Source organism: Rhizobium sp. AN6A (genome assembly GCF_900215635.1).
GTDB classification, from domain to species: Bacteria; Pseudomonadota; Alphaproteobacteria; order Rhizobiales; family Rhizobiaceae; genus Agrobacterium; species Agrobacterium tumefaciens.
Window position 1 is genome coordinate 1 of sequence record NZ_OCNC01000003.1, and the last position, 112,485, is coordinate 112,485.

The 112,485-nt window shown below is 57.7% G+C and carries 114 protein-coding genes and 5 pseudogenes (1 of these 119 only partly in view); 50 read left to right on the forward strand and 69 right to left on the reverse strand.

Annotation, left to right across the window (positions count from 1 at the left end):
* Positions 1–487: 487 nt before the first annotated feature.
* Positions 488–706, forward strand: a complete 219-nt coding sequence (locus tag CRO62_RS03900; RefSeq protein ID WP_038493340.1) for a hypothetical protein — start codon at positions 488–490, stop codon at positions 704–706.
* Between the two features lie 46 nt (positions 707–752).
* Positions 753–1,157: a hypothetical protein gene (locus tag CRO62_RS03905; protein WP_003518904.1), complete on the forward strand. Its 405-nt coding sequence runs from the start codon at positions 753–755 to the stop codon at positions 1,155–1,157.
* A gap of 114 nt (positions 1,158–1,271) precedes the next feature.
* Here CRO62_RS03905 and CRO62_RS03910 read toward each other — a convergent pair whose 3' ends face one another.
* The 4 genes from CRO62_RS03910 to CRO62_RS03930 form a co-directional block, all read right to left on the reverse strand.
* Positions 1,272–1,649, reverse strand: a complete 378-nt coding sequence (locus CRO62_RS03910) for a hypothetical protein (protein ID WP_035253150.1) — start codon at positions 1,647–1,649, stop codon at positions 1,272–1,274.
* A 405-nt stretch (positions 1,650–2,054) separates the two neighbouring features.
* Positions 2,055–2,408 (reverse strand): cupin domain-containing protein, encoded by a 354-nt coding sequence (locus CRO62_RS03920; RefSeq protein WP_179784450.1) that lies wholly within the window; start codon positions 2,406–2,408, stop codon positions 2,055–2,057.
* A 152-nt stretch (positions 2,409–2,560) separates the two neighbouring features.
* On the reverse strand, positions 2,561–3,004 hold the full coding sequence (locus CRO62_RS03925) for a hypothetical protein (protein ID WP_097099292.1): 444 nt from the start codon (positions 3,002–3,004) through the stop codon (positions 2,561–2,563).
* Between the two features lie 123 nt (positions 3,005–3,127).
* Positions 3,128–3,607: a hypothetical protein gene (locus CRO62_RS03930; protein WP_323455466.1), complete on the reverse strand. Its 480-nt coding sequence runs from the start codon at positions 3,605–3,607 to the stop codon at positions 3,128–3,130.
* 462 nt (positions 3,608–4,069) lie between these two features.
* Here CRO62_RS03930 and CRO62_RS27565 point away from each other — a divergent pair, with 462 nt between their 5' ends.
* Together CRO62_RS27565 and CRO62_RS27570 are read left to right on the forward strand one after the other, a co-directional pair.
* Positions 4,070–4,282: a hypothetical protein gene (locus tag CRO62_RS27565; RefSeq protein WP_323455467.1), complete on the forward strand. Its 213-nt coding sequence runs from the start codon at positions 4,070–4,072 to the stop codon at positions 4,280–4,282.
* Between the two features lie 18 nt (positions 4,283–4,300).
* A complete protein-coding gene (locus CRO62_RS27570; protein WP_323455492.1) occupies positions 4,301–4,642 on the forward strand; it encodes an N-acetyltransferase in 342 nt (113 codons plus the stop codon).
* On the opposite strand, the gene CRO62_RS03945 is transcribed toward CRO62_RS27570, so the two are convergent.
* On the reverse strand, positions 4,631–5,164 hold the full coding sequence (locus tag CRO62_RS03945; protein WP_097099295.1) for a hypothetical protein: 534 nt from the start codon (positions 5,162–5,164) through the stop codon (positions 4,631–4,633). The genes CRO62_RS27570 and CRO62_RS03945 overlap by 12 nt on opposite strands.
* A gap of 407 nt (positions 5,165–5,571) precedes the next feature.
* On the opposite strand from CRO62_RS03945, the pseudogene CRO62_RS03950 reads away from it, so the two are divergent.
* Both CRO62_RS03950 and CRO62_RS03955 read left to right on the forward strand, forming a co-directional pair.
* Positions 5,572–5,817 (forward strand): annotated as a pseudogene (locus CRO62_RS03950) (hypothetical protein); the annotation flags it as partial.
* Positions 5,818–6,198: 381 nt separating this feature from the next.
* Positions 6,199–7,272: a GSU2403 family nucleotidyltransferase fold protein gene (locus CRO62_RS03955; protein ID WP_097099296.1), complete on the forward strand. Its 1,074-nt coding sequence runs from the start codon at positions 6,199–6,201 to the stop codon at positions 7,270–7,272.
* 349 nt (positions 7,273–7,621) lie between these two features.
* On the opposite strand, the gene CRO62_RS27785 is transcribed toward CRO62_RS03955, so the two are convergent.
* The gene (locus CRO62_RS27785; RefSeq protein WP_097099297.1) at positions 7,622–8,008 is read right to left on the reverse strand and encodes a GNAT family N-acetyltransferase; all 387 of its coding nucleotides are present in this window, start codon (positions 8,006–8,008) and stop codon (positions 7,622–7,624) included.
* A 234-nt stretch (positions 8,009–8,242) separates the two neighbouring features.
* Here CRO62_RS27785 and CRO62_RS03965 point away from each other — a divergent pair, with 234 nt between their 5' ends.
* Both CRO62_RS03965 and CRO62_RS03970 read left to right on the forward strand, forming a co-directional pair.
* Positions 8,243–8,863, forward strand: coding sequence for a hypothetical protein (locus tag CRO62_RS03965; protein ID WP_097100368.1), 621 nt, complete (start codon positions 8,243–8,245; stop codon positions 8,861–8,863).
* Positions 8,851–9,384 (forward strand): hypothetical protein, encoded by a 534-nt coding sequence (locus tag CRO62_RS03970; protein ID WP_143539380.1) that lies wholly within the window; start codon positions 8,851–8,853, stop codon positions 9,382–9,384. The genes CRO62_RS03965 and CRO62_RS03970 overlap by 13 nt, the downstream gene beginning before the upstream one ends.
* Before the next feature lie 9 nt (positions 9,385–9,393).
* Here the strand turns inward: CRO62_RS03970 and CRO62_RS03975 are convergent, their stop codons facing one another.
* The 4 genes from CRO62_RS03975 to CRO62_RS03990 all read right to left on the reverse strand — a co-directional run bounded on the left by CRO62_RS03975 (position 9,394) and on the right by CRO62_RS03990 (position 13,437).
* Complete coding sequence (locus CRO62_RS03975; protein ID WP_097099299.1) at positions 9,394–10,488, reverse strand: helix-turn-helix transcriptional regulator; 1,095 nt, start codon at positions 10,486–10,488, stop codon at positions 9,394–9,396.
* Between the two features lie 818 nt (positions 10,489–11,306).
* On the reverse strand, positions 11,307–11,714 hold the full coding sequence (locus tag CRO62_RS03980) for a hypothetical protein (protein WP_323455468.1): 408 nt from the start codon (positions 11,712–11,714) through the stop codon (positions 11,307–11,309).
* A gap of 212 nt (positions 11,715–11,926) precedes the next feature.
* Entirely contained in the window at positions 11,927–13,168 is a 1,242-nt protein-coding gene (locus CRO62_RS03985; RefSeq protein WP_097099300.1) for a type II toxin-antitoxin system HipA family toxin, read from the reverse strand.
* On the reverse strand, positions 13,165–13,437 hold the full coding sequence (locus CRO62_RS03990; RefSeq protein ID WP_097099301.1) for a helix-turn-helix domain-containing protein: 273 nt from the start codon (positions 13,435–13,437) through the stop codon (positions 13,165–13,167). The genes CRO62_RS03985 and CRO62_RS03990 overlap by 4 nt, the downstream gene beginning before the upstream one ends.
* A 422-nt stretch (positions 13,438–13,859) precedes the next feature.
* Here CRO62_RS03990 and CRO62_RS03995 point away from each other — a divergent pair, with 422 nt between their 5' ends.
* Together CRO62_RS03995 and CRO62_RS27580 are read left to right on the forward strand one after the other, a co-directional pair.
* Positions 13,860–14,180, forward strand: coding sequence for a hypothetical protein (locus CRO62_RS03995; protein ID WP_097099302.1), 321 nt, complete (start codon positions 13,860–13,862; stop codon positions 14,178–14,180).
* Positions 14,181–14,303: 123 nt separating this feature from the next.
* Positions 14,304–14,432: a hypothetical protein gene (locus CRO62_RS27580; protein ID WP_272448182.1), complete on the forward strand. Its 129-nt coding sequence runs from the start codon at positions 14,304–14,306 to the stop codon at positions 14,430–14,432.
* Here CRO62_RS27580 and CRO62_RS04000 read toward each other — a convergent pair.
* On the reverse strand, positions 14,405–15,307 hold the full coding sequence (locus tag CRO62_RS04000; protein WP_097099303.1) for a hypothetical protein: 903 nt from the start codon (positions 15,305–15,307) through the stop codon (positions 14,405–14,407). The genes CRO62_RS27580 and CRO62_RS04000 overlap by 28 nt on opposite strands.
* Before the next feature lie 145 nt (positions 15,308–15,452).
* Here CRO62_RS04000 and CRO62_RS04005 point away from each other — a divergent pair, with 145 nt between their 5' ends.
* Positions 15,453–15,692 carry a helix-turn-helix domain-containing protein gene (locus tag CRO62_RS04005; RefSeq protein ID WP_210201850.1) on the forward strand — a complete coding sequence of 80 codons (240 nt, stop codon included), beginning with the start codon at positions 15,453–15,455 and terminating at the stop codon, positions 15,690–15,692.
* Positions 15,693–15,739: 47 nt separating this feature from the next.
* Here the strand turns inward: CRO62_RS04005 and CRO62_RS04010 are convergent, their stop codons facing one another.
* From CRO62_RS04010 to CRO62_RS27590, 3 genes are read right to left on the reverse strand one after another with little or no spacing between them, the layout of a single operon-like run.
* Complete coding sequence (locus CRO62_RS04010) at positions 15,740–16,036, reverse strand: hypothetical protein (RefSeq protein WP_323455469.1); 297 nt, start codon at positions 16,034–16,036, stop codon at positions 15,740–15,742.
* A 38-nt stretch (positions 16,037–16,074) separates the two neighbouring features.
* Entirely contained in the window at positions 16,075–16,509 is a 435-nt protein-coding gene (locus tag CRO62_RS27585; RefSeq protein ID WP_323455493.1) for an IS5 family transposase, read from the reverse strand.
* Positions 16,427–16,867 carry an IS5 family transposase gene (locus CRO62_RS27590; protein ID WP_323455470.1) on the reverse strand — a complete coding sequence of 147 codons (441 nt, stop codon included), beginning with the start codon at positions 16,865–16,867 and terminating at the stop codon, positions 16,427–16,429. The genes CRO62_RS27585 and CRO62_RS27590 overlap by 83 nt, the downstream gene beginning before the upstream one ends.
* 250 nt (positions 16,868–17,117) lie before the next feature.
* Here CRO62_RS27590 and CRO62_RS04020 point away from each other — a divergent pair, with 250 nt between their 5' ends.
* The 5 genes from CRO62_RS04020 (at position 17,118) to CRO62_RS04040 (ending at position 23,163) form a co-directional block, all read left to right on the forward strand.
* The gene (locus CRO62_RS04020; RefSeq protein WP_097100373.1) at positions 17,118–17,672 is read left to right on the forward strand and encodes an AAA family ATPase; all 555 of its coding nucleotides are present in this window, start codon (positions 17,118–17,120) and stop codon (positions 17,670–17,672) included.
* 35 nt (positions 17,673–17,707) lie between these two features.
* Entirely contained in the window at positions 17,708–18,292 is a 585-nt protein-coding gene (locus CRO62_RS04025; protein ID WP_179784451.1) for a histidine phosphatase family protein, read from the forward strand.
* Positions 18,293–18,361: 69 nt separating this feature from the next.
* The gene (locus CRO62_RS04030; protein WP_097099304.1) at positions 18,362–18,748 is read left to right on the forward strand and encodes an ester cyclase; all 387 of its coding nucleotides are present in this window, start codon (positions 18,362–18,364) and stop codon (positions 18,746–18,748) included.
* A 595-nt stretch (positions 18,749–19,343) separates the two neighbouring features.
* Entirely contained in the window at positions 19,344–22,544 is a 3,201-nt protein-coding gene (gene traA / locus CRO62_RS04035; protein WP_097099305.1) for a Ti-type conjugative transfer relaxase TraA, read from the forward strand.
* A gap of 388 nt (positions 22,545–22,932) precedes the next feature.
* On the forward strand, positions 22,933–23,163 hold the full coding sequence (locus CRO62_RS04040) for a hypothetical protein (protein ID WP_097099306.1): 231 nt from the start codon (positions 22,933–22,935) through the stop codon (positions 23,161–23,163).
* A gap of 177 nt (positions 23,164–23,340) precedes the next feature.
* Here the strand turns inward: CRO62_RS04040 and CRO62_RS04045 are convergent, their stop codons facing one another.
* A complete protein-coding gene (locus CRO62_RS04045) occupies positions 23,341–24,006 on the reverse strand; it encodes a DJ-1/PfpI family protein (protein WP_097099307.1) in 666 nt (221 codons plus the stop codon).
* 85 nt (positions 24,007–24,091) lie between these two features.
* Here CRO62_RS04045 and CRO62_RS04050 point away from each other — a divergent pair, with 85 nt between their 5' ends.
* On the forward strand, positions 24,092–25,048 hold the full coding sequence (locus CRO62_RS04050) for a GlxA family transcriptional regulator (RefSeq protein ID WP_323455471.1): 957 nt from the start codon (positions 24,092–24,094) through the stop codon (positions 25,046–25,048).
* Between the two features lie 31 nt (positions 25,049–25,079).
* Positions 25,080–25,733: pseudogene (locus CRO62_RS04055) on the forward strand (IS3 family transposase); the annotation flags it as partial.
* Between the two features lie 30 nt (positions 25,734–25,763).
* Here CRO62_RS04055 and CRO62_RS27360 read toward each other — a convergent pair.
* On the reverse strand, positions 25,764–26,120 hold the full coding sequence (locus tag CRO62_RS27360; protein ID WP_210201851.1) for a hypothetical protein: 357 nt from the start codon (positions 26,118–26,120) through the stop codon (positions 25,764–25,766).
* Positions 26,121–26,614: 494 nt separating this feature from the next.
* On the opposite strand from CRO62_RS27360, the gene CRO62_RS27595 reads away from it, so the two are divergent.
* Both CRO62_RS27595 and CRO62_RS04070 read left to right on the forward strand, forming a co-directional pair.
* Positions 26,615–26,866 (forward strand): hypothetical protein, encoded by a 252-nt coding sequence (locus CRO62_RS27595; protein ID WP_323455472.1) that lies wholly within the window; start codon positions 26,615–26,617, stop codon positions 26,864–26,866.
* Positions 26,867–26,891: 25 nt separating this feature from the next.
* Positions 26,892–27,422: a hypothetical protein gene (locus CRO62_RS04070; protein ID WP_097099310.1), complete on the forward strand. Its 531-nt coding sequence runs from the start codon at positions 26,892–26,894 to the stop codon at positions 27,420–27,422.
* Between the two features lie 216 nt (positions 27,423–27,638).
* Here CRO62_RS04070 and CRO62_RS04075 read toward each other — a convergent pair whose 3' ends face one another.
* From CRO62_RS04075 to CRO62_RS27600, 3 genes and pseudogenes are all read right to left on the reverse strand, one after another.
* Positions 27,639–28,124 carry a hypothetical protein gene (locus CRO62_RS04075; protein ID WP_097099311.1) on the reverse strand — a complete coding sequence of 162 codons (486 nt, stop codon included), beginning with the start codon at positions 28,122–28,124 and terminating at the stop codon, positions 27,639–27,641.
* Positions 28,125–28,220: 96 nt separating this feature from the next.
* The gene (locus CRO62_RS04080) at positions 28,221–29,624 is read right to left on the reverse strand and encodes a hypothetical protein (RefSeq protein ID WP_143539381.1); all 1,404 of its coding nucleotides are present in this window, start codon (positions 29,622–29,624) and stop codon (positions 28,221–28,223) included.
* Between the two features lie 228 nt (positions 29,625–29,852).
* Positions 29,853–30,001: pseudogene (locus tag CRO62_RS27600) on the reverse strand (TraM recognition domain-containing protein); the annotation flags it as partial.
* Positions 30,002–30,060: 59 nt separating this feature from the next.
* Between CRO62_RS27600 and CRO62_RS04085 the strand changes: the two are divergent.
* Both CRO62_RS04085 and CRO62_RS04090 read left to right on the forward strand, forming a co-directional pair.
* Positions 30,061–30,297, forward strand: coding sequence for a GNAT family N-acetyltransferase (locus CRO62_RS04085; protein WP_323455473.1), 237 nt, complete (start codon positions 30,061–30,063; stop codon positions 30,295–30,297).
* Positions 30,298–30,765: 468 nt separating this feature from the next.
* Positions 30,766–31,251 (forward strand): cupin, encoded by a 486-nt coding sequence (locus CRO62_RS04090; protein ID WP_097099313.1) that lies wholly within the window; start codon positions 30,766–30,768, stop codon positions 31,249–31,251.
* 69 nt (positions 31,252–31,320) lie between these two features.
* Here the strand turns inward: CRO62_RS04090 and CRO62_RS04095 are convergent, their stop codons facing one another.
* Positions 31,321–31,917: a TetR/AcrR family transcriptional regulator gene (locus CRO62_RS04095; protein ID WP_097099314.1), complete on the reverse strand. Its 597-nt coding sequence runs from the start codon at positions 31,915–31,917 to the stop codon at positions 31,321–31,323.
* A gap of 81 nt (positions 31,918–31,998) precedes the next feature.
* Between CRO62_RS04095 and bdcA the strand changes: the two genes are divergently transcribed.
* Positions 31,999–32,706, forward strand: a complete 708-nt coding sequence (gene bdcA, locus CRO62_RS04100; protein WP_179784453.1) for an SDR family oxidoreductase — start codon at positions 31,999–32,001, stop codon at positions 32,704–32,706.
* A 121-nt stretch (positions 32,707–32,827) separates the two neighbouring features.
* Here bdcA and CRO62_RS04105 read toward each other — a convergent pair whose 3' ends face one another.
* Together CRO62_RS04105 and CRO62_RS04110 are read right to left on the reverse strand one after the other, a co-directional pair.
* Positions 32,828–33,532 (reverse strand): anti-sigma factor domain-containing protein, encoded by a 705-nt coding sequence (locus tag CRO62_RS04105; RefSeq protein ID WP_097099316.1) that lies wholly within the window; start codon positions 33,530–33,532, stop codon positions 32,828–32,830.
* A complete protein-coding gene (locus CRO62_RS04110; protein ID WP_097100375.1) occupies positions 33,529–34,074 on the reverse strand; it encodes a sigma-70 family RNA polymerase sigma factor in 546 nt (181 codons plus the stop codon). Before CRO62_RS04110 ends, CRO62_RS04105 begins: the two co-directional genes overlap by 4 nt.
* Before the next feature lie 204 nt (positions 34,075–34,278).
* Between CRO62_RS04110 and CRO62_RS04115 the strand changes: the two genes are divergently transcribed.
* Together CRO62_RS04115 and CRO62_RS04120 are read left to right on the forward strand one after the other, a co-directional pair.
* Complete coding sequence (locus CRO62_RS04115; protein ID WP_097099317.1) at positions 34,279–35,067, forward strand: DUF4394 domain-containing protein; 789 nt, start codon at positions 34,279–34,281, stop codon at positions 35,065–35,067.
* Positions 35,068–35,545: 478 nt separating this feature from the next.
* Positions 35,546–39,988 carry a putative Ig domain-containing protein gene (locus tag CRO62_RS04120; RefSeq protein ID WP_097099318.1) on the forward strand — a complete coding sequence of 1,481 codons (4,443 nt, stop codon included), beginning with the start codon at positions 35,546–35,548 and terminating at the stop codon, positions 39,986–39,988.
* Positions 39,989–40,044: 56 nt separating this feature from the next.
* On the opposite strand, the gene CRO62_RS04125 is transcribed toward CRO62_RS04120, so the two are convergent.
* The 3 genes from CRO62_RS04125 to CRO62_RS04135 are packed head-to-tail and all read right to left on the reverse strand — an operon-like array spanning position 40,045 to position 41,891.
* Positions 40,045–40,746: an SDR family NAD(P)-dependent oxidoreductase gene (locus CRO62_RS04125; RefSeq protein ID WP_179784454.1), complete on the reverse strand. Its 702-nt coding sequence runs from the start codon at positions 40,744–40,746 to the stop codon at positions 40,045–40,047.
* A 19-nt stretch (positions 40,747–40,765) separates the two neighbouring features.
* Positions 40,766–41,296 (reverse strand): lipocalin family protein, encoded by a 531-nt coding sequence (locus CRO62_RS04130; protein ID WP_097099319.1) that lies wholly within the window; start codon positions 41,294–41,296, stop codon positions 40,766–40,768.
* A gap of 31 nt (positions 41,297–41,327) precedes the next feature.
* Entirely contained in the window at positions 41,328–41,891 is a 564-nt protein-coding gene (locus CRO62_RS04135) for a hypothetical protein (protein ID WP_097100377.1), read from the reverse strand.
* 246 nt (positions 41,892–42,137) lie between these two features.
* On the opposite strand from CRO62_RS04135, the gene CRO62_RS04140 reads away from it, so the two are divergent.
* The 3 genes from CRO62_RS04140 (at position 42,138) to CRO62_RS04150 (ending at position 43,621) form a co-directional block, all read left to right on the forward strand.
* The gene (locus CRO62_RS04140; RefSeq protein ID WP_013761025.1) at positions 42,138–42,575 is read left to right on the forward strand and encodes a curlin; all 438 of its coding nucleotides are present in this window, start codon (positions 42,138–42,140) and stop codon (positions 42,573–42,575) included.
* A 65-nt stretch (positions 42,576–42,640) separates the two neighbouring features.
* Positions 42,641–43,039, forward strand: a complete 399-nt coding sequence (gene csgH, locus CRO62_RS04145; protein ID WP_097099320.1) for a curli-like amyloid fiber formation chaperone CsgH — start codon at positions 42,641–42,643, stop codon at positions 43,037–43,039.
* Positions 43,040–43,207: 168 nt separating this feature from the next.
* Positions 43,208–43,621 carry a curlin gene (locus CRO62_RS04150; RefSeq protein WP_179784455.1) on the forward strand — a complete coding sequence of 138 codons (414 nt, stop codon included), beginning with the start codon at positions 43,208–43,210 and terminating at the stop codon, positions 43,619–43,621.
* 219 nt (positions 43,622–43,840) lie between these two features.
* On the opposite strand, the gene phrB is transcribed toward CRO62_RS04150, so the two are convergent.
* The 6 genes from phrB to CRO62_RS04180 all read right to left on the reverse strand — a co-directional run bounded on the left by phrB (position 43,841) and on the right by CRO62_RS04180 (position 50,641).
* Positions 43,841–45,364, reverse strand: coding sequence for a (6-4)DNA photolyase (phrB, locus tag CRO62_RS04155; RefSeq protein ID WP_097099322.1), 1,524 nt, complete (start codon positions 45,362–45,364; stop codon positions 43,841–43,843).
* 44 nt (positions 45,365–45,408) lie between these two features.
* On the reverse strand, positions 45,409–45,969 hold the full coding sequence (locus CRO62_RS04160) for a GNAT family N-acetyltransferase (protein ID WP_097099323.1): 561 nt from the start codon (positions 45,967–45,969) through the stop codon (positions 45,409–45,411).
* Positions 45,970–46,071: 102 nt separating this feature from the next.
* The gene (locus CRO62_RS04165; RefSeq protein WP_097099324.1) at positions 46,072–47,067 is read right to left on the reverse strand and encodes a hypothetical protein; all 996 of its coding nucleotides are present in this window, start codon (positions 47,065–47,067) and stop codon (positions 46,072–46,074) included.
* 150 nt (positions 47,068–47,217) lie between these two features.
* Complete coding sequence (locus CRO62_RS04170; protein ID WP_097099325.1) at positions 47,218–48,543, reverse strand: putative bifunctional diguanylate cyclase/phosphodiesterase; 1,326 nt, start codon at positions 48,541–48,543, stop codon at positions 47,218–47,220.
* 287 nt (positions 48,544–48,830) lie between these two features.
* Positions 48,831–49,856, reverse strand: coding sequence for an SAM-dependent methyltransferase (locus tag CRO62_RS04175; RefSeq protein ID WP_097099326.1), 1,026 nt, complete (start codon positions 49,854–49,856; stop codon positions 48,831–48,833).
* Positions 49,853–50,641, reverse strand: a complete 789-nt coding sequence (locus CRO62_RS04180; protein WP_097100378.1) for a DUF1295 domain-containing protein — start codon at positions 50,639–50,641, stop codon at positions 49,853–49,855. Before CRO62_RS04180 ends, CRO62_RS04175 begins: the two co-directional genes overlap by 4 nt.
* 193 nt (positions 50,642–50,834) lie before the next feature.
* Between CRO62_RS04180 and CRO62_RS04185 the strand changes: the two genes are divergently transcribed.
* The 7 genes from CRO62_RS04185 (at position 50,835) to CRO62_RS04215 (ending at position 56,485) form a co-directional block, all read left to right on the forward strand.
* Positions 50,835–52,208 carry an NAD(P)/FAD-dependent oxidoreductase gene (locus tag CRO62_RS04185; RefSeq protein WP_097099327.1) on the forward strand — a complete coding sequence of 458 codons (1,374 nt, stop codon included), beginning with the start codon at positions 50,835–50,837 and terminating at the stop codon, positions 52,206–52,208.
* Positions 52,205–53,023, forward strand: coding sequence for a DUF1365 domain-containing protein (locus CRO62_RS04190; RefSeq protein WP_097099328.1), 819 nt, complete (start codon positions 52,205–52,207; stop codon positions 53,021–53,023). The genes CRO62_RS04185 and CRO62_RS04190 overlap by 4 nt, the downstream gene beginning before the upstream one ends.
* Positions 53,010–54,242, forward strand: a complete 1,233-nt coding sequence (locus tag CRO62_RS04195; RefSeq protein WP_097099329.1) for an SAM-dependent methyltransferase — start codon at positions 53,010–53,012, stop codon at positions 54,240–54,242. The genes CRO62_RS04190 and CRO62_RS04195 overlap by 14 nt, the downstream gene beginning before the upstream one ends.
* Positions 54,243–54,271: 29 nt before the next feature.
* Positions 54,272–54,649 carry a DUF2147 domain-containing protein gene (locus CRO62_RS04200; RefSeq protein WP_097099330.1) on the forward strand — a complete coding sequence of 126 codons (378 nt, stop codon included), beginning with the start codon at positions 54,272–54,274 and terminating at the stop codon, positions 54,647–54,649.
* A gap of 20 nt (positions 54,650–54,669) precedes the next feature.
* The gene (locus CRO62_RS04205) at positions 54,670–55,101 is read left to right on the forward strand and encodes a DUF2177 family protein (protein ID WP_004431395.1); all 432 of its coding nucleotides are present in this window, start codon (positions 54,670–54,672) and stop codon (positions 55,099–55,101) included.
* A gap of 131 nt (positions 55,102–55,232) precedes the next feature.
* On the forward strand, positions 55,233–55,775 hold the full coding sequence (locus tag CRO62_RS04210; RefSeq protein WP_004431393.1) for a sigma-70 family RNA polymerase sigma factor: 543 nt from the start codon (positions 55,233–55,235) through the stop codon (positions 55,773–55,775).
* Positions 55,772–56,485: an anti-sigma factor domain-containing protein gene (locus CRO62_RS04215; protein ID WP_097099331.1), complete on the forward strand. Its 714-nt coding sequence runs from the start codon at positions 55,772–55,774 to the stop codon at positions 56,483–56,485. The genes CRO62_RS04210 and CRO62_RS04215 overlap by 4 nt, the downstream gene beginning before the upstream one ends.
* 45 nt (positions 56,486–56,530) lie before the next feature.
* On the opposite strand, the gene CRO62_RS04220 is transcribed toward CRO62_RS04215, so the two are convergent.
* The 3 genes from CRO62_RS04220 to CRO62_RS04230 form a co-directional block, all read right to left on the reverse strand.
* Positions 56,531–57,247, reverse strand: coding sequence for a DUF72 domain-containing protein (locus tag CRO62_RS04220; protein WP_097100379.1), 717 nt, complete (start codon positions 57,245–57,247; stop codon positions 56,531–56,533).
* 66 nt (positions 57,248–57,313) lie between these two features.
* A complete protein-coding gene (locus CRO62_RS04225) occupies positions 57,314–57,907 on the reverse strand; it encodes a general stress protein (RefSeq protein WP_097099332.1) in 594 nt (197 codons plus the stop codon).
* 21 nt (positions 57,908–57,928) lie between these two features.
* On the reverse strand, positions 57,929–58,246 hold the full coding sequence (locus tag CRO62_RS04230) for a PepSY domain-containing protein (RefSeq protein WP_097099333.1): 318 nt from the start codon (positions 58,244–58,246) through the stop codon (positions 57,929–57,931).
* Between the two features lie 289 nt (positions 58,247–58,535).
* Here CRO62_RS04230 and CRO62_RS27005 point away from each other — a divergent pair.
* From CRO62_RS27005 to CRO62_RS04240, 3 genes and pseudogenes are all read left to right on the forward strand, one after another.
* Positions 58,536–58,637 (forward strand): annotated as a pseudogene (locus CRO62_RS27005) (DUF892 family protein); the annotation flags it as partial.
* An 85-nt stretch (positions 58,638–58,722) separates the two neighbouring features.
* Positions 58,723–60,867, forward strand: a complete 2,145-nt coding sequence (catE, locus tag CRO62_RS04235; protein ID WP_097099334.1) for a catalase C — start codon at positions 58,723–58,725, stop codon at positions 60,865–60,867.
* Positions 60,868–60,985: 118 nt separating this feature from the next.
* Entirely contained in the window at positions 60,986–61,795 is an 810-nt protein-coding gene (locus CRO62_RS04240; RefSeq protein ID WP_097099335.1) for a transglutaminase-like domain-containing protein, read from the forward strand.
* A 30-nt stretch (positions 61,796–61,825) separates the two neighbouring features.
* On the opposite strand, the gene CRO62_RS04245 is transcribed toward CRO62_RS04240, so the two are convergent.
* The 5 genes from CRO62_RS04245 to CRO62_RS04265 all read right to left on the reverse strand — a co-directional run bounded on the left by CRO62_RS04245 (position 61,826) and on the right by CRO62_RS04265 (position 68,252).
* On the reverse strand, positions 61,826–63,421 hold the full coding sequence (locus CRO62_RS04245; protein WP_097099336.1) for an EAL domain-containing protein: 1,596 nt from the start codon (positions 63,419–63,421) through the stop codon (positions 61,826–61,828).
* Between the two features lie 209 nt (positions 63,422–63,630).
* Positions 63,631–64,554 carry an SRPBCC family protein gene (locus tag CRO62_RS04250; RefSeq protein ID WP_097099337.1) on the reverse strand — a complete coding sequence of 308 codons (924 nt, stop codon included), beginning with the start codon at positions 64,552–64,554 and terminating at the stop codon, positions 63,631–63,633.
* Positions 64,551–64,892: an ArsR/SmtB family transcription factor gene (locus CRO62_RS04255; RefSeq protein WP_174004485.1), complete on the reverse strand. Its 342-nt coding sequence runs from the start codon at positions 64,890–64,892 to the stop codon at positions 64,551–64,553. The genes CRO62_RS04250 and CRO62_RS04255 overlap by 4 nt, the downstream gene beginning before the upstream one ends.
* Before the next feature lie 132 nt (positions 64,893–65,024).
* Entirely contained in the window at positions 65,025–66,815 is a 1,791-nt protein-coding gene (locus CRO62_RS04260) for an ABC transporter ATP-binding protein (RefSeq protein WP_097099339.1), read from the reverse strand.
* A 447-nt stretch (positions 66,816–67,262) separates the two neighbouring features.
* The gene (locus tag CRO62_RS04265) at positions 67,263–68,252 is read right to left on the reverse strand and encodes a Bug family tripartite tricarboxylate transporter substrate binding protein (RefSeq protein ID WP_097099340.1); all 990 of its coding nucleotides are present in this window, start codon (positions 68,250–68,252) and stop codon (positions 67,263–67,265) included.
* A 176-nt stretch (positions 68,253–68,428) separates the two neighbouring features.
* Between CRO62_RS04265 and CRO62_RS04270 the strand changes: the two genes are divergently transcribed.
* The 4 genes from CRO62_RS04270 (at position 68,429) to CRO62_RS04285 (ending at position 71,084) form a co-directional block, all read left to right on the forward strand.
* Complete coding sequence (locus CRO62_RS04270) at positions 68,429–69,907, forward strand: PAS domain S-box protein (RefSeq protein ID WP_097099341.1); 1,479 nt, start codon at positions 68,429–68,431, stop codon at positions 69,905–69,907.
* A gap of 139 nt (positions 69,908–70,046) precedes the next feature.
* On the forward strand, positions 70,047–70,226 hold the full coding sequence (locus tag CRO62_RS04275) for a CsbD family protein (protein ID WP_097099342.1): 180 nt from the start codon (positions 70,047–70,049) through the stop codon (positions 70,224–70,226).
* 31 nt (positions 70,227–70,257) lie between these two features.
* Positions 70,258–70,581 carry a BON domain-containing protein gene (locus CRO62_RS04280; RefSeq protein ID WP_236765599.1) on the forward strand — a complete coding sequence of 108 codons (324 nt, stop codon included), beginning with the start codon at positions 70,258–70,260 and terminating at the stop codon, positions 70,579–70,581.
* Positions 70,578–71,084: a DUF992 domain-containing protein gene (locus CRO62_RS04285; RefSeq protein ID WP_097099344.1), complete on the forward strand. Its 507-nt coding sequence runs from the start codon at positions 70,578–70,580 to the stop codon at positions 71,082–71,084. Before CRO62_RS04280 ends, CRO62_RS04285 begins: the two co-directional genes overlap by 4 nt.
* Before the next feature lie 82 nt (positions 71,085–71,166).
* On the opposite strand, the gene CRO62_RS04290 is transcribed toward CRO62_RS04285, so the two are convergent.
* Complete coding sequence (locus CRO62_RS04290; protein WP_097099345.1) at positions 71,167–71,715, reverse strand: hypothetical protein; 549 nt, start codon at positions 71,713–71,715, stop codon at positions 71,167–71,169.
* 135 nt (positions 71,716–71,850) lie between these two features.
* On the opposite strand from CRO62_RS04290, the gene CRO62_RS04295 reads away from it, so the two are divergent.
* The 3 genes from CRO62_RS04295 to CRO62_RS04305 all read left to right on the forward strand — a co-directional run bounded on the left by CRO62_RS04295 (position 71,851) and on the right by CRO62_RS04305 (position 74,491).
* A complete protein-coding gene (locus CRO62_RS04295; RefSeq protein WP_097099346.1) occupies positions 71,851–72,513 on the forward strand; it encodes a response regulator transcription factor in 663 nt (220 codons plus the stop codon).
* Positions 72,510–73,868 (forward strand): sensor histidine kinase, encoded by a 1,359-nt coding sequence (locus CRO62_RS04300; RefSeq protein ID WP_097099347.1) that lies wholly within the window; start codon positions 72,510–72,512, stop codon positions 73,866–73,868. The genes CRO62_RS04295 and CRO62_RS04300 overlap by 4 nt, the downstream gene beginning before the upstream one ends.
* 170 nt (positions 73,869–74,038) lie before the next feature.
* Complete coding sequence (locus CRO62_RS04305) at positions 74,039–74,491, forward strand: GNAT family N-acetyltransferase (protein ID WP_097099348.1); 453 nt, start codon at positions 74,039–74,041, stop codon at positions 74,489–74,491.
* 53 nt (positions 74,492–74,544) lie between these two features.
* Here the strand turns inward: CRO62_RS04305 and CRO62_RS04310 are convergent, their stop codons facing one another.
* The 8 genes from CRO62_RS04310 to CRO62_RS04345 all read right to left on the reverse strand — a co-directional run bounded on the left by CRO62_RS04310 (position 74,545) and on the right by CRO62_RS04345 (position 84,201).
* Positions 74,545–76,197, reverse strand: coding sequence for an OFA family MFS transporter (locus CRO62_RS04310; protein ID WP_097099349.1), 1,653 nt, complete (start codon positions 76,195–76,197; stop codon positions 74,545–74,547).
* A gap of 131 nt (positions 76,198–76,328) precedes the next feature.
* Positions 76,329–76,667, reverse strand: a complete 339-nt coding sequence (locus tag CRO62_RS04315) for a formate dehydrogenase subunit delta (protein ID WP_097099350.1) — start codon at positions 76,665–76,667, stop codon at positions 76,329–76,331.
* Between the two features lie 71 nt (positions 76,668–76,738).
* Positions 76,739–79,621 (reverse strand): formate dehydrogenase subunit alpha, encoded by a 2,883-nt coding sequence (gene fdhF / locus CRO62_RS04320; protein WP_097099351.1) that lies wholly within the window; start codon positions 79,619–79,621, stop codon positions 76,739–76,741.
* 4 nt (positions 79,622–79,625) lie between these two features.
* Complete coding sequence (locus CRO62_RS04325) at positions 79,626–81,182, reverse strand: formate dehydrogenase beta subunit (protein ID WP_097099352.1); 1,557 nt, start codon at positions 81,180–81,182, stop codon at positions 79,626–79,628.
* The gene (locus CRO62_RS04330; RefSeq protein WP_097099353.1) at positions 81,179–81,658 is read right to left on the reverse strand and encodes a formate dehydrogenase subunit gamma; all 480 of its coding nucleotides are present in this window, start codon (positions 81,656–81,658) and stop codon (positions 81,179–81,181) included. Before CRO62_RS04330 ends, CRO62_RS04325 begins: the two co-directional genes overlap by 4 nt.
* Positions 81,659–81,770: 112 nt before the next feature.
* Complete coding sequence (locus CRO62_RS04335) at positions 81,771–82,706, reverse strand: LysR family transcriptional regulator (RefSeq protein ID WP_004431358.1); 936 nt, start codon at positions 82,704–82,706, stop codon at positions 81,771–81,773.
* 126 nt (positions 82,707–82,832) lie between these two features.
* Entirely contained in the window at positions 82,833–83,549 is a 717-nt protein-coding gene (locus tag CRO62_RS04340; protein ID WP_013761066.1) for an aspartate/glutamate racemase family protein, read from the reverse strand.
* 22 nt (positions 83,550–83,571) lie between these two features.
* On the reverse strand, positions 83,572–84,201 hold the full coding sequence (locus CRO62_RS04345; protein ID WP_097099354.1) for a flavin reductase family protein: 630 nt from the start codon (positions 84,199–84,201) through the stop codon (positions 83,572–83,574).
* Between the two features lie 129 nt (positions 84,202–84,330).
* Here CRO62_RS04345 and CRO62_RS04350 point away from each other — a divergent pair, with 129 nt between their 5' ends.
* Positions 84,331–85,008 carry a GntR family transcriptional regulator gene (locus CRO62_RS04350; protein ID WP_004431355.1) on the forward strand — a complete coding sequence of 226 codons (678 nt, stop codon included), beginning with the start codon at positions 84,331–84,333 and terminating at the stop codon, positions 85,006–85,008.
* Between the two features lie 8 nt (positions 85,009–85,016).
* Here the strand turns inward: CRO62_RS04350 and CRO62_RS04355 are convergent, their stop codons facing one another.
* From CRO62_RS04355 to CRO62_RS04385, 7 genes and pseudogenes are all read right to left on the reverse strand, one after another.
* Positions 85,017–86,027, reverse strand: coding sequence for an ABC transporter ATP-binding protein (locus tag CRO62_RS04355; protein ID WP_097099355.1), 1,011 nt, complete (start codon positions 86,025–86,027; stop codon positions 85,017–85,019).
* Complete coding sequence (locus CRO62_RS04360; protein WP_097099356.1) at positions 86,024–87,007, reverse strand: ABC transporter ATP-binding protein; 984 nt, start codon at positions 87,005–87,007, stop codon at positions 86,024–86,026. Before CRO62_RS04360 ends, CRO62_RS04355 begins: the two co-directional genes overlap by 4 nt.
* Complete coding sequence (locus CRO62_RS04365; protein WP_097099357.1) at positions 87,000–88,493, reverse strand: amidohydrolase family protein; 1,494 nt, start codon at positions 88,491–88,493, stop codon at positions 87,000–87,002. Before CRO62_RS04365 ends, CRO62_RS04360 begins: the two co-directional genes overlap by 8 nt.
* Positions 88,493–89,686, reverse strand: a complete 1,194-nt coding sequence (locus CRO62_RS04370; protein ID WP_097099358.1) for an amidohydrolase family protein — start codon at positions 89,684–89,686, stop codon at positions 88,493–88,495. The genes CRO62_RS04365 and CRO62_RS04370 overlap by 1 nt, the downstream gene beginning before the upstream one ends.
* A 5-nt stretch (positions 89,687–89,691) precedes the next feature.
* Positions 89,692–90,642, reverse strand: a complete 951-nt coding sequence (locus tag CRO62_RS04375; RefSeq protein WP_097099359.1) for an ABC transporter permease — start codon at positions 90,640–90,642, stop codon at positions 89,692–89,694.
* An 18-nt stretch (positions 90,643–90,660) separates the two neighbouring features.
* Positions 90,661–91,629, reverse strand: coding sequence for an ABC transporter permease (locus CRO62_RS04380; protein ID WP_004431345.1), 969 nt, complete (start codon positions 91,627–91,629; stop codon positions 90,661–90,663).
* Positions 91,630–91,800: 171 nt separating this feature from the next.
* Positions 91,801–93,352, reverse strand: a pseudogene (locus tag CRO62_RS04385) (ABC transporter substrate-binding protein).
* A gap of 168 nt (positions 93,353–93,520) precedes the next feature.
* Here CRO62_RS04385 and CRO62_RS04390 point away from each other — a divergent pair.
* The gene (locus CRO62_RS04390; protein ID WP_097099360.1) at positions 93,521–95,020 is read left to right on the forward strand and encodes an amidohydrolase family protein; all 1,500 of its coding nucleotides are present in this window, start codon (positions 93,521–93,523) and stop codon (positions 95,018–95,020) included.
* 227 nt (positions 95,021–95,247) lie between these two features.
* Here CRO62_RS04390 and CRO62_RS04395 read toward each other — a convergent pair whose 3' ends face one another.
* From CRO62_RS04395 to CRO62_RS04425, 7 genes are all read right to left on the reverse strand, one after another.
* Positions 95,248–96,312 (reverse strand): porin, encoded by a 1,065-nt coding sequence (locus CRO62_RS04395; RefSeq protein ID WP_097099361.1) that lies wholly within the window; start codon positions 96,310–96,312, stop codon positions 95,248–95,250.
* A gap of 507 nt (positions 96,313–96,819) precedes the next feature.
* Positions 96,820–98,970: a GGDEF and EAL domain-containing protein gene (locus CRO62_RS04400; RefSeq protein ID WP_097100380.1), complete on the reverse strand. Its 2,151-nt coding sequence runs from the start codon at positions 98,968–98,970 to the stop codon at positions 96,820–96,822.
* 341 nt (positions 98,971–99,311) lie between these two features.
* Complete coding sequence (locus CRO62_RS04405; RefSeq protein WP_097099362.1) at positions 99,312–100,247, reverse strand: 2-hydroxyacid dehydrogenase; 936 nt, start codon at positions 100,245–100,247, stop codon at positions 99,312–99,314.
* 24 nt (positions 100,248–100,271) lie between these two features.
* Positions 100,272–101,003, reverse strand: coding sequence for an amino acid ABC transporter ATP-binding protein (locus tag CRO62_RS04410; RefSeq protein ID WP_004431334.1), 732 nt, complete (start codon positions 101,001–101,003; stop codon positions 100,272–100,274).
* Positions 100,984–101,643 carry an amino acid ABC transporter permease gene (locus CRO62_RS04415; RefSeq protein ID WP_003505666.1) on the reverse strand — a complete coding sequence of 220 codons (660 nt, stop codon included), beginning with the start codon at positions 101,641–101,643 and terminating at the stop codon, positions 100,984–100,986. The genes CRO62_RS04410 and CRO62_RS04415 overlap by 20 nt, the downstream gene beginning before the upstream one ends.
* Positions 101,640–102,344 carry an amino acid ABC transporter permease gene (locus CRO62_RS04420; protein ID WP_004431329.1) on the reverse strand — a complete coding sequence of 235 codons (705 nt, stop codon included), beginning with the start codon at positions 102,342–102,344 and terminating at the stop codon, positions 101,640–101,642. The genes CRO62_RS04415 and CRO62_RS04420 overlap by 4 nt, the downstream gene beginning before the upstream one ends.
* A gap of 66 nt (positions 102,345–102,410) precedes the next feature.
* The gene (locus CRO62_RS04425; protein ID WP_004431321.1) at positions 102,411–103,214 is read right to left on the reverse strand and encodes a transporter substrate-binding domain-containing protein; all 804 of its coding nucleotides are present in this window, start codon (positions 103,212–103,214) and stop codon (positions 102,411–102,413) included.
* Positions 103,215–103,510: 296 nt separating this feature from the next.
* Here CRO62_RS04425 and CRO62_RS04430 point away from each other — a divergent pair, with 296 nt between their 5' ends.
* Together CRO62_RS04430 and CRO62_RS04435 are read left to right on the forward strand one after the other, a co-directional pair.
* On the forward strand, positions 103,511–103,831 hold the full coding sequence (locus tag CRO62_RS04430) for a hypothetical protein (RefSeq protein WP_004431319.1): 321 nt from the start codon (positions 103,511–103,513) through the stop codon (positions 103,829–103,831).
* A gap of 157 nt (positions 103,832–103,988) precedes the next feature.
* Entirely contained in the window at positions 103,989–105,011 is a 1,023-nt protein-coding gene (locus CRO62_RS04435; protein WP_025594918.1) for a LacI family DNA-binding transcriptional regulator, read from the forward strand.
* A gap of 61 nt (positions 105,012–105,072) precedes the next feature.
* Here the strand turns inward: CRO62_RS04435 and CRO62_RS04440 are convergent, their stop codons facing one another.
* The 7 genes from CRO62_RS04440 to CRO62_RS04470 form a co-directional block, all read right to left on the reverse strand.
* Positions 105,073–106,101: a trans-3-hydroxy-L-proline dehydratase gene (locus CRO62_RS04440; protein ID WP_097099363.1), complete on the reverse strand. Its 1,029-nt coding sequence runs from the start codon at positions 106,099–106,101 to the stop codon at positions 105,073–105,075.
* A 10-nt stretch (positions 106,102–106,111) separates the two neighbouring features.
* Positions 106,112–107,821, reverse strand: a complete 1,710-nt coding sequence (locus CRO62_RS04445) for an aconitase X (RefSeq protein WP_097099364.1) — start codon at positions 107,819–107,821, stop codon at positions 106,112–106,114.
* A 111-nt stretch (positions 107,822–107,932) separates the two neighbouring features.
* The gene (locus tag CRO62_RS04450; protein ID WP_097099365.1) at positions 107,933–109,174 is read right to left on the reverse strand and encodes an NAD(P)/FAD-dependent oxidoreductase; all 1,242 of its coding nucleotides are present in this window, start codon (positions 109,172–109,174) and stop codon (positions 107,933–107,935) included.
* The gene (locus CRO62_RS04455; protein WP_004431309.1) at positions 109,174–109,896 is read right to left on the reverse strand and encodes an amino acid ABC transporter ATP-binding protein; all 723 of its coding nucleotides are present in this window, start codon (positions 109,894–109,896) and stop codon (positions 109,174–109,176) included. Before CRO62_RS04455 ends, CRO62_RS04450 begins: the two co-directional genes overlap by 1 nt.
* Complete coding sequence (locus tag CRO62_RS04460; RefSeq protein ID WP_097099366.1) at positions 109,889–110,542, reverse strand: amino acid ABC transporter permease; 654 nt, start codon at positions 110,540–110,542, stop codon at positions 109,889–109,891. The genes CRO62_RS04455 and CRO62_RS04460 overlap by 8 nt, the downstream gene beginning before the upstream one ends.
* Positions 110,543–110,554: 12 nt before the next feature.
* On the reverse strand, positions 110,555–111,220 hold the full coding sequence (locus CRO62_RS04465; protein ID WP_019566704.1) for an amino acid ABC transporter permease: 666 nt from the start codon (positions 111,218–111,220) through the stop codon (positions 110,555–110,557).
* 71 nt (positions 111,221–111,291) lie between these two features.
* Positions 111,292–112,098 (reverse strand): transporter substrate-binding domain-containing protein, encoded by an 807-nt coding sequence (locus tag CRO62_RS04470; RefSeq protein ID WP_004431301.1) that lies wholly within the window; start codon positions 112,096–112,098, stop codon positions 111,292–111,294.
* 326 nt (positions 112,099–112,424) lie between these two features.
* Here CRO62_RS04470 and CRO62_RS04475 point away from each other — a divergent pair, with 326 nt between their 5' ends.
* Positions 112,425–112,485: the 5' portion of an Ldh family oxidoreductase gene (locus CRO62_RS04475; RefSeq protein WP_097099367.1), read on the forward strand. Its footprint extends 977 nt past the window's final position; the window shows 61 of its 1,038 coding nt (coding positions 1–61); it begins with the start codon at positions 112,425–112,427; its stop codon lies off the right edge, out of view.

A 112,485-nucleotide genomic window follows, 5' to 3' on the forward strand; every position in this document is an offset into this window, starting at 1 on the left:
TCCCATATAAATAAATCCACCTCGCTGTAAAAACCTATATAAAATCACATGGTTTCAGCGGTCCAAAATTATTCGAGTGCAAAACAAGCAAACTTCGCCAATCAAATCCTCGTCCTCTCCTTAATGCGGTTGGTTTATGCTTATTTATATGTTTTGTGCACTCATCTGAACAAATTATATGTTTTACGGATACCCTCCCGCCGCTGATTCAATCTTCACCCAACCAACCATTCTCCTCACCTCACTCTACCTGAGGGGAAATTCATTCCTCTTTGAAAGTATAAATATACATATATATGTATTAATGGCTATACCGAAGGTATAATATTCCGACTGCGCATCCTGCAGCGCGTACTGTCCTCATCGCGATCGAATGACAGGCTAAATACGGATCATTTGGCCTATCAAAAGTTGCACAAAATGATTGACTATCGCGGCTGCGTGAGGGAGCCTCTGCGCGAAAATACGGGGAACATAACAAATCATCATGTCGCCAGAACGCTTTAATGAATGCCTGCGGGTGATCCGCTGGACGCCAATCAATATTGCCTCTGCCTTGCAATGTGAACTCTCATGGATCGAGGCGCTGGAAGCCGGCAACGATACAGTTCCAGATGGCCTCGCAACATGGCTGGAAACGCTTGCGCAAGCCCATGAAGCATTACCACCGCCATCAACCTACAGAGGAAAACGGTCGACATTCTGATGCGGCCAACAGCTGAAAACCTTCACCAACAACCGGATTACGCAATATGAAACATGCCATCGCAATTCTCGGTCTAATCACCGTCTCAAGCCCGGCCTTCGCAGCATCGTGCGAGAAAAACTTCACAGTCTCAGGTGTGCCGATGGTCACGGCTGTCTCTTACAAATCCTTTCAGGAACTGCCGAAAGCCAAAGCACCCGCTGTCCTTCAAAAGCTCGCCCAAGCCGTCGCAGCAGAAGGTTTTTCAGGTATCCAGATCAACAAGGCACTGTCGTCAATCGATGCCCATCAGGAAACCAGCGGAAGCGGCAGAATTCAGACGCTGCGCGTTGTCGCCCGCCAGAAAGGCGCCGCTGTCCGGATCGATGCTGTTTTCAACATTCAGGCAGGACAGATCGCCGACAAGGACGTCATCCGCAAGGGCATCTGCGACATCATAAAAGGCGTGTAAGCCATGGCTTGAAGACACCCGCTACAACAGCACGAGCCTCGAAGCTGGCCTTGCAATCTCCGCAGCCGGCAACAGGCGGCGCGAAAGGAGCTAAGCGCCGCCTGCCGGGCTCTATCAGGACTTCATGTTCAGCAACTCAGGAAAATCGTAGTACCGCAGCCGCTTGTCACGGCAGCGGTAGTCATTCTTTGAGGCGTCCACGCTCACGTTGTGTTTTAAGGCTACGCCGATATACGACCAATTCGGATCGGCACGTTCCGCCGTCCGCGTGCAAAAAGCATAAATCCGCCTTTCAGGATCGAGCAGCACTACGCTCGAAATCTCGGCTTTCGTGAAATCTCCGGGTTTGATGGTTCCGCGCAATGCGTCCACGTAGTCACGTTTAATCGATTTGGACGGAGGGCGCTGCGAATCCAAAACCGATTGTGGTGCCGGAGTTTGGCAGCCAGTCAATGACATCGCGGCGGCACAGAGAAGTAAAGCTGTCCTCATTCAATTCAATCCCCAAAAGTCAAAGCACAACACGCACAGTGCACCCTGCAGCTATTGAGTTAAAATTGCGCAACACACACGTATCCACAGCCGAAAATAGAAAGGTCACGCTTCGATAGACCGGGCAATAACCATCAAACAGGTTGCGGCACGCTTTCGGCAGACGCCGGATCAGGCCTATTTCAACGCGCTGGCATCAATGATGGTGGCTGCATAATCGAGGCGGAAATCCACTTAGTGAAACGCCCGAAACTGTTCAAACAAACCGAGCCACCTCTAAACCGCCCGAATAAATCAACAGTATCGTCGCAAAGCAGCCGATCAACATAAAGGACTCTCGGCCCGAAGCTGCCGTACGTTGCGTCCTAGTCAAAAACTGCATGGATGTTGAAAAGCAGCCGATGGCTACTCCAAGTCTTCTTGAGCAAATTCATCGGTAACATGAATATCGATCATCTCAAGACGGCCCGGACCCATGTTTACATATTTGTGCGGTAAGTTGGCCGGTCCGAACACGATCTGACCCTCCCTAACGTCCAACTGCTGCTCCCCGACGGTAAAGAGCGCTCGTCCTTGCCGCACTATAAATACTTCATCATAAGGATGTTTGTGTAGCTTGGGGCCTCGGCCGATTTCGTCAGTGGTGTAAAACATGACCGAGACGTTTGCGCCAAATACGCTCCCTTCGAATTCGCCTTGCCATACGCTCTCTTTCTCGGCCCATTGAGCCCGCTCGAGGAGCACTGCTTTCTTTTGCATTGAAATTCCTCTGTTGGTCAGGCCGGCCGTTCAAGCCCAGACTAAACACCAAACATGCAGCAGCGCAAATGTCGTTAATTGATCGACCGTGACGCTGAGCGATCTGGGCGTATGACTACCGTTAGCGCGAAGCGGAAGACGCCTCTCAGCCATTAGCGGACAGTCGGAAGCGTGATTTCGTTTAGTTTGGAAAGCCCCGGATTAATGGCCAAATATTCGTCAAGTTGAGGATCTTCTTCGTAGCGAATTTGTTCATCCAAGATGTCAAAGTCCTTACCCAATTCGTGGCGTAAAAGCGCTAGTAACCTGTCTACATTTGCGTTGAAATGATCGCACAGCGACTGAGCCCAAAGGCTTGGATCGGGCGGATACAAAGGATTAAGATAGCCTGAGTGCTCGAAGTCCAGTCGATCTCTCAAATTTTGAGCTAAATGAGATAGCTCCACGCGCGCAGGTTGGCAATGTCGCCCTTCGAGATCAAAGAGCGACGCATCGACAGGCCCTAAACCGAGCCTGTCGCGTGTTGCAGTATCACCAGCCCACAGGCAGCCACCAGCACCATAATCGAAGAAGAATCTGAGAACACCGTTCGCCATGCCCAAGTCATAGCAGCCTCTCGAACAGCAACAAATCGCAATTAGCACAAATTTTGCTCGCGGCGACTGAATGACCGCTCTTGGCGGATACCGTTGGAAAACTCGCGCCAGTGGCTGCCGTGGTCAGATTGCTATTCGTCGATCCGTACGCGGGCCGCCTTCGATCACGATATGACGACCCTGCAACTCGACAAAGCGCCAATCCTCTTCAAGCGAGCCGTCTGGGAAAATTTGGAGGCGGTAATCGCCGGAGAGCAGCAAGTCAGCCCCACCAAGGTTGTCTGCATAGGCCGCTATAACGACGAGTTGCTCTGCGGTATTCACGAAGGACTTGGTTGTCTCGTCGTATCCTTTCAGAAGCGATGCAATCCTGATAAGTTGCAGGTTTCCCGATCTAGGATCGTGATCATCTACCTCTGTTCCTTCAACAGGACCGACAAAGCGATCCGATGTCCCCGTAAATACTGTATCCTTAGAAACCAGACGCCACGGGCATTGAATATGTAGTACGTAAGGACCGACAGTTCCTCGGCCTGAAGGATGCGGCTGAATCTCCCCAAAATGGAAAATCTTCATGTCCGCAGCGTTGCGGGCAATACTCAATGGCAACCCCACCAGTACCTGAAGGCAACTTTCTAAACGGATTTGACTATGGTTATGGGGCATCAAAATGAACTCGGCTAAATCAGAATTTTGTAGGACTTGGGCAGACCATTACACAGGATAAAGTTGAAATCCATCGACCTCACAATGCGGGTCTGCGTTCGGTCGCGATTTGGAAGATCGGCATTGCTGGCCCACCGATGTCGTGATTCAATCGTCGCATTGATTTGCGGAGGATTGAGCGATGATGGGATGCCGGACAGCTCCGGCGCAGCTCTTCTACGACTTCTACCTTGATGACCACGTCCCCCTCGACCACCTGTTGCGTGGGATCGACCGCCGTCTAGAGACGGCGCATCTGCCAGTATACGGAGGCAACCCGGCAGCTTGGGCTTGGGCGTTCCACCGTCTGCAGAGAGATGTGTCGTCTGGGCGTAAGCCAGACCAGTTGAGGAGTCGGAAATGATACAAGTGCGACCCGCCCGCGCCGGTGAAGAGGCAGAACTTGCTGAAGTCGGCCTAGCATCTTGGCGTAAAGGCATAAAGCCTCATGTGAATGATGCAGTTGCAGCACGGATCGAGGGCCAAAATCCATTTATTCCTTTTATTCGGCAACTCGGCCCGCAAATTCTTGTAGCAGAGTATCAGGGCAAGGCCGCAGGCATCGGTGCTTAGGAACACGGAGACAATCAGATCAGTGACATCTGGGTCGCGCCGGAATTTGAAGGACGAGGTGCAGGATCGCTCCTGATAAGGGCACTTGAACGACAAATTGCTGACCGAGGGTTTGCAGAAGCGTTCATTGATGTGACGGCAGCGAACGGGCGGGCCTTGGGACTTTATCGGCACCTGGGATACAGGGATGTGTGGCAGCGATCCGAGTTCGATCCGATACTGGAAGCAACTCTCGAAAAAATAAGATTGAAGAAGATATTTTTAGCGCTACTGAGAGGCGGGTTTTCTCCGCGTAGTCAGCTAGCGTTGTTCACCGGGAACGGTATGACTCCAGGCATCATTATTATCTCATCGACTTGAGCTGATATTGATGACGGCAGACGCCCCGACCTGAACAAAGGAATAATCGATTGCGCCCCGCTTCCACAGTGCGGTTACGCTATTTATCGCATCATTCTTGTCGAGATTGTCTGGTGCTCCAAGCCGCTCCGATAATGCATCCATGAAACCGGCAGGCCTTGGCGTGGTAAACGCGCATGCCTTACGTCCATCAGGACCAGCGGCAATCCAGAACGACAATAACTCCACTCCGCCTTCCCTCTCATGTCGCCAACCCACGAGATCAACAGAACCGCCATTATAACCGACGAAGTTGCGACGCCACTCCTCAATGTCGGCATTGGACAGACGCTGCCAGTCGAGTTTGTCGCCGTTCACCATCGCTTCTTGCACAGTGGACGCTTCACAGACGTCGAGAAGGCGGTCAAGCGTCGTATCCGCCGGCGTGGCCGCGGCTTCCCCGAAGCTCAAAAGTGCGGCAAAGTAGCTGATTGTCGATACCTTGAGGTACCGACGTCGGAACGTGCACGCTCCGTTTTTCATATCGTCACTCCGTTTTGGTCTCACCGCCATTTTGTTACGGTAGACAACCCCACGCCAATCGATCCCCCGAGAGTAGCAGACTGATCAACTTTTGCTTTCCGGCAATCTTCGCGCCGATAATCTTATTGTGCACAAACGGAACGCGACCACCAGATTTCTGCACCCGGTCACCAACCGTCCAAAAAAACAAGCCAACACGATGCAGGCCTCATGCTTTACTTCCGGAGAATACATCAACACCATGATAAAAATAGGAATAACTCAGATACTGTTCTGTACAACAGCACGCCTCTGTGTCCACGCGCCGTGATGCATCGGCGTCACAGCCTGGCGTCAACTTCGGGGCTTGAACCCCACCTTGAAGGTCTTCCATTGACGCCCTTCAGCCGTCCCGGCAACCTCATACCATGGCCCTGACCAACAGTTTCATTGCCGAACTCGTCCGTGACGCCAACCGGCTCGAGAACCTCGACGACTATTAGAAGCGCCGTATGCTCGAACGGGCCATCACAACAATTCGCGACATGCGCGAAACGATCGGAATTCCCTCCGGTCCCGGTCGCGACAGTGTCGTCGACATCCACACCGTGGCACTGTCGATCGAACACGGATGGCGCAGCGATGACAACGTGCGAAACGCCCAGCTGCACGCCACGATACCGAATAGGCGCTTTGACCTGAGTGAAAACGCAAGTCGTGCGGTAGATGTCTTTCAACTGACATGGGGGAGGATTTCCAAGTTCGGTACTCGCCAACTACGATCTCAACGCGGTCGTCTGGAACATCGATCCCATCCGCCAGAGCGTGTATCCCTCTCTACTATTTCGTTTGTGGTCGAAGGAGCGGACGACGGCGTTTCAGTCTGGCAGTTGCGGCCGTCTACAGTCTCCGCCTCGACGGCCTGAATGCAATGGTGTCGAAGCGAACCAGTGTCCACCCTCTCAATTGAAAACGAACCGGTCTGGCCTCGCTCCATTGACATCTGACAGCATAGTTATAATGTTTTTGAAAATTCATTATAACGGGATCGGGCGATGAAACAGATTGACCTCGTTTACAGAACGGCGTTCGCTGAACTGGCACAGCGGACATTCGATGCTCAGTTTCAGGCAGACTTTCCCCTCGAAGGCCGGTTTGTTGCCGTTCCGGTCAAGGGCCGCAATTACTGGTATTTTGATCTCCCTACTCCCGAGGGTAAGGACAAGAGACGCTATGTTGGCCCGCAGGATGACGTCGACATCACGGCTCGGGTGAAAGCCCACAGGCAAGTCAAAGACGACATCCGTGAACGGCGCAAGCTCGTCGGCATGCTGCTGCGAAGCGGTGGCATGTCCGCGCCGGATCGCTTCGCGGGTGAAGTGACCAAAGCACTCGCTGACGCCGGCCTATTCCGTCTGAGGGCACTCCTCGTCGGTTCTGTGGCTTTCAGCTGTTACTCAGGCCTCCTTGGCGTTCGTCTCCCTGGTACCTCTATGCAAACAGGCGATGCGGACTTCGCGCAGGACTTTGCGATCTCGGCGGAAGTCGAGGACAGCCTGCCTCCAATCCTAGATCTCCTGAGATCGATAGACAGCACGTTCAGGGCGGTCCCGCACCAGGCCGATAACGCGAAGGTGGTGGCCTTTTCGAATTCGGTAAACTACCGCGTCGAATTCCTGACGACCAACCGTGGATCGGATGACTACACGGGCAAGCCGTCCCCAATGCCTGCCCTTGGAGGCGCGTCTGCTGAAAACTTGCGGTTCCTGGACTTTCTGATCTACGAACCCGTAAGAACGGTACTGCTGCACCGGGAAGGCGTTAGCGTGAATATCCCCGCTCCCGAGCGGTATGCCATCCACAAGCTGATCGTTGCATCCAGGAGGCGCACGGATGCCCTCGGGCGAGCCAAGAGGGATAAGGACCTCGTACAGGTCTCGCTGCTGTCCGAGGCGCTTGTGGAGACGCGACAGAGCTATTTGCTTGCCGATGCCTACCGCGAAGCTTGGGCGCGCGGAGAGGCGTGGCAGGAAGCGATCCTGTCGGGCCTCGTATTAATGCCAGACAACGGCAAGCTCGCGTTGGCAAATGCCCTTGGTGTCACGGTAGACCGACTGGGTAAGGCGTAGGGACATGGAAGCAGAAAAGACAGCACATGCGACCCGGACCTCGCCAAAGATGCGGCGGGCGCTTTCATGGTCGTTGACGTCGCAGACCTGCAGCACGCCTCCGTTTTATGACTTCCCAGCAAAACGCACGCCTGTCCTGTTGCTCACTTCGGCGCTATGGGGGAGCGCGTTCCCGTTAGAACAGGCTGTGACCATCGCGTCCCATATACCGTTGCAGCGGTTGCCTGTTCCTGAGGCTTGCTGACCCATAAGCTACTCCATGACAGCGGGGGAAATCGTCGCTGACAATGTCGCTATAACCGGTTGTGGCGCATCGCTCACAACCCGACATCCAGAGTGACCGATTTAATCAGTTCAGCTTCATGAGCCCTGCCTGTGTCACCCGAAATCCGCAACTCTGATAGAATGAACACAGATGCGGTTCGAAGTCGACATGCAACCACTTCGCTCCGCGCTCTCGGGCCACATTTATGGATTCTACTACCATGCGAGTAGCGATACCTTTTCTTCGCATCTGGGGAATAACACAGGTGTCCAGGATAAAGGCGTGGACACCTCCATCCCATGCCACATTCCCCAAGCCGACCAGCCGATCTGAACCGCACCGGATTTGCCGGAGGCTCCGCCTTCTGAGAAAGTGGAGCCGATATGAGCAAGACAACGACAAGTTTTCACCTGAAGTCCTGGTGCTGGACCACGAGGCAGAGTATCCGTCGCGGGTGCTCGGTAGGATCACGCCTCCTCTTCACGAAGTGCAAAATGCCGGACGTTCTACGAGATGAACATTGCGACATCGCCCCAAGTCAGCATGAGCCGCCAGAGATAGATCTCGGCATTGATTGTCAGCACACATCGCTTGATGTGCAATGGTGTCGAAAGTTGCAGCAACGGAGCCTTATTCGGGCGGCTCCAAATGAGGGGATCACAAAAATTCGCTAGAATGACTATTCTTACGCGTTATGGTAGCAGTATGCGATGCAGGTTAGGGAGGTCGGCTGTGCTGAGAAGTTTATTTCTGTTGGCTGGTATAGTTTCAGCTGTTCCAGCGTTTGGACATTGCTTGACCCCAAAGGAAACCAAACAGGGCGTGCTCCTAACCAGAGAGCAACCATTCTTCTCCGTCTTCTACAAACCGACGCAATCAGGGTTAACCGAGCAGCGCCTGATGGCACGGCACGCTTCACTGGAGCCAATATCGGCGGAATATCTGCACCCCTTGCTCGTCACCAAACGGATCAGCGCGAAGGGCGTACAAGAGCTGACCTACTCGGATGCGACGACGCTCGACGATTTGCCACTAAAGGGAAATTGGCGCTCCGGTACAACGCTGTTCCTGAATGGTCAGAAAACGGTTGCGGGCACAATCACCATCACCTTCGAAAAATGGGCCGAGGAAACAATCGGATCATGCTCGTATCCGGTTTGGGTGGTGAAAGACCGCATGGAGCTGCAAGGACTGTCTCCGATAATCTTTGAACAATATTACTCTCCCAGCCTGAACCTCGTGCTTCGCTCGATTAGACTCGACCCGTCGGGACATCCTATTAGTGAAGTCCGATTTGACCGGTTTCAGATTGGTTGGAGCAACTGACACCTGGTTTCGAGCAGGCCTGTCAGCGTATCGATTGGAAGAGAATAGAATTCGAGAAAATCTCTATTGGCTTGAAAAGTCATATGACACCGATTTCGAGCTTGGTAAGATTGCTGGCAAGATCGCCGACGAAGGCAACGGTCAAACAATATGCCTCGGGCCTTCCCATCAAAAGAAGTTCGCAAAAAGCGAAGAAATTCAAGGTTGAGGGAATTGGCGAGTTCGACATTCGAAACTTCGCTGAGTTGTATAAAGTCGGTGCTTTTCGGTTGGGGGATCAACAAAGAATGAAAACGATCATTATCGCTGTAGGAACAGCCCTTTCTTTATCAAACACTGCTTTTGCGTTTGAACCGCGTATAGAAAGACTGATCGGTCAGTACGATGCCTATAACGATATTTGCCGTGGCTCATCTGGCGATGAAAAAGCCACGCGGTCTGCCTGCGATTCTCGCGGTGAGGTCTCGATGCTGCTGGGTCCTGAAGGCTTGTGCTACGGTAAGGACGGACAAGCCGGATAGCCTTGCGTGTTAGCCTAGCCGAATGCCAGCAAGAAGGACACATAGCTCCGCCTGTCGTTCGGTCCCGGTTTTACGCAGGATTGACCGAATGTGGGTACGAACCGTTTCATACTGAATTCCACAATGACCGGCGACGGTTCTAAGATCGGCACCGTCGGCAAGAAGCGCCGTAATTTTACATTCGGACGGCGTCAGCCCAAACAAATGATGAAGCACGTCATATGAAATGAGACGTTTATCACTCACATCCTCGAACAGCACCATTGCGTACGACCTGGCGAAAACGTCGCGCACATTTGCCCCAGCCCTTTCGATCCGCGCAAGCAACGGCCTCTTCTCACCACGGGTCAACGTCACGACTTCGCCGTGTGCCAGATCATTTGATCGAATGACCTTGTTCAGCGTCGTCTCAAAGACCACTGTCTCCCGTGACGACGCTGCCCTGATTTTTCCATGCGCTATTCTGACATCCCCGGTGAGAAGCGAATCCGCCTTCTGGTTAGCCGCTACCACATAACCACGATGGTCAAAGAAAACGCACGCAACATCTGCACGCTCAAACGCGGCCAGACGTCCTCTCATATCGCCAGCCGAAAACAGTGCCATGATCCGCGCAGACATCTGAAGGTGGGTTCTGAGATTAGCGAGGTGAACCCGGTCATCGTTCCCGAACCCGCCATCGCCGAGCCTGCGTTGCAGGACGAAAAACAAATCGTCCTCACCTGAGGAGAAATTGACGACTGCTGTATGCTGGAATCCATACTTCGCCATGAATTTATAGTATTCGAGATTATCCAGATCATCTTTACGAACGAAATCCTCCTCGAGGACAACTCCGTTACGCTTCATCAACGGTATGAATTTCGCCCGGTGGTCTCGCGTGTTCCAGCCGTCGTTTATATAGGCTTCCATGATCGAGGATAAACTCTCGGTGAAAAGAACACCTCCGACCGACCCGGAGCTTGCCGGTGCCATGACATTGATGCCGCCGGCGCCAGTTGCCTCCGCAATCTGCTCCAGAAGCGAGGGCCAACGCGAGGGCTCCAGCGCTGCATCCTGGAAACGATTCAGCAGATTATGAAAAACCGCGATATCAACCGGCATTTTCCCCCTCACCCACGAAAGTATATTAGTATAGCCAGAATACAACACCAGATCCAGAAGTTGTTTTCATGCATACTTGAACAAACACACTTGTCGAGCTGGAAGCCGCCCGTTTCTCATCCACCTCCCGAAGCCATCAACTGGAGCAGGTAGGTACGCCTTCCAGGCGCAACGGGCTTCTACGACGGTCCGGACCGATGTGCGCTCAATCGCCGGCAAGACACTCGTTGCTTTTCTCAGCCGTCTTATCGTCACCTAACGACATCAGTCAGCGTCTTGGAGCAAACCCGAACCCGATCAGCCAGACATACCCCAATTGGGGTACGCAAACCTTCGGCAAGCTCGATATTAAATTTGCCCTGTAATCAAACTGGAGCATTATCATTGCGTTACGTGTTGATGTGGGTCGGGCCTGACAGGCAAGAGCCCGTTTTCGAAACCGACGATATTTCACAGTGCATACTGTGGATCAGCAGGCAAACAGAAAATAACGCCGAATTTTCAGAGAACGATTATAACGTCATTGATCGGGATCTCGACGCGGACATTCCGCGCGCGACAAGTTTCCTGTAGCAAGAGGACGCTCCTTTAGCAGCAGCGAAAACACCATAACCCTCACAAAATACTTTTATAACAATCTCAATAGTCTGTATTTTAATAATAAAATACGTACTTAAACAAACTGCGAGTTCACCCCCCGCACATGGCTAGGACGAAGACTGCTCCTCTCCATGGTCCCGATGTGTTCGCAATATTGCGTCCGAGCATGATGATCCGCCTTCCGAGCCATCAGTCTTCTCTGTCGGTTGACACACCGGCTACCGCTCCCGAAGCCGGCCGATCACATCCACGCGGTCGCACGTCCCGGTGGCGGGTACGACATCCAATTTTTCACCAGCCATATATTTATCCTTAGGTCTTCCAAGCCTCACCGTCTGCATGCAGGAATGCGTAATGCCCTTTTGCTGGCGCTCGAAAACAATCGTGCCAAAACTGAAGGTCTCGTAGTGCGGCTCAAATAACGGTTCACCTCCGCGGCCCGAAACCTTGACTTGTTGATCCCATACTTCCTGAATTGTTGCGATGGAGTGAGGGAAATTACTGAAGCGCCACGCTCGTAGGCCCAGCACTAGAGCGCCGACGATAGCAAAGCAGCACACCATCAATACAGGCCACACAAACCTGAATGCGTCCAGCTTCGGATCGTTGTGCTGCCGATGTAGCATTGTGGTGAAAACTCGCGTCTCGTCAGCGGTTCGAACTTTGAAACAACAGGCGTCATGTCACGAAAGTTCGCCCGCTTACTGGCTATCGCTTTGGCACACCTGCATAGCGAAACAGGATGTCATCGTAGAACTGCTTCCTAAGCAGCACTTCGCGGTCAAAACATTTCGCACAGGGTTCCAAATCAGTGGTCGGATTATAGTCAGGTTGCATTTCATCGATCACGCATCGTCTCCTGAATTCGCCGGCACCGCTTTTGAACGCTGTGAGTAATTCGCTCAAGAATCCTCGTCGGATCGCTGGAGAGGGCGACGATATATCGTGCCACCTCATCGCATGCGACGCTGACCAGTTTTGCAAGCTCCTCAACCCGTTTCAGTGTCGATGCGCCGCTCAGTCCAATGTCATCAGCCAGCGCCTGCCAGTCGGCACGCCGCAGGTCAGGCACATGGAACCGACCGGAAATCCCCTGCGGCAGGCTCTGGTCGACCTGGTGATAAACGGCAGCGCACATCAGATCATAGAGTGGAGCCATCTTCGCGGACCCACCGGCACCAATCAGGATAGAGTAATTTTTGGCATGCGAATCCGAATTGCAGATCAGGACATTGAAGATCACCGCATCGAGAAGTTTCAACCGCTCGCCAGGCGAAACAAGATCGCTGACGGCATCAAACATCATCTTCATGGTCACGCCGCCGCCGGTCGAGGACCGCTCGTATTTCTGCGAGGGGAAGTAACCCGTTAACTGGCAAAGATCCTCCTGATGCAGCCTGCGGATCTCGCCTTGAGCGTCGGTAAAGCGATCATAGCGTTTCACGAGAAGATAACGTCGCTTGCCAGCTACTCCGATCGTCGCCTCGGCGGCATCCAGCCCGCAGGCACGCGCAAGCGACAGGCAAAAGGCTTCGTTCTCCACGCTCCCCGCAAGGCGTTTCGTATCCGGCTTGAGAATATGCGTCGATGGCGTCCCGTCGACCGGAACTGAAATACGGCCACTCCCCTCAACAAACACCGGCAGCTTCTCCTGAACGCCCGCCAGGGACATAGAAACACCGCGCTCTCCGACCAGAAAGGGTTTGGCAGGAAGTTCATTGAGAATACGCTCCAGCGCCTGCTCGTCCGGCACGGGCTGGAGGTTGACGCCAGCTTTCCGCGGCTCCCCGATCGACAGTGCCCCCGCCGTGTCACGTCCGATATGAGCAAGTAGACCGACAATATCTTGCGGGGAAACCTTGAGGCGCTGACCGATCTCGGCAAGATGGGTTTCCGGAAGCAGATTGGCAAGCCAGGGAAGCAGCTTTGCTGCACCGACGGATCCGGAACGCAGCGGCATGGTAAGCGACACCGGAAAGGCCGGGCGGCGTGCTTCCCAGCCCGGATCATAGTCCAACCTCCATTCGCCTTCAAAACTCAGATGGGCGACAGGTAAGGTCTCGTAGTAGATGGTTGTCATTGATCAGCACCAAACATCGGCAGAAAGCCGAGGTCATCGTCCGGCGCGGCTTGCACAGTCTGAACCGTCTTGAGATCGCCAAGATCGATTCCAACTGCGCGCGCGACGATCAGGGCTTTTTCGAGCTGGCAACTCGGCTTGCCCGATTCAAGCTCGACGATGAAGCGTTCCCCCGTTCCGGAACGGGCAGCAAGACCGGTTTGCGTCCAGCCAAGTGCTTTGCGTCTCTCCTTGATAGCAGCGCCGAAATCACGCGCGGACCTGAACATCGTCAACCTCCATCGTTTGACTTACCGTACAGGAAGTTTTCCAAAGAATCAAGGAATCACTTCCCGATCGGTAAGTCTTACACTTGATCGCGCCAGATCATCCTGATCGGGAACCTCTTTCGGATTGAGCCCGACAGGAGCAAGGTCTTTTCCTCGTCTCACGGCCCTATCGTTTCATCATCATTGTCCGATAAATTGCGACACCGGCAATTGCGATAATCTTCATATTTTACATCCGAACAATTACATAACTCTATGAGATTTGATTATAATATATCAAAACAATAGACGGCATAATCCATTTCGCCGCGCGTTCAGCCCTGATGCACTGTTATCACAGCAACACCGTAAAACCGCAGCCTGAAGCCCACGCTGCCAGGCCCTCTGTTGACGCCGCCTGGTCGACCCGGCAACCTCATACCATGACCCTGACCAACAGTTTCATTGCCGAACTCGTCCGTGACGCCAACAGGCTCGATTACCTGGACGATTACCAGAAACGACGTATGCTTGAACGGGCCGTCACAACCATCCGCGACATGCGCGAAACAATCGGTATTCCCTCCGGTCCCGGTCGCGACAGTGTCGTCGACATCCACACCGTCGCCCTGTCGATCGAACACGGATGGCGCAGCGATGACGACGTGCGAAACGCGCTGCTGCAGGCAGCCGGCATGATCCGCGACCTGCATATCGTGCTTGATAGCAAAACCGACATCAGCTTCGCCGAACCTGCCGGTTGACGCTCGGTGCCATCCTCCCATCGTCAATGGCACTTCGTACAGACGACAATCAGGTCACCAGCTCTAAGCTTTCATTAACCATACCTGACCACCCTCCTCCCACAGCAACGATGGAGGTTGGCTTTGGCTTACGACTGGAATCGCAATGAACGCGAAGGCATGTTTGATGAACTGGCGGCAGCCCTGATATTCTTCACAATCGTCAGCCTGCTTCTGGCGTCCGCTTATCTGGTAACAGGCCTTGCCGCATAGGCAGAATGCGTTTCGTGGTCTAGCCATCGCAGGGCGCTGAAGGCCAGGCGTCGATACAGTTTACCACAGACAGCTGCCGCGCCTCCAAAGCCCGCTCCAGCATCGTTCAAACAGCAATCCTGTCCCTCTCCTCCTGAAACCGCCGCGCCCGCGCCTTCGGGCCGCAGCAGGCGGATACGCGACTGCGGTTCAATCACAGACCAGTGCGGCTGGATCAGCTCGCGCAGCATGCGGCGCAGTTCCGGCCACGGGGTCTCTTCCTTGCAAAGCTCCGGATCATACATCACCAGCATGCAGTGAAGCTTGGCGGCAATGTCGTGGATATAATAGGGCTGAAGCGAAATCAGGACACGCCCGGCAATGCCCTCGAACCGGGCAAGATCCTGTGCCTTTGCCAGGCTCGCACTATAGCCGATACGACGGTCGGCGGCATTCCATGCCCGCCTCAGTCTCAGCAACTCCAGGCGCGCGCTCTCCGCAGCTTCAGAGCCGATCCGCGGCGCCAGTTCCCTGATCTCCTCGAAAGAAGACACCCTTCCGGGTGACGGACCACCATCATCGACGGCAACCACGACAGAAGGCCGACCGCCCGTCTCTTCGAGCAGTCGCGCCTCAAGCTCCCGGCATTCACGCTCGGCAGCAAGGCGCTGCTGATACATGTCGTACCAGTCAGGCCACAGCTCCCTGGCATGCACCGGTCCGGCAATCGTGCGCGGTGGAAGATCGTTGAGCAGCATTGGCAGAATTCGCGCAGCCAGCGGCAGAAGATTGCGCCGGTTGATCACGCTTGGCAGGTTGTCGACAAACGTCTCGTTCGGAAATGCATTTGCGCACGAAATTTTAGGTAAAGTTCTGCTATTCTCAGAATCAGCCATGATCCAAGCTCCAGATAGCTAGATTGTGGTCAGGTCGAGTCCGGCGGTAGGACGCCTGACTCGGCCGCCTGCGTGACGCAGGCACCCGAATAGTAACCGGAATTGATAGCGAAGCAATATTTTTCGCTAAATTATGGCGATTTTCATGTTTTCTGTTCAAGTCAGGATGGCGCGTGCCGCTTTAGGATGGGGAGTTGTCGAACTTGCGGAACATGCTGGAATATCGACAAACACCTTGGTCCGCCTTGAAAAAGGCGAGGATCTCAAGCAATCAACAATAGACAACATACGCTTTGTTTTAGAAAAAGCCGGCGTGAAGTTCGTAGACAACGAGGTCACGTTTGGTGTTCTCGTTAACAAAGACGATTACATTCCGTTGTCGTAGATTGCCTAGGTTCTGTTGACAAAGTAGCTTGAGTTGCTCGTTAAGAACTACTTTTCTGCGTCGGCCAAAAAGGCTTCGATGCTGACTTCGTGGAGCCTTTTACGCGCTTCTACAGAAGTCAGCCTGACGTCGGGATTTTCCTCTACCGCTCTTCCATACCAATATTTTGCGGCATGCAGGTCACCAATCTTCTCATAACACTCTCCCAACCGCTCCCCGAGATATCCGGCATCCAACGACTGGTCGCCATCTGCCATGAAAAGATAAATCTTGATCGCGTCCGCTGCCTTCCCAGTCGCAATCAGGTCTTTCGCTTTGTGCTCTAGATGATTGAAGTCATACAAGATTTCTCTCCTCTTTTTGCAGCGTGTTGCCGTTTTAATTAAGGTGCACAACTCATGAACCGGAGCAAGTATGGCAACCATATTTTTGCGGCGGCCAACACGAGAAAGGCGGCAAAGGATTTTCGGGTTTTATCGTATCGGGTGGCGACACGACGAAATTGCTTCAGCCGGTTGAACAGCTGCTCGATACGATTTCGGTCCCTGTAGGCTTTGAAGTCACAGGCGGGCGGGTCTTTTCGGTTGGCCCTCGGAGGGATAACGGGCTTGATCCCGTGGATCAGCAACTCTTTGCGCAGAGCGTCGCTGTCATAGCCCTTATCTGCGAGAACCAGCCTCGGCTTGGCAACCGGCATGGCTAGCAGATCGGGAACGGCATTGTAATCTGAAGCTTCACCACCTGTCAGGATGAAGCCAAGAGGCGGCCCTGACCGTCTGCACGGGCGTGGATTTTCGTCGAAAAGCCGCCGCGTGATTGACCAAAAGCCTCCTTATAAGTCCCCCTTTTGCGCCCACAGCCTGAGAGTGGCCGCGAACCGTGGTGCTGTCGATCATATGCTGCCAGTCATCGGTCAGGCCCAATTCGACAAGCGTCTCCAGCAGTGCATCCCATACGCCTTGTTCTACCCAACGGCGGAAGCGCACGTAGACGGAATTCCACTTGCCATACCGCTCATGCATGTCGCGCCAAGGGCACCCGACCCGCAGAACATGCAACATTCCGTTGAGATACTGCCGATTATCGTGAGAAGGGCGAGACTTCCTCCCGCGCTCGGTGGGCAGCAGTCCTTCAACAATCCGCCATTCCAAATCCGTCAGGTCGCCGCGAGCCAAAATCGCCTCCTAAAAGGCAGTCTTGAATCATGCTTTAGCTGATTTGAGAATCCACTTTGTCAACACGACCTAGACATCTAACGACGAGTGGCGGTACCTGGCGAGCATCGTCCCTAAAGATCGAAATAGCGCCAGAACCTTTCCCAAAATTGGGCCATATCAAACTTTCGAGCGCGACTCGTTATCACGCGAACAACGATATCGGAAGCAAGCGGTTGACGATCGATCCGGCACCATGAAGGATGGCGCCATGACCATTCCCGATGATTTTTCCGGCCACATTCTGCTTCTCTCCGGACATCCCGGTTCCGGCAAGTCCACCATAGCCGAAGCGCTGGCCCACTTGCCCGGCGTGCCAAAAGTTCATTTCCATAGCGATGATCTGTGGGGATACATCAAGCATGGCCGCATCGATCCATGGCTACCCCGATCCCATCAGCAGAACCGCATGATCATGCAGATTGCCGCCGATGTTGCCGGTCGCTACGCAAGCCATGGATATTTCGTCATTCTCGATGGCGTCGTACGACCAGACTGGATACCGACCTTCATGGCGCTCAAATGCCCGCTACACTACATCGTGCTGCGCACGACAGTGAAAGAGGCGATCGAACGCTGTCAGGCACGCGGTGGCGACAGCCTCGGCGATCCGCTTGTCGTCGCCGATCTTCATGCCCGGTTTGCCGATCTCGGCACCTTCGAGCACCACGTCCTGTCAGTGTCAGGCATGGACAATGATGAGGCTTTGCAGTCGGTCATCAATGCGCTGCAATCGGCCCGTCTTCGTATGGATACGTCCGGATGAACGCAATCGATAACGACCATTGAGGTGAAGCACGCGTGGCCACACCGACCATTTATCTCCTTCGTCACGGCGAAACAGTCTGGAACTCTCTTGGCCGGTTTCAGGGGCAACAGGATTCACTGCTGACGCGACGTGGCATTGAACAGGCGGATCATGTCGCTCGCCTGCTCCGCGACACGCTATGCAACGATGACCAGCTCTTCCGGATGCAGATCAGTCCGCTCGGGCGCGTGCGGCAGACCGCAGAGCGGATCCAGGAAAAGGTGCCGTTGCCATCTGTCGACGACGAACGGCTCGTGGAGGTCACGACCGGCTCATGGGACGGAATGACGCGATTTGAGATCGACAACGAGTTTCCCGGTCACCTTGACGGGTCCGACGCGTTCGACTGGTATTTCAGGGCGCCCGATGGCGAACGTTTCGATAACGCCTGCAAGCGAGCGATGTCATGGATTGCCGATGTCCAGCACCCGACCATCGCCATTTCCCATGGCCTGTTCGGGCGGATCCTTCGGGGTGTGTTTCTCGGACTTTCAAAACAGGAGATGCTCGCACTTCCCGTCCCCCAGGACGGATTCTATCGACTGCATGACCACAGCTGCGATCTCATTACAGCTTGACCCGCACAATCATGATCCGGCTAGTCGGGGAGGATCCAGGCATCACATGCACCGTTGCAGGAGGACGCCATGAAAACACTCAACGACATCTATCTTTCCTATCTCGACTGCCTCAACCGTCAGGCCTTTAATGAACTCGGTACCTTCGTCGGTGACCATGTCGAACACAATGGCCGACCGTTCGGCCTGTCAGCCTATCGCGACATGCTGGTGCACGACTTTGCCGATATTCCAGATCTTCGGTTTGAGGCAGAGATCCTCGTCAGCGACGCGAACCGGATTGCGGCCCGGCTTTCGTTCGACCGTACGCCCAAAGCCACCTTTACGGACCTCCCGGTCAATGGCCGGCGCGTACAGTTCAGCGAACATGTTTTCTACGAATTCGAGCACACAAAAATCCGCAAGGTCCGGTCGATCATAGACAAGGCCGCAATTGAGCGCCAGCTTGGCCGATAGCCAGCAAAGGCTAAACCGTTCTAACCCGCGTTGAGCCGTTTCTTGAGCAGTGGACGATCGGTCTTGCGCAGCATTATTTGCGGCAGCTGACGCCGCAGCAAGCAAGATCTTCCAGCCCCTCATGTTTGCCTGTGTCCAGTCGTGATGGATGTGCCGCCTGGACGCATCACCAAGCGTCGCGGTCACGCCGAACAGCCCCTCCATGATTTTTGACGACAGATTTTCACCGTCGGTCAGCACCGACAGCCTTGGCCCGTACCGGCCCCTCATGCTGACCGAATTTGTGCGCCCCGGCCTGGCTCCCGCTCTTGCCTTCACCCTTTCAAATCCGCCCGCATGCATCACGATTTCCAACGTTCTCTTGCCTTTGAGGCAGGGTAGCGAGGATCAGTTCGCAGCACATGCTGGTGCAGTTCTGCAGATAGCCATCCGTCCCCGTCCCGCTAGACTGAATTCACCAAGGGCGCACTTACGAGTTGCACCCTTGTGACAGGCAAAACCGCCGCCCTGCGGGAGGGGTCCGCGCCGAAACCGGCGACCGAGCCTCGGCTCCAGCCCCCGATCCTTCTGCCGGCGCGTTTTATCGGGAGACGGCATGGCGATCTATCATTTCAGTGTAAAACCGATTGGCCGCAATGCCGGCAAAAGTGCGGTCGCCGCCATCGCCTATCGCACAGCCAGCAGGATCCTCAATGAACGTGAATGCATTACGCACGACTTCACCGCAAAGAAGGGCGTCGTTCATGCGGAAATCATCCTGCCCGATGGTGTCGATGCCCCCTGGGCACGCGATCGTGCCTCGCTCTGGAATACCGCAGAATTTGCTGAGCGCCGCTGCGATGCCCGTGTCGCCCGCGAGTTCGAGATCGCCCTTCCGCATGAACTGTCTGACGCCGGAAGGCTGGCGCTGACACAGGCCTTTGCGACCGATCTGGCCAATCGTTTCGACGCTGCCGTCGACTTCGCCATTCACGTGCCGCAGGGCAAGAGCGACGACCGCAACATCCACGCCCATGTCGTCATGACCACCCGGGTGATCACGCCCACCGGTCTTGGAGAAAAGACCCTGATCGAGCGCGATAACGGATGGCTGATCGACCGGGGCCTGCCGACCACGCAAATGCAGGTCAGACAGATCCGCGAGGCCTTTGCCGGTCTGGTCAACCGTCATCTCCTGCGTGCCGGTCTCGACCGCCGTGTCGATCACCGTTCGCATATGTCCCGCGGTCTTGCCATCGAGCCGACAGGCCACATGGGCGTGCACGCCTCGCAGATGAAGGAGCGTGGTGTCGATGTCTCCCGCAGCCGCATCGATGACGACGCGGCACACCGGAACGCGGAACTCATCCGCCGTCGCCCCGAACAGGTGCTTGCCCTCATCACGTCAGGTCAGAGCGTCTTTACCCGTCACGATATCGCCAGAACCTTGAGCCGCTACATCACCGATAGGACTGCCTTCCACAATGCCCTTGCCGCCGTCATGGCATCACCGCAGCTCGTTCTTCTGCAGCAGGAGCAGCAACGCGAACCGGCCCGCTATTCCACCCGGGAGATGATCGAACTCGAACAGCTGATGGCGACGAGTGCGATCAGGATGGCGGAGCGATCGGCCCATGCCGTGAGAACGGCGACGGTCACAAACGCTATGGCGGGGCAGGACAGGGAATTGTCAGGACAAGGCCTCAGTGACGAGCAAAAGAGCGCCGTGTTGCATGTCACCGGACCGGAACAGATATCAGCCGTCATTGGCTTTGCCGGTGCGGGCAAGTCGACCATGCTGGCGGCAGCACGGCGGGCATGGGAGGCGGACGGTTATCGTGTCCATGGTGCTGCCCTTGCCGGCAAGGCGGCAGAGGGATTGTCCGCATCGTCAGGCATTGCCGCGCGCACGCTGGCATCGTGGGAGCTTGGCTGGCACAACGGCAGATCTCTCCTCGGACACAGGGACATTTTTGTCATCGACGAGGCCGGCATGATCGGCAGCCGGCAACTTTCCCGTTTCGTCAGGCAAGTCGAGGCGCGTGGTGCCAAGCTGGTGCTGGTCGGTGATCACGAGCAGTTGCAGGCGATCGGTGCGGGATCTCCCTTCAGGGCCATTGCCGAGCGAACGGGAGCCATCGAACTCACAGAAATCCGTCGCCAGAAACACCACTGGCAACGACAGGCCTCGATCGCCCTTGCTACCCGCCGCACCTCTGAAGCACTGGCACAGTATGATCAGCAGAATGCCATCCGTTTTGCCGATGATCGACAACAGGCATGTGCAGATCTCGCGCGTGATTATCTCGCTGACCGGCGCGACAATCCACACCACTCCCGCATCGCCCTTGCCCATCGCCGTGCCGATGTCCGCGCCATCAATGACGCCATTCGGGAAGGTCTTCAGGCCGAAGGTGTTCTGGCAAAACCAGCCGGTGAGGAAGATCGAGAGATCGTCTACCAGACTGTCAACGGCAAGCGTGCCTTTGCCGCCGGCGACCGCATCGTGCTGCTGCAGAACGATCGCGATCTCGGGGTCAGGAACGGCATGTTGGGAACGGTGGAAGCCGTCGAACCGGACGCACTACAGATCCGGCTCGACGGATTATCGAGCGGACAGGAAACCGGCCGCAGGCTGACTATCCGGCCAAAAGATTACAATTCCCTTGATCATGGCTACGCTACCACCATTCACAAGGCGCAAGGGGCAACCGTCGACCGGACGTTCGTCATGGCCTCTGCCACCATGGACCGGCATCTGACCTACGTTGCCATGACCCGTCATCGTCTTCATGCAATGCTTTATGCCGGGCGTGACGAGTTCAGGGACATGAAAGCGCTCACCGCCACCCTTGGCCGTTCGGGGCTCAAGGAAACCACACTCGATTACACGGATGCCTTTTCCGAGCGCCGCGGGCTGAAGGAGCCATGGGGCGAAAATATCCCGCAGCAGCGTGCGATAAGGCAATCGCCCTTGCAGCAGACGGTCGAAGGGCAGCGACAGGGAATGGACACTGACGGGACGGTGCAGAACGAGTTGCGCCATCACCATCATCCAATCGAAAGTCCCCCACCTCTCATTCCCGCCATCATCCGCTATGACAAGACCGTCAACGAGATCGCCCGCGAGCAAGCGCAACCGGAACTGGAGCGCAGCATGGAAGAGGTGCACAGGGTCGCTACACGGGTCTATCACGATGCACTCGCTGCCTGTAATGCCATAAGGTACCATGTTCTCGATCCCGACACCGATCCTGCCATTCTGGCAAGAGCCATTAGGGAGTGCCCCGACCAGTTCGGCACCCTCCGCGGCAAGGCGGGCATCCTCGGTGACAACAGGGAAAGAAAAGAAGCACTGCATTACGCCCGATCGGTCGCATCGCTTGTCGAGACCGCCGCCGGAACATGGGTACGGCAGCTCGAGGGCGCACGCCGGTCCGAGACATGGCAGCGGGAGAAATGCGATACCGTTGAGGTTCCCGCTCTCACGAAGGCAAGTGAGGAGATCCTCACACGCCTCGATGCGCTGGCCCATGAGCAAAGGCCCGCGTTCATCCGCCAGATGTCAAACACAACAGAAGGCCGGCAGGCATTGCAGGAAATCAATGCAATAACGGAAGCCCTGACCAAGCGGTTCGGGACGGCAAACCTGCGCAATGAGGATCTGGAAAAGCTTCGGGTCAGGGCAGACGCCCATATCTCCGCTGAACGCATCAGGCAGGTGGCCGGACTGGTCGAGCGAGCGCACCGGGCGGAGCTCGTCGAAAAGCAGAAGCTGACCCTCGGATTGACCAGGCGGCCGGGGATGCGAATGTGAGAACCATCCTTCCGGAGCGCTTAAAGAAATAGAGGCCCTGAAGATGGGCCCTTTTCTCTCCTCGCCGCGGACAACAGGGGATCACAAACAGCAGGAAAACGCAGGCCCATGCGAATATTCCGCGGGGCGGGGAACCGTTCGTCCTTCCGCGCATTCAATGACCGGACGGACCTTTCCCCTCCGCCCCTCTTCCTTGCAACCCTGTAAGGTCGGCACCACTCGAATCCTCCCTGCCGGAGGGTTTCTTTTTTCCTGGAGCGGCCTGACTCAGGCAACCCGAAAGCCGTAAAGCGCCAGCCGGTCATTGCCTCACGGTTTGTTTCATGGCATCATAATCCGGCAGTACCCGCTGCATTGTTTTTCATTTGCCAAACCCAAGGAGGACCAAATGGAAGGTGCACCCGTACGTTTCAGAGCTATCGAGGACTGTGAGGCCTCAGGCATTCCCATCCCCGTCGGAGCATATTTCGGCAAGGAAAAAATCCACACAGCAGACGACCATCCCGCCGGACGGGCATTTCTTTACAGCCTCGAAATGACAGAAAAAGGCAAGAGCCTCGACGTCACACCGCTGGTCGAACTCGGAAAAATTACCGTCGTCCGGCAAAGCGCGCTCTAGCAACACGACTTGGACGTTGAGTTGGATTAGAAACCCTCCGGTCCGGAGGGTTTCTTTTTTGCGGTGACGAGGGGTAATACAGCAAATATCCCGACAAGGAAAAAATCTGCAACGGTAATAGCCGCGAAAGGCAGCAAAAGTATTTTCCTTTTCGTCCGCGCGTTCTCCAAAAGACAGCTATTCCCCCGCCAGCAAAACCTCCCTTTCCTCTCGCGACAGAGCCATACGCTGACGGGCCGCCTCGACAATTTCCTCACGGGCCCGGCCAGGCACACCGGCATCGAAGGGCGGTGCCGGTGCGTATTCGAGTGACAGCTGAATTATTTCTGCCTCGTCCCGTCCCATCAGCTCAGCAATGACGGCAAGCCCGAAATCGATCCCCGACGTAACACCGCCTGCCGTAATCAGCGTGCCATCGCGAACAACGCGCTCATCCACCGCGATCGCCCCGAACCGCTGCAGAAAATCCATTGCGTTCCAGTGGGTGGCTGCCCGTTTCCCGGCGAGCAGTCCCGCCTGACCTAGCACAAGTGAACCGGTGCAGACGGAGGTGACAAAGCGCGCCGTTGTCGCCTGGGACCGTACGAAATCCAGCGTCTCCGTGTCGGTCAACAAGGGATTTACGCCACCGCCGCCAGGCACACAGATCACATCGTAGGCTGGCGCTTCCTCAAAGGTCCTGTCGGGTGTCAACCACAGTCCGGTCGACGCACGTACTCGCTCGGTCGTCTTCCAGACGAGATCGACCTGCGTCTCGCGTGCAGAGGCGAATACTTCATAAGGACCTGTAAGATCGAGTTGCTGAACACCTGGGAAGCAAAGGATACCAAAGTGAAGGGTCATTGATTTCTCCTCTCTTGACGCAGCCAGCATCGCAGTAAATGTTGTGGCACGAATGCCAATATTCCCTCGTTTCAGGCCAATCGTGATGTTACGACAGATTGAAATCCTGGTTTTTCCTGATGCCCAAGTTCTCGATGCAACCGGTCCCGCCCAGGTGTTCGCATCCGCCAACAAATTCTCCCGGGCAACGGCCGCTGGAGCGCACTACGAAGTCACCCTGGTCGGCGAAGAGGCGCAAGTGAGGTGCAACTCCGGAATAACGTTACTCTGCCAGACCTTTCCAACGAGCAAATCTGCGCTTGACACCGCCATCGTCTCTGGCGGCAGCGGTGTAAACGCTGCCTGCAGCCGCCCGGCACTGATCGAATGGGTTCGCGATCGTGCAAGCCGTGTCCGGCGCATGGCCTCGGTTTGCAGCGGCGCATTCCTGCTGGCAGAGGCTGGCTTGCTGGATGGTCGCCGTGCCGTTACCCATTGGCGCCGGTGCGACGAGTTCACAAAACGATTTCCAAAGGTACGTCTTGAACGCGACCCGATCTTTCTGCGCGACGGTTCAGTGTGGACGTCGGCGGGCGTGACGGCAGGGATCGACCTCGCTCTGGCAATGGTGGAGGAAGATCACGGTCGAGCAGTCGCTCTCGCCGTCGCACGCGAGCTGGTGGTTTTCCTCAAGCGACCGGGAGGCCAGTCCCAATTCAGTGTGCCGCTCGGACTTCAGACGGTCGACGACAGGTTTATGGAACTGCACGCATGGATCGCCGCAAATCTTGCACGCCCTGTCACCCTCGAAATCCTTGCGGAACAGGTCGGCATGAGCCGCCGCTCCTTTGTCCGCCATTATCGGCAACGGACAGGTCGCACACCGGCTGAGGCAGTCGAGATGATACGCCTGGAGAGAGCACAGGGATTGCTGGAGACCGGCACCCCTGTCGAAACAACTGCCCGCAAGTGCGGCTTCGGATCACCGGAAACGATGCGGCGGCTGTTCCTGCGCAGGTTGGGAGTCGGGCCAAAAGAATGGCAGGAAAGGTTCCGCGGCTGATGCGGGTGTTCCCTGGGTTGCATTGGATCGGTACCGTCGCGTGCATGTACTGTTGGAGCGCGAGGGTTGGGGGACCAACATCAAGCGAACCTATCGCATTTACAGAGACTTGGGCCTGCAACTGCGTAACAAGACGCCGAAGCGACGGGTCAAAGCGAAGCTGCGGGAAGATCGGCAATGGCCGTTGGACCGAACGATGTCTGGGCCATGGACTTCGTTCACGACCAACTCGCGACCGCCAAGAAACTGCGGGTGCTAACGGTGGTCGACACCTTCTCGCGCTATGTGCCGGTGCTTGATCCACGTCACAGCTATCGAGGTGAAGATGTCGTGCAAACCTTGGAACGGGTATGCCGGAAAGTTGGCTATCCGAAGACGATCCGTGTCGATCAGGGAACTGAGTTCGTGTCTCGCAATCTTGACCTTTGGGCCCTACGCCAGAGGCGTCACCTTGGACTTCTCACGCCCGGGCAAGCCGACCGACAATGCGTTCATTGAAGCGTTCAATGGCCGCTTCCGCGCCGAATGTCTGAATCAGCACTGGTTCCTCACCCTTGCGGATGCCCGCGAAAAGATGGAGGATTGGCGTATAGACTATAATGAGTTTCGGCCGCATGGTGCGATCGGCAATAAGTTGCCGATCTCGCTGATGAAATCAGGAGGCTCAACCAGCCCGCCTCCCTGAATGAAGCCGGAAAACTCTAGCCTCCGCTGGTCAAGAAACTTGGGGCGGTTCGGAGACTTCTTCCGGCGCGCGCCCTGTGGTAAGAAAAGGCAACAGTTCGAGAGGGTGAAGCCTTACAGATGGAGCCTGCGGCACGGCAGTTGAACCGCCCTGATGGACTGAGGCAGGAACGCAAAGCGAAGCGCGATCGAGACGACCAGGAACGGTAAGATGAACGGAAAATGCCTGCTTCAAATGGTCCACGAGCAAAAAGCGGCGGACGAATTCGCGCATGATAGCGATACTATAATCCCAGCGATTTTTGTGGCTGCCCTTCTTTTCATCGTGGTATTCTTGGTGTGCGCAGCGCTCGATATCGCTTGGGTCCATCCACAGCAATGGTATCAAGTCATCGCCAGCTACTGGCCGTTCTAATGAGTGATGAAAGCCGGGTTAGCCCGACTTCTTCATTTGGAACGCACGAGGGCTCTCAATTGCAGACGAACGCCCCTCCTTCCTACAGCTTTAGCACGCAAGTCCCGAGGCCCTATCAAAGCCCGGGATTCACGATGGTCACGACGGCCTACGTCATCGACGCCAAAGGCCTTTCGGTGCGGCGAGGACACTCCATTAGCCTCATCCCGTGGACTTCCTTTCGGTTCCTGCACCTTCACGTGACGAGTGGGGTCGGCTCAACTGGTTTTCCGGTCTACAGCGCGCGTTTGCGGACACTCTTTACATCAATACAGCTATCCTCGCTGGATTGGCAGGGAGAGACACGCGTCGATCGATCCGCCGACTACGTTAGGTTCATGGAGGAACTGATACCCTTTGCAGTCACTCATAACGCACGTCTTCGCCTCAGATGCGGCGGTGACCCAATGCTGGAGGAGGCGATACCGATGGCGCTTGCCCTCGTCTCTTTACCGTTCTTGTTGATCGCGTTTTTGATCATCAAACCGCTCGGAGCTCTTCTTTCTGGCTTGAAACTTGCTGGCTTGAAAAAATTGGGTACTAGACCCTTAGTTGCGGCAATTATCGCGGGGATTGGTGTGGCACTTAACATGCTTCCATGGTCCACCGGTAAGCAGTTCAAGGCCGACGATCTGCCGACCGCCGAACTTCCACCGAAATATCGGCTAGGTGGCGTCTGAAGCCAGGTCTTGTAGAGAGAGACGCGTGCGCTTTTTAATCACTTTATCAATTGCCTTTGCATCGACCGACGGGTCCGCCGTTGCTTGCCCTCTCGATGACGTCGTGAAACTTTGCGTGGCGAGTGGCGCAAGCGCAAGTGAGCTAGAGAACGGCGTTAAGAAGGGTGATTGGACTGTCGAAGTTCTTTCTCCTCCGTCGGAATCTCTCCCGACAACCGGTAGTGCCGTCTACACCATGCCGAACGGGCGAGAGTTCTTCATAGGGTATCGAGATTTCAAAGATTTTTCCTATTCGCACTGCGAACTCAACTTCGTTATGGCCCTCGCAAAGCTTGGTGAAGAAGCAATGATTTGTACCACGGACGAGTTTAGCGCCTTCGAGACAGCTCTATCTCAAGGCTCCGAGAATACAGTTACAAAAGAAATCAGGACCAGCGGAACTGCCTTCCTAGTAGAACGGCCGAATAATACTTGGATGGCGGTGATACTCGCTACAACCATGGGGCCGCAGAAGCCATTCAACGTGTGGGTCGAAACTTCCTCGGTCAAAAGGTGACGCGTTGATGTCTGGAGGCCACGAAAGAGTGCCCGATGGCTCGATGCGGTTGGACATTGCTCCTGACTAACTTGGGTATCAAACCGACGACAGCTAACTTAGGTGATCCCAAAGATGTAGTTATTCAAAGCACTGAAGTTAACGTCGGCCAAGGGGTAACTTGTCAGCAACCACTTCCCGATCCCCAATTGTGGTCTCAATCACGGATTCCACTGATCACGGCCTTCCAGGCAGTTCTGTTCTTGCTGCCATGTAGTTGTGAATCGAGAACAGGAAATGCAGGGCAATTGCGAAGCGTATGCCGCTGATTGCGTTCTCAGCGGCGTCCCTCCACCCGAGGATCGTCTTCAGCCCATTTCGCACCAATTCTCCTTGCGACCCTCCAACAGAAACGGTGCTTGAGTTTTCAGTCAGAAACAGCAGAGAGGAACCCTCTAGCATTGCGTACAAAAACAGTATGTCAGCCAGCAATACGGTCTGGAAACTCAACGAAAATCTGTTCTTGCCTGTAAAAAAGCTGACGGCGGACGACGCCAGAAACAGAAGAATGCAGTAAATCAAAAGTGCCGCAACGCTGTAGTAGGCGACGTTGAAAACCTTCCCCCCGACATTTCCGCGGATGCTCTCTGGACTGGAGTTGATAAACGCTACCAAGGAAATCAACAGAACTAAAATCACGTACCTGGTCGCAAAAAACATCATAAGAACCCCGTATTTTCGAACCGGTTTGTCTGGCCACAGGACGAGAATGGCTTTCGGTCACGCCACAGCGATCCGGGTAAAACCGGGTTAATGCCCTCAGACTTGGCAATCACGATCACTCGACAGGCTGCGCTCTAAATATCTCACAAATTGGCTTCGCTCTTTGCCGCCATCCGTAACAGAAGAGGCCTCCCGGAGTTCCCTCGGTTGCGCTCCCATCTTTGCCATTGCAATCGCAAGAATTTCGCCGGTTCTGCCAGACAGAGAAAGGCGATGGCTTGAGAGCCACTTGCGCAGTTGCGGGAGCGCGGATGATGCGGAGCCACCCGCTAGGCAGAGCCCTTGTAGACCAGCAAGGTAGGCCTGAAAATTGTCGCTCTGAGAAATAGCATCTCCTTCTGTTAAGCCGGCTTCAATCAGGTTCAACATTGCGGGAACGGTTGCCTCCCCGTAGACGTGAAGTCTCGTCAACGCTCCCCTCATCCAGCGCCGTGCTTCCGGTTGCTCGGAAAGCCGCACCATCTCGACAATATACGGCTCGCGGTATTTATCAGGCAAAGCCGCAATGCCACTGCTCAGGTTCTCTAGTGACTGCTCTAAAGTGACCCCAATCGAGTCCGGCCAGGTTTTACCGGCAAGAGCACGTTTGATCATCTCGCTTGCAAGCACCGGCAACGCCGCCCGTTCGTTCTCACGCGCGTCGTACACCAGTGGACCGAGACGCGGAGCTGGTGGCAATATCGGATCTGCCAGAATTTTAAGCTGGAGATCAAATGCCGGCTTGGAGAGTTCGTCGACCAGCGGCAGACTGTTGTGATAATCCGTGTAAGCTCGCCACTCCCCAGCCGATGGTGCGCGCCGGGCCGCTATCGCAGCTTCGATATTGGCAGCAATCTCTTCTTCGATACCGCTGGCGTCGACTGTCAAATCGAGCCCAAGCGTACCAGTCAGAAATCTACTCCAGGCTTCTTCGCGGTTCACAGGCCGTTCACCCCCGCTCAACTGCCGATCGATTTGCCACCAACCAATTTCCTTATCCCAGCCGCCCCCTTGTAGGACAGGCAGCAACAAATATCCGAGCGTACGGTATTGTACCTCAGTTTGCCGATAGATTTCACGAAACGATGCCGACATCGCGTCTCTGGCATGGGCACTTAACCTGTATACCGAAAGCGCATCGTCGTAGCCGAGCTGTTCACCTTCGAATGAGTAACCGCGGCTCTTGACCTGTTGTCGTGTGACCACGAGGTCCGCTTCGGAAAGCGTGGCGTGTTCGCTGATGAGACATAGCCCCTGGCTTGCTTTCAGACTAACGACATCGTTGACTCGGATCGGCGGTGTATGTGGCGCCGGGCGAGGCTGGACTAGCGCGTTTGGACTAAATTTTTCCTGGGCAACCGGGCAGACTGGCCTTCTCTCAAACCGAAACGCATTTGCGCTCTGCTGTGGTTCTAGCTCCATTTGCCCGGGGATCGTCCGTGCTACAATCACCTTTTCCACTGAGCCAGCCAGCAATGCACGAATGCAGAACTCATCGCATCTGTCGCTCTCTGCCCTGGCGAAGTGCGATTGTCCTTGAATTGAGAGGAAGGCTGACGCGGTTGAGATCGTCCGAAATCCACTCTCGTGCTTCCACGTAAAGCGGTAGTGTCAGGATACCTCATTCGCTATTGCCGGCAGTTGATGTTGTAAAGCAAAGTCGGCTGGCATGATTAACGCGAGAGGATGGTGACCGTATGTAGGCACGCAACTGATGGATGTCCTGGAGGATGGGCCAAAGCTGGACACCATAGCCCGCCATCAGACCCATCGCGCGTTCGACTGGTGCCAAATGCGAACTGATCAAGCAGATAGAGAACCGGTGTCGCCGGCTTTGTCGGAGAACTCACCACCACTATGGCGATCCTTAAAGAACGCGGTGAACTTGAAAAACTGGATGAAATCCGGTTTTTGGCGCGAATTCTGGGGACAGGGTTTTGCAGCCGAGGCGGCGATCGCCTGCCGCGACTATGCTTTTCAAAATCTTGGTCTGCGCAGAGTGGTCAGTATCACCAGCTCGGACAACATACCCTCGCAAAAGGTTGCGCAACGCGTGCACGACAGGAAAGAAATCTATCAGAAACGGCTCCGCGGTACGCTCGTGGATCGCTATCTCTATATCAGCGAAAAATGATATCCCTAACAACCGGCGTTATCCATCGCGGACGTCACTCAGGCTCTATGATCTGCCCGCGCGCTTAATCAGCTCCCTCAGCATGGCGCAGGAATAGGGCCAGCGGTCATCCTCGCGCTTGAATTCCGGGTCGGACATCGCCGCGATCTCATGGAGGTAATTAGGTTGCAGCCACGGAAGGAAACATCCTGCGACGCCCTACCGACGCGCAAAGTCCTCCTCGGCAATCACAGTGGTGCCGTAGACCTAGCCGGCCTTCTTGGCGTCTGAAGACGTTCCGATGGAATTCGATTTAAATTTTGAATAAAGGAATGCTGAGAGCGCTATCATAGTCACTGATGGAACTGCTGCGCCGGCGCGTTTATCCAATCGTAGCGCGAATGGCTGGCCAACCTCGCTCTGGCGGCGGAATAAGTGGTAGCTAGCTTAAAGGGTCTTAAGCCGACCAAATACGCAAGGAACATTCATATGAAAGTTGAAAAAATCACTTTCGATCCAAGCTGTCGGATCCCCAACAACCAGACCTTCCCTGTCATCATCTATCGACAAGTCGGCTCGCCATTCGATTCCGCTGCTTTCGAGGCACTGTTCGCACGAAACGGATGGCGCGGCATCTGGCGCAATGGTGTGTTTGCCTATCACCATTACCACAGCGGCGCGCATGAAGTTCTGGGCGTGGGGGGCGGTGAAGCGACGTTGCAGATTGGCGGACCGGATGGGCAAACCTTGCACGTTACGCAAGGTGACTGTCTGGTGTTGCCAGCCGGTACGGGCCACATGAAGCTGAAATCCTCTGCGCATTTTCAGGTTGTCGGCGCTTATCCACCCGGCCAGGAGGCCGATATTCAGACGTCTGCACCAACCAGTGCGATGCTTGCACAGATAAAGTCTTTACCAAAGCCGACAACCGATCCAGTGCACGGAGCATCAGGTGGCCTGATCGATCTCTGGTGAGAATGAGCCGGGTTTACGAAACCTGCCAGCTTCCTTCACTAATAAGAAGTATTGAGACTGCTCCGAGATTCAAGCCTTGGAAAGCTCCTGCTTCACCGCTCCCCCCGCAACGCGCGCAATACTCAGGAGTCGCTCCACGTCGCGGCCAATCCGCGCCATGGCGGAGAGACCGACCATGCTCGAACTCACGAAATCCGCCAGACGCTCAGCCTCTTCCGGATGGCGCGCGGCAATATAGGAGCGGATCACGCCCTCCGCCGCCGCGTGAAAAACGCTGGCTGCGGCACGCGCCTCTTCATCATCGCAGCGCGTGCCTTCCAGAACGAGGCAACCAGGGGCTGCGGAATGAGCTGCATAGCGTCTTGCCGCATCTTCGAGCAACGATGCAAGGCACTCGCCAACCGGACGATCCGGCCGCAGAATATCGGCAAGAGGAATTGCTTCCGTTCCGGCATAGAGATCCAGAACCTTCTTGTAGAGGCCCATCTTGCTGCCGAAAGCGGCATAAAAGCTTGGCGGGTTGATGCCTAACACCGAGGTAATCTCCGCGACGCCCACAGCATCAAAGCCACGCGCGTGGAAAAGCTGCTTGGCTGTGGCCACAGCCTGATCAGGATCAAAACGGCGCGGACGGCCGCGGGAGCGAATGTATTTTGTATCAGTCATTACATAATATCTTGACGAGTGCGCTGTTCCCTATTTATGTATCGATCATTAAATTAATTTTCAAGGTCATGGAGAGTGCTAATGTTTGAAGGAAAATCCGTTCTGGTTCTTGGCGGCAGCCGAGGCATAGGCGCAGCCATCGTGCGGCGGTTTGCGAACGAAGGAGCAAAGGTAACGTTCACCTATGGTGCATCTCAAGGTGCGGCGGAAGAGCTGGCGAAGGCGACGGGCAGCACTGCCATACGGGCGGATAGCGCTGACCGCGACGAAGTCATCCGCGTCGTGCGTGACAGTGGTCCTCTGGACATATTGATCGTGAATTCGGGGATTGCTATTTTTGGCGATGCTCTCGATCAGGACCCTGATGCCATCGACCGCCTGTTTCAGATCAACATCCAGACGCCCTATCACGCCTCTGTGGAGGCGGCGCGGCGAATGCCTGACGGTGGCAGGATCATCGTTATCGGCTCGGTCAATGGAGACCGGATGCCGGTGCCGGGCATGGCCTCTTACGCCGTTTCCAAATCGGCCTTGCAGGGGCTGGCGCGCGGTTTGGCACGCGACTTCGGGCCACGCGGCATAACCATCAACGTTGTTCAGCCCGGCCCTATCGATACCGACGCGAACCCGCAAAACGGGCCGATGAAAGACCTGATGCACAGCTTCATGGCACTCAAGCGCCATGGACGGCCGGAGGAAGTGGCCGGCATGGTGGCCTGGCTTTCCGGGCCTGAAGCCGGTTTTGTGACGGGCGCGATGCACACGATCGATGGCGCATTTGGCGCCTGATAGATTGCCTGATTGTTTGCGGCTGGTTTCGGGACATCACGATGCTATTGCCCGAAACCGGCGAATAGAATGCGGCGAAGGAAATTTCGCCGCGATCTTATCGGTTTTGCCTTTGGGCGATCTATCGCGGCATTCGGGCGAAGCCCTTTGCCAGGATCGGGCCGGTTGGCCTTCCTGTTGGTGATCCGCCTTCCTGTTCAAGCGTGATCTCGTAGAGCTGGTCGCTTCTGGGGGTCGGCAAGGCCGGTCCATCGAGACGCGCTGAACGGACGCCATCGATCAAGCCGAGCGAAACCGGGCCAACCTCCCTGGAGGGCAATGTCCATACCTGGATCGTCTTGTCTCCAGGCACTGCAAAATCGGCTAGCATCCGTACGATTGCTCTTTCGTTGCCAAAATCCTCAACAACGGCCTGAACCTCACCTGTCTCGTTGACTAGGACTGCGATCACCAGTGGCTCCGTTGGCCGTGTCAGGCTAAGCGTAAGGCCGGCGGCGAGCACGACGGTTGCGGCAATGGCGGACACGGCAATGGCGCGCCAGCGGTTTGTGCTGTTGTCGTTTGCCGTGTGGGTGGGCTTGAGGGATGCGGATGTCGACTGGAGCGGCAGGCGGGATTCGATGTTGTTCCACAATTCTCCCTTGATGGCTGCCGGCTCGACGGTGGTATCGAGCGGCAGAAAACGCTCACGGCTGGCCGCGATTGCCGCCCGCAGTTCGCCATCCGATTCCATTGCTGCTTCAACAGCCGTGGCTTCGGAGGTCTCCAGCAAGCCCAATACATAGTCATCGGCGATGGCGGGAATATCTTTGCGCTCCATCATCATGCCATGCACTCCCGAAGCGCCGAAAGGCCGCGCCTGATCCAGGATTTCGTCGTTCCGAGCGGAATGCGCAACCGGCCAGCGATTTCGCCGTGGGAATATCCGGCCACGTAGGCCATCAGGATGCCCTGTCTCTTTGTCTCCTCAAGACCGCCGAGACATTCATAAAGGCGTGAATTCCGATCGAGCTTCTGCCATGCGGCCAACACTTCATCTGCCTGCGCGCCATCGCGCAGCGTTTCAACATCCTCCACGGGGAGTTCACGCCTGCTGTCGCGCAGAAGATTAAGCGCGCGGTTTCTGACGATCGCGTAAATCCAACCGCGCGCCGACCCCTGGTCTGCCCGGTATTGGTGCGCATGGGTCCAGATGCGCGCGAAGCTCTCCTGCACCACCTCTTCCGCCAGTTCCCTGCGCTTGACGATGCGCTCTGCCACTGCAATCAGCCGGCCTGCCTCGCGATCGAAAATCGCACGCAATGCGTTTTTGTCCCCTTTTGCGCAGGCAGTGAGCGCCCTGTCTAGATCGTCCGGCACGGAGCCCATCTGCATTTGAAACCTTTCAACGTCTGATCGCCAGCACGGCCGGCTTGGGCATAATACCCATCGTGGCGGCATATGGATGCATCTTGCAAATATTTTTTCGCTGCCTGCATCCAAATGTACCCTGCCCGGTGTCTTGAATTGTGGAAGCGTCGAAAACCAAACGCTGGACGCCTTCCGAACGGTTCAACGCACGGGAGAAACACCATGAATATCATCCGCTCCACTCTGATCGCCTCCGCCGCTTTCGCAGCATCGGCAAGCATCTCGGTTTCAGCACCGGTCCTCGGGCTGACCGGCGACAAGACGCTCGTCATGTTCGACACTGACAAGCCAGCCGTCACAAAGACAATGGATGTCACCGGCGTCGACAAGCTCGTTGGTATCGATTTTCGCCCCGGGAACAAGACTGTCATCGGTGTGACGCCGGACCACCGCATCGTCTCCATCAACCTTGAGACAGGTGCTGCAACCGATGTGGCCAAGATGGACAAGATGCTGACCATGACCGAAGCGCCTGTTGTGGTCGATTTCAACCCGGCAGCGGATCGTCTGCGTTTCATGACCGGCACGACCAATCACCGCGTGCATCCAGATACCGGCGCTGTGACGGTTGATGGAACATTGGCTTTTGAAGATGGCGACATGCACAAGGGAGAAACGCCAAACATCGTTGCCGCCGCCTATACCAACTCGATCGGCAAGCCGGAAAAGACGGCGATGTACAATATCGACGCGACGATCGGCGCCCTGGTTCAGCAGACGAAGCCGAATGACGGCACACTGAAGGCAATCGGCAAGCTCGGCCTCAAGGACATGCCAGCAACCTACGCATTCGATATCCACGGCGAGGAAGGCGGCAAGAACACCGCATACCTGGCCGCCGGCAACACGCTCTACACCGTCAACCTCGAAACCGGCGCAGCAAGCGAAATCGGCGGGATCACAGGCGCAGACAACGACTTGCGCGATATGACTATTCTTCCCGCGATGTGATTGGGGGTCGTAGGCTCGCGTTTGCGCTATCCGAGAAAGGCTGGTCCGGTTATGCGGGCCGGCCTCTTTTATTTAATCGGTAATGTTGACGATCAGATATTCGGAAACAGATCTTATCGTTGGGGGTGTATGACAGTCGTCCGTTAACGATCGAGCGTAAGCCAACGAAAATATTGATAACACTGACACATACACCCACCGCCGTCAAAGAACCGATAAGTCCCCGCGGCACCTTACCAGTTCCCTCAGTCTTGCCGTATCGCGTACCATAGCGTCTTCGCTTTCTTTCCATAGGCAGACACAAATACGGCACACCCGGTTCGAAATGCGTGTCTAACTCGAGATATTTTTCACCCAGTGGTTGACTCCATGTGATCTATTTAAATACCTGCTACTAAAAGTTTATGCGCATATTCTAATGCTGGGGGGCATGATGGGTGGCAGGTTGAGCTCGTGTAAAGACGCTGCAGGTCGTGCGGTGTCGTGTCTTCATACGATATCCAGAACGGGCGCCATCGCTCTTTCGCTTCTCCTTGTCATAGTGACACAGGCGCTTGCCCAGTCCGTCACGGTTTCGGCCGTCCCTGCGACGTTCAATGGCCTTGGCGATAACATCCGTTTCGACTACGTCATTGATCCCGGCTCCTACACCATCACCAGCATCAATCCCACAACCACGTCCATCAAGGGTGCAGTCGTGTCCTGTCCCAGCGTGGGCAGCGGTCTTGAATGGCCCAACAAGCTGACATGTACTGCGGCTTACCGCGTCGACGAACTGGATGTCATGGCCGGGCAGTTTTCGGATTTCGCCAGTTTCTCCGGCACCCGGGTGGGCGGACATTCTTTCAGCTTTACCAGCAATACGCTCGTCGTACGCGCCGTAGCAGGCGGGCCTGTCGTCCTGTCGGTAACGTCTTCGCCCAACCCATCCTTGCCCGGCCAAGAGGTGGAAGTCACGGCAACCGTCTCCTCCATGGGCTGTAATGCCGGCCAATCGCCTCCGGGGAGCGTCAGCATTTCCATCGGCTCCCAATCGGCCAATCTCGGTCTGGCGCCGACCGGGCCGGTGAGCCCGGCATCTTCCGCTACCTTCCGGACGACGAGCCTGTCATCCGGAACATATCCGGTAAGCGCTTCCTACACAGGTGGCAGTGGCTGCAGCACATCTTCCGCAAGCGGCTCCAATCACACGGTCGAAACCAAACCGACTGTGACGATCAATCAGGCAACAGCGCAAGCGGACCCGACGTCCCGGTCGCCGATCCTGTTCGACGTCGCTTTCGACAAACCCATTGTTGGTTTTTCCGGTGCCGATGTGCAGCTGTCCGGCACGGCCGGCGCCACCACGGCCACGATTTCTGGTTCCGGTGCAACCTATCAGGTGGCGGTGTCGGGCATGAATCGGGCCGGAACCGTTGTTGCAACGATCCCAGCCGGAAGTGTCACGACACCGGCCGGCCTCGCAAACGAGGCGTCGACGAGTTCGGACAATTCGGTCTCATACGACCCAGTCAAAATCACCCCGGTCGCGATTGCCGATCCAGCCTATCAACAGGTCTATGGTCCGGTGGGCCTGGCCGCGAGCGGCGGTAGTGCGCCCTACAGCTTTGCGGTCTCAGCAGGCACGCTGCCGGGCGGGCTTTCTCTTTCCAGCAACGGTGAGCTGACCGGCACTCCAACTCAGACCGGCAATTTCAGTTTTACCGTGACGGCAACGGACTCTGGTGGGGCGACCGGAGAACAATCCTATTCCGTATCCATCGCGGCACCCGTGATAGATATAAGTCCCACTTCCATCCCCAATGCGACGTATGACATAGCCTACAACCAGACCCTAACAGCCTCGGGCGGTGCATCACCACACAGCTTCTCAGTGAGCACGGGCTCGCTGCCGCCGGGCCTTTCATTGGCTGCCTCAGGCGAGCTTTCCGGCACGCCGGTCTTGTCGGGCACCTATAACTTCACAGTCACCGCATCCGATGTAAATGGCCAGACTGGCAGCCGCGCTTATTCCATCAGTGTCGCATTCACTCTGCCTGATGCGCCGGTGGGCCTGATGGCAACCGCCGGTGACACCCAGGCGGCCGTATCCTTCCAGCCGCCGCCACGCAACGGTGGCGTGGCGATCACGGGTTACATCGTGACAGCGACCCCCGCAGATGTCGCGCCGGTAGCAGGGGGGAGCAGCCCCATCGTTGTCACAGGCCTAACCAACGGCCAAAGCTACACGTTCACGGTTACCGCCGAAAATGCTGCCGGTCAGAGTGTCGCCTCCGTTCAATCAAACAGCGTCACTCCGAAAGCGTCACAGACGCTCACGTTCAACAATCCGGGGCCGCAGACGTTTGGAACGACGCCCACGCTGACGGCTAGCAGCGATTCCGGATTGACTCCGATTTTTACTTCCGTCACGACCGGCACCTGCACAATTACAAGCAGTGGCCTCCTGACCTTTGTTTCTACAGGCACATGTACGATCAATGCGGATCAGCCCGGCGACAGCGATTATCTTCCTGCGGGCCAGATCACGCGCTCGTTCACCGTCAATCCACAGGCACCTGTCGCCAATGCGGTCTCGGTCAGTGTCGCACCTGATTCGTCCAACAACGTCATCGCTCTCAATGTGACGGGTGGAGACCCGGCCAGCGTCGCCATCGCCACGGCTCCGTCCAATGGCAACGCGACAGCAACCGGAACCATGATCACCTATACGCCAAGATCGGCATATACGGGTCAGGACAGTTTCACCTATACGGCAACGAATGTGAGCGGTGTGTCTGCGCCTGCAACCGTCACGGTTCTGGTCACGGCGACGACACTCGTCTTCTCTCCCTCCGCAGGACGGCTGACGGATGCATTCGTCGATATGCCCTATAGCCAGACCGTCACAGTATCAGGCGGCAATGCACCCTATCAATATACGAGCAGCGGCGCGCTGCCCGATGGCCTCAACCTGAATTCCGCCACCGGAGAGATCACGGGCAATCCGACGACGGAAGGAAATGCGAGCTTTAATATCACCGCACGCGACACCAACGGCGTTACCGCTTCTGCTGCCTACACCATAGCTGTCCTGGTTGCCGCGCCTGTCGCAAGCGACAGCACAGTCACCGTCGTCGGAGATAGTACCGGCAATCCCGTACCTCTCGGCATATCGGGAGGCAGGCTGGACACAATCGCTGTTATCACCGGCCCATCACACGGAACTGTGAGCGTAATCGGCACCAGTGTTACCTACACGCCGAGCAGCGGCTATTCCGGCACCGACAGCTTTACCTATTCGGCGAGCAACTCTTCGGGCAATTCGTCCGCCACGGTCACGATCACAGTTACACCGCCAGCGGGCGCCCTCGCCCTTTCACCCGCAGGCGGAGCTTTGACGGAAGCGATGGCAGGAGAAGCTTACAGCCAGTCCATCACGGCTTCCGGCGGCACCAACCCTCTGCTCTACAGCCTTGCCGGCGGTACATTGCCAAAAGGTATGATCCTCAATCTTTCAACCGGCGAACTCACAGGTCCGCTGGAGACCGAAACCGAGGGTGACTATAGCTTTACCGTTCAGGTGCGGGACGCTCGAGGGGCAACCGCTGCAGCAGCCTATACGCTGAAAGTTAAGACCCGCGAAATCAACGTCGCCAACCGGGAGATCAGCGTAGCGCCGGGCGCAACACCGCCGAATATCAATCTCGCCACAGGCGCCACGGGCGGTCCCTTCGCCGGCGCCGATCTCACCTTTGTCAGTCCTGCCAACGCCGGTCGGGCAAGCATCGTGAACGGCGAATTCGCTCAGGCCGGCGGTACGCAGGCGACGGGATTGTACCTCAAATTCATCCCCAATCCCGCATTCTCGGGTCAAGCCCGGGTGGGTTTTCGTCTCGTCAGTGCACTGGGTGCCTCCAACCAGGCGACCGTCACCTATAATCTCGGTTACGATGCTGCACAGGTGGCAGACGAGATAAATGATCTCGTGCATGGATTTGTCCGTGCCAGACAGAACATCATCGCGTCAACGATCAAGGTGCCGGGCCTTCTTGAACGGCGACAGATGGTCAACGCCACCAGTGCCGTCACTTCACGTGCAATGCCTTCCGGAGAGGGCATGGTTCTGAGTTTTGCCACCAGCCTTGCGCAGATCGAAGCTGCCCGAAACAACGCCGATGGCGTGACGAGAGCGGAAATGCCGCTTTTCAACATCTGGCTTGACGGCTCGTTCCTCGTTCACAACCGGGATGAATCGGGAAGCAAATGGGGCAGCTTCGCCATGGTTTCAGCAGGTGTGGACTATTTGCTTTCCGACAAGGCACTGCTTGGTTTTTCCTTCCATTTCGACCGGATGACGGATCCGACGAACGGTGACAACGAGTTGACCGGTAACGGCTGGCTCCTTGGCCCCTATGCCTCGTTTGAAATCGCCAGAGGCGTTTTCTGGGACACCAGCCTGCTGTATGGCGGCTCTGCGAACGACATCGATACACCCTTCTGGGACGGATCCTTCGATACCAGCCGTTGGCTTTTCGACACGTCGATCTCGGGACGCTGGGACATCAATGACGTCACGACCTTCACGCCCAAATTTCGAGGTGTTTATCTATCCGAGACTATCGAAAACTATACAGTCGGCAATGACGTTGGTGACCTGATCGAGCTTCGCGGTTTTAAGGAAGAGCAACTGCGTGTCAGCCTCGGCGCCGAGATTGCGCGCCAGATTTCCCTTGAAAATGGTTCCATCATGACACCGAAATTCGGCGGAACAGTTGGTGTTTCGAGGCTGGATGGAGAAGGCGCATTTGGCTCCCTCAGCACGGGAGTAACAGTTGAGACTGCGGAAAACTGGTCCATTGACGCCGGCCTCCTTTTTAACATTGAAGGCGATGGGGAAACCTCGGCTGGTGCAAGAGTGGGTGTCAGCAAAAAGTTTTAGACCAGAGGCTTCGTCACCATCACAATCGTCTGATAATCCCTTGCAGACGATGGCACTCACCATTCGATCCTTGATCCGTCATAGGCAAAAAACTGCCCTGTTTGTGACGGCGTGAGACCATCGATTGTTTCCATCAGGCGCGCGGCCGACTGCTGCGGGGTAAACCGGTCTTTGCCTTTCGAAAATGGCTGGGACAGGCCTGTTTCGACTGTTCCGGGATGAAGCGCCACGATGATGGCCTGTGGGTTTGTGCGGGCGATTTCGATCGCTGCGGTTCGGATGATCTGATTTTGAGCGGCCTTGGATGCTCTGTAGGAGATCCATCCGCCCAATCTGTTGTCGCCAATCGAGCCAACGCGCGCGGACAGGGAGGCAAAAATGCTTCGCCTGTCTCTGCGCAGAAGCGGGGTGAAATACTTGAGCAGCAAAGCAGGGCCTATGGCATTGACCGCAAACTGCCTCGCCATGTGAACTTCGTCGATCGCCCTTATCGACTTTTCGGGACCGGCACCATCAACAGTCAAGGCACCGGTTGCATTGAATATCAGGTCGAAGGAGCCGCGCTGAGCCTCCAGACGGGCGGCAACTTCGCGCACTCTGGTTTCATTCGTTATGTCGAGACCATCGACACTTCGCGAGAGCGGCAAGGCTAGCGCGCAGTGAGGGTCGGCCTCGAAGTACGACAACAGGGCTCCACCAATGCCGCCGGAGGCGCCCAAGACGATCGTCTTGTAGCCATTTTCAAACGACTGCATCATCCATGCGCTCCATCAGCTGTTATTTCTGGACCGGAAACTCGAGCTTGCTGACGTCGTAGCCAAGCTCACGTGCTTTCGTGATCATTCTATTGAGCTTCGTTTTGGACGGGATGTTGCGGGCGTAGATCCACACATCGTCGGTCGACGGGTTGGCGCTGATGAACCAGGACTTATCCGGCGATTTGTAGAAAACCCAATAATTGAACGTGATGAAAAGAGGGTAGCGAACGCGCATCTTCGCATTGGTTGATCCGAAATCCTTGATCTTGCCGACGCCGTTCACCGTCTTGAGGCGACCATTCGGATTTCCTGCTCGACAGCCATCTTCTATCAGCACTTCATCTGCCGATGCTCCCGGCCGATAGGTGGAATATCCTGCGACACATCCGTCTGTCAGCAACATGGGTGTGCGGCCGATTTCAAGCCAGGTACCGCGGTAATGATCGAGCCCCACGGCAACTGGTTTGGGTGCTGCCGAAACCGCAGAACCAGCGAACAGAAACAGCGAAAATGTCAGGGCACCAATCATGCGGTTACGATCTCTAAGCATAAACTCCTCCTGTCGATGGTACGGCTCTTGTTCAGATTTCGGTTCGCCGTGAAATTCCGGCATATCTAAGGGCGATAAAGACCATAAGGCTGGCGGCAGAGAACGCATTCAGATTGAGGAGCGTTGCAAGATCATCTGCCGACCAGGATTGCAGCGGCGCGCCCAGAAACGTCCGCGAGAAAAAGAAAGCGATGAAGACGAGGATTGCCATCGCATACTGCCAGAGCTTCTCGTCTGCGCGGAACGACATGGCTGCAAGCATGATGCAGGCTGCGAAGAAAAATTCGGTGCCAGAAGCATGGCCAAATATTTTGGTTTCAAACAGCGTGTCGATTGTTCCCACCAAGGGGAGAGCGAGGCGCGCGGCCAAAGGGAATTTTTTCGCCAGGAATGGTATCGCGAGAAAGAATGGTACCGACAATAGGGTTACAAGCGATGCCGCAGCTCCGTCATCGACCAGATACCACACGTAAAGCGGATAAAATGGCTTGTTGAGGATGATGACCCAGGCAACGGTTATGGTTGCTCGTGTCAGATCATCTTTTGCAGCAGACCCTGCATTTGCGGGCTGGCTATCGCGGCTTTGAAGCTCCATCGGACCCAGATATGTCTCCCTTTTCGCCTGAACATTGAAGGCGCAAGCCATGTACGAAAGGCGAGCCAATTTGGTTTCATCCTGCCAAGAAAACTTTAGGCATCCTGTTCGTCACCATTGTCGCGATGCTGGTGACCATCCCTCGCCAATGAACCACGACTGAATAATCTCTTCAGCTTCCGTTCCAACGGGACCGTCTACAACAAAGACGTTCAACCGCGGTCTTATCCGCCTGAGGAGACAGTCATGATCCGTACGTCTTTCGTTGCAATTGCACTCTCCGCTCTCGTTGGCTTCACCGCCACGGCCCCCGCCATGGCCAACGATGTGCGCATCGAACAATATGGCTGGTCGAACTCTGCCGGTGGTGCACAGGAAGGTTATGGCAACCGGATCCGCACCTACCAGAACGGCGGCTATAACCGGATCGTCGGCCATCAATATGGTCGTCACAACCTTTCGGCTGTGGGTCAGGAGGGGCATGACAATTACGGCTCCACCTATCAGAACGGCAGTCGCAACGTGGCGGGCATCGGCCAGTTCGGCTCAAACCACACCACCATCCTGACCCAGGACGGCAACGGCAACATCGCGGCTGGCGTTCAGGTTGGCCGTGGATGCAGCGCGAATGTCAACCAGGGCGGTAATGACAATGTCGCGGCCTTCGTGCAGGCCTGCCCGTAAGCCGCCGCAGGCCTTGACGTGCAACTGGTCGAGATCAAGTCAACAGATCATCAAGGAGACTAGCCATGCCCCATAGCGTCACACATCCACGCCGCCTGGCGGCTATCCTTGCCGTTGCACTGCTTCCCTTCGGCGCCATTGCAGCCATGTCGACCGCAAATGACCTGAGCGAAGGCAAGCTTTGCGAGATCAAGGCAACACCGCAGGCGGGCATGGTCAGGCTGGAGGCCTTCGCAAAGGGCAACACCGGTGCTGGAGGTACCTATGCCTTTCACGTCGAAAATTCAGGAGGCAGCGGGAGTTCCGTCATCAACCAGGGCGGCGGCTTTGATGCCGCGGCCGGGCGTTCGCAACTTCTGAGTTCGGTTACGCTTGGCGCGAAGGGAGCGCATTACAAGGCGGTGCTGGATCTCGAAATCGATGGCAAGCGCTTCAGCTGCACGAAGCAGGTTGGCGGCGACTAGGCTGACTTCAACTATACATTTCCACCAGAGAGGGCGCCGGTTAAGCGCCCTTTTCTTTGATCCTCGTGCAGCGACTGAACGACATGTGAATGAGCAATTCCACTCGGGTTCAGTTGCGGGATGCGAGAGTGGATTATCGGCAAGGGCACTGACAGAATGGAGATCATAATGACCCGCAACGTGTTGAAAATTCTCACCGTCACTCTGCTTGTTGGAGGCCTTGCGCCGCTCGGATTTACGGCTCCCGCCCATGCCGGTGGCCGCATTTCCTTTGACCTCGCGCCCGGCAATTCCGGGGATGGGGATCTGTTCTCAACCGGTCTGCGCGCCTACTCGCTTTATCGCGATCTGAAAGACGCAGACATCCGGCAACTGGGCCGGGGAAATGCGGCAGGCATCGCCCAGAACGGTCGCGGCAATCTCGGCTTTATCCGGCAGCGGGGCAACGGCCATTCCGCAACGCTGCAGCAAAACGGCAATAACAATGCCTATGGCATTTTCCAGTATGGGCGGAACACCGAAACGAACGTGGAGCAGAACGGAGACAACGGCAGCGGCCTGACGTTCAGCTACGGCTGGTAAGTGATAGTTTAAAGTAAGCAGAGAAACGCGGCAGGCTTCACTTCGTTTCCGATAGTTCGCCTTCGTCGCTCGCATCATCGGCGCTATTGCCGCATGGATCGGCGGCGCTGTCGGTACCAAGCGGAGTTGGTTTTACGAACCGAGCCATGACGGAGACATGCGCAGGGACAGCTCTGATCTGGTGTCCCGCCGTTCGGTAAAAACAGAGAAAGGGCCGCGTCAGCTCAGGCGGTTCAAAAACAGAGCCGCCTTTGCCCTGATGTCATGGCGGACGTCTTCGCTCATCCGGGACCATGTGGCATAGGGCTGCGCCAGACGATGGTTGGATTTCAGCCTTTCACGGTTGCGGGCCAGAAAATCCCAGTATAGCGCGTTGAATGGACAGGCCTTGTCACCCAAGCGCTCCTTCGGGTCATAGCGGCATCGGCTGCAATAATCCGACATGCGATTGATGTAGTTGCCACTAGCGGCATAGGGCTTTGTTCCGAGAAAGCCGCCATCGGCGAACTGGCTCATGCCGATCACATTCGGTAGCTCAACCCATTCATAGGCATCCGCATAGACCTCGAGATACCATTGATGAACGGCCTTCGGATCAATGCCGGCGAGAAGGGCAAAATTTCCCGTGATCATCAGGCGCTGGATATGGTGAGCATAGGCATTTTCGATGGTTTCGGTAATTACGGTCGCCATGCAGTTCAAGTGGGTTTTGCCCGTCCAGTAAAAGCCCGGCAGCGGCCTGTCGTTTTGGAAGAAATTGCTGTCGACATAGTCGGGCCCGGCAAACCAGTAGATGCCACGCATATATTCCCGCCAGCCGATGATCTGGCGAATGAAACCCTCGACGGCATTGAGCGGTGCCGTACCCTCGTGGTAGGCGCGCTCCGCCGCCTTGCATACCTCCAGCGCATCCAGCAGCCCGCAATTGATGTAAAAAGACAGAAGCGAGTGGTTGAGATACGGGTCATCCTGCAGCATGGCGTCCTGCGTGGCGCCGAAATTCATCAGGAAATCGTCTATGAAGGCACTGAGGGCCCGCTCGGCATCGGCGCGGGTGACGGCGAAACTGAAGTTCTCAAGCTTGCCGAAATTGTTGGGAAACAGCCGCTCGACAGTGTCGATGACATCCCTTGTTATCCGGTCCGGTGTGAAGACGGGATGTCTCGGCCTCAGCAAATCCGGCTTGGCGGGGCTGCGGTTTTCCGAGTCAAAATTCCAGCGTCCGCCGACCGGCTCTTCGCCATGCATCAACAGCCCAGTCTTGCGACGCATTTCCCGGTAAAAATATTCCATCGTCAGGCTTTTGCGCCCGGCCGCCCAGCGCTCGAACTCCTCATGGCTGGCAAGAAAGCGCCGATCAGGGCGGATATCGACCTCGATATTGAAGGCGCTGGCGAAGCGCTCTATCTCTGACTTGACGCGCCATTCTCCAGCCTCGGTGACGCAAATCCTGGAAGGGGTCAGGTCGTTTAACGCCCGCTGCACCTCACCGGAGAAGGAGCCCGCATTGTCGCGATCATCAATCCGCGTGTAGCGAACCTGGTATCCTTTGCCACGCAGTTCCTCGGCGAAGTGGCGCATGGCGGAAAAGATGAACGCGATCTTCTTTTTGTGATGGCCGACATAGGTGGCCTCCGCCATAACCTCGCAAAGCAGGATCGTATCGCGCGTCTTGTCGACCCCATCCAGCGACGATAGGGAGGGAGATAATTGATCGCCGAGGATCAAGACCAGTTGAGACACCGACAATTTCCTTCAAACCCGACATAATCATCACCTGCGCAAGATCACGGGCCAGACGCCCACTGCCTCTTCAGGGTGGCATAGATGAATTCGTCCCCCCAGGTGCCGCCAAACCGGTCATTCTCGATCAAATGCGCTTCTTTGCGCAGGCCAAGGCGTTCAACAACGCCGACCGATCCGTGGTTCAGGGCATCCAGCCGCGCGAAAATCCTGTGATATCCGAGCGTCTCGAAGCCAAGGCTGATCATGGCCCGGACAGCTTCCGTCGCATATCCCTTGCCTGAAAAATCAGGATTGAAGACATAACCGACTTCCGCCTGCAAAGCTGCCTTGCTCGCAATTTTAAGCAGGACTTCGCCGATCAACGTGTCATCGTCGCTGCGCGTAACGGCAAGTCGCAGCGTATCGCCGTCCTCTTCGAACGGAGCCTCGAGCAGCGCTGCGAATTGGGTTTTCACCGCATCATCCGAAGGCGGTGCGGCATAGAGGAAACGGTAGACGTCATCGCGCGTGTGGTAATCGGCGTATGATGCGAGATCAGCGGCCTGGAATTTACGAAGGATCAGCCGGTCGGTCTTTATCGGTAGGTAGGTCTCAGGGTTCATTTATGCGCACTTTCAATAATGCGCGATATCTGGGGTCGCGTGCACCTGATCGCAAGAGAGCCCTCCATCGAGATCGTTCAGAGTATCTGGTCCACCAATGCGCTAGTCGGAAAAGGTGGCCAGAAGCTTTCCGCCTCTGTTCAGCACGCTTGACCGAGGCGACACCGGTTCAGAACCGGTGGACGCAGAAGATGGTGTTATCAACCATGCACCGGGATAATCAGTCCGGATGTGCCGGGGATTGAGGCGAATTCCACTACCGGCTGCGAAGTGGAGCGCGCCCGCCGTTGCTTCCTGCGAAAAAACCGCGCTTCGGATTTCATAGAGTTTTCTTTCGCCATCAAGGGCGAGCGTGACATCCTCAAGAGCGAAATCATCAATGCGGATAGTCTGGCCCGTGGGCGTGTCGAGAACCCACCTGTCGGAATCGATGAAACCGTCGGTATAGACATTGCCGGAGGAGGCACGCAGAAACGTGCCCTTCGGCAAGACAATGCCGTCGACGATATTCCCGTCGGCAAGGACACATCGGCTGAAAGCGGATACATCCCCGTCAGCCTTCAGGTCGAACTCCACCGGTTGTGCCGCATCGCAGCGCCAGCCGCTCTGCAGGGTCACGCCGTTGCCCGTCACCCGCATCGTCTCCGGAACATAGCCGACGGTCTCATAATTCCCGTTGGTTTTTATCGCGATATAGCGGGCGATCTCGACGGCATCGACATTTGCGACCCGCACGGGATGGGGGAAGACCGCACGGTTGAAGGATTCCCTGGTGTCGGCCACGGCCAGTTCAAGTTTCGTGCCTTTGGGCATGTCGATCTGGCCAAGGCGCACCGGCTCCCCAAGCTCCGGGCGATAGCTAGACGCCATTTCCCTGTCATAGGCACCCATCTGGAGATAAAAATTACCGAACTGCCAAAGTGTAAAAATCGCAGCGGCGGTGGCCAGACCATAGGGCAGCATCATCGGGCGCGCCCAGCGGCCTCCTGCGTACCGTGCAATCAAAACCATTGTCCAGATACCCCAGACCAGTGTCGTGGCAAGAAGGAAGGCAAGCAAAAGCAGCGTTTCGACAGAGGGCAGTGCTACTGGGATCATGCGAACCAACGAAATGATGCGGATCGATTGCGATCCTGACAGGCAAGGTAGCTCTACCCGACGAATGGTGCATTGTTCAACGCCCGCATCTACCGGCCAGACCGCTACTGCATGCGATCCGTATGCCTCAGCCTATCGCAAAACGTCTGGTCAGGACGATGGACGGGCGGCATATTGCTCGAATTCGACAAGGCTCGTCGGCCTCGCAAAAAGATAGCCCTGAAACAATCGGCAGCCGTATGACAGCATCATTCGCAGCTCCGCCTCGGTCTCCACGCCTTCGGCCAGAACTTCCAGCGAAAGGTCGTGCCCCATCTGGACGATGTTTCGCGTGATTGTCGCCATACGCCCGCTTTCGGTCACCCCCGTCACAAAGCTACGATCAATCTTGATCTGTTTGAGCGGCAATTGTCTCAGGTAGCTTAGTGAGGAGTAGCCAGTGCCGAAATCGTCGAGCGAAATCGTGAAGCCGGAACGATCCAGAAGCTTCATTTTCGCGATCGCTGCCTCTATGTCGAATAGGAAAACGCTCTCGGTCAGCTCCAGCTTGAGAAGCTGTGGCTTGATGCCCTGAGACGAGGCGGCATCAAGAAGCTGCCCGGAAAATCCCGCGTCGACGAAATGATCGGCAGTGATGTTGATCGACAAGGTGAGATTTTGGGTTGCCGGGTTCTCCTGCCATCTCGCAAGTGTCTTGCAGGCTTCGGCAATGACCCAAGCGCCGATTGTCGGCATGAAACCGGTTTGCTGCGCAAGCGCGATGAAATCGGCTGGAGGGATGTATCCCCGTTTCGGGTGGTTCCACCGCAACAGCGCCTCTGCGCCAAGCAGCGTGCCATCTGCGCGGACCTGCGCCTGATAGAAAAGTTCAAACTGGCCGTTCGAAAGCGCGGAACGCAGTTCCAATGCTTTTTTCGTATGATTGCGAAACTGCGCCTGCATGGCGGCGACGCCTCCACACAGCATCACCGCGGAGAAAACGCTGTTGAACCAGGCGCTGATGCTGCGCACATCCTGCGGCATCGGAGTACTGAACGAAAACCGCGCGGCGGACGCGCAGAAATAAACAAAGGCCGCGAGACTTGCAGCAATGACCAGAAACTGGGCGGCGGACCGCTGGCGTTGAAAATTCATGTAGCCGACGAAGATGATGACGAGCAGGTAGAGATGCGTCGTCCTCGGTATGGTATCGTCGGAGACATCGATAGCGACGGAAAACCAGCAGACGAACAGGATGCAGGCGCTCTGAGCCAGGATGAGTCCGAGGGGAAAGTGGCCCATCAGACAAGTGAGCCAGCACGGCACGATCGCAACCCCCAGAATGAGGAGGCTGAGCGCAATGCCCCATCTTTCCGTGAGGATGAAAAACACGAACCAGCCAGTCGCCAGCGCCACGCCCATCCAGGCTGCAACTCGACACAGGAGAAGAAGATGCTGCGAATATTCCTCTCGGTCTTTTGTTTTCTGAAAAGGCATGCTGACCCTTGGCTTGGACTACGGGGCGAGCCCGCTCCTTGATGCAAAAGCCGAATGGAAGCTAGACGAGGTCGCCGAACTTCGCAGATTTCAAAAAACGCGGTTAAGCAAACAGGAATGAAATCAACAAATTTTGCACGATCAAATCATGCACAATCAATCGCATGTCCCTTTTTCCCGCTTCGCCGGCCTCAGCGGACTGCACCAATCAAAGGGACACCTTCGCCTCATCGCACCGAAGGGCGAAGCGGCGCCGGATTGGTTCGCATGCGCGTGTTTGCAGCGATCTAGACACGCGCCATGAGGTAGTGTCCAACGCCCCAGACCTTACCGTCTTCGTGCCCGAAAAGACCTGCCGTCGCGAGGAAGAACAGTCTCCAACGCCGTTCCCACAAGCGCGCATCGTTGCCATAGACCCGCTGCAGGATCGGTCGGATACGGTCGATCTCCCGGTCGAAATTTCCAAGCCAGTCGAGGGCCGTCCGGCGATAATGTGATCCCGACCAGCGCCAGTCCTGTTCCACGGTGAAAAGCGCCGGGAAACGGTGAGGAAGATCGAAGGCAGGCATAATGCCGCCGGTGAAGAAATGCTGCGCGATCCAGTCTGCCCGGTTGCCATGGTCGAAACGATAGGATCGATCCCGGTGATTGAAGACGTGAAGGAAGAACTTGCCTTCCGGCGTCAGCCACGAGCGGACGCGCTCGAACAATGCCTGCCAGTTCGACATGTGCTCGAACATCTCCACCGATACGACACGGTCGAAACGGTCGTCAGTTGTGAAATCATTCATATCGGCTGTCACCACCGAGAGGTTCGATAGCCCACGCTCGTTTGCGCGTTCGATTATATATTCGCGCTGCGAAGCCGAGTTCGAAACGGACGTAATCCGCGCATTGGGAAACCGGCCGGCCATATAAAGGGAGAGCGAACCCCAACCACAGCCGAGTTCGAGAATATTCATCCCGTCCTGCAATCGGGCATGGGAAACAGTCTCTTCCAGCGCCAATGTTTCAGCCTCATCCAGCGTTGTCTGAGCATTGGGATAAAAACAGCAGGAATATTTTCTTTGCGCGCCAAGGACGATTGCAAAGAATTCAGCCGGTACCTCGTAGTGCTGCCTGTTCGCCTCGTCGGTATGGGTGGCGACGGGAAATTTCGCCATATCAGTCACAAAAGCGTTTTCTTCCGCCGCCGGAACGCCGGCAAGTCGCCGTTTGGTACGGGCGCAGAGCATGTCGATGCCGGCAAGCGTCATAGTGTCACTCAGCGGTGCGCGTTCGGCAGCGTTGATGGCGAATGCGAGCATGTTCATGGCGTGTCCTCATTCTTGCGCGGCCCCGGAAAGAAGGCGTTAACGCGGTTTTGCAGGGCGCGGAATTTCTCTCCGCGTGATTTCAGCATGTGTTCTTCGAGCGGGGGAATGCCGGAGACGTGGACGAGCAGCCAGTACATCATGGCTGGCGCAGCAAGCGACAGCCATGACCACGGCTGCGCATGGATGGCCAACAACGGAAAGCCGCACCAGAAAAGCCACTCGAAAAAGTAGTTGGGATGACGCGAGTAACGCCACAGACCAGTCTCGCAGACGCCGGTTTTGGCCTCCGGGGTTTTTCTGAACTGTGAAAGCTGTGCGTCGGAGGTCGCTTCTCCGACAAGCGCGCCAGCCGCGATGATCAACGCCATCACATCGACAATGCTTGGAAATGGCGGAGGATTGCTGGCGGCAAGATAGACGGCGAGAACCAGCACAAAGGCGGCAACGGCCTGGATCTGGAGAAAAGCGAAAAGCCGCAACGAGGCATTGCTGCCCCATTCTTCTATAAGCTTCGCGTAACGTGGATCTTCGCCACCTCCCCTCGTCCGCATGCCGATGTGTCCCGCGAGCCGCAGCGACCACACCAATACAAGAAAGAGAACCGCTCCCCGGCGCCAGCTATCTCCATCGGAAAACAAGACAGCAACCACGCCGCCGAGCCCGACACTCGCAGACCAGACGGTGTCGATCCAGCCACTCGATCCTGTGTAACGCTGCAACGCCCAGGCTGCCGCCATCAGAAGCGACATCAGCACGGCAAGGGCCACCACAACAGACATCATCACCATTCCGCTCACTGTATTCGAAGGACTTCAGACCAAGTTTTCCAGTTTCAACTACGGGCGAGACGGCAAAAGAGTTTCAGGCGCCGGACAAAATTCTGAAAAATTTGCGCGCCGCTGAAACTTATCGATCCGCTCCTTCGTATCTGTCGCAGGCCGTAAAACTGAATTGTGAATGCAATAGCGAGGAAACATGTTCGATACCGAAGCCAAAAGAAAAGACAGCCGGCGAAACATCGCCGTGATCGGAACAGGCATTTCCGGTCTGTCTGCAGCCTGGCTTTTGTCGAAACGGCATGATGTCACGGTTTTCGAGGCTGCGGACCGCGTCGGCGGCCACAGCAACACCGTGACGTTCAAAACTGAACAGGGGGCGGTGTCTGTCGATACGGGTTTCATCGTCTATAATGAGGTGACGTACCCCAATCTGACGGCACTGTTCAAAACGCTGGGAGTGCCGACCGCGGCCTCCGACATGTCCTTTGCCGTTTCGCTGGATGATGGCGGTTTCGAATATTCCGGCGGCTCGGGCTTCGGCCTTTTAGCGCAGAAGAGAAATGCCGTCAGACCGCGCTTCTGGGCAATGCTTGCCGACCTCTTGCGCTTTTATCGCAATGCCCCGCGCGATCTGCCGATGATGGGCGATATGTCGCTCGATGAGTATCTTTCTCAAAACAACTATGGCGACGCTTTTCGCAACGATCATCTTTACCCGATGGCAGCAGCCATATGGTCTACCCCGGCCATGGAAGTAGGCCGTTACCCGGCAGCACATTTCGTGAAGTTCTGCAGCAATCACGGCCTGCTGTTGCTGCGCAACCGACCCGTCTGGCGCACCGTTGTCGGCGGCAGCCGGGAATATGTGAAACGCCTCTCTGCGCCATTCACAGATCGCATTCGGCTCTCGACACCCGTGACACGCATCCACCGGCTAGCGGACGGGGTCGAGATCGCCAACAGTAACGGCGAATTCGAACGTTTCGACGATGTGGTGATTGCCACACACGCAGATCAGGCGCTGGAGATGCTGACGGACGCGACCCAGGCCGAACGGCGCATTCTCGGAGCGTTTGGCTATACGAAAAACAGGGCGGTACTGCACACGGACAGCAGTTTCATGCCCCGCAGGCGCGCCGCCTGGTCGAGCTGGAACTATGTGGCCGATACACGCATCGAAACGGGGCAGCCGAGCATCACCTACTGGATGAACAAGCTTCAGCCTCTGGGCGAAATCCCTGACACCTTCGTAACGCTGAACCCGACGCGCGAACCGGAAAAGGGAAAAATCATCACCGAGGAAACCTACCACCATCCTGTTTTCGATGCCGGCACCGAGCAGATGAGGCAGGAACTGTGGGCCTTGCAGGGATTGAGAAACACCTGGTTCTGCGGGGCCTACTTCGGCTCGGGTTTTCATGAAGACGGCATTCAGGCAGGACTTGCCGTCGCCGAGGATCTGGGCGGCCTGTCGAGGCCCTGGAAGGTTACCGATGATAGCGGCCGGATCGTCCGTCTGAATTTGGCTTCGCGGAAAAGAACGATCAAACTGGTTGAGGCGATCCCATGACGTCTCATTTCTCCTCCGCCCTTTTTCCCGGACATGTCATGCATGCGCGCTTCAAGCCGAAAGCGCACCGGCTGGCCTATCGCATTTACTCGCTGCTTCTCGACCTTGATGAACTCGATGCTCTTGACCGTAAGCTGCGGCTGTTCTCCGTCGATCGTTTCAACCTGTTTTCCTTTCACCGCCGGGACCGCGGCGACGGGAGCAAGGTAGAATTGCGCAACCAGATCGAGAACGCCATGACGGCCGCAGGCATGACCGTGGATGGTGGTCCGATACGTCTGCTCACCATGCCACGCATCCTCGGCTGGGCCTTCAATCCACTCAGCGTGTTTTTCTGCCACGGCCGGAACGGGTCTCTCAAAGCCATTCTCTGGGAGGTCGACAACACGTTCGGCGAGCGGCATTCCTACCTTATCCCGGTGGAGACCGAAGGTGCGGCCGAGATCGTCCAGCGCTGCGACAAGGCCTTCTATGTCTCGCCCTTCATGGACATGGATCTCCGTTATGTCTTTCGGGTCATTCCACCCGGCGACAAGCTGAAGATCGTTATCGATACATTTGACGACGACGGGCCAGTCCTGACTGCAAGGCATCTGGCGCGGCGTGTCGAGCTGACAGACGGCGCGCTCCTGAAGGCTTTTGTCACCATTCCCTTTCTTACCCTCAAGGTTGTTGCCGGCATCCATTGGGAAGCACTTAAAATATGGCTCAAGGGTGTGCGGCTGAGAAAACGACCGCGTCCACCGTCTGCCCCTGTCTCCTTCATTCACCCATCACCATCGCAAATCGAGGCCAAACTTCATGACCCCGTTTGATAATCTCAACGAACTATCGCTGGAAAACACGCAGATGCGGCAACGCACCGGTCCCGAAGGCTGGCTCATGGCCAAGCTCTTGAACAACGTCTCCAAGGGCAGACTGCGCGTCATGCTGCCCGGTGGCGGCATGATTGAGAAATCCGGGGAACATGAGGGCACCGAGGCGACGCTTGTTCTCCATCGCTCGCGCGCGCTACGGCGGCTCATCCTCAATGGCGACATCGGTTTTGCCGAGGGTTACATCGAAGACGACTGGTCTACACCGGATCTGACGGCCCTGATCCGTTTTGCGGCGCAGAACAACGACGCTTTCGGGGGATCGACGCGCGGCAGCCTGCCCATGCGCCTCATCAATCGCCTTGGCCACCGGCTGAACGCCAATACAAAGCGCGGAAGCCGCCGCAACATCGAGGCCCATTACGATCTCGGCAACGAGTTCTACCGGCAATGGCTCGATTCCTCGATGCTCTATTCGTCGGCGATTTTCGACGATACGACGCCAACGCTTGAGGCGGCCCAACTCAAAAAACTCAACCGCATCGTCGACAAACTGCAATTGAGCGGCGGTGATAGCGTATTGGAGATAGGTTGCGGCTGGGGCGCGCTTGCAATCCACCTCGCGACCCAGGCGGATGCCAACGTTACCGGCCTCACCCTTTCGCCCTCCCAGTTGAATTGGGCAAAGGCGGCAGCGGAAAAAACCGACAAGGCGGAGCATATCGATCTCAGGCTCGAGGACTATCGCGATGTCGAAGGCAAGTTCGACCGCGTCGTTTCCGTCGAGATGTTCGAAGCGGTCGGCGAGGCCTATTGGCCGAGCTATTTCGAAACTCTGAAACGCTGCCTGAAACCCGGCGGGCGCGCGGTGCTGCAAATCATCTCCATTGAACCTGCCCGGTTCGATAATTACCGGCGAAACGCGGACTTCATCCAGAAATACATCTTTCCGGGCGGCTTTCTGCCATCTGACGAAGCCCTTGAAAGAGCAATCGGCAGAGCGGGCCTCAGCCTCACCGATACCGAGCTTTTCGGCCAGTCCTATGCCCGCACGCTGGCGGAATGGCGGCAGCGTTTCCATGCGCGCTGGCAGACAATCTCGCTGCTGGGTTTCGATGACCGCTTCAGGCGGCTCTGGGATTATTACCTCTGCTACTGCGAAGCCGGCTTTACCGAGGGAACCATCAATGTCGGCTTCTACACGATCGAGCACAAATAAGAGCGGGGCAACAACAGCGGAGAAAGACGATGAAAATCAATCCCTTGATAATCGCATCCGTTCTGGGTCCGATGTTTGCGGCCTCTGGTGCCGGAGCAGCCGACATCGACGGAAATTGGGCACGCGGCGACGGCAACGCGAAAGTGCTGATCGCGCCCTGCGGCGACAATATCTGCGCCACCAATACCTGGATCAAACCGGGCACGCCCAAGGAAAAGACCGGTGACCGGCTGATCATGACCATAAAGCCCGATGAAACAGGCGTCTATTCGGGCACAGCCTTCGATCCGCAACGCGACAAATCCTACAAGATAACCGTGACGGTTGATGGCAACAGCATGACCACCAAGGGCTGCATCGTCGCTGGTCTCCTGTGCAAGGGCATTACCTGGGCCCGCATCAACTAGACTCTGGAAAGGACAAACCGATGAAAACCTATATCTCAGCCTACTTCTTCACCCTCATCGCCTTTCTGGTGATCGACTTCATCTGGCTGAGCACCATGGCGTCACGCCTTTATCGCCCGGCGATCGGCGATCTTCTGGCTGAGAACTTCCGGCTGGCCCCGGCTATCATCTTTTATCTCATCTACGCGGCCGGACTGACCTTTCTTGCGGTTCGTCCGGCCCTCATATCAGGCCAGTGGACGACCGCGTTGCTTTATGGTGCCGCCGTCGGCTTCATGGCCTATGCCACATATGATCTCACCAATCAGGCAACTTTGAAGAGCTGGTCCACGACATTGACCATCGCAGATCTTCTGTGGGGCACCTTCGTCTCCGCAGCCGCTGCCATCATCGGTTACCTCGTCACCGTACGGCTGGTCGGTCCACTGCAAAATCCAGCAGGTGTGTTATGACAGCGACCATCCCTGCCGGCTGCTTTCCCCCGGCCAATTTATGGCCGGGACGACGTGAACTTCATTTCGCGCATGCCTTGCCTTCCCACAAAGGACAACCCTATATAGGAGGCGCAAGAAGGGATGTTCGAATGCAGGGTACAGAGATAGCAACGCTCATAAACCGCGTCGGCATGGGCGATCGCTCGGCATTCGTTTCCCTCTATCAAGCCACCAGCCCGAAGCTTTATGCCATCTGCCTGAAAATCCTGCGTGACAGGACCGAAGCAGAAGAAGCGCTTCAGGAAGTCTATATCAAGATCTGGCAACGAGCCCTCACATTTGCCGCAAGCGCCGGCACACCGTCGACGTGGCTTGCCGCAATCGCCCGCAACCATGCGATCGATACGATCAGGGCCCGCAAACCCGTGGGCGACGACATTGACGAAGCCTATGACCTTGCCGATGACAGCATCCGTAATCCGGAGCAGCAGGTCGTTCTGGCCGATGAGGGTCGCAGGATCGACAATTGCATGCAGGAACTTGAAACCGTTCATGCGCAGGCGGTGCGTCGGGCCTATATCGAAGGGCTGAGCTATATCGAACTCGCCAAAGAATTGCGGGTGCCACTCAATACCGTCAGAACCTGGCTGCGGCGAAGCCTTCTCAAACTCAGAGAGTGCATGCAGCGATGACCACGAGCGAAAACAGCGAGGGCATGCATTCGCGCGACGAAATCCTCGCTGGCGAATATGTGCTCGGCGTGCTGCCGTTCGAAAAGCGTCGTGAGGTCGAGCGGCGCATGCAGGACGACAGGGTCTTCGCGCAACTGGTCCACCGTTGGGAAAGCGAATTTTCAGACTTCAACGTGGATTACGAAGAACAGGCGCCGAGTGCGGCCATTCTCGCCCGCATCGAAGAACGCCTGTTCGGCAGCAAGACCAGCAACGCCAATGGCAGCTTGTGGAGTTCCGCATCCTTCTGGCGATGGATATCGGTCGCCACGAGCGCGACTGCCGTTGCCGCAATCGTTTACGCCGCATTTCCCGAAAAATGGCAGGGCACAGCTCCGCTGGTAGCCGAACTTTCGACAACGGACAGTCAGGTCAACCTCCTTGCATCCTATGATGCAGAGACCGGCAGGATGCACATTGTACCGGTTGCGACCGGCAAGGCCGATGAGAAATCACTGGAACTGTGGCTCGTGATGGATGGCGGCAAGACCCGTTCGCTCGGCGTCTTCCAGCCCGGAACGAATGGCGATCTCATTATCCCGACGGATATGCGTAACAACATTTCGGAAGGCACGACCTTCGCGATCAGCGTGGAACCCTTCGGTGGCTCACCAACTGGTCAGGCAACCGGCCCTGTTATCGCGATCGGCACCGCACGAAGGCAGCTTTAAGGCGTCACGTCTTGCTGCGCTTTTGCCAACTGCTGAAACATGATTTCAGTCCGCGCACTCTTGCGTGGTTGCGCAATCGTCGAGCATTGCCAGCGCGTTCTTTATTGCGGCACCGGAGGCCGTATTGTCGAAAACGCACCAGGATTCGGCGGAAAGGCGTTTTCTAAACGAGAGGATTTCGGCGGCGCTGTAGTCGGAATAATAAATCCGGGGAGCGCCGTGCAGCCGGACATATCTGGGCGGCTCGGAAAAATCACTCGCTGGCCATACCGGTGCAGGATCGGCCAGCACACGATCAACGGCATAGCGTTTCAGAACCTCTTGCGCTGACTGCGTGGCCCAACTTGTGTGACGCGGTTCGAGCACGAGCATGCCGGGAAAGGTCTCACGCATAGTATCTAACGCGGCCTCTGCGTCGGAGGCATCAAATGTGAGATTGGGTGGCAACTGGCACAATAGGGGTCCAAGCTTGCCATCCAGCGGCGCAAGTTCCCCAACAAATGCCTTGAAGACTTGTCCGATTTCCCGCAACCGGCGCTCATGCGTAATCTCGCGCGGCAGCTTCACGGCGAAGCGGAAGTCATCGGGCACCGAATTTGCCCAACGCTCGAACGTCGTCGGCCGGTGGTGGCGATAAAAGGTGGAGTTGATCTCAACGCCGTTGAATACGGCAGCATATCGGCTAAGCCCACTTCCCATTTCAGGAAAACGGTGCGCCACAGTCTTGGGGATCGACCATCCAGCTGTTGCAATGACCGGCACTTTCACCTGCCCCCGAGGCTTTCAAAGAGAAGGCCGGCACAAGCCGACCTTCCCTGATTCTAACGCTTAGCGTCTGTAACGCAGACGTTCCTGTTCGATTTCAGTGGGCTCATAAGGATCGAGCGTGTCGTCAAACCGTGACCAACCGTCTTCGGCATAAGCCGCGCGCCGCTTGTCCGGATCGACCCAGTTCGACTGGCGCAGGACTTCCTCGGCGTCCGTGTAAAGGCTGTCCTCGACCTTCGCGGTCACCAGCGTGCCACCCCGGCGAACGCCTTCTGCATAGACATGGGCATGGTCTTCGGAAACGCCGGCGTCCGTCAGCGCGCCGATAAGGCCGCCGGCGGCACCGCCTGCAACGGCACCGGCCACAGCGCCTGCAGCCGTCGCGGCAAGCCAGCCTGCCGCAACCACCGGTCCGACGCCGGGAATTGCCATGATGCCAAGGCCTGTCAACAGGCCGCCGACACCACCGACGGCAGCGCCGATGCCGGCACCCGTGCCTGCGCCTTCAGCAGCTTTTGTATCATTGCCATGGCGTTCGTCTGCATTGTTGGAAACAATGCTGATATCTTTAGACGGCACGCCGCGTTGTTCCAGTGCATTAACGGCTGCGCTGGCATCGGAGTAGTCGTCGAAAAGTCCGGTAACGGTCTTCATAGGATTCTCCCAAAGATTGAATTAGTTAGCGACAATATTGCCCTGATAGTCGAGCGCCACGTTTACGGACTTGCCGTCTTTCGAGGCCTTGGCCTGCCACACGCCCTTGTCGTCGAGCGTAAGACCGGTCACATCGGCATATCCGGCGTCCATAAGGCGTTTATTCGCCTGTTCCTCGGTAAAGCTGTTTGCGCCTTCCACAGGCGCAGTCGCATTCTTGGTGTCTGGCGTAGCGACGGCCGGCTTGCTGCCATCGGTGGCTGGAGCGGTGGACGTCTGAGCGAAGGCGCCAAGGGTCGACGCGCCGAGAAGCGCGGCGGCTAAAAGAAGCTTTTTCATGATTTTTCCTCGTTGTAGCCTTCAGTGCAGGCTCGACAAGGAAACAACATGCCGGGCCTCATGGTTCCGCCGATCTGAAAATAGAATTTGCAGGCCTTGCCGTTCCATCATCGTCGAAACGCCATAGAACTATCTCTGCCGGATACGGAACGTCCGCCTATTCAACCGGTTACTGGCTTCACCGCGATGCCACCGCAGACCGGAATGTGAATTCTTTTCCCGCAGCAGGAACATCGTCTCCACTCAGGGGTTGTCCAAGTACATCATTCAAAGTTGATCGGATTCCCACATGCCTGCGGAAACTACATTGCATGACCTGTTCCTCGATACGCTCAAGGACATCCGTCTCGCCGAACAGCAAGTGCTGAAGGCTCTGCCGAAGACCGTGCGGGGACCCTTCCAAGCTCAGGCCGCCTTTTAGGGCGGCTTTTTCATTTCCGGGTCGGATAGGCCCCTTCCAATTCAGGAGCCACACCATGGCCAAGACCACCTCCACATCACCAAGCGACAAGACCGAAACAGTGACGATTCACGACCAGAAGCTGGAGCGTGGTGCCGGCGGCGAGCTGCACCAGACAGCCGAAAACGACGGGCCGGTGCTGACGACGGCTCAAGGGGGTCCGGTCGCAGACGACCAGAATTCTCTAAGGGTCGGGCCGCGTGGGCCGCTCGTCGTGGATGATTTCCATTTCCGCGAAAAGATCTTCCATTTCGACCACGAGCGCATTCCCGAGCGCGTCGTGCATGCGCGCGGTTACGGCGCGCATGGCTTCTTCGAGACCTACGAGTCCTTCTCAGCATACACGAAGGCGGATTTCCTACAGCGCGCCGGCGAAAAAACACCAGCCTTCGTCCGCTTCTCGACGGTTGCGGGCAACAAGGGCTCAGCTGACCTTGCGCGCGATGTGCGCGGTTTCGCAGTGAAGCTCTATACACAGGAAGGCAACTGGGATCTCGTCGGCAATAATATTCCTGTCTTCTTCATTCAGGACGCCATCAAGTTTCCCGACCTGATCCACGCCGCCAAGCAGGAACCTGACCGGGCCTTTCCGCAGGCGCAGACGGCCCATGACAATTTCTGGGACTTCATCAGCCTCACGCCGGAAAGCATGCATATGGTCATGTGGGCGATGTCGGATCGTACGATACCGCGGTCTTTCCGCTTCATGGAGGGTTTCGGCGTTCATACCTTCCGCCTGGTCAATGCCAAGGATGAATCGACCTTCGTCAAGTTCCACTGGAAGCCGAAGCTCGGGCTTCAATCGGTCGCCTGGAACGAGGCGGTCAAGATCAATGGCGCCGATCCCGATTTCCATCGCCGCGATCTCTGGCAGGCGATCCAGTCCGGCAACTTCCCGGAATGGGAATTGCAGGTGCAGCTCTTCGATCAGGAGTTTGCCGACAGCTTCGATTTCGACGTGCTCGATCCGACAAAGATCATCCCCGAGGAAATCCTGAAGCCACAGCCGGTCGGACGACTGGTGCTCGACCGCATGCCCGACAACTTCTTTGCCGAAACCGAGCAGGTTGCGTTCATGACGCAGAACGTGCCGCCGGGTATCGACTTCAGCAATGATCCGCTATTGCAGGGCCGCAACTTTTCCTATCTCGACACCCAGCTGAAACGCCTTGGCGGGCCAAACTTCACCCATCTACCGATCAATGCACCGAAGTGTCCCTTCGCGCATTTCCAGCAGGATGGCCACATGGCCATGCGCAATCCTGTTGGCAGGGTGAATTACCAGCCGAACTCGTTCGGTGAAGGCCCGAGGGAATCGCCGAGCCGTGGTTATCGCCATTTTCCGGCAGAAGAACAGGGGATCAAGGCGCGACTGCGCCCCGAGAGCTTTGCCGACCACTACAGCCAGGCACGGCAGTTCTATATCAGCCAGACCCCGCCAGAACAGCGTCATATCGCGGCAGCCCTCACATTCGAACTGAGCAAGGTGGAAACAGCCGTGATCCGCGAACGCATAGTGTCGCATCTCATGAACATCGACGAGACGCTGGCAAACACCGTTGCGCAGAAGCTAGGTTTCAAGTCCATGCCGAAGCCGGCGGATGCGGCCATGCCGACACGTCAGGATCTGGAACCCTCGCCGGCGCTCAGCATCGTCGAGCGTGGCCCGAAACGCTTCGAAGGCCGCAAGCTTGGTGTACTCGTCACCGATGGTGTCGACGCCAAATTGCTGAACGGCCTGATGTCGGCGATTACCAAGGAAAAAGCCGTCTGCGAATTGATAGCCCCGAAAGTCGGTGGCGTCACCGCCTCGGACGGGAGCTGGTTTGCGGCCCATCACATGATCGACGGCGGGCCATCGGTTCTCTTCGATGCGGTTGCACTGCTGACCTCTGCCGAGGGGATAGACGATCTGGTCAACGAGGCGACGGCGCGTGACTTCGTGGCCGATGCTTTCCAGCACTGCAAGTTCATCGGTTACGACCAGTCGGCGCTGCCATTGCTGGAAAAGGCCGGTATCGCAGGCGACCTTGACGAGGGTACGATTATCCTCCCAGGTGAGGAAGGCCTCGCTGGCTTCGTATCGAACCTCGGCAAGCTGCGTGTCTGGGGCCGGGAACCTTCCGTAAAACTCGGCAAGGCTTCACCGCCAGTAAAGTAAAATCACCGGCGGGCGCGGCAACAATGCCGCGCCTTGATGATGCATGATCGCCCGCCCGAGGGCGTGAAAGCGTTTCAGCCTGAACAACATCAAGATGGCTCACACAGGATGGTATTGAATGAAGATACGCGCCGGGTTCGATATTGCTTATGAATGCGAGAATGAGACGGCAATGCTGCTTGTTCTCAACGTCCACCCCAGCCGGCGCGCTGATCTGCTCACCGAACAGGTGCTGACCTTCGACAGGCCGATCGAGGCCTGGGGTTATATGGATATCTTCGGAAACGCCTGCAGCCGCATAACCGCACCGCCTGGCGTGACGACGATCTCGACGCGGTTCGACATATATGACGGCGGCCTGCCCGATCCCGTTCCTGAAAACGCTTTCCAGCACGATATCAAGGATTTACCAGACGATGTTCTAGTATTCCTGCTGGGCAGCCGTTACTGCGATACCGACCGCCTGGCAGACTTCGCCTGGAAAAACTTCTCGGCAACGCCGCTCGGCTGGCCCCGCGTGCAGGCGATCCTCGATTTTGTGCATTCCCATATTGTCTTCAACTACGAGAAAGCCGATCCGCTCAGGACGGCATATGGCGGCTTCACCGACCGGACCGGGGTTTGCCGCGATTTCGCACATCTTGCGATCACACTCTGCCGTTGCATGAATATACCCGCTCGCTATTGCACCGGCTATCTCGGTGATATCGGCGTGCCGAAAGACCCCAATCCGATGGATTTCAGCGCCTGGTTCGAGGTCTATCTCAGCGGCCGCTGGTATACGGTCGATGCCCGTCACAACAGGCCCCGCATCGGACGCATCTTGATGGCGACAGGTCGAGATGCGACGGACGTCGCCCTGTCCACCGCCTTCGGACCGGCTATCCTGAAGCGGTTCGAAGTCATTACGGAAGAACTGGCCGGATAACGACGGGTAGCGGCACCGGTCTCGCTCGACCTAGACGGAGGCGACCTGAATGACCTCGGGAGCGGAGCCGTATGTCGACTTGTTCTGACGATGAAAGGCGATGAATTCCTCGGCCGGAAGCGGCTTGGAAAACAGCCAGCCCTGACCAAAATCCACACCATGTTCCCGCAGATAGGCCGCCTGCTCCGGCCTCTCGATACCTTCCGCAACGGAAAACAGTCCAAGCTCACGCGCCATCTCGATAATATGGAGCGTCACGGTGCTGGTTGCCGTGTTTCTGCCGATCGTATCAACGAAGGACTTATCGATTTTCAGGGCGTCCAACGGCAGTCCCTGCAAATACTGAAGGCTGGAATAGCCAGTTCCGAAATCGTCAATTGCCACGGAATGCCCGGCCTTGCGTGCTCTATCCAACGTCACGCGCGCCGCGTCGATGTCGATGAAACCGCGCTCGGTCGCTTCAAGCCATATCTGCTCCTTGCGTATATCCGCGCGGGCAAGGCGTTGATCGATGAAGTCCAGTATCCGGCCTGATTTTACATCTTCGGCGCAGAGATTGATGGCGATATGTGCGCTGCGATCCCCAACGAGCATGGTACCAAGATCTGCAATAATGGCTTCGACGACCTGATCGGTGATGGGCTCTATCAGCCCTGTTTCTTCCGCCAGCGGAATGAAGAGGTCTGGCCTCACCAGCGTGCCATCAGGCCGCCGCCAGCGGACGAGCGCTTCGGCGCCAACGCATATATTGGTCTTGAGTTCGATGATCGGTTGATAGTGGACGATGAATTCACGGTTCTGGACTGCGATTCCCAGTTCCGTTTCCGGCGACAACCGCTTGCGCGACATCCAGATGACGATGCCGACGATAAAGAGCGCAATGAATGCGCCGATGGGCAAAAGGATAGTCAACTCCCGCACCAGCCTCGTTCGCAAGGCCGCCCTTGGCTCGAGAACCACCGCCGTCAGCGCGTTCTCCTTTACCACCGAATAAAGCCATGCGTCCGTCGTGCCCTGCCCCTCTTTTGTCGGCAACGTGGCGAGAACCCCTGTGTCGGGAAGGTTCTGCGTGCTGATGACCGCAGCTTTATCGTTGAGGATCGCGAGAGACATCCCGTCCCGAAGCACAATATCAGCAAACCTGGAAGGTGCGACGAGCGCGTTGTGGTGGCCGAGATGCAGGCTCGTCATCTGGTCGCCGTGGCTGATGCCGGGCTGGATACGCAACGTCACTTCAAGGCCCTCCGGTGTGACGTAGTCGACATGAGATTTGGCTACGTCGCCAGCCGCGCGGCCCCAGGAGGTGCATTTGATGAAGCCGTTTTCGAAATAGCCAATCTCCTCGATTGAGGGGACGTTGATCGTCACCATCCGCATTTGTGCAATATGCTGATCCGAACATGCGGGAAGGTGCGCGGTTTCAATTGCTTCCAATGCCCCTTGCGCTTGCCTGAATGTATTTCCGGCACGCACAAGCGATCTTTCGGCGACGAGGTCGAGAATGAAGAGTTCTTTTTGAATGGCGACACGCCAGGACGTCCAGGCCATGGCGGCGATGGGCAACGCTGCGCCGACTATGGCCAGAAATATCCCCACGGCTATCACACGCCAACGTCGTGACTGCATCATCACTCTCCAAAAGGTAGTCGGGACATCAGTGTCGCAATCTCCTTAATTTTTGCTGTGTGCGGAACGGTGAAAACCGGGTGATGCAAATTATGATTTCTGCCGTCGGCGCAATCTGAAAATCACCGTGACGGCAGGAACGCGGGGCCGATGATCCAGTTACCCCCAAGAAGACATCACGTCCCTGTCGAAGTTCAGTCCCGGTGCGATTACGATGCGAAAACAAAGCGTTCCAGTTTGCCGAGCGTCTGCTGACCCAGTTCGATAGCCCCAAAACCCTTCGCGTCCTGGAACTCGGCTTCCGTGCTGAACACCATGCCGAGCACGACCTTCGTCGCGCCGTCCTGATCCTCGAACGAAGCCCAGGCGTCGGCATCTTTCGGCCCGTTTTCGCCCCAGAGCAGCGTGTAGCCGATCCTCTCCTCAGGCCTGACCTCGATATATCGATGATGGTTCGGGAAGACCGTGCCGTCGGGTCCGATCATGTCGAACACCCATTCGCCGCCGGTTCGCAGATCGATCCTCTTCGTGCGACACGAAAACCCTTCCGGTCCCCACCATTGCGGCAGCGTCTCGGAATTCATCCAGGCGTTCCAGACGATGTTGCGCGGCGCCCTTATCGTTCGCTCCAGCACCATTGTCCGTTTGGCCACCTCGGCCAGATTGTTAAGACCGGCACCGAAGCCCTGCCGGTAACCCGCCTGCATATCCGCAGCCAATGAGGAAAGCTGCACGGTTACGACAACGCGACTGCCCTGCTCCGTCGCCGAAAAATCAGCGGTCACCAGCGCCGCAGACTGCGTCATGTCACCGGACGACACCACCTCGTAATTGACGCTGCGCAAGGCTGGCTGCAATTCCAGCCACCCGCATTCGCAGCGAATATCCGGCTGCCCATCGACCTTGCAGAGCGAAACTTCGCGCCCGCCCACGCTGGTATCGGCTTCCAGAAACTGCACTGTCACGGCGGGCGTGGGCGCTGCCCAGACAGCCCGCGCGGCAGGCGACGTCCACACTTGCCAGAGGACCGGTAATGGAACAGCGACCACCCTTTCGAAGCTCAGTGTCGCAAAGCGGCCATCGCCAAGATGGGGTTCGGCACGGGTGCCGTCCTGATTGAGTGTCGACATCATTCCGGGCGCTCCTTCGCAGCCTGCATTGCAAATGCTTCCAACCGGTCGAGCCGGCTCTCCCAAATGGCCCGCTGTTCATCGAGCCATGTCCGCACCGGCTCCAGAGCCTCGGGCACGATGGCGCAGGTGCGCACCCGCCCATCCTTGGAGGTGCGGATAAGCCCCGCCTCCTCCAGTACTGACAGATGCCGCATCACGGTCGGCAGACGCAGCCCCGTGGGAGCGGACAATTCCATGACGCGGGCAGGCCCTTCCGCAAGCTTTGTCAGAATAGACCGGCGCGTCGGATCGGCCAGAGCCTGAAAGATCAGCGATAGTTCGGGCGAATGCTTAGTCATAATGCTAACTATCATGCAGTACGGCTCTAACGCAAGGAAAACTTCGTCGATTAGCTAAGTGTTTGACCGTGAGCATTTGTTGGCCGGCCGCGCAAAGGAAAACGCCGGAGCGTTGCCCCGGCGTTTCATTTTTTAAGCCACCAGACCCTTGGTCAGTTCCAGCGCCTGCCGCTCGAACAGCCGGCGATAGATGCCGTCGTTCAGACGGATCAGCGCCCGGTGGTCGCCCTCTTCGACAATCTTGCCCTTGTCGAACACCAGCAGACGGTCAAGCGCCCGCACGGTGGAAAGCCGGTGCGCAATGACCAGCGTGGTGCGGCCATCCATCAGGCGTTCCATGGCCTCCTGGATCTGCACTTCGCTTTCGCTGTCGAGGCTCGATGTCGCCTCGTCCAGAATCAGCACCGGTGCATCCGCGAGGAAGGCACGTGCAATGGCGACACGCTGGCGCTCCCCGCCAGACAATTTCACGCCGCGCTCACCCACCATCGTCTCATAACCCTTGGGAAGGGACATGATGAAGTCATGGGCGCTCGCCTGCCTCGCCGCCTGCTCGATCTCACGCCGCGAGGCGCTCGGCCGGCCATAGGCGATGTTTTCCGCCAGCGTGCGGTGGAACAGGATGGGTTCCTGCTGCACGATGGCGATCTGGCTGCGCAGGTTTGCCTGCCTGGCCTTGGCGATGTCCTGCCCGTCAATGCGGATCGAGCCGGAATTCACATCGTAAAGCCGCTGGATAAGCTTGACGAAGGTCGTCTTTCCCGAACCCGAATGCCCGACCAGCCCCACACGCTCACCCGACCTGATGGTGACCGAAAAGTCCTCATAGAGCGGGCTGGGATGCGCGCCATATTGAAAAGTGACGTTGTCAAAAACGATTTCGCCCTTCTCTATCCTGATCGGCCTGGCATCCGGCCTGTCTTCGACACCCAAAGGCATCTTGTCGAGCAACACCAACTCTTCCATGTCGTTGACGGCACGTTGCAGGTTACGGATGTGTTGACCGACATCGCGCAAATAGCCCTGCAGGACGAAGAACATCGCCAGCACGAAGGTGATGTCGCCCGGCGTCGCCAGTCCCTGCTGCCACATGACAAGGCCTGTTCCCAGAATACCGGCCTGCATGGACACCATCATGAAGCCCTGGACCGTGCCGTTCAGCGTGCCGCGTTTCCACGTCCTTCGCGTACGGTTGTCCCATTTGGCCAGCACATGGCGCAACCGCGCCTCTTCGCGGGTCTCGGCGCCAAAAGCCTTGACCACCGAATTACAGCTGACGGCATCCGCCAGCGCGCCACCGAGCTTGGTATCCCAGGCGTTTGCAAGTCTTGCCGCCGGCGATACGAAGCCCATGGAGAGCACCACGGTGACGCCGACATAGATCAGCGACCCCGTGCCCACGATTAAGCCCATGATCGGCCAGTAACTACCCAGCACGACGGTTGCGCCCACCAGCATGACGATGGAGGGCAACAGGGCGATAAGTAGCACGTCATTGAGTGAATCAAGTGCCCACATGCCACGCGTGATCTTGCGAACCGTGGAACCGGCAAAGCTGTTGGCGTGCCAGTCGGTCGAGAACCGCTGCACCCGGTAGAAACCGTTATTCGCCACATCCGCCATGGTTTTCAGCGTCAGCCTGATGATGCCGTTAAACACGAACCAGCGCAGGACTACGCTGGTCAAGCCCAGCGCCACGACGACGACAAAGGCGCGCAGCGCCCGGTCAGCCCCGTTGCCGCCGGCAATGGCATCGACGATCTGGCCGGAGAAAACCGGCACCATGACTTCGGCCAGCGTGCTGGCAATCACCAGCACAACAATAAAGCCCACCAATGCCCGCCGGTGGGTCCAATGGTGGAAAACAAAGCCGAGCACATGGCGATAGGCATCGGCGCGGAAATCGAGCTTCTTGCGAGACATTTAACCAGCACGGCGCCATGCGTTCGGCAACCGGTCCTCAAAAACGGAAGTTGGATGGCACAGCCCGGGCGGGAAACAAAATGATCCCGTAAGATCAATCGGGCTATGAAGGAAAACAAAACCGCATGTGGGGCGCGCTCGGGGCGGGCCACGAATGGAAATGACCTAGTGTCGGTTCATTCCACGCGGGAGGAACTTGATGAATGATGATGTCATGCAACGCCTCCCTATGTTCGATCTGACGCGGTGAGAAATTTTTACCTGAGCTGTTCGCCGTTGCCAACCGGGTAATTGCAACCTTATGGCAAGTGATGCGAAAACGACACATCAGCTGGTGTGACGGTAAAGAACGTGGCCGATGCCAATGAAAGCTTCGGCCACGGTTTTTGCGTGGTGGCGCTTCCCGCCGCACCCAGGCTCCTCCCGTGCGCGACGGGACATCTCTGGTCAATCCATCTGGACGTTTGCGTTCTTGACGACCGGTTCCCATTTGGCGATTTCCGCCGCAACGTGGCTTTTCAGCTCATCGGGCGAAGAACCGACGATCTTGGCGCTGAATTCGGCCATGCGGGCCGCCACACCCGGATCGGCAAGCGCTTTCTTGGCCGCCGCATTCAGTGTGCCCACCACATCGGCCGGCGTTCCGGCAGGCGCAAACAGCGCGTTCCACGTGTAGGTTTCATAACCGGGTACGGTTTCGGCAATGGTCGGCATATCCGGGAATGATGATGCCCGCTCGGCAGTCGTTACGCCAAGCGCCCGCAATGTGCCGGATTTGATGTGGCCGGACGACGACGGCAGATTGTCGAACATGATCGAAATCTGGTTGCCGAGAAGATCGTTGAGCGCGGGGCCGGCACCTTTATAGGGAACGTGCTGCATGCTCACACCGGTCATGCTCTTGAACAATTCCCCTGAAAGATGCAGCGGCGTGCCATTGCCGGAAGAGGCATAGGCATATTTGTCCGGCTCGGCTTTCAGAAGCGCGATCAATTCCGCGACGCTGTTGACGTTCAGCTTCGGATTGACAACAAGCACATTGGGAACCACGACCAGAAGCGAGACCGGGGCGAAATCCTTTTGCGGATCGTAAGGTTTTGTCTTGAGAATGAGCGGGTTCAAGGCATGGGTTGCAACCGTGCCCATCAGGATCGTGTAACCGTCAGGCTCTGCACGTGCGACACGGTCGGCACCGAGATTGCCGCCTGCACCGGCAACATTTTCAACGACGATCTGGTGACCAAGCTCATCACCCATTTTCTGTGCGATGACACGCGCAACCACGTCGGTTGAGCCACCTGCCGCGAAGGGAACGACCAGCGTGATCGTTCGATCAGGAAAACCCTGCGCGCTCGCCGTCAGTCCCATCATGCAAAAAGAAGCAGCCGTAGCCGCAAGTTTCAACACCATACGCCGTTTCAAAGACCGGTAATTCATGAACCCTCCTGTAGAATGGCCTCCCCGCCATCAGCGCATAGTAGCTCAAATGGACCTGAGAGCAAGCAACCGGCATCGCAAACCATGCGGGAAGGCCACGCGACACGCCGGCCCTGCAACGCTTGGCGGAACCGCGCGTTATAGCGGGCACAAAGCATTGAAATACCGGGGGCGACATGGACGACAGCGTAAACATTCCCAAGATCAACCGGCTCGTGTTGCAAAACCTCATAGCGGGTCTCAGCGACGGGTTGATCCTGCTCGAAAACGACGGAACGATAGCCTGGGCTAACAAGGCCGCCCTTCAGATGCACCGTATAGAGGCGATGCCGGAGCTTGGGGAGGATGCCGCTGCCTATCGGCGAAATTTCACGCTTCGATACCGCAACAACCATCTGCTTGATGAAGGGCAATATCCGCTTGAACGGCTTCTGGCGGGCGAGACCTTCGAAGATGTGACGGTAGAGATATCGCCAAGCGGCGATGAAGCGGAATGCTGGGTCCACACGGTGCGCGGCCTCGTTCTTGAAGATGCTGGCGCAAAACCGGATGTTCTGGTCTTGATCATCAGGGACGAAACGCCGCGTTTCGAGGCAGAGGCGCGCTTCGAAAGCGCCTTCAATGCCAATCCGGCGCCGGGGCTGATATGCCGGCTGGAGGACAAGCGTTTCATCCGCGTCAATCAAGGTTTCCTTGAGATGACCGGGTTCAGCCGTGAAGAGATCATCGGCATCAGCGTCGAGGAACTCGGCCTGTTTTCCGAGTGCGACACAGGCGAGGACGCCCTGAAAAAGCTGGAGGATGGCCGGCTCATCCGCCAGCGCGAGGCGCTCATTCCCATCCCCGGCGGCGACAGGCTGGTTATCGTGGCCGGCGAAACGATCGCCGTTGCCGAAGAACCCTGCATGCTGTTCACCTTCGCCGATCTGGACGGCCGCCGCAAAGCCCAGAACGCTCTGCGACAGAGCGAGGAGCGCTTCTTCAAGTCCTTTCGCCTGTCGCCTGTCCCGGCAGCGATTTCGAGGCTGGACGACTTCGTGCTGATGGAAGTCAATGACGCGTTTCTGGTCCTGTGCGGGCGCAACGAGGCCGAAGTCGTGGGCAAGACCGCCAGCGAATTGCGCCTATGGGAGGACGCGGGCGCGCGCCGCGATCTCGAAAAGCGGCTGAAGGACAACATCCCCATCCGCGATGAGAACATGCGCATGAATCTTTCCGGTGGCGGTTTGGCCGAATGTATCGTTTCCGCCGAACGCGCCGAGATCAACGATCAGATCTGTGTCATCTGGGCGATACAGGATGTGACTGAGCGGCGCAGAACCGAAAACGAACTGATTGAAGCGATCGAAAGCGTCATGACCGATACATCATGGTTCAGCCGGACGGTTGTCGAGCGGCTGGCGGGGCTGCGGCAGAACTCCCGCGGCACAACGCCTTCCGCCTCCCTCAAGGATCTGACCGAGCGCGAGGAGCAAATCCTGTCACTGATCTGCGATGGATGCAGCGACAAGGAAATGAGCGACAGGCTGAACCTCTCCAAGCATACGATCCGCAACCACATCGCCTCACTCTACGGCAAGATCGGCGTCAACCGCCGCACTGCCGCCGTGATCTGGGCACGCGAGCGCGGTTTTACCGGCCATAAGGAAAAATAACCGCAGCCAATGCGAAAATAGGTCAGTTTGTACCAGTTCAACTAGTAGCTAATGCTCTGCAAACCGTGATTTTCCCGAACTACCTTACCATCATGCCGTTACCAACAGCGGCACCCGCTAACGATGGAAGGAGTTCGTCATGGACAATAACCGTATCGAAGGTATCGCCCGTCAAGCCAAGGGCACCATCAAGGAAGCAGCCGGCAAGATCACCGGCAACGACAAGCTTCAGGCAGAAGGCAAGGCCGAGAAACTGGCTGGCCAGGCGCAGGAGAAGCTCGGACAGGCAAAGGACGCCGTCAACAAAGTTCTCAGGTGAACCATCTATGTTCAAGGCAGGAGGTTTCACGATGATGCTCTCGTGCGATGCAAACCCAGTGTCAAGCTGCGATCCCCAGGAGGTCAGCCTGTGCGCCGCGTTGCAAGCCGTGATCGCTTATGCGGACGGGCAGGAAAAAAGCTCGATCTCCGTCACCTCCGTGGAGGGCCGTATCGTGCTCTCCGGCGAGGTGGAAACACTCTCTGCCTTCGAACATGCGGTCATCATCGCAGAATGTTTCGCGTCGCGGCCCATCATCGCCGATCTGGCTATACGGCAGCGGCCCTGCATCTATCTGGAAACGCCGTCCCGGCGCATCCATCTAGCGAATAACAACAGGAGTGAAAAACAATGAAGACATTCGTTCTCGCAACCGCGATTGCAACCCTGGCCCTTGCCCCGATTGCTTCAGCCGAAACGAAGCACAATGCAAAGCGCCCCATGGAAACCGCGCAGAAAGAACGCGTCGGCACCCTGTCGTGCGAAATTGCCGGCGGCATCGGCCTTGTGGTCGGCTCCAGCAAGAGCGTGGCCTGCGAGTTTCGCCAGCGCTCCGGCAAGACCGAGCGTTATACCGGCACGATCGGCAAGCTCGGTCTCGACATCGGCGTAACCGGCAAGACCTATATGAGCTGGATCGTGCTGAACACCGCAGCCAGCCGCGTGGGTGACGGTGCGTTGAGCGGCAACTATGTTGGTGCCTCCGCTGCCGCATCGGTCGGCGTGGGCTTGGGCGCCAATGCACTGATCGGCGGCAATTCCAAGAACTTCGCGCTTCAGCCGATCAGCGCCGAAGTCGGCACCGGCGTTAACATCGCCGCGGGCGTCTCGCGTCTGCAGTTGAAGCGTGCAGGCTAAACCTTAAAAAAACCGGCGGCGCGGGCTCGGGACGGTTATCGTCTTTTAGCCCGCGCCGTCTGGCGCAGATCAGGCCCTGATATCAGGGTTTGGGGTGAGGCATCATCTCACCCATCGGGCCGTCGCCTTTTGGCCCGCGCATCATATCCTCTTTAGGACCATGATGCGGCGGACGGCCTGCCGGTCCAAGTGCCTCGATACTGCCATCCTGACGGACGACATAGCTTGCCCGCAGGACACCCCTGTCGAAACGGCCCTGAACGCTGACCGCTTCATCAACAGTCACGACCTTGCCATTATCGCCCTCGGGGCCGGTATCGATGAGTGCGCGGCCGCTATCATCCTGAACGATGAACTTGTTGCCGAAAATCTCGGCGACCTTGCCCTTCAGGGTCACGAGATTTCCTTCCTTGACGGTGGAAATGGCAACGGGTGTCATCGGCGCCATCTCAGGTGTCGGCCGTGTCAGCTTCACCGCACCGGCTCCGGCAGCGGCTCCAACGGCCAGCATGGCAACGGCTGCAAAGGCGAACGCGGCGGTTTTACGGCGATGTTTCCGGTGCGGCGGCACGGGAGTGTCAGAAGCGGCCTTCGGTGCTGCGATTTCGTTATTCTCTTCAGAGTGGGACATGGTGGTCTCCTGTTTGATTGACAGGGCCTTTTTACCTGCCAGGCACCACCAGCAGCCTGAACCTTGTGGTTCAGGTTGAGTTAAGCCTTCCGGGCCTAGTTAAAACACCGCCAAGGAAACCGAAACGGCAGAACCATGCGCATACTTCTCGTCGAAGACGATACCGATCTTTCCCGGCGCATCGCAGCCAGCCTGCGGGCGGAAAATTTTGTCGTCGACATCGCGCAGAATGGCGAGGATGCCGAACATGCCGGTCTTACCGAACTTTACGACGTGGCCGTTCTCGATCTGGGACTGCCGAAAATCGATGGCGTATCGGTTCTGAAATCATGGCGGGCGGCGCAAAGGAACCTGCCCGTGCTCGTTTTGACCGCGCGTGACGGATGGCCGGACAAGGTGGCGAGTTTCAAAGCGGGAGCAGACGATTTTCTCACCAAGCCGTTCAAGGTGGAAGAACTGGTGCTGCGGCTGCGCGCACTCGTTCGCCGCGCCACCGGCCACGCCGCCTCCGCCGTCACCTGCGGTTCGCTCATCTTCGATGCGCAGCTCGGGACCTTCGAACAGGACGGCTTGCCGCTGAAGCTGACCGCGCTGGAGTGGCGGGTCCTCTCCTGCCTCATCCTGCGCAAGGAAGTGGTGGTCGACCGCCGTGAACTCATCGAACGGGTCTATGAGGGCGATGCGGAAGTGGATTCCAATTCCATCGAAGTGATCATTGCCCGCCTGCGACGCAAGATCGGTGCCGGGCATATAGAGACCGTTCGCGGGCGCGGTTACATGCTGAAGGCAGAGCCATGAGGGAGTTTTTGGCCATTCCTGGTTCGTCGATATCGCGCCGCCTCACGGTTTTTTCCGTGGTTTTCGTCACCGCGACCGTGATCGTCGCCTCGATCATACTCTATCTCATCGTTGCCGGCGTGGTGCGTGAACAGATCGACCAACGGCTCGACACGCAGATAGAGGGACTGCGGAGCGCGCTCTCCGGCAGCGCAAGCGGCGTCGTGACACTCAACGCCGCGCTGGACGGCCCGCCATTCGACAGGCGCGGCTCCGGCTGGTACTGGCAGATCACCGGCGAGGGTGTGACAATCGCCTCTCGGTCGCTCGCGGGGCAAACCATAACCAACCCGCCCTCCCCGTTTGAATGGCGCAAAATGATGGGCCACGGCCCTCGCCCCGGCGCCAGTGCCGATTTTCACGGCGAGGAGCTCTATCTCAGATCCATTCAAACCATGGTGGGACAGCGCCTCGTCGAAATCACTGCCACTGCGCCGCAATTCGCGCTGGTTGCACCCGCCCGCAGTGCGCTTCTGTGGTTGATACCCGCCATGACCCTCTTGGGCGCGAGCCTCGTCGGCGGTATTTTCCTGCAGGTCAGATATGGTCTGCGACCACTGCGGCAACTCACCGCCGATATTTCCTCGATTTCGGCAGGCACACTCGACAGGTTGCCGGAGGCGGATGTCGAGGAACTGCGTCCCGCCTCGGGCGAAATCAACCGTCTCGTGGAGCAGAATATCGAGAGGCTTGCGGAAACACGTCTGCACTTTGCAAATCTCGCCCACGGTCTGAAAACCCCCGTGACAAGCCTCTACCTTGCGCTCAACGAAACCAACGACCCGGATCGCGAAATGCGTGCGTTGGTGGACAGGATCGACCAACGTATCCGCCACCATCTTGCAAGAGCCCGCAAGACCGCAGCAGGCGGCACCGCCACGGTGACCGCAGTCAAACCGAGGATCGACGATATCGTTGATATCATGTCACGTATTCATGCCGACCGGGGGATTGTCGCAACAGTCGATGTGGACCCCGAGTTGCTATTGCAGGTCACGCCTGAGGATCTGGACGAGATCGTTGGCAATATCATCGACAATGCATTCAAATGGGCCAAAAGCGCGGTTCGTATTTCCGCGAAAAAGACCGGACGCGACGTCTGGATCGTGATCTCGGACGATGGACAGGGCATCGAGGACGACCGTATTTCGGAGGCTTTCCAGCCGGGCAGACGCATGGACGAGACCGTTCCGGGTGACGGCTTCGGTCTTACCATCGCCAAGGAACTTGTCGAGCTTCATGGCGGCAGCATCAGGCTGGAGCGGGGCGAAAATGGCGGGCTTACCTGTTCGCTGACCCTTCCGGCAGGAGCTTGAGGAAAGCCCGCCTTTCCCTTTGTTGACGCTGTTGCGCAGCAGCGGTAAATACAGGTTTCGAAGCAGGGAGATTTATGCGCAGAGGTTGAAAATCTGACCGCCCATCGCGGTTTCAGCCGGCTCTGAAAACGGAGCTGACCTTTTGGCATGTCTAATTCTGCGGAATTTCCATGAATATCAAATCTATCGACATCCGGCCGTTTGACGCGGCAGCGGATACGCAAATCCTGTCACGCATCTGGCTCGATGCCTCGCTGCTGGCGCATCCCTTTATCGGCACGCAGCGTTTGCGCGAGCAGCAAAGACTGATCGAAGATACCTATCTGCCGCTATCGGAGACTTTCATCGCGACGCAGGCCGGTGACCCCGTCGGCTTCATCAGCCTGCTCAACAGTTTCATCGGAGGTCTGTTCGTCGCACCAGCACAACAGGGCAAGGGTATCGGGCGCAGGCTCATCGCCCACGCGCTCGGTCTCAAGGGTGATTTGTCGCTTGAGGTCTATACCGCCAATGAGCAGGCGATGCGGTTTTACCGTTCGCTCGGCTTCCTCGAAGTCTCGCGCAGGTCGACTGACGATGACGGCCTGCCCTTCGAGAATGCCCGCCTGTCACTCAAGGCCTGAAAACAAATCCGGGCAGCCACAGGGCTGCCCGGACCATCTGATGTTTGTTGCAATCAGCCAAACAGCACAAGGCTGCTTTTGACCGTGACCCACACGCCCCAGAGAAGCGGTATGCCGACGGCTGCCCAGGCCAGTGCGGCCTTGGCGTCCAAGCCACCCCTGCCGATGCCGAAGGAACCGGTGGGCCCTGCATTGGCGGCGGCGGTCTTGGCTTGAAGTGCTGCAACCTCCGCATCCGACATGAACCATTTCTCCGGCAACGGCCGGACAAACGCGTTGGCGATGAGGCCGATCGCGAGCATCCCCGCCAGGATGTACATGGTGCTGGTATAGAGTGCGGGACCCGGCGCGACACCGGCCGCAATCTGTGCTTCGCGGATGTAGTTGACGACAACAGGTCCGGCAATGCCCGCCGTTGCCCATGCCGTCAGCAGACGGCCATGGATCGCGCCGACGAACTGCGTGCCGAAGATGTCGGCAAGATAGGCGGGAATGGTTGCAAAGCCGCCGCCATACATCGACAGGATGATGCCGAGGGCAAGAACGAAGAACGCCTTGGAACCCATCGTCGCCAGCGTCGGGGCCAGCGCATAAAGAATGATGCCAAGCACGAAGAAGCAGAAGTAAGTGTTCTTGCGGCCGATCTTGTCGGACATGGAAGCCCAGAAGAAGCGGCCACCGATGTTAAACAGCGACAGCAGGCCCGTGAACCCGGCCGCGATGGCGGCGATCGATGCTTTCTGCTCGATATTGAGGTCCGCAAAACCAACGCCGGGCAGACCGATCAACGAACCGGCGAAAATCTCCTGCAACATTGGCGATGCCATGCCGATCACGCCGATACCCGCTGACACGTTGAGGCACAGAACCGCCCAGATGAGCCAGAACTGCTTCGTCTTGTGCGCATCACGCAGATGAACGTGACGATTGGTGATCATGGCGCTTTTGGCCGCCGGGGCCGTCCAGCCTTCCGGACGCCAGCCCGCCGGTGGAATACGGTAGCCGAAGGCACCCGCCATCATGAAGACGAAATAGATCAATGCCATGACGACGAAAGTTTGCCAGACGCCGACTGATGTATCCGTCTTGAAGGTACTCATGAGCAGATTGGCAAGCGGTGCGCCGATCATCGCGCCGCCGCCGAAACCCATGATGGCCATGCCGGTTGCCATGCCGCGCCGGTCCGGAAACCATTTGATCAATGTCGAGACCGGCGAGATGTAACCGAGACCAAGACCAACGCCGCCGATGACACCTGCCCCGACCCACATCAGCCAGAGCTGGTGCGTCATCACGCCAAGCGCTGCAACCAGAATGCCGCCGCACCAGCAGCAGGCAGAAACGAAGCCGGCCTTGCGCGGCCCGACCCTTTCCAGCCAACCGCCCCAGATCGCCGCCGAGCATCCGAGCAGGACGAAGAAGAGCGTATAGATCCAGCCAAGATCGGCCACACGCCAGTTGCATTCGGTGGTGAACAGCGCCCCGGCAAGGGTGAGGCTGGAGCAACTGGGGTCCGTTGCCGGCAATGCCTTCGACAGCGGCAGCCAGAAGACGCTGAAGCCGTAGGCCATGCCGATACACAAGTGAATGGCCAAAGCCGCCGGCGGCACCAGCCAGCGGTTGAAGCCAGGTTTCGCTATAATCCGTTCGCGGTCCAGAAGCCCGGCTTGCACCGGCCCTCCCGCAGATACGCCTGCTACTGCCATCGACACTACCTCCCTCGTGAATGTCTGGACAACCATGATACGCCCCAATTGGCCGCATCGACCGGGCGTTACCGAGATCGCCGGACGTCCCCATCCGGCGATACCTGTTTGCGGCGTGTTACCGCCTGACTTTACGTAGTTTCGGGAATGCTCGGTTCGGACAAGGACTCGCCGGCAGCAACGCCCTTGCCCTCCGGCGTTCCCGTGGCATCCTCGCCAAGCCCGACCGCATCGGCAGCGCGCACCCCGGGCCTCTTGATCTTGAGCGCGGCTGCAAGCACCAGCGGCAAAAACTCCCCGGCACCGGCGTCAACCATCTCGAAAAACCGTTTGCGCATACGGGGTTCCCAGAATTTGTTAATGTGGGTGGCGACACCCTCAACGCGGATATCCTCCGGCTGGGAAAGGAAAAAAGTCGCGATCTGGTTCGCCATTCTCACCAGTTTTTCGTCGGTGTGATTAAGCAACATGGCTGTTTTCCCCGCGCCGCCTGACGGACGACGTTCACGTTTTCAAAAGGCCGGGATTGCCCCGGCCCCGATTATTCGGCCGCCTCGAGCTTGCCTGCAATCCGCCGCGAACGGCGGCTGAGCGCGTCATATCCTTCCTGCCATTCGGTCGGCCCGTTCGAGGGCGAGACCTGAACCGCAGTTACCTTGTATTCCGGACAGTTCGTCGCCCAGTCGGAGTAGTCGGTGGTGATGACGTTTGCCTGCGTGCCCGGGTGGTGGAAGGTGGTATAGACCACCCCCGGCGCAACGCGATCGGTGATAAGCGCCCTAAGCGTCGTATCGCCGGAACGGCTGGCGAGCTTGATCCAGTCACCATCCTTGACGCCACGCTGTTCGGCATCATGCGGATGGATTTCGAGACGATCCTCCTCGTGCCAGACGACGTTTTCGGTGCGCCGTGTCTGCGCTCCGACATTGTACTGCGACAGAATGCGGCCGGTGGTGAGCAGCAGCGGAAAGCGCGGGCCGGTACGCTCATCAGTCGCCACATATTCGGTGCGGATGAACTTGCCCTTGCCGCGCACGAACCCGTCCACATGCATGATCGGCGAGCCTTCCGGGAATTTTTCGTTACACGGCCACTGCACCGAGCCTCTGCTCTCCAGATAGTCGTAGGAAACGCCGGCAAAGCTCGGCGTCGTCGCCGCGATTTCATCCATGATCTGCGACGGGTGCGTATAGTTCCAGTTCAGCCCCATGGCCTGAGCCAGCTTCTGGGTGACCTCCCAATCCGAATAGCCGTTTTTCGGCGACATGACCTTGCGCACACGATTGATGCGGCGTTCGGCATTGGTGAACGTGCCGTCCTTTTCGAGGAAGGTGGAACCCGGCAGGAAGACATGCGCGTAATTCGCCGTCTCGTTCAGGAACAGGTCGTGCACGACAACACATTCCATCGCGGCAAGACCGGCTGAAACATGCTTGGTGTCCGGGTCCGACTGGAGGATGTCTTCGCCCTGAATGTAGATGCCCTTGAAACTGCCATCAACGGCTGCATCCAGCATGTTGGGGATGCGCAACCCCGGCTCGTTGTTGAGGGTAACGCCCCAGAGCTTTTCGAATATTTCCCGGGTGGCATCGTCGGATATATGACGATAACCGGGAAGCTCATGCGGGAAGGAACCCATGTCGCAGGAACCCTGCACATTGTTCTGGCCACGCAGCGGATTGACGCCGACACCGGGGCGACCAATGTTACCGGTCGCCATGGCCAGATTGGCAATCGCCATGACGGTCGTGGAACCCTGGCTGTGTTCGGTAACGCCAAGCCCGTAATAGATTGCGCCATTGCCGCCCTTGGCAAAGAGCCTGGCGGCACCGCGCAGCTCCTCGGCGGGAACGCCGGTAAAGACTTGGGTTTCCTCCGGGCCATGCTGCGGTTCGGCCACGAAGGCGGCCCAGTCCTCGAATTCCGACCAGTCGCAACGCTCGCGGATGAAGGCCTCGTCGAACAATCCTTCGGTGACGATGACATGGGCAAGGGCTGTCAGCACCGCAACATTCGTCCCGGGCTTCAGCGGCAAATGGAACGACGCCTCCACATGCGGCGTGCGAACGAGATCGATGCGGCGCGGATCGACGACGATCAGCTTGGCGCCCTGGCGCAGGCGCTTCTTCAGGCGTGAGCCGAACACCGGGTGTCCGTCCGTCGGGTTGGCGCCGATGACGAGGACAACATCCGAATGTTCGACGGAATCGAAATTCTGCGTTCCGGCTGAGGTGCCGAACGCCTGGCCCAACCCGTAACCTGTCGGCGAATGACAAACGCGGGCGCAGGTATCGACATTGTTGTTGCCGAAACCGGCACGGATGAGCTTCTGGACCAGAAAGGTCTCTTCATTGGTGCAGCGAGACGAGGTGATGCCGCCGATGGATTCGCGGCCATAGGTTCCCTGAATGCGCTGGAATTCGGAGGCGACATGGGCGAATGCCTCGTCCCAGGTCACTTCACGCCAGGGATCACTGATCTTTTCACGAACCATCGGGTTGAGAATACGGTCGCGGTGGCTGGCATACCCATAAGCGAAGCGACCCTTGACGCAGGAATGGCCACGGTTTGCCTGACCGTCCTTCCACGGCACCATGCGAACCAGTTCCTCGCCGCGCATCTCCGCCTTGAACGAACAGCCGACGCCGCAATAAGCGCAGGTGGTGACCAGCGAATGTTCCGGCTGGCCGATGTCGATCACCGATTTTTCAGTCAGCGTCGCCGTCGGACAGGCCTGCACGCAGGCGCCGCAGGAAACGCATTCGGAATCAAGAAATGCCTCGTGGGCGCCGGGCGAAACACGGCTTTCGAAGCCGCGCCCTTCGATCGTCAATGCGAACGTTCCCTGCACTTCCTCACAGGCGCGCACGCAGCGGGAACAGACGATGCACTTCGACGGATCGTAGGTGAAATACGGGTTGCTCTCGTCCTTGGGCATCCAGTTGGCGTTCAGGTCGCCATCGCCGGCACGGGCCTTCACATGGTTGTCGCCATCATAGCCGTAACGCACGTCACGCAGGCCGACGGCGCCGGCCATATCCTGCAATTCGCAATCGCCATTTGCGGCGCAGGTGAGACAGTCGAGCGGGTGGTCGGAGATATAAAGCTCCATCACACCCTTGCGGATCTGCTTCAGGCGTTCCGTCTGGGTGTGGACGACAAGACCGGCCGCCACCGGCGTGGTGCAGGAGGCGGGGGTGCCGTTGCGGCCCTCCACCTCGATGAGACAGAGGCGACAGGAACCGAAGGCATCGACCATATCGGTGGCGCAGAGTTTGGGAACATCGATGCCCGCTTCTCTCGAAGCACGCATGATGGACGTTCCCGCCGGCACGGTGATCTGGCGGCCGTCGATCGTTAGCGTGACCATCTCTGTCGAGGTGGATTTCGGTGTTCCGTAGTCGATTTCAGATATAAGGGCCATGGTCTTACTCCGCCGCTTCGACACGTGGGATGGGTGCAAAATCCTGCGGGAAGTGCCTGAGCGCGCTCATCACGGGATACGGCGTGAAACCGCCTAGCGCGCAGAGCGAACCGAACTTCATCGTTTCGCAGAGATCCTCCAGCAGCGCCGTATTTCGCTCTGCTTCTATTCCAAGGGAAATCTTGTCGACCGTCTCGACACCGCGTGTCGAACCGATCCGGCATGGCGTACACTTTCCGCAACTTTCGACGGCACAGAATTCCAGGGCAAAACGCGCCTGGCGCAGCATATCGGCAGTGTCGTCAAAGACGACGACGCCCGCGTGACCGATCAGGCCGCCTGCGGCGGTAAATGCCTCATAGTCGAACAACGTATCGAACAGCGACACCGGAAAATAAGCGCCCAATGGCCCGCCGACCTGAACCGCCTTGACCGGCCGGCCAGTAATGGTACCGCCGCCGATCTCGTTGACCAGTTGCCCGAGCGGCAGGCCGAAAGCGGTCTCGTAAAGCCCGCCATGTCTGATGTTTCCGGCAAGCTGGATCGGGATCGTGCCGTGCGAACGACCAATGCCGAAATCCCGGTAGAACGCCGCGCCGCGATCCATGATCACAGGGATCGAAGCGAGCGAAATGACATTGTTGACTACCGTCGGCTTTCCGAAAAGCCCCTGCAGGGCGGGAAGCGGCGGCTTGGCGCGCACCGTGCCGCGTTTACCTTCGAGACTGTTGAGCAGCGAGGTTTCCTCGCCGCACACATAGGCTCCGGCCCCTATGCGCACCTCGAGATCGAACGCGCGACCCGAACCGAGCACAGACGCGCCGATCACCCCTTCTCGCCGGGCGATGTCGATGGCTTTTTCCATCGTCCTAACGGCATGGGGATATTCGGAGCGGGTGTAGATGTAACCCTTCGTTGCACCAACCGCGAGGCCGGCAATGGCCATGCCCTCGATAAGGACAAAGGGATCGCCTTCCATGATCATGCGGTCGGCAAAGGTGCCGCTGTCGCCCTCATCCGCATTGCAGACGATGTATTTCTGATCAGCGGTGGCATCCGCCACCGTTTTCCACTTGATACCGGTCGGAAAACCGGCGCCACCCCGTCCGCGAAGGCCGCTATCGGTGACCTGTTTGACGATCTCCGCAGGGTTCAGTGAAACGGCTCTCTCCAGCCCCTTCATGCCCTTGTTGGCACGGTAGTCTTCCAGCGAAAGCGGATCGGTCACGCCGCAGCGCGCGAAAGTCAGGCGCGTCTGGTTCTTCAGGAACGGGATTTCTTCGGTCAGCCCAAGACAGAGCGCATGATCGCCGCCATCAAGAAAATCCGCATCGAACAGCCCGGAAACATCAGAAGCTTTGACCGGTCCATAAGCAACGCGGCCATGATGGGTGTCGACCTCTACCAGCACTTCAAGCCAGAGCAGGCCGCGCGAACCGTTGCGGACAAGGCGAATATCAAGATTGCGGGCCGCGGCCTCACCTTGGATTGCATCGGCAACGCGGTCGGCACCAACGGCGAGTGCTGCGGAATCGCAAGGCACGAAAACGGTCACGCTCATCGGCGCACCTCCGCCAGAATGTCGCCAAGACAGTGCTCATCCACTCTGGCATGAACCTCGCCATCCAGCATCAGCGCGGGTGCCTGGGCGCAGAGCCCGAGACAGAAGACCGGCTCGAGTGTGACCGAGCCATCCTTTGCCGTCTGGTGCCAGTCAAGACCAAGTTTCCCTTTGATGGTGTCGGCAAGAGACTCGCAGCCCATCGACTGGCAAGCCTCGGCCCGACAGAGCTTCAGCACATGGCGCCCGCCGGGATGGTCGCGGAAATCGGGATAGAAACTTACGACACCATGCACTTCGGCACGGGATACGTTGAGGGCCAGGGCGATCACCTGTTTGACGCTATCAGGCACATAGCCGAATTCTTCCTGCACCCTGTGCAGGATAGGCAGCATTGGCCCTTCCAGATGCAGACAGTCGTCAATGATAGCCTGCACACGCGTCGCCTCATCTGCGGCGACAGCACGAATATTCATGAGCCAGTCCTCCCAAACCGACAGGTGGCGGGCGTTTGAACCGGAGGACCTCCACATCCTTGTCCGGCGCGCCGCGCTGCCTGATGGCGAAAGAATGGCGAGCGGAGCAAGATCAGGTCAATATCGTCTTTCCGTCAGTCGATAGGAAATTTCTATCAAAAGCAGAGGCCGCGACGCGCAATCGCGCCTCGTGCAATAGCGCAGATACCAGCGGCGTATGAGGTTCGCGATAGGTGGCAATCAGGCCGACAAGATGCTCCGCATCCGGCTCGACAATGGGTATCATTCGGATCTGCTTTGGAAAACCAAACGATTCTGCGATGTTACGCGGCATAATTGAAGCCCATTGTCCGGTTCGGATATGGGAAAACAGTACGATCATCGAATTGGATTCGAGCGTGGGTTTCGCTTCAACACCCGCTTCGGCCATGTGCTTGTTGATAATGCGGCGGTTTTGCATGTCGGAAGTCAATAGGCAAAGCCGAAGACCCGAAACCTGCTTCCAGGTCACGCTCTCTTGATCGGCAAGGGGCGTGCCGGCGGCCGCAATCAGGTGATATCGCTCCGAATAAAGCGGAACCGTCGTCACCCGGCCCAGAGGTTCGTTGTCGAGATAGGTGATTCCCGCGTCGATTTCGAGATTTTCGATCTGGCTGAGAACCTGCAACGACGTGCGGGAGGTGACGGAAAACGTGACTGCCGGGTGACGCGCCTGAAAGGGTTCGGTGAGCCTGGGCACCATGGCAAGAGCGGTGGGGATGACGGCCAGCCGGATGTGGCCGGCGAGACCTTTACGCGCAGCCCGCATTTCCTCCCGCATGGTACGTGTATCGGCAACGATGCGCCTTGCCCATTCGAGCACCCGCTGCCCCTCGGGCGTCAGGCCCTGATATCGCGCCGCACGCACGACGAGCACGACACCCAGCTGATCTTCCAGTTGCCGGATGGCCGCAGACAGCGTCGGCTGCGAGATGCCGCACTCCTCCGCGGCCCGCCCGAAATGCTCCGCGCGCGCAAGCGCTATGAAAAACTCCAGCTTGTCGATCATCCTGCCTCCCATCCCGCGCGGCCATTCTGCGGACCGGCGCGAAAGCAGACACTAGAGCGAGGCGGGCTTTGTCGCAAACTCTAGGAAATGAACACGGGGGAAGCCGGCCGCACTGGCCTCTGCCGGTCAGGCGACGAGCTTGGTTTCCTTCACACGCGGATAATCATAGGCATTGACCTTGGATGTCACGTAACCCGCACCCACCAGGGCTTCGGCCAGCTTGACGGCGGCCGTGACACCATCGATGACAGGGACGCCCGTTGCCTCGCGCAGCCTGTCGCACAGTGCGGACATGCCGGCGCAACCGAGGATGATGGCTTCTGCCGCATCCTCTTTCTTGGCCGCTTCGATTTCGCGGATCAACATCGCCTCGGCTGCAAGCGGATCCTCTTCAAGACCCAGCACCGGCAGATTGATGGCACGAACCCTGCGGCAATGCCGCTGTGCGCCGTAGCTATCGACGAGGTCTTCGATAATGGGGATGGAGCGCGGCAGCGTCGTGATGATGGAAAAGCGGCGGCTGATCGTCATGGCTACCTGAATGCCGGCCTGGCAGATGCCGATGACGGGGCCACGCGCGACTTCACGCGCCGCATGCAGGCCCGGATCATCAAAGCAGGCAATAACATAGGCATCGACGCCCAGCCGCTCGCCCTTGCGGATTTCCTCCAGCATGCCGGGAACAGCCAGTGCCTCATCGGCCCCGCCTTCGATACTGACCGGCGTATCGACAGGATTTGCAGCGGAAATCTTCGTATCCGCCTGCCTGACGCGCAAGGCACTCTCGAGCGCCTGCGCCGTCATCGAGGCGGTTGAGTTCGGGTTGATCAGACGAATATGCATTCAGGTCAGCCTTTCGGGACTGTCACTTGCCATCTGGCTTGATGAAGTCGGTAATGGGTGGCGCCTTCAAGACGAACTGGCGATCCGAGGTAATGTAGTTGTCGGCATGGAGGCGTGCGATCGGCTGGTATCGGTCCGGATCGACATAATGCCCCTCCTTGTCGAGGCAGTCCCTGTGGACATGCATGTGCACGACCTCCCCCAGCACCAGCGTCCGGCGCGGATAATCGATCAGACGCTCCACCCGGCACTCGAAGGCGCAGGGCGATTCCGCTGCAAAGCTCGCATCGATCTTGTTGCAGGGCGTCGGCGTCAGCTGCGCCATCGAAAGTTCGTCGACCTCGCTGTCGAAACCGAGGCCGCAGACAAGCATATGTTCGGAAATAGTCATATCGACCATGTTGACGACAAACTCGCCGGTGCGGCGAATATTGGCCATCGTGTCCTTATCCTCGCCATTCAGACGCGGCTGGATTCCGAGAACAACGATGGGCGGATCATGGGAGAAGACGTTGAAAAAGCTCATCGGCGCTGCATTGTTGTGGCCCGCCTCCGAGCGGGTCGTAACAAGCGCTATCGGCCGTGGACCAATAAAATTCGTCAGCAACCGATAGCGGCTCTGCGGCTCAAGCGTGGTGAAGTCGAATTCCATGACGTTGCCCTGTTTATAGTATACAATATTGTTTCATATTGTTGACAATTATGCAACCAAAACCCTGTTGAAACAGTTGACTTTTTCGGCGGCATCACGCTTTTCTAACCCTAATGGAGAGCGAACAAAATGACCGAGCAGAACGGCCAGTCCACACAGCAAATTGTCGAGAAAGTCTGGCTGTCCATCGCTGAGCGGCGGCTGCGTCCCGGCGTGCAGTTGAAGGAAGAACAACTGGCGACAATTTTCAGCGTCAGCCGTGCACGTATCCGTCAGGCCCTGTCCGTTCTGGAGCGCGACGGTCTCGTCACCATCGTTCCCAATCGGGGCGCGTTCGTTTCGAAACCATCGGTCGAAGAAGCCAGAGACGTGTTCTTCGTGCGTCGCACCGTGGAGCAATGTGTCGTTGAACGTCTGTGCAAATCGGCCACCAAGGCCGATCTGAAACGGCTTCGCGACCATGTCGCCAAGGAGCGTGTGGCCAATGCTCACAACATCACCACCGATATCATCAAGCTCTCCGGCGGGTTCCATCTGCTGCTGGCGGAAACGGCCGGTTCCGATTTCCTGTTCACCACCATGCGCGACCTCATTTCGCGTTCCTCCCTCATCACCGCCGTTTACCGCAACACCGACCGCTTCAATTGCGGACCGGACGAGCATGCGGAAATCGTCGATGCGATTGCCAATAACGACCCGGCGAAAGCCACGCATCTGATGACCCACCATCTGGAACATGTGGAAGCGGAACTCGATCTCAGCGAAATCCGCGACCTTTCCCACGATCTGCGCGCCGCACTCGCCTGACCCGACGGTCAGACGAGTTCTCTTTCCTTCACAACCAGCTCTTCTTCGTCCGCCACCAGATGGCAGGCGACACGTGTGCCGCCGGCAAGCGTGCGCACCTTTGGCACCTCCGCCGAACAGCGCGCCGTCGCAAGCGGGCAACGCGGATGAAACGTGCATCCCGATGGCGGTTTGAGCGGGCTTGGAACTTCACCGGCAACCAGTTCCCGGTCACGGCGCGGCGCGTCGATATTGGGAATCGTCTGCAGCAGAAGCTGGGTATAGGGGTGACGCGGGCGGGCAAACAGCTCCTCCGTGTTGCCCTCCTCCACGATGCGGCCAAGATACATGACCGCAATGCGATCCGACATGTGGCGAACCACGCTCATGTCGTGGCTGATGAACAGATAGGTCAGCCCCAACTCGTCCTGGAGGCGTCGCATCAGGTTCAGCACCTGCGCCTGCACCGATACATCGAGTGCGGATGTCGGCTCGTCACAGACCAGAAACTCGGGCTCGCTCGCCAAAGCGCGGGCAATCGAGATGCGCTGACGCTGGCCGCCTGAAAATTCATGCGGAAACTTTTCGCCGTCCGAAGCAGACAGGCCAACCGTCAGCAACAGTTCCTCCACCCGTTCCATGGTCTCGGCCCGGGTCGCACGAAGTTTCAGTTCGCGGATGGGTTCGGCAATGATGTTCTTCACCCGCCAGCGCGGATTGAGCGAGGCATAGGGATCCTGAAAGATCATCTGCGCCGAAAGTGGCGTATCCTTTCGACCCTTGGCGAAGTGGAAATCACCCGCACTTGGCCGGAACAGCCCGGTCACCAGACGGGCAACCGTGGACTTGCCGCAGCCGCTTTCCCCCACGATGCTGAGACAGCCGCCCGCCGGAACCGTAAAATCGATGTCGTTCACGGCCTGGACGAATTGCCGGGGCTTCCGCTCGATAACCCGATTGAGCCATGGGGCAGAGACATCGAAGGTCTTGGTGAGGCCCTTGACCGTCAATGCGGGTGTTTTTTGCGCGGGCGTGTTCATGCTGTACCTCCTGCATTCATCCAGCAAGCGCTGGCGCCATCACCCACCGCTTCCAGTTCCGGCCGCTCGCGAAGACAGCGCGCTCCTGAGAACCCGCAGCGCGGATTGAAGGCGCATCCGGGCGGGATGGCGTCGAGACGCGGCATGGCCCCGTCGATCTGGTTGAGCCGTTCCACTCGCGCGCCGAGCGAAGGAATGGAGGCCATCAGGCCCTGCGTATAGGGGTGCCTAGGCGCATGGAGAACCTGTTCGACCGGCCCCACCTCTATCAACCTGCCGGCATAAAGCACGGCAACGCGGTCGGCTGCCTCGGCAATGACGCCCATATCATGCGTAACCAGCATGACAGCCGTCTGCTTTTCCTTGCAGAGCTTGCGCAGCAGCGAGATGATCTGCGCCTGGATCGACACGTCAAGCGCCGTCGTCGGTTCGTCGGCGATGATCAGTTTCGGCGACGCCGCAAGTGCGAGCGCTATGACGACGCGCTGACGCATGCCGCCGGAGAATTGATGCGGATGGTGATCGACGCGCTCTTCCGGAGATGGAATACCGACATCACGCAGAAGCTGGACTGCGCGTGCCTTTGCATCCCTTTTCGAAAGCGGCAGATGCTGGCGGATCGTCTCCACAAGCTGCGCGCCAACCGTGAACAGCGGATTGAGTGAGGTGAGCGGATCCTGAAAGATCGCCCCGATTTCCCGGCCACGGATGCTTTCCATCGCCCTGTCATCGAGTTGATCGATACGACGCGACCCAAGCCATATTTCGCCATCCGCGATGCGGCCCGGTTTTTCGAGCAGGCCCTGTATCGCAAGGCCGGTCATGGATTTTCCGGCACCGGACTCCCCGACCACACCGAGGATTTCGCCGGGGCGGATGGAAAGGCTGATATCCGAAAGTGCCGTCACCGTTCCCCGGCGGCCGGGGAACTCGACTTTCAAATTGCGGACATCGATAACCGACTGGTTCATGTCATCCATTGGTATTCACCTCCACCGGGTAGCTCGGGGGGAAGATTTCCGAAACGGGCGGATTGGCCCAGCTTCGCTCGGGATATTTCGCGATCAGCCCATCGAACTGTGCCTGCGCCTGAATGCGGGCACGCGCCATATCGATGTTCGCGACCTGTCTTTCCCGCATGGAGAGACGGCCATCGACAAACACGGCGCGCGTGATTTTGCCCGAACCGCCGGTGACAACAGTCGTGATCGGATCGAGGCTCGGCGCCATCACCGTGTCATCGAGATCGAAGACCGCGATATCCGCGCGCGCACCCTTGGAAAGATGCCCGAGATCGGACCGGCCCAGCGCCCGAGCGCCGCCGAGTGTGGCGGCGTCGAACAGATCGGCCGAGCGGACCTTATCTGGAGCACCGTCATTGATGCGGCAGGTTATGAGACCGACAAGCAGGTTCATCAGCATGTCGGCGGGCGCCGTATCGGTGCCCATCGCAATGTTTATTCCAAGCTGCCGGCACGCGGAGAAGGACGATAGCGTACTGCCGCTTCTGGCAGAAACCAGCGGACAGTGGACGATCGACACGCCATTTTCCGCATAGAGCGCCAGATCTTCGTCCGTCGCATTGGTGGCATGCGGCGCGATAAGGCGGTCGCTCAGCAGGCCTGCTTTTGCGAGCCATACCGGCGCAGTCGAGCCATGCAGCTTGCGAACCGTATCGACCTCCATGGTGCCCTGCGCCATGTGCAGCCGGAATTTGCAGCCGAGATCACGGGCGGCCGCATCGGTTCTTTCGAGCAGGGTGAGTGTCGATGTTTCAACCCTATCAGGTGCAAGCAGGCCGCGGACGAGATCACCGTGCCTTCCGGTCTGTCGTTCGATGAACGACACCGCTTCCTTCAGCCCCTGAAGACCGCGTTCCTCATCGAACACGGGCACCATGCGCCCCGGCTCTTCCAGCACCATACCGCCGGAGCGGAAGGCGGGGCTGAGATAGACCCGCAGGCCAAGTTCGCCGGCAGCATCGGCCGCAGCCTCGAATTCAGCGACCGTTTCTCCCCATTCACGGTAAAACAGCGAGGCAATGGGTGCCGCCGTGGTGATGCCGTTGAGGAGAAGCTGACCGAAGGCGAAACGTTTCTGGAAGGCAAGCTCCTCCTCGGAATACATCTCGTAAGGACCGGCCTCGACATAAGAGCGTGGCCAAACACGGCCCTTCGCCCAGCCGGGGTGATTGTCGACCCCCAAAATAGTCGTATCGAAATCGGAAAGCGCATCGAGGTCGATCAGGCCGGGGCTGATCAGGGCATTGCCGAAATCGACGCGCCGCGCGACTTCGCCCGGAAAGCCATGGCCGACAAAAAGGATTTCGCCGTTCTCGAAAACCACTTCGCCGTTTTTCAACAGCCGGTGAGACCCGTCCTTATGACCGACCACCCAGCTAGCGGTGAGCAGCGTGCGACCGGAGGGGCGTTCACCGAGAGCGATAGACTGTAGCGGATTGTTCATCATGGTGCCTCCACCACGGCCTTGCCGCCTCTGGCGGTCACGCGTCCGCCCTTTACGACCAGCGGCCGTGGCGCGACATCGACAACGGCATGCGCCAATGTTTCGCCGGTCAGAAGCGTGAAGTCTGCGGCACAGCCAACCTCAAGACCGTAATCCTTGAGGCCCATGACATCGGCACCGCCCTGCGAGACGACATGCAGGACATGCGCAAGCTCGATATCCGAGCGCAAGCCGTTCTTCATGCCGATGATCTTGGCCCGGTCGAGCATATCCGGCTGGCCCCACGGTCCCCAGGTATCGCGAATGCCGTCACAACCGCCGCCAACGCGAACGCCGGCTTCCTTCAGCCGCATGATCGACGGCACGGTTGCGGAGGGCGCGCCCGTCGTCAGGATCGCCACATCGAGCCGGGCGATTTCATCGATCAGCTTGCCGACCCAGATGTAATCATTCATGCCCAGCGCAAAGGCGTGGCTGATTGCGACCTTGCCTTCCATGCCATTGGCACGAATACGCTCGAAGATCAGTTCCATCGTAAAGGCGCCGAGATCGGCAGCCTCATGCAGATGAATGTCGATAGGCACGCCGTGCCTGACCGCGAGTTGAAAGAGGATATCGAGCTGGCCTTTGGGATCGCGATCGATGCCGCAGGGATCGATGCCGCCAAGGACTTCGCAACCCTGTTTCAAGGCCTCGTCCAGCAGCTCCACCGTGCCGGGCATGACTATGACGCCGGACTGCGGGAAGGCAACGACCTCGATGTCGATGATTCCTTTCAGCTTCTCACGTGTTTCCCATATGCCTTCGACAAGCTTCAGGCCGTGGGTCGGGTCGATATCCACATGGCTGCGGATATGCGTGCCGCCGTTTGCAGCAAGGCCGATGGCGTGGCGCATGGACTGGCGGTGCGGATCGATACCGATCTGGGTGCGGTTCTCGCGCTCGAAATCGATCCGCCCGCGCAGGATGGCGGCGCGGTTGTTCTCATGCCAGGGCATGCCCCATGTCGTCTTGTCGAGATGGGTGTGAGCATCGATGAGGCCGGGCGCGACGATTGCGCCGTTGCCATCCTCGACCGGCATGCCGGGTTCGGCCTCGAACTTTCCAAAACCGGCAATCTTTCCCTGTCTTACCAGAATATCGCAGGTGTCGCCCGCCATGGGCCTGACGTTGCGGAGCAGAAGATCGTACATGGAACTCACCTCAGTTTCGGATTGAGCGCATCGCGCAGCCAGTCACCCAGAAGGTTGACGGTGACGACGAGCAGGCAGAGCTGGAAAACGGGAAACAACACGATCCACCAGGAACCGGAAAACAGGAACTGGTTGCCGATGCGGATCAGCGTTCCGAGCGACGGCTGGCTGGGTGGCATGCCGATGCCGAGGAACGACAACGTCGCTTCAGTCAGGATCGCCATGCCGAAGTTGAGCGTAGCGGCAACCATGATCGGCGTCAGCGTATTGGGCAGAATATGGTTTGCCATGATGCGGCGCGCGGGAACGCCGATCAGCTTCGCTGCCTGCACATAGTCCTTGCCGGTTTCGACAATCGCCTGGGCACGCACGGTGCGCGCATATTGCACCCAGGCGGAAAGCGCGATGGCGAGAATGAGCACGGCAGATGCGCCGACCTCGCGAAGATTGTCCGGCAGCATCTGCCTGACGACCGTGGAGACGAGAATTGCCACCAGAATTGTCGGAATGGAAAGCGTGATATCGCCGATGCGCATCAGGAGATTATCGGCAAAACCGCCAAAATAACCGGCGACAAGCCCGGCAGTCATGCCGATGACCAGAGAAAGCGCGACCGAGGCGACACCGATGACGATCGATATGCGCGTGCCGTAGAGGATAGCGGAGAGCATGTCGCGCCCTTGTGTATCCGTGCCGAGCAGAAAGGGCCATTCGCCACCCTCCTGCCACACTGGCGGCAGTTCGGCCTTCCACATGTCGAGCGAAGCGCCGTCATAGGGGTTCTGCGGTGCGATCAGGGGCGCGAAAATGGCGGCGAGGATGAGGACTGCAAGGATCAGCGCGCTGATCTTCGCCGATCTGCTGTGGCTGAACGACCAGTAGAGATCGCTGTTGCGTATGCGCTTGATGAGCGACGGGCGGGCAGGTTTTGCCGTTTGCGGAAGGTCTGTGGCCATGAAACCGGCTCCCTTCGGTTAGCGCGCAGTGCGCAGACGCGGATCGATCACCGCATAGGCAATGTCGACGAACGTGTTGAGGACAACGAAGATGAAGGAAATGATGCAGAGATAGGCCGCCATGACGGGAATATCGAGAAACGTCACCGCCTGTATGAACAGCATGCCCATGCCCGGCCACTGAAACACCGTCTCGGTGATGAGCGCAAAAGCGATGAGCGAACCGACATTCATCGTCGTCAGCGTCACAACAGGCATAAGACAGTTGCGCAGCGCATGGCGGAAATAGATGCGCCAGCGGGGAATGCCGCGGGCGCGGGCGAATTTCACGAAATCGGACCGCAGCACCTCCAGCATCTCGGCGCGGACCAGACGCATGACGAGCGTGATCTGGTAAAGCGAGAGCGCGATGGCAGGCAGAATGAGTGCGGCACGCCCCGATGAGGTGAGCAGGCCGGTGGACCACCAGCCGAGCTGCACGACATCACCGCGACCAAAGGCCGGCGCCCAGCCGAGGCTGACCGAAAAGACGAGAATAAGCAGAATGCCGACAACGAAGCTTGGCAGCGAGACGCCGACAATCGACAGGAATTGCAGGCCCTCCGTATACCACTTTCCGCGCCTGATCGCCGTCAGCACCCCGAGCGGCAGGCCGACGACCAGCGATATGATCGTGGCCACCAGAACCAGTTCCAGCGTGGCTGGAAACCGCTCCGCGATCAGCGGCAGCACCTGCTGGCCGTTGCGATAGGAAACGCCGAAATTGCCCTGGGCGGCATCTTTGACAAATCGCAGATATTGCGTTGGCAGACTGTCGTTAAGACCGAGACGCTCACGCAACGCGGCGCGATCTTCCTGCGATGTCTGCTCCCCCACCATCAGCTCGACGGGGTCTCCCGCAAGCCTGAAAATGAGAAATGCAATAAGCGCGACGGAAAGCATGACCAGAATGGCATTTCCCATACGCTTGATGATGAAAACCAGCATTGTAACCTCTCGGATGCAAACCCGTGGCCAAAAGGCAGGCAGGTTCGCCCATTTTTGCAAGAGACGGGGTACGGGCCTCATTCGCCCGTAACATTGTCAACAATTGCACCGGCAGCGGAGCATTCAGGGAGGCGTTAAGCGAAATGCCCAACGCCTCCCTGATATTCCGGATTACTTGCCGACCTGCGTCAGCCAGTGGCGCGGCTTGTTGTCGGCGCGGAAATCAACGCTCTTGACCTTTCCGAGCATGGCCCAGGCGATGGGCTGCTGGTGCAGCGGAACAAGCATCGTCTCGTCCTTGGCGATTTTCAATGCAGCTTCTTCAAGCGCGAGACGCTTGGTATTGTCCTGCTCGTGTGCTGCCTGATCCACCAGCTTGTCGATCTCGGGGTTAGACCAGCCGCCATAGTTGGAAACGCCCATCGCGCCCTTGCGGGTCGACAGGATCTGCGACAGGAACGAGAAGGCATCGAGCGTCGGCTCGTTCGCCCAGCTGAGGTTGAAGACATCGGCCTTGCCACCATTGCGCTTGGGAGACTGTACCGAACGCGGGGCGATGTCGATTGTCGGCTGGAAACCGCCGCGCTTGAGCATGTTGGCAACGCCGGAGCAGATGTCTTCCTCGTTGATGCTCTCGTCATTCATGCAGGTATAGGTGAATGCAAGGTTCTTCATCCCCGCATCGGCAAGCAGCTTCTGCGCCTTTGCCGGATCGGCGGGCTGGTAGGTATCAAGCGACTTGGCGTAACCCGCAATCTCAGGCGCAATAAGCGAGCCGGACGGTCTTGCAAGATCGCGCATGACCTTCTTGTTGATGAGATCACGATCGATCGACGCCTCGAATGCCTGGCGAACGCGAAGATCGTTGAAGGGGTTAGGCTTGCCGTCTTCCAGCTTTTCGCGGCGATTGAAGCCGATGAACAGCGTGCGCAGCTCGGTGCGCTTCTTCACCGTGATGTTGGGCGAGGATTCCAGACGCGGCAGATCCTGGATCGGCGCGGAATCGATCAGGTCGATTTCGCCGGAGAGCAAAGCTGCAACGCGGGTTGCGGCCGAGGCAATCGGCACGAATTCGATACGATCGAGATTGTGTTTTTTCTGATCCCACCAGGCATCGTTGGCGACAAGAACCGTCTTGCTATCGGGAACGCGGCTCTCAAGCTTGAACGGGCCCGGTGCCGTTGGTGTGCATCGTCGTGTAGCCATCGACCTTGGACGCGAAGTCGGTCGGCTTTTCACTGTTGTTATCTTTCAACCACTTGGCGTTGAAGATGAAGATATTGGTGATGTCGTTGAGGAAAAGCGAGGTGGGCGCGGTGACGTTCAGATCGACGGTGTAGTCATCGACCTTCTTCACGCCCGCAAAAACCGGAATATTTCCGCGCAGTGGCGAGGTGGCATCCGAAGCGCGCGTGAAGGATGCAACGACATCGTCAGCATTAAAATCAGCACCATCATGGAACTTCACACCTTTGCGCAGGGTGAAACGCCATGTTTTTTCATCAACAAGTTTCCACTCCGTCGCAAGCGCCGGCTCGATCTTGAAGTCCGGCCCGTAACGCACCAGCCCTTCGTAGATATGATTGAGAAAGGCGAGGTTGGAGGTGGAAGGCACCGAATACGGATCAAGCGAGTAGAGATCCGCGCGGCCGCCCCAACGCAAGGTTTCTGCGTTTGCGGGAACGGCAATGGCGGCCAGAACGAAACTTCTAATTCGGGACATTTGATCCCCCCTTTTTATAAATCATTGGATAGCCGGCAGACCTACCGGCCGGGCAAGGCGGAGTATTGTTTCGCACAGCCGTATTGTCAATAATATTGTTGACAATTATCGTATCCAAAATCGCGATGTTCTGGATACAAGCTACACTTCAATGAGGGAGGGGACGAAATGGGGAATTTTCTGCTGCTGCACGGCACCATGGTGACGGTGAATCGTGAAAGACGCATCATCGAGGATTGTGGCCTTGCCATTCAGGGCGACCGTATTGTCGACATCGGTACAGCAGCGGAGCTGGCGCCACGTCACACTGACAAGCAGATCATAGATTGCCGGGGAAAACTCATCATTCCCGGCCTCATTGACGCCCATGGCCATGCAGGACACGCCCTCATCCGCAGCATTGCGGCCGACACCAACGCCATGTGGATGAAGGTCGTGACGCCGACCTACTACCACTACGTCACACGCGATTACTGGTATGCGGACGGCCTGGTCTCCGGCATCGAGCGGCTGCGCGCCGGCGTGACGACCGGTGCCAGCATCATCACCTCGATGCCACGCGCCGACGACCCTGTCTTTGCCATCAACCACGCCCGCGCCTATGACGAGATCGGGATTCGCGAAATCATCTGCGTCGGACCTTCCGGCCTGCCCTGGCCGCACCCGGTGACCCGATGGGAAAGCGGCTCTCCGGAGCGCCGCAATATAAGCTTCGAGGAAATGATCGAGGGCAGCGAAGCCACAATCGAGGCTCTGAACGGAACGGCTGATGGACGCATCAGTGTTTTCCTGACACCCTTTACCATCGTTCCCTCCGTAGAACCCTCCAATGCTTCAAGCCCCGACCAGGCGGTGAAACTGACGGAAAACGACCGCATGCAGGCGCGCCGCATACGCGAGACGGCGCGCAAAATGGGCGTCAGGCTGCATTCGGATGCATTTGCGGGACAAATCCGCATGGCGTTTCAGGATAAGGAAAATGCGCTTCTCGGCCCGGATATCCACCTCCAGCACTGCTGGGGCATCTCGCATGAAGAGATCGACATTCTGGCGGAAACCGGCACGCGCGTGACCCACGCCCCGCCGGGCCGCTCAACGCCGATCATGGAAATGATGTCCAAGGGGATTCGAGTCGCCATCACCACCGATGGCGCTGCACCCAGCCGTCACTTCGATATGCTCCAGACCGCCCGACTTGCACAGTTCACGCAACACCTGCTGCACAATCACGATCGCTACCTGCTGCCGCCGGGCAAGATATTCGAAATGATCACCATCGACGCCGCCCATGCCATCGGCATGGAAGATGAAATCGGTTCGCTCGAAATTGGCAAAAAGGCCGATGTCGTCATTATCGACATGCGCAAGCCACATCTGATGCCGATGTGGATGCCGGTGCACCGTCTCGTGCATCAGGTGCTGGGAAGCGATGTCGACACCGTTTTCGTTGATGGCAAGATGCTGATGGAAAACGGCCGGGTTCTGACGACCGACGTCAATGCGGCTCTCGCCTTTGGACAGGAAGAGGCACTGGCACTTGCCGCCCGCGCGGGTCTTGCAGCGCATATGCATGATCCGGGCTGGGGCCGTTTGTTGCGAACCTTCGAAGAACCGGTCCACCCTCCCCAGCCGCCCACTCCAGTACTGGAACGCGATAACGCAACCTAATTTCGGAAACCGGTGCCACACCAACCGGCTCGCAGATCCGCGCGACCAGATTGTTGACAAAAAGATTGTCGGAACCTTTTTCAAAACAAAAACTCCCCGGCCTGGAGGGGTCCGGGGAGCAAACCTGACGTTATGCCAGGAACTTTGACTGGAGCTAGCACTCACCCGCTCAAGAGCGGGGTGGATCTGAGTTATCTAACCAGACTTATGCTTTTTTCTTATGGCTATTAGAACGCGCGCTGCAGGCGAACGAAACCGGTCCAGCTGTCGCCGCCGCCGTTAACACCCTTGGTGCCGTCGACGTCCTGATAGGTAACCGATGCCAGCGTGGAAAGACCGGAGGTGATCTTGTAGCCAGCAGCAACGCCAGCGCGCCATGCGTCACGATTGCCAACGAAGTCGTTGTTAGCACCGATGTCGATCGTACCGAAGTACTGGAAGCCGGGGGTGATGGTCAGCTTGTCAGTTGCCTTGATTGCGTATTCAGCAGCAACGGACCATTCGGATTCTTCGTAGTAGTAGTTGGCGCCGGAAGCCCATACGCCGGAGAGGCCGAGGGTGCCCGGACCGATGTCAGCCGTGACGATTGCACGGATTGCACCGTTTTCCTGGTTAGTGTCGTAAGCGCCGAGCAGGTTGGCCTTAACGCCACCGAACTTGCCGCCGATGATGGCGCTGACGCCGACATCGTTCGTGTTGGTCTTGAACTTGCCGCCCTTTGAAACGCCAAGCTCGGACGTGCCCTTGCGCGCGCCTTCCAGCTCTTCAGCTGCGGCACCAATGTAGAAGGAGCCGGCGTCGTAGGTGTAACGGATGGCGTTCAGACGGGTGCGGTTGGAGTTGAGCTGGTCATACTCGCCGGAGAGACCGTCATCCCACCAGTTGTAGTAGAAACCAACCTTCAGGCCGCTGAGTTCGATGAAAGCCTGATCGAGAACGACGTTACGGTCGGTGTCGTTGTCGGCCTGACCGCGCAGACCGATGTAGCCGCGCAGAGCGCCGAGTTCGGTGTCGGTGCGGGTGTCGATGTTGAACTGACCGCGCGTCGTGGCATCCCAGTCAGAAGTGCCGGACTGGTTACGACCGAAGTCGGTCTGGAAACGAACGTAGCCGTCGAACTTCAGGCAGGTTTCGGTGCCGGGGATGTAGAAGAAGCCGGTGCCGAAGGCGTCGCAAACGCGAACATATTCCATGGGCTCGGGTTCGGCAGCGACGATAGCGTCAGCGGCCTGTGCGCCGGATACTGCTGCGAGAGCGGCAGCGGAGCCGATGAGGAGGCTCTTGATGTTCATTTTTAATCTCCAGTCAAAAAATTTTTCAACGAATGCGCAAAACTGAGGGCTGGTCTTTTCCCTGCCGCCCGCTTCTCTGCGCTGATTCAGCAAATGGCAGAAACTACGGGAGACTCGCAATTCAAATCTAAAGAATACAAATACACTTAAAGCATACAATCAAATCACGTAGTAAAATTACAACAAATTAATAGCTTAATATATTATACATAAATGTTTTATTTGGTAATTGCGATATTTATTACTTAGTTATTGCACAAATTAGTTCTAATATTTGTGAATTATAATACGACAACAGACTTGCGCCCAATCCCGCAATCGCTTGGGAAAGGCATCAAGTTTCATGGATGAAGATGAGGGGATGCGGGTTTTTGCTGCCGCGTGGGGTCGCAAGAAGGGTGATATAGCCGCACTCCGGACGCCACTATGCGGCAAAGACAGCGCAACGTGCCTTCCGCCAATTCGCGCCCGGCGAATCCGGTTAGTGGCAGGCCACCGAGGTGGGAATTATTGGATGTTGTTGGACAGGACGGCAGGGAAAGTCATCATAGTCCCCAACATTGCCTCGATCGCATCCGCCTGCACCGGACGGCTGAAGTAATAACCCTGCCCATAGGGGCAGCCGGCAGCGCGCAGAAACGCTGCCTGCTCGCCGGTCTCGACGCCCTCGGCAATGACATCGATGCCAAGAGACCCCGCAAGCTGGATCATGATGGAGACAATGGCACTGTCCTTGGTTTTTTCCGGCAGATGGGTGAGGAACGACCGATCTATCTTCATGCACGACAGGGGGAAGGTCTTGAGCATGCCGAGACAGGAATAACCGATGCCGAAATCATCCAGTGCCAGGCTGACGCCCATCTCCTTGATGACGCGCATGATCCGCACGGATGTTTCCACATCCTGAATGATGAGAGTTTCGGTGATCTCGATTTCCAGCAGAGACGGTGCAAGGCCGGATTGCGTGAGCGCAGACCTGATCTGCTCCACAAGCCCGCCCTGAAACTGCCTGGGCGAAATATTGACCGCCATTTTGACGGGTGGCAGCCCGGCAGTGCACCATGCCTGCGCCTGAAGGCAGGCTTTCTTCAGAATGCTTTCCCCAAGTTCCACGATGAGGCCGGTTTCTTCCGCAAGGCCGATGAATTCCGCGGGGCCGAGCAGACCTTCCACCGGGTGCTGCCAGCGCACCAGCGCCTCCACGCCGCTGATGCGACCGGTCAGAAGATCGACCTGCGGCTGATAGTGGAGAACAAACTCGTCCCTTTCCACAGCCTTGCGCAATTCCTCGATGCGGGTGAACTTCTTCCTCAGATCATCCGCCATGCGCGGCGTGAAGGTTGCAATGCCATCACGCCCGCTATGCTTGGCCTCATACATCGCAAGATCGGCCGCAGCGACAATTTCCGCCGTGGTTTCCCCGTGCTCCGGGAAAAATGCCATGCCAATGCTGCATGTGACCTTGATATCGTAGTTGCCGAGGCGCAGCGGCTGCGAGACCGCAGCCCGGATGTGTTGCAGGCGGCTTTCGAAATCGTCCTTCTGCTTGTGCAGAATGATGACGAACTCGTCCCCGCCCACCCGCAGCACCAGATCGTTTCGACCGAGACTGCGCGCGATGCGCTCAGCCGTTTTTGACAACAACGCATCGCCAACGCTATGGCCGAGCGTATCGTTGATCTGCTTGAAATTATCGAGATCAAGAAAGCCGATGCCGACATGCCGCTTCGCTTTTGCCGATGCTGCCAGTATCTCCGGCATCCTCGTATCCAGAAAGCGGCGATTGGGCAGCCGTGTCAGCATGTCGTGATCGGCAAGAAACGCGATATGTTCCGCCGCCCGTTTGCGATCGATCGCAAGACCCGCCATGCGCGCGGCGGCGGCGATGAACTCCAGAAGCCCCGCATCCGGTGTGCGGCCCGCCAGCATGCACCAGACGAAACCGTGCGCATTGCCTTCGCTGGCGGGAATATCGAAACTGAAGGCCACGTTACCGGCGGGATAGGTCAGGCTTTCGGGGTCGCTGACGCTGGAGATGAGTGCGGCCACCCCCGCATTCTGTGCAAGCGCAGGCGAGGCATAGACCGAGGGTTCACCGGCCGCGGCATCGAACACGCGAACAGCGCAGGCAAGACCCGTAGCGAGGTTTTCGATGGCTTTGACGAATTCTTCGAGAAAATCCTCGATGCGCGCCGCCCCAACAATCATTTCGAGAATATGCGCCTGCGCCTGAAGCAGTCGCTCCGAGGCCTTCTTCTGGGTAATATCCCTGGAGGCACCAACCACACCGATGATCGCGCCGTTCTTGTCCTTAAGCGGCACGCGCGACATCATCAGCCAGCGGTCGATATCGCCGCGCATTGCGCGTTCCTCAAAACCGAGATCCGGCTCTCCCGTGCGCATCACCCGCGCCTCGGTCTCAGGAATGCCGGCACGCTGCGCCGCATCGCCGTTAATATCGTAATCGGTGAGACCGATCAGTTCCTCGACTGTGTCGAAGCCGTTTTCGGTGACGATGGCACGGTTGGCGAAGAGGAAGCGGCCTTCCAGGTCCTTGGCATAGATGAAATCCGGCACATGATCGATCATCGCTTCAAGCAGCGTATGCCGGTCGGATGGCGGCGCATCGGACTTCGTCCGCGGCGGCCGGTTCTGCAAGCGTGACTTCGGGCCCTTGGAACGCAACTATCCGCCTCGTTACTGTATAAGGAAGCAGAATAGTAGGATTATACATATTATATAAATATGAACGACGGCGGGGGATTGAAGCGAAATGGCGCGACAAATACCGCGCGATCAGATTGTCGGCAAAGGCAAAACCTCTCCTGCGACATACCGGCCTTAAGCCGGCATTGAGCCACGGCGCATCTGCGCCGTGAAACAAGCTTTTCCCGATCATTACTTTATTGCACTGAACCGTGAATTGTAGGAGTTCGTAGTCAATCTCATGCAGCTGCAACGGCTGCAGCGTTTGACTGCAACCGTCAATTGCTTATCCATCACACGACAGGTGTGGGGAGCTCTTTACCGGCAAAATGCGCGTCGAGATTGGCGAGAACCAGATCGGCCATGGCGCGCCGGGTCTGGTGCGTGCCGCTGCCGACATGCGGCGCGAGCGTGACGTTTTCGAAGGCGAAAAGCGCCTCTGGCACACGTGGCTCATCTTCAAAGACGTCAAGCGCTGCGCCACCGATCGTGCCACTCGAGAGCGCCTCGACCAGTGCCTTTTCATCCACCAGAGAACCACGCGCCACGTTGACAAGCACACCTTGGGGACCGAGAGCCTTCAGCACATCCGCATTGACGATATGGCGCGTTTCAGCGGTGGCGGCGGCGGCGATGATCAGCACGTCGCAATTGGCGGCCAGCGCCTCGATGCTGTCGTGATAATCATAGGGAACGTCGCGACGGTTTCTGGCGGTGTAGGAAATGCGCGCATCAAAGCCTTCCAGCCTTTTGGCGATCGCCTGACCGATGCGGCCAAGGCCAAAAATGCCGTAGCGGCGGCCGGCCACACGGGTGGAAAGACCCATATCACCCTTCAGCCATTGCCCCGTGCGCACGTGCTGGTCGGCCTGCGGCAGCTTGCGCGCCTGCGCCAGAACAAGACCGAGCGCGAGGTCAGCGACATCCGCCGTCAGAACATCCGGTGTGTTGGAAACGCGGAAACCGCGTCGCTTTGCTTCCGCCAGATCCACCTTGTCGAAACCGACGCCGTTGATGGCGACGATCTCGAGATTGGGGAGTGCGGCGCCGATATCCGCCGGCAGGCCGATATGGCCACCGGTGACGACGCCGCGGATTGCAGCACCCTTTTCAGAAAGGAATGCCGCCTTGTCTGCCGCCTCAAACAGGCGATGAACAGTGAAGCGCTGCGCGAGTTCTTCTTCCAGTGCCGGGATCAGCGGGCACAGTTGTATAATTTCAGTAGTCATGGATATGTCCTTGTGGATCAGGCGCTATTTCACATCGGCCTTGACGAATTGCCGGAGTTCCGGTGTTTGCGGATTGGCGAAGAGTTCTGCCGAGCGGCCCTGTTCCCAGATCTTGCCCTTGTGCATGAAGATGGTTTCGGTCGCCACACGGCGTGCAAAGGCCATTTCATGGGTAACAAGGATCATGGTCATGCCGCCCTTGGCGAGGTTTTCCATGACCGTCAGCACTTCCTCCGTCAGTTCGGGATCGAGTGCAGAGGTCACCTCGTCGAACAGCATCACCTTCGGCCGCATGGCAAGCGAACGGGCAATCGCCACGCGCTGCTGCTGGCCGCCGGAAAGCTGGTCGGGATAGGAATCGAATTTCTCCGATAGGCCGACGAGTTGCAGAACCTCGCGGGCAATGTCCTTCGTTTCCGATTTTGCCACGTCCTTGACGATGCGCGGAGCGAGCATGATGTTTTCGCCAACCGTCAGATGCGGGAAAAGATTGTAGCTCTGGAACACGATACCGACATCGGTGCGCAGCTTGCGCAGCGCCGTGGCATCTCCGCCCAGCGCATGGCCGGCGATTTCGATGCGGCCCGAATTGATCTTCTCCAACCCGTTCATGCAGCGCAGCAGCGTGCTCTTGCCCGAGCCGGAGCGGCCGATGAGGGCGAAAACTTCACCACGGCCGACCGTCAGCGACACGCCTTTGAGGACTTCCAGAGCGCCAAAGCTCTTGTGAACGTTTTCAACGATTACTTCCGGCATGAAGCCTCCTTTCCAGCCAACGCGACAGCTGGGACAACGGGTAGCAGACGATGAAATAAAGCACGGCCACCGCGACGAAGACGCGGAACGGCTGGAACGTGGCATTGTTGATAAGCTGCCCCGCTCTCGCCAGTTCGACGAAACCGATGATCGATGCGATGGACGTATTCTTGACGACCTGAACGGCAAAACCGACGGTCGGCGGCAGGGAAATGCGGATCGCTTGCGGCAGGATGACGTAGCGATATTGCTGGGCGCGGGTGAGAGCCAGAGATTCCGACGCTTCCCATTGCTGCTTCGGCACCGCCTGGATGCAGCCGCGCCAGATTTCGGCGAGATAACCCGACGTATAGATCGTCATCGATGCGCCGGCGGCAATCAGTGGTGGCAGTTCAAGTCCGGCAAGGCTTAGGCCGTAATAGGACAGGAACAGGATCATCAGCACCGGAATGCCCTGGATGACCTGGATATAGGTGCCGGCAGCGATACGCAGCGCCTTCAGATCCGAGGTGCGGGCAAGCGCCACGAAGAAACCGACGAGGCCGCCGCCGATGAGCGCAATGATCGTCAGAAGCACGGTCCATTGCAGGGCGGTGAGCAGAAAGCCGAACTCGTTCCAGCCAAAAGTTCTGAGTGTCATGACTGCACCTCCGGCAAGGCGGTCATCGTCTTGCGCGCCACGCGGCGGCCGAACAGCCACATGCCGACAAGGGCAAGGATGAGCCGCAGGCTGAGCGCCAGCGCAAGATAGATGAGCGTGACGACGATATAGACCTCGAAGGAGCGATAGGTCTGCGATTCCACGAAGGCAGCGGCGGCCGCAAGCTCATGGGTGGAGATGGCCGAACATATGCTCGATGCGAGCATCATCAGCACGAACTGGCTGCACAGCGAAGGATAGACCTTGGCGATAGCAGGCACGATGATGACGTGACGATAGATCTGGTATTTGGTGAAGCCCAAAGCCTCGCCCGCCTCGATCTGCGACTTGTGCACCGCCTCGATGCCGGCGCGGATGATTTCCGTGGAATAGGCGGCAAGATTGATCGTCATGCCGATCAGAGCTGCCGTATCGGCTCCAACGCGAAAGCCGAGCCCCGGCAGACCGAAATAGACGATGAAAAGCTGCACCAGAAATGGCGTGTTACGGATCACCTCAACATAGCCGTCCACGATGATGCGGACGATGCCGCCATTGATGGAACGCAGCGAGGCTAAAAGAATGCCGAATGCGCAACCGAGCACGATGGAGAGGACCGATAGCTTGATCGTCAGCCATATGCCGCTCAACAATTCGTTCTGATATTGGGCAAGCGCGCCGAATTGAAATGTATAGGACATGCGTCACTCCGTGGACATTTCCCGGCCCGCCGGAATTTCTCCCGGCGGGCGCGTTGAATGGCTCAATCAGAAGCTTGGCAGTTGCGGCAGCGGACGGCCGGTCCACTTAACCGAGATGCGATCGAGATCGCCCGACATCTTCATGAGATAGATGGAGGTGTTCAGCCACTGACGCAGCTCGAAATCCTCAATCTTCGTCGCCATGGAATTGCCCTGCTGGAAGAAGGTGAAACCGACCTGCAGACCGGCTTCCGGACGCTGCTTGATGATCGCCTCACCCACCGTGGACGGCAGGGCGACGGCGTCCACCTGACCGGCAAGCAGAGCCTGGGCGCTGGTGGAATCGTCTTCGTAGACGACGATTTCGAGACCTTCGACATTGGCCTTGCGCAGCGCGGTTTCCTGCGAGGAGCCGCGATTGACCGAAACACGCTTGCCCTTGAGGCTATCGAGATTTTCGAATTTCTGATCCTTGCCGGAAATGATGTCCATGTTGAACGCGCTGTAGGGCTGCGTGAACATGACGGTCTTGGCGCGTTCACCGGTCGGGGCGAGCGTCGCGACAAGGAAATCGACCTTGCCGGTCTGGAGCGCCGGAATGCGGGCGGGCGGCGTCAGCGGCACCAGCTCGACCGGCAGCGACAGGTAAGAGCCGATAAGGTTGGCGACATCAACGTCGTATCCGGAAGGATTGCCCTTCTCGTCCACCATACCCATCGGCGGCGCGCCTGTGAGAACGCCGATCTTGACCTTGCCGCGCGCGGTGATCTCGCTGAGCGAGACGGCATGGGCCGAGGTGGTGGCGGCAAGCGTTGCTGCGGCAACACCGACTGCGACGGTCATGTTCTTCAAAAATCTGGAAATGCTCATGGTTTCTCCTCCAACCCTTTATTTGCCGTCCGCACGGGAACAGCGGCCTTTGCGCAAACCGAAAAATGTTCTCGATAACATTTAAACCCGATTTGCAAAAAACTCCTCCCAAGAAGACGCGAAGATCCAAAACCGTTATAATTCCCCATGAAATTCAATGATTTTGGCTGGTTATCGATTTTCCTCTGGTCGACACCATTTCGCGTTCTTGGCAGGATCAATAATGCATGTTATCGGTATCATTGCAAGTCCGATCTACAGAACTGTTGCATCGGGCATTCATTCGGGAGGGAACCATGTATACACGCTCGGCAATTTTTGAAGGCAAGATCCACGCCGGTCGGGAGGAGGAGTTTTTCCGCATCGTCGAGGAAAAGCTTCTGCCGGTCTGGAAACGCATGCCGAACGCGCAGGCCGTGCGCGTCATGCGCACCGAGCGTACGGACCCGGACGCGGCTGCCATCATTATGGTGCAGGAAATCGACTATCCGTCGATTGAGGCTGTGGAAGAAGCGCTGGTTTCGCCGGTCAGACTGGAAGGCCGGGTGCTGACGGACGAGATGATGAGCATGTGTGACGGGCGCTTTTATCACCTCGTCTACCGCCGCATCGCATAAATCCGGTGCACGCCGCACCGATCTGCAATCATGCGGCGTGCTTTCCCTTGATATCTTCGTGTATGTCTTGTCCTGAACCGGTTCTAATTCAGGGAGACATGCTTTGGTGGAGCGCACGCCCTTGGCCGCAGCGTTAGTCACGTCAAAAAAAGCAACTATGAGCGACGTCTCGAAACTCGCGGGCGTCTCCAAGATGACCGTTTCGCGGGTGCTGGCCGATCCGGCGCTGGTGTCTGAAGACACACGCCAGAAGGTTATGAAGGCCATCGAGAAGCTGGGCTATGTTCCGGATAGAATAGCCGGTTCACTTTCCTCCCGGCGCACCAATTTCATCACCGCCATCCTGCCGACGCTCACCAACTCCAACTTCGCAGACAGCGCGCAGGGGCTCGCCAATGCGCTGCGCGCTGCCGACTACCAACTGCTGATCGGCTATACCATGTACGATCTCCAGGAGGAGGAGCGCGTCATCCGCACCATGATGGAGCGCCGGCCCGACGCCATAGTCGTTGCCGGAACGGTGCATACCAAGATGGCGAGCGAAGTTTTGATGCGCGCCGGCATCCCGATTGTGGAAATCTGGGACGTTCCCGAACATCCCATCGACCACGCGGTCGGCTTCTCCAACTATGAAGTGGGAAGAAATGCCGCCAAATATCTGATATCGCTTGGATTTAAGAGAATCGGTGCGCTCGGCTCACGGGCCGATGGCGATGTGAAGGACTGGCGCGGCGAAAGCCGTCTGCTCGGTTTTGGTGCTGCACTTCGCGAAGCCGGCATTGCCGACGACCTCATCATCCGCGAGGGCAGCGCCCCCGTCTCCTACGACCATGGGGCCAAAACGCTCGGCTCGTTGCTGGCGAAAGCGCCGGATGTCGAAGGCATTTTCGCGGTCTCCGATATTTCCGCCGTTGGCGCACTGATGGAGTGTCATCGTCGCGGCATTCACGTGCCCGAACAGATTTCCATCCTAGGCTTCGGCGATTTCGACATCGGCCGGCAATGTTATCCGGCGATTTCAACGATCCGTGTCGACGCCCAGATGATCGGCCGCAAAGCGGGCGAATTGCTGCTCTCCATATTGGAAGCGGAAAAAGGCGCTGCCGTTCCCGAAGGTGCGCGGGTGGATGTCGGGTTCGAGTTGATCGTGCGCGAGACGACGAAGCGGGTGGGCGGGTGAGGAGTTCCCTCCCTCATCCCTGTGCTGGTCACAGGGATGAGGTAAGTACGGTGTATCGTCCTTATCGAGCACCCCAAGTGTCCGTCAGACGATATCCTTCGGGCCATGGATCGGAAGGATCCAGCATGTGCTGGTGAATGCCGGTGATCCAGCCGCGGCCGGAAATTTCCGGCAGGATGGCCGGGCGGTCACCCACCGTTGTCGTTCCCAGAATGCGACCGGTAAAGGTGGAGCCGATGAGCGACACGGCCGTCAGCGTCTGGCCTTCTTTCATCTCACCGCGTGCATGCAGCACCGCCATGCGGGCCGAAAGCGCCGTACCGGTCGGTGAGCGATCCACCTTGCCGGGCTGGATGGCGACGGCGGCACCTGCCCGCAGGCCTTCAGCGGTGCGCTCCACCTTGCCCGCAAACAGGCAGAAGGAAAAATGACGCCAATCGGGGTTTTCGGGATGCTCAAAACCCAGAGCCTTGTTGGCGGCATTGGTGATGCGCACGCCGAGACGGGCAATCTCATGCGCTTCATCCGGCTTCAGGCTGAAGCCCATCGCCTCGGCGTCGACGATGACGAAACTGTCGCCGCCATAGGCCGTATCCACCTTCAACGTACCGAGCCCCTCGACCTCGAGTTCTACATCGAGCTTCGCGGCAAAGCTCGGCAGGTTCTGCACGAAAATGCGTTCGGCCTTGCCATTGCGGCATTCGGCACGCACCTTCACAAGCCCGCCCGGCGCTTCAAGCAGCATATGGGTTTCCGGCTCCTGCATTGGCACGATACCGCCATCCAGAAGCACAGTGGAAACGCAGATGGAGTTGGAGCCCGACATGGGTGGGGTATCTTCCGGCTCCATGATGATGAAGGCGGCATCCGCCTCAGGATGTTTCGGCGGCACCAGAAGATTGACGTGGCGGAACACGCCACCGCGCGGCTCGTTGAGCACGAAATTGCGCAGGGTCTCATCACGGGCTATGAAACGGCTCTGTTCCCAGATCGTCTCGCCCGGCGGCGGCCTGACGCCGCCCACGATCACATCACCCACCTCGCCTTCCGCATGGGCGGAGATGACGTGAACTGTGTTGATACTGCGCATTTATTGCTCCTCAGGAAAGCCAGGATGGAAGACGGGAAATAGCACGGCCGGTCAGTGCGCTTTCAACACAGTCGGCAAGGCTGCCGAAGCGCACCGCGCGGCCGCTGAGGCCAGGGCCGTAATGGGCGTACTTGCCCGAATTGGTCATCAGCGCGCGCGTCCTGGTCGGAAAGACCGGTTCGGAAATCGAGCACCAGCAGAGATCAGGCAGCACCTGGACGCCACTGTCATTCAGGCTTTGCAGGGTGCCGTCCCGTTCTGCTGCGTCGATGACCTGCTGTCCGGCAGTGACGATGACGGCAACATTTGCATGACGCCTGCGCCCGTTGAAGGCGGACGCCAGCGCGCGGCATTCCTCCAGCGAGGCATGCGGGCTGCCGATGGCAACCAGTTGCACATCCTCTGGTCCCTCATTCAGCAGCGACCAGCCCGCGGCCATATCAGCAAGCGAAACTGTGACGGTTTCAGCCATCTCGACCGGCTCCAGTCCCGCTTCCGGGGTGACGCCCTCGATATGCAGCATGGGAGCCGCAGACGTGGTACCGAAAGCGGCGCAGAGTGCCTTCAGATCATCCCGCGAAGGCTTTGCTGCGCCAAGACCGCGCAGAAGCGGAATGCAATCGGGGGCTGCCTTGCCGGCGAGATAACCGATGAGCGGCCAGAAGGCGTCATTGATACCCTCAGGCAAAGCGACATCGACAAGGCGTTGCGGCCGGCGGTTTTCCTCAAGATAGACGCCGGACAATGGTGCCCTGCCCGTCAAGGCAATGCAGAGATCGAGAAAATCCGGATGTTTGGCCGTGCGTGCGCCGAGAACCGTATTGGCGAAAATCACGGCATTCGATTCGGCCCAGGCGATCATGTCGCCGGCCTGCGGCGCGCTGTCGAGCAGATAGGGCGAACAGGTAAAGGTGGGGCGACAGCCCATGCGTACATAGGCATCCGCCAGCCTTGCGGCGGGATCGCCGAAATCCTCCGGCACGCCCTGCGCGCGCCAATGCGCCTTGTCCACCGAGATGGCGTTCATGGTCGTCGGCACGCGCACGCTTGCGCCCATCTCCGCCATCTTTTCTGCAAAGGTGAGATTGGCGGGGCTGGCATAGATGCAACCGTCAATATGACCCTGCGTGACATCGACGAGCGCTGACGCCCCCTGCTGGGCGGCCATGGCGACAATGATGCGCATTGCCTGCTGCACGGCAATGCCGTCGCGGCCCTCAAGCATTGCCCTGTCGTCATTCTTGAGATCGAGATGCGTCGTTGCAGGCGGCGCGATCGCGAGGGAAACGCCATCGGCCTCAATGGTATTTTCATCAATACGCACATGAGAAGCTTGGGAGAGCCGCGCGAAATTCTCCGCGTCCAGGCGCAGCACCGGCAGGGGCTTGCCGAACATTTCCGCAGCGATCAGCGCGCCGAGCGTCAGCACGTCTTCGGCCTCGCAGAAGACAAGCGCTGAGGGTGCGCGGCCCGTCAGGATGAGATCAAGCAAAACGCCAGAACCGGTGCAGGAGCCACGACTTGACGGCATGAACAGCACACCGCCGGTGAGACAGACGCCGTGCAACGGGTGGTGCACGTCAATCACTTTACCAGTGGCGGGATCGACACCGCCCCAGAAACTCAGCGCCTCAGTCGTGGCGATCACCACACCTTCAGCCGCGCCCGGCAGGATGCTGCGCGCCTGAGGAACGGCTGTTGTCGAAACGGAAGAAGACATCGAAAATCTCCCCAAAAGCATTTCCAGTAAAAGTGCGTAGCGGTTTTACGTCTGGAAAATGCGTAAAAAAAACTAGAGAATTTTTGCGTTTTGGAGAAAAGCCAAAATTCTCTAGAAACGTTGTGGCGAAAATGCCCTTGTATCGATGGCGGGTTTTTGCCCCGTCAGTAGATCGGCGACGATGCGGGCCGTGCCGGCCGATTGCGTCAGCCCCAGATGGCCGTGGCCGAAAGCATAGACCACCCGCGCCGTATGCCGCGCCGCACCAATTGCCGGCAGGCTGTCGGGCAGCGACGGGCGGAAGCCCATCCATTGTTTGCCGCCTTCGGTTTTCAGACCTGGCAGAAAACTTGCCGCCTTGGCGAGAAGCGCCTCGGAGCGGGCAAAATTGGCCGGAAGCTCAAGCCCGCCCAGCTCCACCGCACCGCCGACGCGAATGCCGGTCGAAAGCCGCGTGACGACGAAACCATGGCCACCGAAGGTCACCTGCGTGCGCAGATCAAAGGCGCCTGAAGGCAGGGTGGTATTATACCCCCGTTCCGTTTCCAGCGGAATTTTTTCCCCGAGCGAACGGGCAATGCGATGCGAAAATGCGCCCGCCGCCAGCACCACCTTGCCGGCCTTGCGGGTGCGCCCGTCGTGACTCACCACTTCCACACCGTCTTCCAGCGGCCTGAGCGCCGCGATGTCGAGACGTTCGATACGACCGCCAATGCTGCGGAAATGCTCGGCAAGAGCCAGCGTGTAGAGCTTTGGATCGGCGATGGAATGCCAGCCCGGCGTGAAGGTGCCGCAGGTGAAACGCGGTGCGATGCCGGGCTGTATCTCGGCCATCTGCTCGGCATTGAGGTGCCGGAACTCGATGCCATGACGCTCGCGCGCCTTCCAGCCGGCAAGCGAGCCTTCGAATTCGGCTTCGCTTTCATAGACCTGGAGATTGCCCTCCTTGCGCAGCATGGCAATCGTGTCGGTTTTTCTGAGGAACGGCTCAAGTTCGGATTTCGACAGGTCCATCAGCGCCGTCTGGGCGGCGGTGGAATGTTCAACCTTCGAGGCGGCACAGGCGCGCCAGAACCGGAACATCCATGGTGCAATCTTCAGCGCATAGGCAGGCGGTACGCTGAGCGGCCCGAGCGGATCGAGAAGCCACTTCGGCGCTTTCCAGAGAATGCCGGGGGACGCGAGCGGCAGGATATCGGTGAAGGCGAAGGCACCGGCGTTACCGGCGGAAGCGCCCGCCGCCGGGCCTTCACGATCGATAACCGTGACCGAAAGGCCGCGTCCCTGCGCCGCAATAGCTGCCGAGAGGCCGACAACGCCGGCCCCTATGACGATGACATTGTTTGCAGACATTACCGCACGCTCGACAGGAATTTCTGCGTCTCGGGGTGCTGCGGCGCGCCGAAAAGCTGATCCGGCGTGCCGATTTCCGCCATCACGCCCTGATGGAAAAAGGCGACACGGTTCGACACATCGCGGGCGAAGGCCATTTCATGGGTGACGCAGATCATCGTCATGCCCTCGTCGGCCAGCATCTTCAGCGTATCGAGCACTTCGCCCACCAGCATCGGATCGAGCGCGGAGGTGACTTCGTCGAACAGCATATATTCCGGCGACATGGCAAGAGCGCGGGCAATCGCCATACGCTGCTGCTGACCGCCTGACATGCGGTTCGGATAGACCTTCAGCTTTTCGGCAAGACCGACATGGGTCAGTTGCTTGACCGCGATTTCCTCGGCCTGCTCTTTCGAAATGCCAAGCACCTTGCGCGGCGCCAGCATGACGTTTTCGAGCACCGTCAGATGCGGAAAGGCATTCCATTGCTGGAAGACGATGCCGACCTTGCGTCGCAGCTTGTTGAGGTCGGTCGATTTGGCATGCACCTCGGTGCCGTCGATGACGATCTTGCCGCTATCGATCGGCTCCAGGCCGTTGATGCAGGTCAGCAGCGTCGACTTGCCGGAGCCGGAACCACCGATGATAGTGACGACCTCGCCGTTGTTGACGGTCAGGTTGATCCCTTTCAGAACCTCCAGCGGGCCGAAGGATTTGCGGACGTTTTCGATCTCAATCATTGGGGGACCACCGTCTTTCGAGATACCCGCCGAAACGGGCGATGGGGAAGCTGATAAGGAAATAGATGGCGCCGCAGATCATGAGAATGGTCAGCGGTTCCTGCAGGCGGGTGACGAGGATCTGCGAGGCACGCAGAAGCTCGATAAGCCCGAGCCACAGCACCAGCGCCGAATCCTTCATGACGCCGAGTGTCAGGCCGATCCAGGAGGGCAACGACACGCGAGTTGCAAGCGGCAGCACGATGTAGCGCATGTCCTGCGACCAGGTCATGCCGAGCGAACGGCAGGCGCGGCGCGTGTTCGACGGCACCGCTTCGATACCGCCACGCACGATCTCGGTGCAGTAAGCAGCCGTATAAAGCGACAGCACCACGCATGAGGTGGTGAATGGCGGCCAGCCGAGCTTGGCGATCGACTGGAAGGCATTGCCAAGCACCAGCTGGATGAGGAGCGGCACGGAGCGGAAAACATCCAGCACGAAGGTCAGCGGCAGCGACCAATAGGCCCCGAGCTGGAAGCGGATGACACCGAAGATGATCCCCATGAGGGTGCCAGCCGTCACGGCAACGGCGGTGACGGCAAGCGTCATCCCCGCGCCCTTGGCAAGGAAGGCAAGATCACCCCAGGTGAGAGCGGTTTCAAACATGGCGCACCTCTCTCAGTAACGAAACAGACGAGCGGCCAGCAATCTGGCGGCAAGCGTGACGATCTTGGCGATCACGTAATAGATGACCGCGGCAAGCGCGAAGAATTCGAAGGTGCGGAACGAACGGGCGTTCAAGGCCTGCGTGACACCGGCGAGATCCGTATTCATGCCGACGGTGACACCGAGCGAGGTCATCAGGATTGCCCAGACCATCTGGTTGGTGGCAGGCAGGAAGGCGACGCGCAGCATCTGCGGCATGATGATGAGGCGGAAGGTCTGCATCGACGTCATGCCAAGCGAACGGCCGGAGCGCGTTTGCGTATCCGGTATCGCCTTCAGCGCTCCACGGAAGTTCTCCGCAAGATAGCCCGCATTGTTGAAGGCGATGCCGGCCAGAAGCGCCGTATAGGGGCTGAGGTGAATGCCGAAATTGCCAAGGCCGAAATGGGCCATGTAAATCTGGAACAGCGCCGGCGTGTTGCGGGCGATTTCCACCCAGACGGCGGCAATGGCACCCAATATCCTGTTACCGGAAAGCCGGAACAGGGTCAGCACGATGGCGCAGGAAAGACCGATCACCATCGACAGGATCGCGATCTGCAGCGTCACCACCGCACCGTCCAGAAGCTGCGGCAAAGCCTTCAGCGCCTGATTCCAGTGGAATGTATAATTGAACATAACCGTCTCACCTTTTCAGAAACGATCAACGGCGCGATCGATCCGACCGCGCCGTTTGGGAAAAGTTCCGATCAGCGATAGACGCCGTTGACGGTGAGCGAAGGAACTTCGCCGCCAACCCATTTTCCGTAGAGTTCGGCGTAACGGCCGGTGCGAACCTGCTGGTTGATGAACAGGTTCAGGTAGTTGATGAAGCCATATTCATCGCGGTTGGTGAAGAGAGCGACATAGTCGATGTCATAAGGTGCCTTGCCGACCACCGAGATGCCGGCAAATTTGCCGGTCTTGACGTTGGCCTGGGCAACGGTCGAAGTCGAAACGGTGGCGTCGATCTGGCCCTGGCTGAGCGCGAGGAACACATCGGCCTGCGTCTGGTAAGGACGGAACTCGCCCACGCCCCATTCCTTGACGGTCTTTTCGAGCGCAATGGCTTCGAACGTACCAGCAGTCGCGCCGACGGTCTTGCCCTTCATGTCCTCAAAGGACTTGACGCCGGACTTGTCGTTGGCGGTGACAGCCATCTCGAAGGCGAAGTAAGGCACGGTCATGCCAACCGTCTTGGCACGCTCAAGCGTATCGGACGTGGAGGCAACGCCAACATCGACGCGGCCGGACATCAGCGCCGGAATACGTTCCGGGAAAGGCGTCTCGACGATTTCAGCCGTGACGCCGAGCGCCTTGGCGAGATCGTTGCAATAATCGACATCGAAGCCGATCGGGTTGTTGGCGTCATCACGCGCGCCCATGGGCGGGAAGTCGAGCACGACCGCGCAGCGCAGCGTACCGGACGAAATGATGTCGTCAAGCTTGTCGGCCTTGGCCGGAGTAATAGCGAAAGTGGTGGCCAGCAGGCCGGCGACGATGACCGATTTTTTCATTGTTGATTTGCTCCCAGAATTGCTCTGCCATTGAAGGCGAGGTCACTATTTCCCCATGGAGGCGATAAATCAACATAAAAATACAATGAGTATACAAAAAGAATTTTTGCAGCAGCGAACAATGCTACGGCAGGGAGCTTGCAATTCGGAACCGAAGAGCACGTGAAAATGACGCCCTGGGTGGGCAAGTCTGCCCTACTCTCATCCCCGCGCTTGTGGCAGGAATGGGCACCGGACGCAGAATGCCGAAAAGACGAGTTGCAATAGAACGACCGTTGTATACTTTATGTATTCAAAATGTGCGAGCCCAATATCGGAGGATTATGATGAGCGACAACACCACATTGACCATCGACGGGCTTTTTCAGCGGGTCGAAGCGATTTTCC

What these genes read in the sequence shown, in the direction of transcription:
- CRO62_RS04415 (WP_003505666.1), bottom strand. Translation starts at nt 101,643, where the DNA reads ATGACACTCAGAACTTTTGGCTGGAACGAGTTCGGCTTTCTGCTCACC.
- CRO62_RS04335 (WP_004431358.1), bottom strand. Translation starts at nt 82,706, where the DNA reads ATGATCGACAAGCTGGAGTTTTTCATAGCGCTTGCGCGCGCGGAGCAT.
- CRO62_RS04200 (WP_097099330.1), top strand. Translation starts at nt 54,272, where the DNA reads ATGAAAATCAATCCCTTGATAATCGCATCCGTTCTGGGTCCGATGTTT.
- CRO62_RS04425 (WP_004431321.1), bottom strand. Translation starts at nt 103,214, where the DNA reads ATGAGCATTTCCAGATTTTTGAAGAACATGACCGTCGCAGTCGGTGTT.
- CRO62_RS04445 (WP_097099364.1), bottom strand. Translation starts at nt 107,821, where the DNA reads ATGTCTTCTTCCGTTTCGACAACAGCCGTTCCTCAGGCGCGCAGCATC.
- CRO62_RS04050 (WP_323455471.1), top strand. Translation starts at nt 24,092, where the DNA reads ATGTTACGACAGATTGAAATCCTGGTTTTTCCTGATGCCCAAGTTCTC.
- CRO62_RS04305 (WP_097099348.1), top strand. Translation starts at nt 74,039, where the DNA reads ATGAATATCAAATCTATCGACATCCGGCCGTTTGACGCGGCAGCGGAT.
- CRO62_RS04165 (WP_097099324.1), bottom strand. Translation starts at nt 47,067, where the DNA reads ATGATCCCAGTAGCACTGCCCTCTGTCGAAACGCTGCTTTTGCTTGCC.
- CRO62_RS04160 (WP_097099323.1), bottom strand. Translation starts at nt 45,969, where the DNA reads ATGAACCCTGAGACCTACCTACCGATAAAGACCGACCGGCTGATCCTT.
- bdcA (WP_179784453.1), top strand. Translation starts at nt 31,999, where the DNA reads ATGTTTGAAGGAAAATCCGTTCTGGTTCTTGGCGGCAGCCGAGGCATA.
- CRO62_RS04290 (WP_097099345.1), bottom strand. Translation starts at nt 71,715, where the DNA reads ATGTCCCACTCTGAAGAGAATAACGAAATCGCAGCACCGAAGGCCGCT.
- CRO62_RS03905 (WP_003518904.1), top strand. Translation starts at nt 753, where the DNA reads ATGAAACATGCCATCGCAATTCTCGGTCTAATCACCGTCTCAAGCCCG.
- CRO62_RS03945 (WP_097099295.1), bottom strand. Translation starts at nt 5,164, where the DNA reads ATGAAAAACGGAGCGTGCACGTTCCGACGTCGGTACCTCAAGGTATCG.
- CRO62_RS04170 (WP_097099325.1), bottom strand. Translation starts at nt 48,543, where the DNA reads ATGCCTTTTCAGAAAACAAAAGACCGAGAGGAATATTCGCAGCATCTT.
- CRO62_RS04045 (WP_097099307.1), bottom strand. Translation starts at nt 24,006, where the DNA reads ATGACCCTTCACTTTGGTATCCTTTGCTTCCCAGGTGTTCAGCAACTC.
- CRO62_RS04365 (WP_097099357.1), bottom strand. Translation starts at nt 88,493, where the DNA reads ATGAACAATCCGCTACAGTCTATCGCTCTCGGTGAACGCCCCTCCGGT.
- CRO62_RS04435 (WP_025594918.1), top strand. Translation starts at nt 103,989, where the DNA reads ATGAGCGACGTCTCGAAACTCGCGGGCGTCTCCAAGATGACCGTTTCG.
- CRO62_RS04390 (WP_097099360.1), top strand. Translation starts at nt 93,521, where the DNA reads ATGGGGAATTTTCTGCTGCTGCACGGCACCATGGTGACGGTGAATCGT.
- CRO62_RS04000 (WP_097099303.1), bottom strand. Translation starts at nt 15,307, where the DNA reads ATGGCTGATTCTGAGAATAGCAGAACTTTACCTAAAATTTCGTGCGCA.
- CRO62_RS03985 (WP_097099300.1), bottom strand. Translation starts at nt 13,168, where the DNA reads ATGACAACCATCTACTACGAGACCTTACCTGTCGCCCATCTGAGTTTT.
- CRO62_RS04280 (WP_236765599.1), top strand. Translation starts at nt 70,258, where the DNA reads ATGATGCTCTCGTGCGATGCAAACCCAGTGTCAAGCTGCGATCCCCAG.
- CRO62_RS04315 (WP_097099350.1), bottom strand. Translation starts at nt 76,667, where the DNA reads ATGTTGCTTAATCACACCGACGAAAAACTGGTGAGAATGGCGAACCAG.
- CRO62_RS04195 (WP_097099329.1), top strand. Translation starts at nt 53,010, where the DNA reads ATGACCCCGTTTGATAATCTCAACGAACTATCGCTGGAAAACACGCAG.
- CRO62_RS03920 (WP_179784450.1), bottom strand. Translation starts at nt 2,408, where the DNA reads ATGCAAAAGAAAGCAGTGCTCCTCGAGCGGGCTCAATGGGCCGAGAAA.
- CRO62_RS04440 (WP_097099363.1), bottom strand. Translation starts at nt 106,101, where the DNA reads ATGCGCAGTATCAACACAGTTCACGTCATCTCCGCCCATGCGGAAGGC.
- CRO62_RS04135 (WP_097100377.1), bottom strand. Translation starts at nt 41,891, where the DNA reads ATGGAGCTTCAAAGCCGCGATAGCCAGCCCGCAAATGCAGGGTCTGCT.
- CRO62_RS04240 (WP_097099335.1), top strand. Translation starts at nt 60,986, where the DNA reads ATGAAGATACGCGCCGGGTTCGATATTGCTTATGAATGCGAGAATGAG.
- CRO62_RS04205 (WP_004431395.1), top strand. Translation starts at nt 54,670, where the DNA reads ATGAAAACCTATATCTCAGCCTACTTCTTCACCCTCATCGCCTTTCTG.
- CRO62_RS03980 (WP_323455468.1), bottom strand. Translation starts at nt 11,714, where the DNA reads ATGCTACATCGGCAGCACAACGATCCGAAGCTGGACGCATTCAGGTTT.
- CRO62_RS04295 (WP_097099346.1), top strand. Translation starts at nt 71,851, where the DNA reads ATGCGCATACTTCTCGTCGAAGACGATACCGATCTTTCCCGGCGCATC.
- CRO62_RS04245 (WP_097099336.1), bottom strand. Translation starts at nt 63,421, where the DNA reads ATGCAGTCACGACGTTGGCGTGTGATAGCCGTGGGGATATTTCTGGCC.
- CRO62_RS03975 (WP_097099299.1), bottom strand. Translation starts at nt 10,488, where the DNA reads ATGCCGGTTGATATCGCGGTTTTTCATAATCTGCTGAATCGTTTCCAG.
- catE (WP_097099334.1), top strand. Translation starts at nt 58,723, where the DNA reads ATGGCCAAGACCACCTCCACATCACCAAGCGACAAGACCGAAACAGTG.
- CRO62_RS04340 (WP_013761066.1), bottom strand. Translation starts at nt 83,549, where the DNA reads ATGCATATTCGTCTGATCAACCCGAACTCAACCGCCTCGATGACGGCG.
- CRO62_RS04455 (WP_004431309.1), bottom strand. Translation starts at nt 109,896, where the DNA reads ATGATTGAGATCGAAAACGTCCGCAAATCCTTCGGCCCGCTGGAGGTT.
- CRO62_RS04095 (WP_097099314.1), bottom strand. Translation starts at nt 31,917, where the DNA reads ATGACTGATACAAAATACATTCGCTCCCGCGGCCGTCCGCGCCGTTTT.
- CRO62_RS04325 (WP_097099352.1), bottom strand. Translation starts at nt 81,182, where the DNA reads ATGAGCGTGACCGTTTTCGTGCCTTGCGATTCCGCAGCACTCGCCGTT.
- CRO62_RS04465 (WP_019566704.1), bottom strand. Translation starts at nt 111,220, where the DNA reads ATGTTCAATTATACATTCCACTGGAATCAGGCGCTGAAGGCTTTGCCG.
- CRO62_RS04175 (WP_097099326.1), bottom strand. Translation starts at nt 49,856, where the DNA reads ATGAACATGCTCGCATTCGCCATCAACGCTGCCGAACGCGCACCGCTG.
- CRO62_RS04105 (WP_097099316.1), bottom strand. Translation starts at nt 33,532, where the DNA reads ATGATGATGGAGCGCAAAGATATTCCCGCCATCGCCGATGACTATGTA.
- CRO62_RS04255 (WP_174004485.1), bottom strand. Translation starts at nt 64,892, where the DNA reads ATGACTAAGCATTCGCCCGAACTATCGCTGATCTTTCAGGCTCTGGCC.
- CRO62_RS04310 (WP_097099349.1), bottom strand. Translation starts at nt 76,197, where the DNA reads ATGGCAGTAGCAGGCGTATCTGCGGGAGGGCCGGTGCAAGCCGGGCTT.
- CRO62_RS04355 (WP_097099355.1), bottom strand. Translation starts at nt 86,027, where the DNA reads ATGAACACGCCCGCGCAAAAAACACCCGCATTGACGGTCAAGGGCCTC.
- CRO62_RS04370 (WP_097099358.1), bottom strand. Translation starts at nt 89,686, where the DNA reads ATGTACGATCTTCTGCTCCGCAACGTCAGGCCCATGGCGGGCGACACC.
- CRO62_RS04410 (WP_004431334.1), bottom strand. Translation starts at nt 101,003, where the DNA reads ATGCCGGAAGTAATCGTTGAAAACGTTCACAAGAGCTTTGGCGCTCTG.
- CRO62_RS04110 (WP_097100375.1), bottom strand. Translation starts at nt 34,074, where the DNA reads ATGGGCTCCGTGCCGGACGATCTAGACAGGGCGCTCACTGCCTGCGCA.
- CRO62_RS04230 (WP_097099333.1), bottom strand. Translation starts at nt 58,246, where the DNA reads ATGAAAAAGCTTCTTTTAGCCGCCGCGCTTCTCGGCGCGTCGACCCTT.
- CRO62_RS04420 (WP_004431329.1), bottom strand. Translation starts at nt 102,344, where the DNA reads ATGTCCTATACATTTCAATTCGGCGCGCTTGCCCAATATCAGAACGAA.
- CRO62_RS04360 (WP_097099356.1), bottom strand. Translation starts at nt 87,007, where the DNA reads ATGGATGACATGAACCAGTCGGTTATCGATGTCCGCAATTTGAAAGTC.
- CRO62_RS04125 (WP_179784454.1), bottom strand. Translation starts at nt 40,746, where the DNA reads ATGATGCAGTCGTTTGAAAATGGCTACAAGACGATCGTCTTGGGCGCC.
- CRO62_RS03910 (WP_035253150.1), bottom strand. Translation starts at nt 1,649, where the DNA reads ATGAGGACAGCTTTACTTCTCTGTGCCGCCGCGATGTCATTGACTGGC.
- CRO62_RS04405 (WP_097099362.1), bottom strand. Translation starts at nt 100,247, where the DNA reads ATGACTACTGAAATTATACAACTGTGCCCGCTGATCCCGGCACTGGAA.
- fdhF (WP_097099351.1), bottom strand. Translation starts at nt 79,621, where the DNA reads ATGGCCCTTATATCTGAAATCGACTACGGAACACCGAAATCCACCTCG.
- CRO62_RS04250 (WP_097099337.1), bottom strand. Translation starts at nt 64,554, where the DNA reads ATGATGTCGACACTCAATCAGGACGGCACCCGTGCCGAACCCCATCTT.
- CRO62_RS04460 (WP_097099366.1), bottom strand. Translation starts at nt 110,542, where the DNA reads ATGTTTGAAACCGCTCTCACCTGGGGTGATCTTGCCTTCCTTGCCAAG.
- traA (WP_097099305.1), top strand. Translation starts at nt 19,344, where the DNA reads ATGGCGATCTATCATTTCAGTGTAAAACCGATTGGCCGCAATGCCGGC.
- CRO62_RS04180 (WP_097100378.1), bottom strand. Translation starts at nt 50,641, where the DNA reads ATGATGTCTGTTGTGGTGGCCCTTGCCGTGCTGATGTCGCTTCTGATG.
- CRO62_RS04140 (WP_013761025.1), top strand. Translation starts at nt 42,138, where the DNA reads ATGATCCGTACGTCTTTCGTTGCAATTGCACTCTCCGCTCTCGTTGGC.
- CRO62_RS04215 (WP_097099331.1), top strand. Translation starts at nt 55,772, where the DNA reads ATGACCACGAGCGAAAACAGCGAGGGCATGCATTCGCGCGACGAAATC.
- CRO62_RS27595 (WP_323455472.1), top strand. Translation starts at nt 26,615, where the DNA reads ATGGCGCTTGCCCTCGTCTCTTTACCGTTCTTGTTGATCGCGTTTTTG.
- CRO62_RS04130 (WP_097099319.1), bottom strand. Translation starts at nt 41,296, where the DNA reads ATGCTTAGAGATCGTAACCGCATGATTGGTGCCCTGACATTTTCGCTG.
- CRO62_RS04395 (WP_097099361.1), bottom strand. Translation starts at nt 96,312, where the DNA reads ATGAACATCAAGAGCCTCCTCATCGGCTCCGCTGCCGCTCTCGCAGCA.
- CRO62_RS04090 (WP_097099313.1), top strand. Translation starts at nt 30,766, where the DNA reads ATGAAAGTTGAAAAAATCACTTTCGATCCAAGCTGTCGGATCCCCAAC.
- CRO62_RS03990 (WP_097099301.1), bottom strand. Translation starts at nt 13,437, where the DNA reads ATGTTCAGGTCCGCGCGTGATTTCGGCGCTGCTATCAAGGAGAGACGC.
- CRO62_RS04190 (WP_097099328.1), top strand. Translation starts at nt 52,205, where the DNA reads ATGACGTCTCATTTCTCCTCCGCCCTTTTTCCCGGACATGTCATGCAT.
- CRO62_RS04285 (WP_097099344.1), top strand. Translation starts at nt 70,578, where the DNA reads ATGAAGACATTCGTTCTCGCAACCGCGATTGCAACCCTGGCCCTTGCC.
- CRO62_RS03925 (WP_097099292.1), bottom strand. Translation starts at nt 3,004, where the DNA reads ATGGCGAACGGTGTTCTCAGATTCTTCTTCGATTATGGTGCTGGTGGC.
- CRO62_RS04150 (WP_179784455.1), top strand. Translation starts at nt 43,208, where the DNA reads ATGACCCGCAACGTGTTGAAAATTCTCACCGTCACTCTGCTTGTTGGA.
- CRO62_RS04020 (WP_097100373.1), top strand. Translation starts at nt 17,118, where the DNA reads ATGACCATTCCCGATGATTTTTCCGGCCACATTCTGCTTCTCTCCGGA.
- CRO62_RS04430 (WP_004431319.1), top strand. Translation starts at nt 103,511, where the DNA reads ATGTATACACGCTCGGCAATTTTTGAAGGCAAGATCCACGCCGGTCGG.
- CRO62_RS27565 (WP_323455467.1), top strand. Translation starts at nt 4,070, where the DNA reads ATGATACAAGTGCGACCCGCCCGCGCCGGTGAAGAGGCAGAACTTGCT.
- CRO62_RS04210 (WP_004431393.1), top strand. Translation starts at nt 55,233, where the DNA reads ATGCAGGGTACAGAGATAGCAACGCTCATAAACCGCGTCGGCATGGGC.
- CRO62_RS04350 (WP_004431355.1), top strand. Translation starts at nt 84,331, where the DNA reads ATGACCGAGCAGAACGGCCAGTCCACACAGCAAATTGTCGAGAAAGTC.
- CRO62_RS04075 (WP_097099311.1), bottom strand. Translation starts at nt 28,124, where the DNA reads ATGATGTTTTTTGCGACCAGGTACGTGATTTTAGTTCTGTTGATTTCC.
- CRO62_RS04185 (WP_097099327.1), top strand. Translation starts at nt 50,835, where the DNA reads ATGTTCGATACCGAAGCCAAAAGAAAAGACAGCCGGCGAAACATCGCC.
- CRO62_RS03995 (WP_097099302.1), top strand. Translation starts at nt 13,860, where the DNA reads ATGACCCTGACCAACAGTTTCATTGCCGAACTCGTCCGTGACGCCAAC.
- CRO62_RS04085 (WP_323455473.1), top strand. Translation starts at nt 30,061, where the DNA reads ATGAAATCCGGTTTTTGGCGCGAATTCTGGGGACAGGGTTTTGCAGCC.
- CRO62_RS04380 (WP_004431345.1), bottom strand. Translation starts at nt 91,629, where the DNA reads ATGCTGGTTTTCATCATCAAGCGTATGGGAAATGCCATTCTGGTCATG.
- CRO62_RS03965 (WP_097100368.1), top strand. Translation starts at nt 8,243, where the DNA reads ATGCGATGCAGGTTAGGGAGGTCGGCTGTGCTGAGAAGTTTATTTCTG.
- CRO62_RS04375 (WP_097099359.1), bottom strand. Translation starts at nt 90,642, where the DNA reads ATGGCCACAGACCTTCCGCAAACGGCAAAACCTGCCCGCCCGTCGCTC.
- CRO62_RS04450 (WP_097099365.1), bottom strand. Translation starts at nt 109,174, where the DNA reads ATGTCTGCAAACAATGTCATCGTCATAGGGGCCGGCGTTGTCGGCCTC.
- CRO62_RS04040 (WP_097099306.1), top strand. Translation starts at nt 22,933, where the DNA reads ATGGAAGGTGCACCCGTACGTTTCAGAGCTATCGAGGACTGTGAGGCC.
- CRO62_RS04470 (WP_004431301.1), bottom strand. Translation starts at nt 112,098, where the DNA reads ATGAAAAAATCGGTCATCGTCGCCGGCCTGCTGGCCACCACTTTCGCT.
- CRO62_RS04260 (WP_097099339.1), bottom strand. Translation starts at nt 66,815, where the DNA reads ATGTCTCGCAAGAAGCTCGATTTCCGCGCCGATGCCTATCGCCATGTG.
- CRO62_RS04275 (WP_097099342.1), top strand. Translation starts at nt 70,047, where the DNA reads ATGGACAATAACCGTATCGAAGGTATCGCCCGTCAAGCCAAGGGCACC.
- CRO62_RS04300 (WP_097099347.1), top strand. Translation starts at nt 72,510, where the DNA reads ATGAGGGAGTTTTTGGCCATTCCTGGTTCGTCGATATCGCGCCGCCTC.
- CRO62_RS04005 (WP_210201850.1), top strand. Translation starts at nt 15,453, where the DNA reads ATGTTTTCTGTTCAAGTCAGGATGGCGCGTGCCGCTTTAGGATGGGGA.
- CRO62_RS03900 (WP_038493340.1), top strand. Translation starts at nt 488, where the DNA reads ATGTCGCCAGAACGCTTTAATGAATGCCTGCGGGTGATCCGCTGGACG.
- CRO62_RS04330 (WP_097099353.1), bottom strand. Translation starts at nt 81,658, where the DNA reads ATGAATATTCGTGCTGTCGCCGCAGATGAGGCGACGCGTGTGCAGGCT.
- CRO62_RS04270 (WP_097099341.1), top strand. Translation starts at nt 68,429, where the DNA reads ATGGACGACAGCGTAAACATTCCCAAGATCAACCGGCTCGTGTTGCAA.
- CRO62_RS04225 (WP_097099332.1), bottom strand. Translation starts at nt 57,907, where the DNA reads ATGAAGACCGTTACCGGACTTTTCGACGACTACTCCGATGCCAGCGCA.
- CRO62_RS04030 (WP_097099304.1), top strand. Translation starts at nt 18,362, where the DNA reads ATGAAAACACTCAACGACATCTATCTTTCCTATCTCGACTGCCTCAAC.
- CRO62_RS04115 (WP_097099317.1), top strand. Translation starts at nt 34,279, where the DNA reads ATGAATATCATCCGCTCCACTCTGATCGCCTCCGCCGCTTTCGCAGCA.
- CRO62_RS04345 (WP_097099354.1), bottom strand. Translation starts at nt 84,201, where the DNA reads ATGGAATTCGACTTCACCACGCTTGAGCCGCAGAGCCGCTATCGGTTG.
- CRO62_RS04265 (WP_097099340.1), bottom strand. Translation starts at nt 68,252, where the DNA reads ATGAATTACCGGTCTTTGAAACGGCGTATGGTGTTGAAACTTGCGGCT.
- CRO62_RS03955 (WP_097099296.1), top strand. Translation starts at nt 6,199, where the DNA reads ATGAAACAGATTGACCTCGTTTACAGAACGGCGTTCGCTGAACTGGCA.
- csgH (WP_097099320.1), top strand. Translation starts at nt 42,641, where the DNA reads ATGCCCCATAGCGTCACACATCCACGCCGCCTGGCGGCTATCCTTGCC.